Annotated in this window: 95 protein-coding genes (2 of these 95 running past the window's edge); 45 read left to right on the forward strand and 50 right to left on the reverse strand. The window is 67.5% G+C overall.

Annotated features, from left to right (window positions below; genetic code table 11):
- The 6 genes from bamA to lpxB form a co-directional block, all read left to right on the forward strand.
- Positions 1–1771 carry the 3' portion of an outer membrane protein assembly factor BamA gene (bamA, locus tag OU996_RS14235; protein WP_267582264.1) on the forward strand. It extends 662 nt beyond the left edge of the window, so the window shows 1771 of its 2433 coding nt (coding positions 663–2433); the start codon falls outside the window, past its left edge; its stop codon occupies positions 1769–1771.
- A gap of 88 nt (positions 1772–1859) precedes the next feature.
- Entirely contained in the window at positions 1860–2924 is a 1065-nt protein-coding gene (lpxD, locus tag OU996_RS14240; protein WP_267582265.1) for a UDP-3-O-(3-hydroxymyristoyl)glucosamine N-acyltransferase, read from the forward strand.
- 5 nt (positions 2925–2929) lie between these two features.
- Positions 2930–3418: a 3-hydroxyacyl-ACP dehydratase FabZ gene (fabZ, locus tag OU996_RS14245; RefSeq protein ID WP_267582266.1), complete on the forward strand. Its 489-nt coding sequence runs from the start codon at positions 2930–2932 to the stop codon at positions 3416–3418.
- Entirely contained in the window at positions 3418–4251 is an 834-nt protein-coding gene (gene lpxA / locus OU996_RS14250; protein ID WP_267582267.1) for an acyl-ACP--UDP-N-acetylglucosamine O-acyltransferase, read from the forward strand. Before fabZ ends, lpxA begins: the two co-directional genes overlap by 1 nt.
- A complete protein-coding gene (locus tag OU996_RS14255) occupies positions 4226–5113 on the forward strand; it encodes an LpxI family protein (RefSeq protein ID WP_267582268.1) in 888 nt (295 codons plus the stop codon). Before lpxA ends, OU996_RS14255 begins: the two co-directional genes overlap by 26 nt.
- Positions 5110–6282 carry a lipid-A-disaccharide synthase gene (gene lpxB / locus OU996_RS14260; RefSeq protein ID WP_267582269.1) on the forward strand — a complete coding sequence of 391 codons (1173 nt, stop codon included), beginning with the start codon at positions 5110–5112 and terminating at the stop codon, positions 6280–6282. Before OU996_RS14255 ends, lpxB begins: the two co-directional genes overlap by 4 nt.
- A 113-nt stretch (positions 6283–6395) precedes the next feature.
- Here lpxB and gltA read toward each other — a convergent pair whose 3' ends face one another.
- Together gltA and gltX are read right to left on the reverse strand one after the other, a co-directional pair.
- Complete coding sequence (gene gltA, locus OU996_RS14265) at positions 6396–7706, reverse strand: citrate synthase (protein ID WP_267582270.1); 1311 nt, start codon at positions 7704–7706, stop codon at positions 6396–6398.
- Positions 7707–8017: 311 nt separating this feature from the next.
- Positions 8018–9454: a glutamate--tRNA ligase gene (gltX, locus tag OU996_RS14270; protein WP_267582271.1), complete on the reverse strand. Its 1437-nt coding sequence runs from the start codon at positions 9452–9454 to the stop codon at positions 8018–8020.
- A 256-nt stretch (positions 9455–9710) separates the two neighbouring features.
- On the opposite strand from gltX, the gene OU996_RS14275 reads away from it, so the two are divergent.
- Positions 9711–12449, forward strand: coding sequence for a ComEC/Rec2 family competence protein (locus OU996_RS14275; protein ID WP_267582272.1), 2739 nt, complete (start codon positions 9711–9713; stop codon positions 12447–12449).
- 61 nt (positions 12450–12510) lie between these two features.
- Here OU996_RS14275 and lexA read toward each other — a convergent pair whose 3' ends face one another.
- Positions 12511–13212 carry a transcriptional repressor LexA gene (gene lexA, locus OU996_RS14280; protein WP_267582273.1) on the reverse strand — a complete coding sequence of 234 codons (702 nt, stop codon included), beginning with the start codon at positions 13210–13212 and terminating at the stop codon, positions 12511–12513.
- 212 nt (positions 13213–13424) lie between these two features.
- On the opposite strand from lexA, the gene atzF reads away from it, so the two are divergent.
- Positions 13425–15248, forward strand: a complete 1824-nt coding sequence (atzF, locus tag OU996_RS14285) for an allophanate hydrolase (RefSeq protein ID WP_267582274.1) — start codon at positions 13425–13427, stop codon at positions 15246–15248.
- A 36-nt stretch (positions 15249–15284) separates the two neighbouring features.
- Here the strand turns inward: atzF and OU996_RS14290 are convergent, their stop codons facing one another.
- The 9 genes from OU996_RS14290 to OU996_RS14330 all read right to left on the reverse strand — a co-directional run bounded on the left by OU996_RS14290 (position 15285) and on the right by OU996_RS14330 (position 24262).
- The gene (locus OU996_RS14290) at positions 15285–15977 is read right to left on the reverse strand and encodes a GntR family transcriptional regulator (RefSeq protein WP_267585722.1); all 693 of its coding nucleotides are present in this window, start codon (positions 15975–15977) and stop codon (positions 15285–15287) included.
- Positions 15978–16077: 100 nt separating this feature from the next.
- Positions 16078–16470: an oxalurate catabolism protein HpxZ gene (gene hpxZ, locus OU996_RS14295; RefSeq protein WP_267582275.1), complete on the reverse strand. Its 393-nt coding sequence runs from the start codon at positions 16468–16470 to the stop codon at positions 16078–16080.
- A gap of 47 nt (positions 16471–16517) precedes the next feature.
- Positions 16518–17744, reverse strand: coding sequence for a gephyrin-like molybdotransferase Glp (gene glp / locus OU996_RS14300; protein WP_267582276.1), 1227 nt, complete (start codon positions 17742–17744; stop codon positions 16518–16520).
- 16 nt (positions 17745–17760) lie between these two features.
- Entirely contained in the window at positions 17761–18246 is a 486-nt protein-coding gene (gene moaC, locus OU996_RS14305; RefSeq protein WP_267582277.1) for a cyclic pyranopterin monophosphate synthase MoaC, read from the reverse strand.
- Positions 18246–19055, reverse strand: coding sequence for an indole-3-glycerol phosphate synthase TrpC (gene trpC, locus OU996_RS14310; RefSeq protein ID WP_267582278.1), 810 nt, complete (start codon positions 19053–19055; stop codon positions 18246–18248). Before trpC ends, moaC begins: the two co-directional genes overlap by 1 nt.
- Positions 19056–19060: 5 nt before the next feature.
- On the reverse strand, positions 19061–20083 hold the full coding sequence (gene trpD / locus OU996_RS14315; protein ID WP_267582279.1) for an anthranilate phosphoribosyltransferase: 1023 nt from the start codon (positions 20081–20083) through the stop codon (positions 19061–19063).
- A gap of 19 nt (positions 20084–20102) precedes the next feature.
- The gene (locus tag OU996_RS14320; RefSeq protein ID WP_267582280.1) at positions 20103–20705 is read right to left on the reverse strand and encodes an anthranilate synthase component II; all 603 of its coding nucleotides are present in this window, start codon (positions 20703–20705) and stop codon (positions 20103–20105) included.
- 141 nt (positions 20706–20846) lie between these two features.
- Positions 20847–22361, reverse strand: a complete 1515-nt coding sequence (trpE, locus tag OU996_RS14325) for an anthranilate synthase component I (RefSeq protein WP_267582281.1) — start codon at positions 22359–22361, stop codon at positions 20847–20849.
- An 11-nt stretch (positions 22362–22372) separates the two neighbouring features.
- Complete coding sequence (locus OU996_RS14330) at positions 22373–24262, reverse strand: peptidylprolyl isomerase (RefSeq protein WP_267582282.1); 1890 nt, start codon at positions 24260–24262, stop codon at positions 22373–22375.
- A 170-nt stretch (positions 24263–24432) separates the two neighbouring features.
- Between OU996_RS14330 and tpiA the strand changes: the two genes are divergently transcribed.
- From tpiA to OU996_RS14350, 4 genes are all read left to right on the forward strand, one after another.
- On the forward strand, positions 24433–25182 hold the full coding sequence (gene tpiA, locus OU996_RS14335) for a triose-phosphate isomerase (protein ID WP_267582283.1): 750 nt from the start codon (positions 24433–24435) through the stop codon (positions 25180–25182).
- A gap of 130 nt (positions 25183–25312) precedes the next feature.
- Positions 25313–25696 carry a preprotein translocase subunit SecG gene (gene secG / locus OU996_RS14340; protein ID WP_267582284.1) on the forward strand — a complete coding sequence of 128 codons (384 nt, stop codon included), beginning with the start codon at positions 25313–25315 and terminating at the stop codon, positions 25694–25696.
- 116 nt (positions 25697–25812) lie between these two features.
- Entirely contained in the window at positions 25813–27441 is a 1629-nt protein-coding gene (locus OU996_RS14345; RefSeq protein ID WP_267582285.1) for a CTP synthase, read from the forward strand.
- Positions 27442–27620: 179 nt separating this feature from the next.
- Positions 27621–28496: a VOC family protein gene (locus tag OU996_RS14350; RefSeq protein ID WP_267582286.1), complete on the forward strand. Its 876-nt coding sequence runs from the start codon at positions 27621–27623 to the stop codon at positions 28494–28496.
- Between the two features lie 103 nt (positions 28497–28599).
- Here the strand turns inward: OU996_RS14350 and OU996_RS14355 are convergent, their stop codons facing one another.
- Together OU996_RS14355 and OU996_RS14360 are read right to left on the reverse strand one after the other, a co-directional pair.
- Entirely contained in the window at positions 28600–31125 is a 2526-nt protein-coding gene (locus OU996_RS14355; protein ID WP_267582287.1) for a glycosyltransferase, read from the reverse strand.
- A 331-nt stretch (positions 31126–31456) separates the two neighbouring features.
- Positions 31457–31951 (reverse strand): hypothetical protein, encoded by a 495-nt coding sequence (locus tag OU996_RS14360; protein ID WP_267582288.1) that lies wholly within the window; start codon positions 31949–31951, stop codon positions 31457–31459.
- Positions 31952–32165: 214 nt separating this feature from the next.
- On the opposite strand from OU996_RS14360, the gene OU996_RS14365 reads away from it, so the two are divergent.
- On the forward strand, positions 32166–33788 hold the full coding sequence (locus tag OU996_RS14365) for a beta-1,6-glucan synthase (RefSeq protein ID WP_267582289.1): 1623 nt from the start codon (positions 32166–32168) through the stop codon (positions 33786–33788).
- On the opposite strand, the gene OU996_RS14370 is transcribed toward OU996_RS14365, so the two are convergent.
- Entirely contained in the window at positions 33748–34128 is a 381-nt protein-coding gene (locus tag OU996_RS14370) for a hypothetical protein (protein WP_267582290.1), read from the reverse strand. The two genes, OU996_RS14365 and OU996_RS14370, sit on opposite strands and share 41 nt — an antisense overlap.
- 129 nt (positions 34129–34257) lie before the next feature.
- On the opposite strand from OU996_RS14370, the gene glmU reads away from it, so the two are divergent.
- The 12 genes from glmU (at position 34258) to OU996_RS14430 (ending at position 47946) form a co-directional block, all read left to right on the forward strand.
- Positions 34258–35622: a bifunctional UDP-N-acetylglucosamine diphosphorylase/glucosamine-1-phosphate N-acetyltransferase GlmU gene (gene glmU / locus OU996_RS14375; protein WP_267582291.1), complete on the forward strand. Its 1365-nt coding sequence runs from the start codon at positions 34258–34260 to the stop codon at positions 35620–35622.
- A 124-nt stretch (positions 35623–35746) separates the two neighbouring features.
- Positions 35747–37573: a glutamine--fructose-6-phosphate transaminase (isomerizing) gene (gene glmS / locus OU996_RS14380; protein WP_267582292.1), complete on the forward strand. Its 1827-nt coding sequence runs from the start codon at positions 35747–35749 to the stop codon at positions 37571–37573.
- A gap of 118 nt (positions 37574–37691) precedes the next feature.
- Positions 37692–38975 (forward strand): phosphopyruvate hydratase, encoded by a 1284-nt coding sequence (eno, locus tag OU996_RS14385; RefSeq protein WP_267582293.1) that lies wholly within the window; start codon positions 37692–37694, stop codon positions 38973–38975.
- A gap of 795 nt (positions 38976–39770) precedes the next feature.
- Positions 39771–40109 carry an FtsB family cell division protein gene (locus OU996_RS14390; RefSeq protein ID WP_267582294.1) on the forward strand — a complete coding sequence of 113 codons (339 nt, stop codon included), beginning with the start codon at positions 39771–39773 and terminating at the stop codon, positions 40107–40109.
- Between the two features lie 259 nt (positions 40110–40368).
- On the forward strand, positions 40369–41433 hold the full coding sequence (pdhA, locus tag OU996_RS14395; protein WP_267582295.1) for a pyruvate dehydrogenase (acetyl-transferring) E1 component subunit alpha: 1065 nt from the start codon (positions 40369–40371) through the stop codon (positions 41431–41433).
- 14 nt (positions 41434–41447) lie between these two features.
- A complete protein-coding gene (locus OU996_RS14400) occupies positions 41448–41747 on the forward strand; it encodes a hypothetical protein (RefSeq protein ID WP_267582296.1) in 300 nt (99 codons plus the stop codon).
- A gap of 40 nt (positions 41748–41787) precedes the next feature.
- Positions 41788–43203, forward strand: a complete 1416-nt coding sequence (locus tag OU996_RS14405; RefSeq protein WP_267582297.1) for a pyruvate dehydrogenase complex E1 component subunit beta — start codon at positions 41788–41790, stop codon at positions 43201–43203.
- Between the two features lie 14 nt (positions 43204–43217).
- Positions 43218–44585, forward strand: coding sequence for a pyruvate dehydrogenase complex dihydrolipoamide acetyltransferase (locus tag OU996_RS14410; RefSeq protein ID WP_267582298.1), 1368 nt, complete (start codon positions 43218–43220; stop codon positions 44583–44585).
- Between the two features lie 9 nt (positions 44586–44594).
- The gene (gene lpdA / locus OU996_RS14415; RefSeq protein WP_267582299.1) at positions 44595–46019 is read left to right on the forward strand and encodes a dihydrolipoyl dehydrogenase; all 1425 of its coding nucleotides are present in this window, start codon (positions 44595–44597) and stop codon (positions 46017–46019) included.
- Between the two features lie 113 nt (positions 46020–46132).
- Complete coding sequence (locus tag OU996_RS14420; protein WP_267582300.1) at positions 46133–46381, forward strand: GlsB/YeaQ/YmgE family stress response membrane protein; 249 nt, start codon at positions 46133–46135, stop codon at positions 46379–46381.
- A 101-nt stretch (positions 46382–46482) separates the two neighbouring features.
- Complete coding sequence (gene lipA, locus OU996_RS14425) at positions 46483–47472, forward strand: lipoyl synthase (RefSeq protein ID WP_267582301.1); 990 nt, start codon at positions 46483–46485, stop codon at positions 47470–47472.
- A 3-nt stretch (positions 47473–47475) separates the two neighbouring features.
- Positions 47476–47946: a type II toxin-antitoxin system RatA family toxin gene (locus OU996_RS14430; RefSeq protein WP_267582302.1), complete on the forward strand. Its 471-nt coding sequence runs from the start codon at positions 47476–47478 to the stop codon at positions 47944–47946.
- On the opposite strand, the gene OU996_RS14435 is transcribed toward OU996_RS14430, so the two are convergent.
- Positions 47925–48446, reverse strand: coding sequence for a CinA family protein (locus OU996_RS14435; RefSeq protein WP_267582303.1), 522 nt, complete (start codon positions 48444–48446; stop codon positions 47925–47927). The genes OU996_RS14430 and OU996_RS14435 overlap by 22 nt on opposite strands.
- A gap of 88 nt (positions 48447–48534) precedes the next feature.
- Positions 48535–49698, reverse strand: coding sequence for a bifunctional 2-C-methyl-D-erythritol 4-phosphate cytidylyltransferase/2-C-methyl-D-erythritol 2,4-cyclodiphosphate synthase (locus OU996_RS14440; RefSeq protein ID WP_267582304.1), 1164 nt, complete (start codon positions 49696–49698; stop codon positions 48535–48537).
- Positions 49699–49898: 200 nt separating this feature from the next.
- Between OU996_RS14440 and dusB the strand changes: the two genes are divergently transcribed.
- The 10 genes from dusB (at position 49899) to hflX (ending at position 62951) form a co-directional block, all read left to right on the forward strand.
- On the forward strand, positions 49899–50930 hold the full coding sequence (gene dusB / locus OU996_RS14445; protein ID WP_267582305.1) for a tRNA dihydrouridine synthase DusB: 1032 nt from the start codon (positions 49899–49901) through the stop codon (positions 50928–50930).
- Positions 50927–52051: a two-component system sensor histidine kinase NtrB gene (locus OU996_RS14450; protein WP_267582306.1), complete on the forward strand. Its 1125-nt coding sequence runs from the start codon at positions 50927–50929 to the stop codon at positions 52049–52051. The genes dusB and OU996_RS14450 overlap by 4 nt, the downstream gene beginning before the upstream one ends.
- 8 nt (positions 52052–52059) lie before the next feature.
- Positions 52060–53505 (forward strand): nitrogen regulation protein NR(I), encoded by a 1446-nt coding sequence (gene ntrC, locus OU996_RS14455; RefSeq protein WP_267582307.1) that lies wholly within the window; start codon positions 52060–52062, stop codon positions 53503–53505.
- A 119-nt stretch (positions 53506–53624) separates the two neighbouring features.
- The gene (locus OU996_RS14460; protein ID WP_267582308.1) at positions 53625–55868 is read left to right on the forward strand and encodes a sensor histidine kinase NtrY-like; all 2244 of its coding nucleotides are present in this window, start codon (positions 53625–53627) and stop codon (positions 55866–55868) included.
- Between the two features lie 57 nt (positions 55869–55925).
- A complete protein-coding gene (locus OU996_RS14465) occupies positions 55926–57293 on the forward strand; it encodes a sigma-54-dependent transcriptional regulator (RefSeq protein WP_267582309.1) in 1368 nt (455 codons plus the stop codon).
- Positions 57294–57410: 117 nt separating this feature from the next.
- Complete coding sequence (trkA, locus tag OU996_RS14470) at positions 57411–58787, forward strand: Trk system potassium transporter TrkA (protein WP_267582310.1); 1377 nt, start codon at positions 57411–57413, stop codon at positions 58785–58787.
- Positions 58788–58795: 8 nt separating this feature from the next.
- Positions 58796–60244: a potassium transporter TrkG gene (locus OU996_RS14475; RefSeq protein WP_267582311.1), complete on the forward strand. Its 1449-nt coding sequence runs from the start codon at positions 58796–58798 to the stop codon at positions 60242–60244.
- Positions 60245–60274: 30 nt separating this feature from the next.
- Positions 60275–61135: a D-amino-acid transaminase gene (locus OU996_RS14480; RefSeq protein WP_267582312.1), complete on the forward strand. Its 861-nt coding sequence runs from the start codon at positions 60275–60277 to the stop codon at positions 61133–61135.
- Positions 61136–61303: 168 nt separating this feature from the next.
- Positions 61304–61555, forward strand: coding sequence for an RNA chaperone Hfq (hfq, locus tag OU996_RS14485; protein ID WP_267582313.1), 252 nt, complete (start codon positions 61304–61306; stop codon positions 61553–61555).
- 1 nt (position 61556) lies between these two features.
- Positions 61557–62951 (forward strand): GTPase HflX, encoded by a 1395-nt coding sequence (gene hflX, locus OU996_RS14490; RefSeq protein WP_267582314.1) that lies wholly within the window; start codon positions 61557–61559, stop codon positions 62949–62951.
- Here the strand turns inward: hflX and mazG are convergent.
- From mazG to OU996_RS14590, 20 genes are all read right to left on the reverse strand, one after another.
- Entirely contained in the window at positions 62948–63832 is an 885-nt protein-coding gene (gene mazG, locus OU996_RS14495; protein WP_267582315.1) for a nucleoside triphosphate pyrophosphohydrolase, read from the reverse strand. The two genes, hflX and mazG, sit on opposite strands and share 4 nt — an antisense overlap.
- 94 nt (positions 63833–63926) lie before the next feature.
- A complete protein-coding gene (locus OU996_RS14500; protein WP_267582316.1) occupies positions 63927–64727 on the reverse strand; it encodes an MBL fold metallo-hydrolase in 801 nt (266 codons plus the stop codon).
- Positions 64728–64749: 22 nt separating this feature from the next.
- Positions 64750–65523: a TatD family hydrolase gene (locus OU996_RS14505; RefSeq protein WP_267582317.1), complete on the reverse strand. Its 774-nt coding sequence runs from the start codon at positions 65521–65523 to the stop codon at positions 64750–64752.
- A complete protein-coding gene (gene metG / locus OU996_RS14510) occupies positions 65520–67076 on the reverse strand; it encodes a methionine--tRNA ligase (protein WP_267582318.1) in 1557 nt (518 codons plus the stop codon). The genes OU996_RS14505 and metG overlap by 4 nt, the downstream gene beginning before the upstream one ends.
- A 37-nt stretch (positions 67077–67113) precedes the next feature.
- Positions 67114–68148, reverse strand: a complete 1035-nt coding sequence (locus tag OU996_RS14515; RefSeq protein WP_267582319.1) for a DNA polymerase III subunit delta' — start codon at positions 68146–68148, stop codon at positions 67114–67116.
- Entirely contained in the window at positions 68145–68867 is a 723-nt protein-coding gene (gene tmk / locus OU996_RS14520; protein ID WP_267582320.1) for a dTMP kinase, read from the reverse strand. The genes OU996_RS14515 and tmk overlap by 4 nt, the downstream gene beginning before the upstream one ends.
- A 1-nt stretch (position 68868) precedes the next feature.
- Positions 68869–70110, reverse strand: a complete 1242-nt coding sequence (locus OU996_RS14525) for a D-alanyl-D-alanine carboxypeptidase family protein (protein WP_420712766.1) — start codon at positions 70108–70110, stop codon at positions 68869–68871.
- A gap of 71 nt (positions 70111–70181) precedes the next feature.
- Entirely contained in the window at positions 70182–71270 is a 1089-nt protein-coding gene (locus tag OU996_RS14530; RefSeq protein ID WP_420712635.1) for a septal ring lytic transglycosylase RlpA family protein, read from the reverse strand.
- Positions 71271–71570: 300 nt separating this feature from the next.
- Positions 71571–72554 (reverse strand): YncE family protein, encoded by a 984-nt coding sequence (locus tag OU996_RS14535; protein WP_267582322.1) that lies wholly within the window; start codon positions 72552–72554, stop codon positions 71571–71573.
- Positions 72551–73111 carry an SRPBCC family protein gene (locus OU996_RS14540; RefSeq protein WP_420712636.1) on the reverse strand — a complete coding sequence of 187 codons (561 nt, stop codon included), beginning with the start codon at positions 73109–73111 and terminating at the stop codon, positions 72551–72553. The genes OU996_RS14535 and OU996_RS14540 overlap by 4 nt, the downstream gene beginning before the upstream one ends.
- A gap of 14 nt (positions 73112–73125) precedes the next feature.
- The gene (locus tag OU996_RS14545; RefSeq protein ID WP_267582323.1) at positions 73126–74088 is read right to left on the reverse strand and encodes a VWA domain-containing protein; all 963 of its coding nucleotides are present in this window, start codon (positions 74086–74088) and stop codon (positions 73126–73128) included.
- Entirely contained in the window at positions 74085–74645 is a 561-nt protein-coding gene (locus tag OU996_RS14550) for a hypothetical protein (RefSeq protein WP_267582324.1), read from the reverse strand. The genes OU996_RS14545 and OU996_RS14550 overlap by 4 nt, the downstream gene beginning before the upstream one ends.
- A complete protein-coding gene (locus OU996_RS14555; RefSeq protein WP_267582325.1) occupies positions 74642–75736 on the reverse strand; it encodes a vWA domain-containing protein in 1095 nt (364 codons plus the stop codon). The genes OU996_RS14550 and OU996_RS14555 overlap by 4 nt, the downstream gene beginning before the upstream one ends.
- Complete coding sequence (locus tag OU996_RS14560; RefSeq protein ID WP_267582326.1) at positions 75733–76728, reverse strand: nonribosomal peptide synthetase MxaA; 996 nt, start codon at positions 76726–76728, stop codon at positions 75733–75735. The genes OU996_RS14555 and OU996_RS14560 overlap by 4 nt, the downstream gene beginning before the upstream one ends.
- The gene (locus OU996_RS14565) at positions 76729–77589 is read right to left on the reverse strand and encodes a DUF58 domain-containing protein (protein WP_267582327.1); all 861 of its coding nucleotides are present in this window, start codon (positions 77587–77589) and stop codon (positions 76729–76731) included.
- A complete protein-coding gene (locus OU996_RS14570; protein ID WP_267582328.1) occupies positions 77586–78617 on the reverse strand; it encodes an AAA family ATPase in 1032 nt (343 codons plus the stop codon). Before OU996_RS14570 ends, OU996_RS14565 begins: the two co-directional genes overlap by 4 nt.
- 223 nt (positions 78618–78840) lie before the next feature.
- Positions 78841–79158 (reverse strand): methanol dehydrogenase [cytochrome c] subunit, encoded by a 318-nt coding sequence (locus OU996_RS14575; RefSeq protein WP_267582329.1) that lies wholly within the window; start codon positions 79156–79158, stop codon positions 78841–78843.
- 56 nt (positions 79159–79214) lie between these two features.
- Positions 79215–79793 (reverse strand): cytochrome c(L), periplasmic, encoded by a 579-nt coding sequence (moxG, locus tag OU996_RS14580; protein WP_267582330.1) that lies wholly within the window; start codon positions 79791–79793, stop codon positions 79215–79217.
- 74 nt (positions 79794–79867) lie between these two features.
- A complete protein-coding gene (gene moxJ / locus OU996_RS14585) occupies positions 79868–80773 on the reverse strand; it encodes a methanol oxidation system protein MoxJ (RefSeq protein WP_267582331.1) in 906 nt (301 codons plus the stop codon).
- A 124-nt stretch (positions 80774–80897) separates the two neighbouring features.
- On the reverse strand, positions 80898–82802 hold the full coding sequence (locus OU996_RS14590) for a methanol/ethanol family PQQ-dependent dehydrogenase (RefSeq protein WP_267582332.1): 1905 nt from the start codon (positions 82800–82802) through the stop codon (positions 80898–80900).
- 444 nt (positions 82803–83246) lie between these two features.
- Here OU996_RS14590 and OU996_RS14595 point away from each other — a divergent pair, with 444 nt between their 5' ends.
- From OU996_RS14595 to OU996_RS14605, 3 genes are read left to right on the forward strand one after another with little or no spacing between them, the layout of a single operon-like run.
- Positions 83247–83837, forward strand: a complete 591-nt coding sequence (locus tag OU996_RS14595; RefSeq protein ID WP_267582333.1) for a hypothetical protein — start codon at positions 83247–83249, stop codon at positions 83835–83837.
- A complete protein-coding gene (locus OU996_RS14600) occupies positions 83834–85279 on the forward strand; it encodes an ATP-binding protein (RefSeq protein ID WP_267582334.1) in 1446 nt (481 codons plus the stop codon). Before OU996_RS14595 ends, OU996_RS14600 begins: the two co-directional genes overlap by 4 nt.
- Positions 85276–85935 (forward strand): response regulator transcription factor, encoded by a 660-nt coding sequence (locus tag OU996_RS14605; RefSeq protein WP_267582335.1) that lies wholly within the window; start codon positions 85276–85278, stop codon positions 85933–85935. Before OU996_RS14600 ends, OU996_RS14605 begins: the two co-directional genes overlap by 4 nt.
- 12 nt (positions 85936–85947) lie before the next feature.
- On the opposite strand, the gene OU996_RS14610 is transcribed toward OU996_RS14605, so the two are convergent.
- Positions 85948–88524, reverse strand: coding sequence for an ATP-binding protein (locus OU996_RS14610; protein ID WP_267582336.1), 2577 nt, complete (start codon positions 88522–88524; stop codon positions 85948–85950).
- 284 nt (positions 88525–88808) lie between these two features.
- On the opposite strand from OU996_RS14610, the gene OU996_RS14615 reads away from it, so the two are divergent.
- Both OU996_RS14615 and OU996_RS14620 read left to right on the forward strand, forming a co-directional pair.
- Positions 88809–89117, forward strand: coding sequence for a hypothetical protein (locus OU996_RS14615; protein ID WP_267582337.1), 309 nt, complete (start codon positions 88809–88811; stop codon positions 89115–89117).
- A 98-nt stretch (positions 89118–89215) separates the two neighbouring features.
- On the forward strand, positions 89216–89815 hold the full coding sequence (locus OU996_RS14620) for an invasion associated locus B family protein (RefSeq protein WP_267582338.1): 600 nt from the start codon (positions 89216–89218) through the stop codon (positions 89813–89815).
- 105 nt (positions 89816–89920) lie between these two features.
- Here the strand turns inward: OU996_RS14620 and katG are convergent, their stop codons facing one another.
- Complete coding sequence (gene katG, locus OU996_RS14625) at positions 89921–92095, reverse strand: catalase/peroxidase HPI (RefSeq protein ID WP_267582339.1); 2175 nt, start codon at positions 92093–92095, stop codon at positions 89921–89923.
- A 133-nt stretch (positions 92096–92228) separates the two neighbouring features.
- Here katG and OU996_RS14630 point away from each other — a divergent pair, with 133 nt between their 5' ends.
- Positions 92229–93128 carry a hydrogen peroxide-inducible genes activator gene (locus OU996_RS14630; RefSeq protein WP_267582340.1) on the forward strand — a complete coding sequence of 300 codons (900 nt, stop codon included), beginning with the start codon at positions 92229–92231 and terminating at the stop codon, positions 93126–93128.
- A gap of 18 nt (positions 93129–93146) precedes the next feature.
- Here the strand turns inward: OU996_RS14630 and OU996_RS14635 are convergent, their stop codons facing one another.
- On the reverse strand, positions 93147–93875 hold the full coding sequence (locus OU996_RS14635) for a GntR family transcriptional regulator (protein WP_267582341.1): 729 nt from the start codon (positions 93873–93875) through the stop codon (positions 93147–93149).
- A 130-nt stretch (positions 93876–94005) separates the two neighbouring features.
- Between OU996_RS14635 and OU996_RS14640 the strand changes: the two genes are divergently transcribed.
- Complete coding sequence (locus OU996_RS14640; RefSeq protein ID WP_267582342.1) at positions 94006–95247, forward strand: D-amino acid dehydrogenase; 1242 nt, start codon at positions 94006–94008, stop codon at positions 95245–95247.
- Between the two features lie 35 nt (positions 95248–95282).
- On the forward strand, positions 95283–96095 hold the full coding sequence (locus tag OU996_RS14645; RefSeq protein ID WP_267582343.1) for an Asp/Glu racemase: 813 nt from the start codon (positions 95283–95285) through the stop codon (positions 96093–96095).
- A gap of 6 nt (positions 96096–96101) precedes the next feature.
- On the opposite strand, the gene OU996_RS14650 is transcribed toward OU996_RS14645, so the two are convergent.
- From OU996_RS14650 to OU996_RS14690, 9 genes are all read right to left on the reverse strand, one after another.
- Positions 96102–96650, reverse strand: a complete 549-nt coding sequence (locus OU996_RS14650; RefSeq protein WP_267582344.1) for a gluconokinase — start codon at positions 96648–96650, stop codon at positions 96102–96104.
- Entirely contained in the window at positions 96647–97690 is a 1044-nt protein-coding gene (locus tag OU996_RS14655) for an L-idonate 5-dehydrogenase (RefSeq protein WP_267582345.1), read from the reverse strand. The genes OU996_RS14650 and OU996_RS14655 overlap by 4 nt, the downstream gene beginning before the upstream one ends.
- 51 nt (positions 97691–97741) lie before the next feature.
- Positions 97742–99022 (reverse strand): TRAP transporter large permease, encoded by a 1281-nt coding sequence (locus OU996_RS14660; protein ID WP_267582346.1) that lies wholly within the window; start codon positions 99020–99022, stop codon positions 97742–97744.
- Positions 99019–99600, reverse strand: coding sequence for a TRAP transporter small permease (locus OU996_RS14665; protein WP_267582347.1), 582 nt, complete (start codon positions 99598–99600; stop codon positions 99019–99021). The genes OU996_RS14660 and OU996_RS14665 overlap by 4 nt, the downstream gene beginning before the upstream one ends.
- Positions 99601–99709: 109 nt before the next feature.
- On the reverse strand, positions 99710–100723 hold the full coding sequence (locus tag OU996_RS14670; RefSeq protein ID WP_267582348.1) for a TRAP transporter substrate-binding protein: 1014 nt from the start codon (positions 100721–100723) through the stop codon (positions 99710–99712).
- Positions 100724–100803: 80 nt separating this feature from the next.
- Positions 100804–101574 (reverse strand): SDR family oxidoreductase, encoded by a 771-nt coding sequence (locus OU996_RS14675; RefSeq protein WP_267582349.1) that lies wholly within the window; start codon positions 101572–101574, stop codon positions 100804–100806.
- 13 nt (positions 101575–101587) lie between these two features.
- Complete coding sequence (locus OU996_RS14680) at positions 101588–102787, reverse strand: mandelate racemase/muconate lactonizing enzyme family protein (protein WP_267582350.1); 1200 nt, start codon at positions 102785–102787, stop codon at positions 101588–101590.
- A 159-nt stretch (positions 102788–102946) separates the two neighbouring features.
- Positions 102947–103768: a FadR/GntR family transcriptional regulator gene (locus OU996_RS14685; RefSeq protein ID WP_267582351.1), complete on the reverse strand. Its 822-nt coding sequence runs from the start codon at positions 103766–103768 to the stop codon at positions 102947–102949.
- Positions 103769–104235: 467 nt separating this feature from the next.
- The gene (locus tag OU996_RS14690) at positions 104236–112764 is read right to left on the reverse strand and encodes a GH36-type glycosyl hydrolase domain-containing protein (protein WP_267582352.1); all 8529 of its coding nucleotides are present in this window, start codon (positions 112762–112764) and stop codon (positions 104236–104238) included.
- Between the two features lie 107 nt (positions 112765–112871).
- Between OU996_RS14690 and OU996_RS14695 the strand changes: the two genes are divergently transcribed.
- Positions 112872–113138: a hypothetical protein gene (locus OU996_RS14695; RefSeq protein WP_267582353.1), complete on the forward strand. Its 267-nt coding sequence runs from the start codon at positions 112872–112874 to the stop codon at positions 113136–113138.
- 262 nt (positions 113139–113400) lie between these two features.
- On the opposite strand, the gene OU996_RS14700 is transcribed toward OU996_RS14695, so the two are convergent.
- Positions 113401–114219: a metallophosphoesterase family protein gene (locus OU996_RS14700; protein ID WP_267582354.1), complete on the reverse strand. Its 819-nt coding sequence runs from the start codon at positions 114217–114219 to the stop codon at positions 113401–113403.
- Between the two features lie 274 nt (positions 114220–114493).
- Here OU996_RS14700 and OU996_RS14705 point away from each other — a divergent pair, with 274 nt between their 5' ends.
- On the forward strand, positions 114494–115343 hold the 5' portion of the coding sequence (locus OU996_RS14705; protein WP_267582355.1) for a CYTH and CHAD domain-containing protein. 824 nt of this gene lie beyond the right edge of the window; the window shows 850 of its 1674 coding nt (coding positions 1–850); the start codon lies at positions 114494–114496; the stop codon falls past the right edge of the window.

Here is a 115343-nt window from a genome sequence, read left to right on the forward strand (position 1 = left end):
GAACACCGACGTCTATGACGTTGACCGTATCAATTCCGACCAGGAACTGCTGCGCCGGTTCTATCTGCGTCACGGCTATGCCGATTTCCGCATCGTCTCGGTGACGGCGGATCTCGACCGCGGCAAGAACGGCTTCATCCTGACCTATGTCATCGACGAGGGTCCGCAGTACCGCGTCGGCACGGTGGACGTCGTCTCCAACATCAAGGACGTCGATCCGGCCCGCATTCGCGCGGCGCTGCGCGTGCAGAAGGGTCAGGTCTACAACGCCGAGCTGGTCGAGAAGTCGGTCGAGAACGCCACGATCGAGGTGTCGAAGAGCGGCTATGCCTTCGCCCAGGTGCGCCCGCGCGGCGACCGCGACGTGCAGACCCGCACCATCTCGCTGGTCTTCGCCGTCGAGGAAGGCCCGCGCGTTTATATTGAGCGCATCGAAATCCGCGGCAACACCCGCACCCGCGACTGGGTCATCCGTCGCGAGTTCGATCTGGCGGAAGGCGATGCCTATAACCGCGTGCTGATCGACCGCGCCGAACGCCGCCTGCGCAATCTCGGCTACTTCAAGGACGTGAAGATCACCACCGAACCGGGCACCGCGCCGGATCGCGTGATCCTCGTGGTTCAGGTCGAGGATCAGCCCACGGGCGAGTTCTCCATCTCGGGCGGTTATTCGACCGCTGACGGCTTCATCGGTGAAGTCGCGGTGTCGGAGAAGAACTTCCTGGGTCGCGGCCAGTATGTCCGCCTCGCCGGTTCGCTGGGTGAGAATGCCCAGGGCGTCGACTTCAACTTCACCGAGCCGTATTTCCTCGATTACCGCGTCGCCGCCGGCTTCGACCTTTACTACAAGGAGACGCAGGCGACCTCGTACAGCCCGTATGACACGACGACGGGCGGCGGTACGCTCCGCGTGGCCCTGCCGCTGACGGACGAGCTGACGCTGGGCCTGCGCTACAGCCTGTACCAGAAGGAAATCTCGATTTCCGAGGAAGATATCCAGGATTACGGCAACGTCTCCTGGGCCCTTCTGGAGGTGAATAACGACCCGGCCATCACCTCGGCCGTTGGTTACACGCTCAGCTACAACATGCTGGACAACAACACGGATCCGACGAACGGCTACCTGATTGAGTTCAAGCAGGATCTGGCTGGGCTCGGCGGCGACGTGAACTACATCCGCTCGACCTTCGACTCGCGCTTCTACTTCCCGGTCTATGGCGACGTGGTGCTCATGCTGCGCGGCCAGGCGGGTAACGTGGCGTCGTGGGGCGGCGAGGAGCTGCGCATTCTCGACAACTTCTTCAAGGGCCCGGATCTGGTGCGCGGCTTCGAGCCGAACGGCATCGGCCCGCGTGACCTTGCGTCGGGTTGCAATGGCACCACCTGCGACTATTCGGACGCGGATGCCATCGGTGGCACGCTGTACTGGGGCACGACGGCCGAGCTGCAGTTCCCGCTCACCTTCATGCCGAAGGAGCTGGGTCTGAGGGCAGCGGTGTTCGCCGACGCCGGCTCGCTCTGGGACTACCAGGGCGCCACGACCTTCGACAGCGCTGGCGCTGCGAACGACACGGTCTGCCCCGAGGGTTCCTCCAATGCCACCGGCGCGATCTGCGTCGCCGACAGCGACCTGATCCGCTCTTCGGTCGGTGTCAGCCTGATCTGGAAGTCGCCCTTTGGTCCGCTGCGCTTCGACTATGCCTGGGCGCTCACCAAGGAAGACTACGACCAGACGCAGGCTTTCCGCTTCAGCGGCGGCACCCGCTTCTGATAGTCTGATCTGACGGCAATCTGCATGGCGGCCCGGTTCTCCGGGCCGCCTCTGCGTTTGAGGGGCCCCAGCCGCACGGCAACCGACCATGAGCGATCCCGTCTTTTATCCCGCGCCCACCCCGCTTTCTCTGGCCGAGATCGCCGCCTCTGTCGGCGCGCCGCTGCCTGGGGGCGTCGATGGCGGGTGCCAATTCTCCGGCGTCGCCTCGCTCGATGAGGCCGGCCCTTCGGACGTGGCTTTCATGGATGGCCCACGCCATGTCGGGGAGCTTCAGGCGACCCGCGCCGGCGCCATTCTCGTGAGCTCCCGCTTTGTCGATCATGTGCCCGCCGGCGCGGTCGCACTGGTCGTCGCCAAGCCCTACCCGGCCTTCGTCGCCATAGCCCGCCAGTTCCACGCGGCGTTGCTGCGTCCCGGTTCGGCCTTTGGTGCGACCGGCATCGCCGCCGGTGCCGTGGTGCATCCGCAGGCCCGACTGGAGAGTGATGTCACCGTCGATCCCGGCGCGGTTGTCGGGCCGGGAGCGGAGATCGGCAGCGGCACGGTGATCGCGGCGGGTGCCGTGATCGGCACGGGCGTGCGCATCGGGCGCAACTGTTCCATTGGTCCCGGCGCCAGCCTGCAGCATGCGCTGCTCGGCGACCGCGTCATCGTCCATCCCGGTGCCCGCATCGGGCAGGATGGTTTCGGCTATCTCGGCGGCGCCAGGGGGCACGCCAAGGTGCCGCAAATCAAGCGCGTCATTCTGCAGGACGATGTGGAGATCGGCGCCGGCACCACCATTGATCGCGGCGGCCTGCGCGACACGGTGATCGGCGAGGGCAGCAAGATCGACAATCTGGTTCAGATCGCCCACAACGTGGTCATCGGCCGCAATTGCATCGTGGTGTCGCAGACCGGTATTGCCGGCAGCGCCACGCTGGGTGACTTCGTGATGCTGGGCGGGCAGGTGGGTGTCATCGGCCATGTGAAGATCGGCGACGGCGCCCGCATCGCCGCGTCGAGCAATGTGAAGGACGACGTGCCGCCGGGCGTCGAGTGGGGCGGGTCGCCCGCCAAGCCGATGCGCGAGTGGTTCCGCGAGGTCATGGCCGTGCAGCGCCTGGCGCGTGTCGAGCGCCCGGCCGCCGGTGGTCAGCAAGGGCAGTGAAGGACATGGACGTTCAGACCGACAGCAAGATCGAGACGCCGACGCTCGGCTCCGCCGACATCATGCGCATTCTCGCCGCCCTTCCGCACCGCTACCCCTTCCTGATGGTCGACAAGATCGTCGAGATCGACGGCGACAAGAGCGCTATCGGCGTCAAGAACGTGTCGGCCAATGAGCCGCATTTCCAGGGGCACTTCCCGGACAACCCGGTGATGCCCGGCGTGCTCATTCTCGAAGGCATGGCGCAGACCGCCGGCACGATCTGCCTGCTCGGCCGGCCGGACGATGGCCCGCCCTCGCTGGTCTATTTCATGACTATCGACAAGGCGAAGTTCCGCAAGCCGGTCGTGCCCGGCGATGTTCTCGAATACCACATGACCCAGATGTCGAAGCGCCGGAACATGTGGTGGTTCCGGGGCGAGGCGAAGGTCGACGGCCAGCTGGTCGCCGAGGCGGAAGTCGGGGCGATGATCGCCCGAGGGGCACAGAAGTAATGAGCGTTTCCTCCGTGAAGATCGATCCCACCTCGCGGGTCGAGGACGGTGCCGTCCTTGGCGAGGGGGTCGAGATCGGGCCCTTCTGCACCATTGGTGCCAATGTCGTGCTCGGTGCCGGGGTGAAGCTCATCTCGCATGTGGCGATTGCCGGCCACACGACCATCGGCGAAGGTTCGAGCGTCTATCCCTTCGCCGCGCTTGGCTTTCCGCCGCAGTCGCATCACTACAAGGGCGAACCGACACGGCTGCTGATCGGCCGCAACTGCGTCATCCGCGAGCATGTGACGATGAACACCGGCACGGTCGGCGGTCACATGGAAACGGTGGTCGGCGAGGGCTGCATGTTCATGGCGGCGAGCCATGTGGCGCATGACTGCATCGTCGGCGACCGGGTGATCTTCGCCAATAACGCGACGCTGGCCGGCCACTGCACGGTGGGCGACAATGTGTTCATCGGCGGCCTCTCCGCCGTCCACCAGTTCACCCGCATCGGCACGGGCGCGATGATCGGCGGCATGTGCGGCGTGCACTTCGACATCATCCCCTTTGGGCTGATGATGGAGGGGCATCCGGGCCTGCGCTCGCTCAACTACACCGGTCTCAAGCGTCGCGGCCTGACGCTGGCGCAGCGTCGTGCCTTGCAGGCGGCCTATCGCGAGCTGTTCTACAGCGCCGGTACGCTGGCCGAGCGCACGGAGCGTGTGGCGGCGCAGTTTGGCGACGAGGTGAATGTCATGCTGATCGTCGATTTCGTGCGCAGCGCCGGCAAGCGCCGCCTGACCGTTCCCGTTGATGCGGTCGATCATGTCGTCGAGCCCGAAGCCGCCTGAGCCGGCACAGGGCTCGGCTGGACCCCTCGCCATCATCTGCGGCGGCGGCACTTTTCCGCTCGCCGTCGCGCGGGCGGCGCAGAAGGCCGGCCGCGAGGTCGTGCTGTTTCCGGTCCGCGGCTTCGCCGGGCCGGAGGTGGAGGCCTGGCCGCATGTGTGGATCCCCATCGGCCGCTTCGGTCTGCTGACGCGTGAATTGCGTCGGCGCGGCTGTCGCGACGTGGTGTTCATCGGCAATGTGCTGCGTCCCCGCATCCGCGACATCCGTCTCGACTGGACCACGCTGACGCTGCTGCCGCGTGTTCTCTACATGATGCGCGGCGGCGACGATCATCTGCTGAGCAGCCTTGGCAAACTGGTCGAGGAGACCGGGTTCCACCTTCTTGGTGCGCATGAGGTCGCGCCGGACATTCTGGTGCCGGCCGGTCAGTTAGGCGCGGTCAGCGTCAGCCGCGAGGAACTGGACGACATTAATGTCGCCCGCCATGTGCTTGATATCACAGGGCCGCTCGATATCGGGCAGGGGCTCGTGGTGATGGATCGCCACGTCGTCGCCATGGAGGCGGCGGAGGGCACCGATCTCATGCTCGCCCGCGTCGCCGAACTTCGCGCGAATGGCCGCATCCGCCGCGCCGCGCGCTGCGGCGTGCTGGTGAAACTGCCCAAGGCCGGCCAGGACCGGCGGCTCGACATGCCCTCGCTGGGCGAGCGCACTGTCGAAGGCGCGGCGCGGGCGGGGCTTGCGGGGATAGCCGTCGAGGCCGGCGGCGTGATCGTCGCGGATCTCGCGCGCCTCGTCGCGGCCGCCGACGCGGCGGGCCTGTTCATCTACGGCATTGCCCCGCGCGAGGCTGCGCGGTGACGGGGCCAGCGACTGGCCCGAACTCGCTCGACGTGTTTCTCGTCGCGGGTGAGGAATCCGGCGACATTCTGGCAGCGGGGCTGATGGCGGCCTTGCGCGCGCGGGTTTCCGGCGCCCGGTTTCGCGGCGTCGGTGGCGGGCGGATGCAGGCGCTGGGGCTCGCCTCGCTGTTTCCCATGGACGACATCACCGCCATGGGCTTCGCGCAGGTTATCGCCGGCCTGCCGCGCATCCTGCGCCGGTTGCGCGCAACGGTGGATGCCATCGTCGCCGCGCCGCCGGATGTGCTGGTGCTGGTCGACGCGCCGGACTTCACCCACCGCGTCGCCCATCGCGTGCGCCGCAAGCTGCCTCATCTCCCCATCGTGAAATATGTCGCGCCGACGGTGTGGGTCTGGCGCGAGGGGCGGGCGAAGGCGATGGCGCCGGATATCGACCGGGTGCTCGCCGTGCTGCCCTTCGAGCCGCAGGTCATGGCCGATCTTGGCGGGCCACCGACAATCTATGTCGGACACCCGCTCATCGGCATGCTCGACCATTTGCGGCCGAATGCCGAGGAAGCGAGGCTCCGGGCCTCGGATCGTCCGGTCATGCTGGTGCTGCCCGGCAGTCGCCGCGCGGAACTGGCACGGCTCGGCACGGTGTTCGGCGATGTGCTGGGGCGGTTGCACCAGAAATTGCCCCACGTGGATTTCGTGCTGCCGACACTGCCGAAACGGCTGGCGGAGGTCGAGGCCATGGTCGCCGACTGGCCGGTGAAGCCGCGCATCGTGGTGGATGAGGCCGACAAGCACGCGGCGTTCCGCGTCGCCCGTGCCGCGCTGGCGGCTTCGGGCACCGTCACGCTTGAACTGGCGCTGGCGGGTATCCCGACCGTGGCGGCCTATAAGGTGCCGTGGCTGGAGGGGCGCATTGCGCCCCACTTCATCAAAGTCGACACCGCTATTTTGCCGAACCTGATCCTGAAGGAGAAGGCGGTGCCGGAATATCTGCAATGGCACATCGACCCGCCGGCCATGGCCGACCAGCTCGTGCGGCTGATCGAGGGCGGGCCCGAGCGGGACGCGCAGGTCGCCGCCTTCGCCCGGCTCGACGTGGTGATGGGTCTTGATGGCGCACGCCCGGGCGAGCGCGCCGCGCAGGCCGTTCTGGACCTGCTCGGCCGCTGACGGCCATTCCGCCCCCGCGCGGCACGTTTCCAATAAGAAACCCCGCCTTCCGGTGGGAAGACGGGGTTCCTGAACTGTATCAGCCCGGCGGGGGACTCCCGCCGGGGGGCGCCTCACTTGCGCCGGGCGATCGGCACGTAGTCGCGCTGGGCGGCGCCGGTGTAGAGCTGGCGCGGGCGGCCGATGCGCTGGCCGGGATCCTCGATCATCTCCTTCCACTGGCCGATCCAGCCCACGGTGCGGGCGAGGGCGAACAGCACAGTGAACATGGAGGTCGGGAAGCCCAGCGCGCGCAGCGTGATGCCCGAATAGAAGTCGATGTTCGGGTAGAGCTTGCGCTCGACGAAATACTCGTCCTGCAGCGCGATGCGCTCGAGTTCCACGGCAATGTCGAGCAGCGGGTCGTCCTTGATACCGAGCTCGCCGAGCACCTCATGGCAGGTGCGCTGCATGATCTTGGCGCGCGGGTCGTAGTTCTTGTAGACGCGGTGACCGAAGCCCATCAGGCGGAACGGGTCGTTCTTGTCCTTGGCGCGCTTGATGTATTCCGGGATGCGGTCGACCGAGCCGATCTCGCCGAGCATCTTGAGCGCGGCTTCGTTAGCGCCGCCATGGGCGGGGCCCCAGAGACAGGCGATGCCGGCGGCGATGCAGGCGAAGGGGTTGGCGCCGGAGGAGCCGGCGAGGCGCACGGTGGAGGTCGAGGCGTTCTGCTCGTGGTCCGCATGCAGGATGAAGATGCGGTCGATGGCGCGCGAGAGCACCGGGTTCGCCTTGTACTCCTCGCAGGGTACCGAGAAGCACATGCGCAGGAAGTTCGAGGCGTAGTCCAGCTCGTTCTTCGGGTACACGAAGGGCTGGCCGATCGAGTACTTATAGGCCATCGCGGCCAGCGTCGGCATCTTCGCGATCATGCGGATCGAGGCGATCATCCGCTGCTGCGGATCGGAGATGTCGGTCGAGTCGTGGTAGAAGGCAGACATGGCGCCGACCGAGGCCACCAGCACCGCCATCGGGTGCGCGTCGCGGCGGAAGCCGTGGAAGAAGCGGCTCATCTGCTCATGCACCATCGTGTGGCGCGTGACGCGGTAGTCGAAATCCGCCTTCTGGGCGGCGGTCGGCAGCTCCCCATACAGCAGCAGGTAGCAGGTCTCGAGGAAGTCGCCGCTTTCGGCCAGCTGCTCGATCGGGTAGCCGCGATAGAGCAGAACGCCCTCGTCGCCATCGATATAGGTGATCTGGCTTTCGCAGGAGGCGGTCGAGGTGAAGCCGGGGTCGTAGGTGAATTTGCCAGTCTGGCCGTACAGCTTGCCGATGTCGATGACGTCGGGCCCGATGGTGCCGCCAAGGATGGGCAAATCCCAGCTTTCCTCGCCAATGGTGAGTTTGGCGGTTTTCGCCGAAGTGCCGTTAATGGCGTCCATGCGCGTCTCCCTGAGCATATGGAGCCGAAAGAACGGCGCACCCTGTGCCGGTGCCGCTGCGCGCTTTCGGCGTCTGGCTGGATGGCGGGGGCAAGCGGGCGGGTGAGGCCATGCCGCAGCCTGTGCAGGGAGTCGTAGCGGTTTCGTCCCCTGCTCGCAAGCGCAGCGAAGGACGTAAGACGAAGCGACGGGAATCGTTGCCGTACAGGCTTTTACGTATTTCGCAGGCGCGTTAAATCCTCCCCGCGCGGTCCAGCAGGACCGTCAGGTGCAATGCTTGTGCAAGCCTGGCGCAAGCCTCGCCGACGCCGTCAGGCGACCGACGCGGCGCTCGCCTGATCGCCGATGCGCGCCAGCGTCTCGTCCTTGCCGAGAACCGCCAGCACGTCGAAAATGCCGGGCGAGGTGGTGCGGCCGGTCATCGCCGCACGCAGCGGCTGGGCCAGCGCGCCGAGCTTCACCGCCTTCGCCTCCGCCACCTGTCGCACGGCGGCCTCGGTGCTGGCGGCGGTCCAGTCGGTGACGCCGGCGAGCGCCGCGCCGGTTGCGGCGAGCAGGTCGCGCGCCTCGGGGGTGAGCAGCGCCTGAGCCTTCTCTTCCAGCGGGAAGGGGCGGGACTTCCAGATGTAGCTGGCGCTGTCGATCAGCTCGACCAGCGTCTTGGCGCGCTCCTTCAGGCCGGGCATGGCGGCGAGAAGCTGCGCCCGGCGCTCGGGTGTGAGGGCGGCGGCGATCTCCGCGCCGTTCGGCAAATGCGGCAGCACCTCGTCCAGCGCCGCCAGCAGCTCCGCATCGGGCGTCGCCCGCATGTAGAGGCCGTTGATGTTCTCCAGCTTGGCGAAGTCGAACCGCGCCGCCGAGCGGCCCACGCGGTCAAGATCGAAAAGCTGGCTCATTTCCTCGGTCGAGAAGATTTCCTGGTCGCCATGGCTCCAGCCGAGGCGCACCAGATAGTTGCGCAGGGCGGCGGGCAGATAGCCCATGGCGCGGTAGGCATCGACGCCGAGCGCGCCATGGCGCTTGGAGAGCTTCGCGCCGTCCGGCCCGTGGATCAGCGGGATATGCGCCATCTTCGGCACATCCCAGCCGAGCGCCAGATAGATCTGCGTCTGCCGCGCCGCATTGGTCAGATGGTCGTCGCCGCGGATGATGTGGGTGACGTTCATGTCGTGATCGTCGACCACGACCGAGAGCATGTAGGTCGGCGTGCCGTCCGAGCGCAGCAGCACGAGGTCGTCGAGATCCTTGTTGGGAATGACGACACGGCCCTGCACGAGATCGTCGATCACCGTCTCGCCCTCGGTCGGCGCCTTCAGGCGGTACACCGGCTTGCGGTCGGTCGGGTAGTCGGCGGCCGGGCGGTCGCGCCAGCGCCCGTCATAGCGCGGCGGGCGGCCTTCCTTGCGGGCGCTCTCGCGCATCTCCTCCAGCTCCTGCGCGGTCGCAAAGCACGGATAGGCGCGCCCGGCGGCAATCATCTGCTCCACCGCTTCGCGGTGCCGTTCGGCGCGAGCAAACTGGTAGATCACATCGCCGGACCAGTCGATGCCGAGCCATTTCAGCCCGTCGATGATGGCGTCGATGGCTTCCGGTGTGGAGCGCTGGCGGTCGGTGTCCTCGATGCGCAGCAGCATCGTGCCGCCCTTCGCCCGGGCATAGAGCCAGTTGAACAGCGCGGTGCGCGCGCCGCCAATGTGCAGGAAACCGGTGGGCGAGGGGGCGAAGCGGGTAACGACGGTCTCGGACATATCTCTTCCGTCTCGCGTCGCCGGTAACGGGCGACGGCACAGCATGGCGGATGCGGACGGTGCGTGTACCATAGCTCCCCGGCGTGGGAAATGGCGGCGCCGCATGGCTGGCGCCCGCATTCTGGGCAGGCGCCGCGCGCCGGCGGCGAGCGGGTGGGGCAGGGGCGTGAAGGGCGCAGGCGAGCCCCGTCCGGGGCGTCAGGATGAGGGGGGCGGATGGAGGCGGCGCGGGCGGGCGCGAGCCATCGCCCTCGGCGTGCCGCGTGGCGCGCGCGGCAGCCTCATCCACCTGCCGGGGATCACCGGACGGCTCATGGAGGCGCTGGGCGCGGCACTCGCGCTGGAGGTCGACGAGCGGCGCTTCTTCCTGTTCCTGCCGGTCATGTTCGCGGCCGGCATCGCGCTCTATTTCGGTGCGCCAAGCGAACCCTGGCCCTATGCGGGCCTGATCCCCGCTGTCGCCCTCACCGTGCTCACCCTGCTGGCGCGCGAGCGCCCGCTGGCCTTCCATCTGCTGGCCCTGCTGGCGACCCTCGCCGCCGGCTTCGCCACCGCCAGCCTGCAGGTGCAGCGCATCGCCCATCCGGTGCTGCAACGCGCGGTCGACGGGGTGGAGATTGCCGGCTTCGTCGAGGCGGCGGAGCAGCGGGCGCGCGGCAGCCGCATCACCCTCGCGCTCACGCGGTTCGAGGGGCGGGGCGAGTATAACGGCGAGACCGCGCCGCGGCGGGTGCGGGTGACGCTGACGAGCCGTTCCCCGCCCGACGTCGGCGCCCATGTGGCGCTGCGGGCGAGCCTCGCCCCGCCGCCCGGTCCGGCCTATCCCGGCGGTTTCGATTTCGGCCGGCTGGCTTGGCTGGAGGGGATTGGCGCCACCGGTTTCGCGTTGGGCAAGGTGACGGTCGCTCCCACGACTGCCGAACCGCCGGCAGGGCTCGCCGTCAGCGCCTGGCTCGCGGCGACGCGCGCGACGATTGCCGAGCGTATCCGCGCGGCGCTGCTCCCGCCGGGCGCATCGGCGCCGATGCAGGGCGATGCGGCCATCGCCGTTGCGCTGGTGACGGGGCTGCGCGACGGGGTGCCGGAGAGTATCGAGGAGAGCATGCGGGTGGCTGGCCTCTCGCATGTTCTGTCCATCTCCGGCCTGCACATGGCGCTGGTGGCGACGGGCATGTTCTTTCTGGTGCGGGCGCTGCTCGCGCTCTCGCCGGCACTGGCGCTGCGCTACCCCATCAAGAACTGGGCGGCGGTGCCGGCCGCGCTGGCGGCGACCTTCTATCTCGTGCTGTCCGGCGGCGAAGTGGCGACGCAGCGCGCCTATCTGATGACGCTGATCGTGCTCGCCGGCGTCGCTCTCGGCCGGCCCGCGCTGACGCTGCGCACCCTGGCGGTCGCCGCCCTGCTGGTTCTGGCGCTTACCCCTTGGGCGGTGCTCGATCCCGGCGCGCAGATGTCCTTTGCCGCGACGCTGGCGCTGGTCGCCGCCTATGCGCGATGGGGGCGGCAGGTGGCGGAACTGCCGGGCGCGCGGCTTGGCTGGCTGCACCGGCCGGCGGTCTATATCGCCGCTCTGGTGCTGACATCGCTGGCGGCGGGCCTCGCGACCGCGCCCTTCGCCGCCTATCACTTCCAGCGACTCGCGCCGCTGAGCCTCATCGCCAATCTCGCGGCGATGCCGATCGCCTCCTTCATCATCATGCCGGCGGGGTTGGCGGGGGCGCTGCTCATTCCGTTCGGCTGGGACGCGCCGGCCTGGCATGTGATGGGCTGGGGCATCGGGCGGATGGTCGATATCTCCCGCGCCGTCGCCGCCGTGCCCGGTGCTGATCGCGGCCTGCCGGCGCTGCCGCTGGCGAGCCTCGTGCTGTTCGCGCTAGCGCTTACCGCCTTCTGCCTGCTGCGCAGTCGGCTGATGCTCGTCGCACCCGTGCTGGCGCTGGCCGGGCTCGCGCTGGCGCCGCTGCGCGACCGGCCGGACATACTGGTCGACCGCGAGGGGCGGACGGTGGCGGTGCGCCAGAGCGACGGGCGACTGGCGCTGATGGGCGACCGTGATCGCGGCCTTACCGGCCGCTTCGTCGTCGAGCAATGGCTCAGTGCCGAGGGCGAACGCGCGCGCCTCGAGGATCCGAGCCTGACGCAGGCGGCGCGCTGCGATCCGCTGGGCTGTACGCTGCGCCTGGCGGGCGGCGAGATCGTCGCCTTGTCGCGCCACCGCGCCTCATTGGAGGAGGACTGCCGGCGCGTGGGGCTGCTGATCACCACCGAGGCGCCGCCCCATGACTGCGCGGCGCAGGTGCTGCGCATCGATCCACGACGGCAGACCTCGGCGCTGGCGCTGTACCGCGATGAGGTCGGGCCGGAACCCGCGGCAATGGCCGGGCTCACCGGCCTTGCTGATGCCGAAGATGGTATCACTGACGATGAAGATGGTGGCCCGCGCGGGGGGGGCGGCGCTCCCGTTGAGGGACCGGCGGAGACGACGGCTCACATTCTGGCGCGCAGCATGGTCGAGCAGACGCAGCATCCTTCGCCGCAGAGCGCAGCGGAGAGCGGAGTGCGTGCCTCTGTCGACGCTCGCGCCAGAGGCACTCCTCAAGGGGGCGCCCCCGGCAGCGCGCCGGCGAGTGCCCCCACCGATGCGGCCAACCCTGCGCTGCCTGATGATCGCATATCCCGTCGCACGGAGGCGCCACTCCCGAACGTGAACGAGAGCGCCACGCCACTCTCCACCACTATGCCGCCTGACGACGTACTATCTGGAGCGATGGCGTCTTCAGCCGCGTCGCCGACCGCACCCGGCGCGATCGGTTCGCATCGGCCCCAGCCGTACGCGCCCGTTCTCCGGCCACCGTCACCTCTGGCGACGGCACCTGAACGGCCTACCGCACCACCACACGAACCGAGACCAAAGGTCCTCTGGCGGGTGATCGACTCCCGCCCACCGGATGGCGCCCGGCCGTGGCTGCCAGCGGCACTGCCTCCACGCCGGTGAGACGCGACGAGCCGGTCGATGCCGGTCCACGAGCCGCTCCCGGAAACGCGGCCGTTCCCGCTCAGTAGCGCCGGAACAGCGCGACGAGACGGCCCTGGATCTGCACCCGGTCGGGGCCGAAGATGCGGGTCTCATAAGCCGGATTGGCGGCCTCCAGCGCGATGGAGGCGCCTTTACGGCGCAGGCGTTTCAGCGTGGCGTCCTCATCATCGATCAGCGCCACCACGATATCGCCGGTGCTGGCGGTATCGGATTTGCGGATCAGCGCGAGATCACCGTCGAAGATGCCGGCCTCGATCATCGAATCACCGCGCACCTCAAGGGCGAAATGCTCGCCGCCCGAGAGCATTTCCGGCGGCATGTTGATCGTGCTGTCGGGCGACTGGATGGCGGAGATGGGTGAGCCGGCGGCGATGCGGCCGACAATGGGGATGGCCACCGGGCGCCGGGAATCCTCCTCCACAGCGGCAGAGGGAAGCTTCACCCGCCCAAGGCTGCCCTCGATGACATTCGGCGCAAAGGCGGCGCGCGCGGGGCGGGACTGCGCGTCTTCCGGCAGGCGGAGTACTTCGAGCGCGCGTGCCCGGTTGGGCAGGCGGCGGATGAAGCCGCGCTCTTCCAGCGCCGTGATCAGGCGGTGAATGCCCGATTTCGACCGCAGGTCCAGCGCCTCCTTCATTTCCTCGAAGGAGGGGGGCACGCCGTCCCTTTTCAGGCGTTCGTCGATGAAGAGCAGCAGCTCGTGCTGTTTGCGGGTGAGCATCGATCCCGATCCGTCTGTAGGGCGCCCGAGGGCCGTTAAGCGAAACAAATCACGAACAAACACTATCCGTTCTTTGTGTGTTCCACAACGGGGAATTCTCGCCCTGCCGCAACTCTGGCGCGCGACAGACAGGTCGGTTATCTGTATGCAATGGCCCAGATATTGCCTAATGCCTATGCATAGTCCTGCGTGCAGCACGAAAGGCGCGAGTCGTGATCGGAACCATAGCTGACATTGTCGCCGCCCACCGCGCGGGGCGGGCCCGGCCGGCGGAAACGGTGGCGCGGGCGCGGGCACTTATCGTGGCGCATGGCGATCCGGCGGTGTTCACGGCGCTGGTCGACGATGCCGGCATCACGACCCAGCTCGCGCGGCTGGAGGGCGCCGACCCCGCCCAGATGCCGCTCTACGGCGTGCCCTTCGCGGTGAAGGACAACATCGACGTCGCCGGCCTGCCGACCACCTGTGCCTGCCCGGACTATGCCTATCCAGCCACGCGCGACGCGGCGGCGGTGGCGCGGCTGCGCCGGGCGGGGGCGATCATCCTCGGCAAGACCAATCTCGACCAGTTCGCCACCGGGCTCAACGGCACGCGCTCACCCTATGGCACGCCGCGAAATCCCGTGCGCGATGATCTGGTGCCGGGCGGGTCGAGCTCCGGCTCGGCGGTTGCGGTCGCGGCGGGGCTCGTGGCCTTTGCGCTGGGGACGGACACGGCGGGGTCCGGCCGCGTGCCAGCGGGGCTGAACAATATTGTCGGTCTGAAGCCCAGTCTCGGCCTTGTCTCGACGCGCGGCGTCGTGCCCGCTTGCCGCTCGCTGGACTGCGTGTCGGTCTTCGCGCTCACGGTGGAAGACGCGCTGCTGGCGACATCGGTGATGGCCGGGCCGGACGAGGATGATCCTTATTCGCGCGTCTTGCCGCTGGGGGGGCTCGCCGGTTTTCCGGCCGGGCCGACGCTCGCCGTGCCGCGCGCGCAGGATCTCGTGACCTTCGGTGACCGCGCCTCGGAGGCGGGGTTCCGCCGCGCCGCCGAGCGCATGGCGCGGCTGGGGGCGCGGCTGGTCGAGATCGACCTCACACCGTTCTTCGAGACGGCGCGGCTGCTTTATGAGGGGCCGTGGGTGGCGGAGCGCTACGCGGCGGTCGGCGCCTTTCTCGAATCGCGGCCGGCCTCGGTGCATCCGGTGGTCGCCGGCATCATCGAGCAGGGCCGCCATTTCAGCGCCGTCGAGGCATTTCGTGGGCAGTACCGGCTGGCGGAGCTTAAGGCGCAGGTGCGGGCGGCGCTTGCCGGCATCGACGCCCTGATGGTGCCGACCATGCCGACGGTCTTCACCGTCGCGCAGATGCAGGCCGAGCCGGTGCGCTGCAACAGCCAGCTCGGCGTCTACACCAATTTCGTCAACCTGCTCGATATGTGCGGCCTCGCCGTGCCGGCGGAGATTCGCGCGGATGGCGCGCCGGCGGGCATCACCCTGCTGGCGCCGGCGGGGCAGGACGCCCATCTCGCCGCGCTCGGCGCTGCCTTCCATCGCGACACCGGGCTGACGCTCGGCGCGACCGGAGCCGCTCATCCTGCCGCCTCCACCGCCATGCCCGCCCCGGCGCCCGGCTATGTGGCGGTCGCCCTGTTCGGGGCGCATCTGTCCGGCCTGCCGCTCAATGGCGAGCTGGTCGAGACCGGCGGGTTGTTCATCCGCGAGGCGCGCACAAGCCCGGATTATCGTCTCTTCCTTCTGCCGGAGGGCCGGGTGCGCCGGCCCGGCCTGCTGCGCGGGGGCGCGGGTTCCGGCGGGCGCATTGCCTGTGAGGTCTGGGCGCTGCCGGAAGCCGCCTTTGGGCGGCTGGTGGCGGGCATCCCTGCGCCGCTTGGCATCGCCACGGTAACGCTGGAGGACGGCACGTCGGTGAAGGGCTTCGCCATGGAGGCCGCTGCTGCACCAGCGGCGCGCGACATCACCAGCTTCGGCGGCTGGCGCGCCTTTTTGGCGGATGAGGCGGCGCGGCGCGGGCTTCTGGCGCCGGCGGGCTGAGAAGCCGAATCAGCTGGCGCCGGTAAGCGCCTGAAATCAAACGGTCTGAGCGTATTGCTCGTAGGCGTCGTGGACGATGGTGATGTGCGAGCGCATGGCAGCAGCGGCGGCGTCCCGCTCGCCACGCAGCACGGCGGTGACCACCCGTTCATGCTCGCGATGGGACAGGGCAAGACGGCCGAGCGCGTGGAACTGGGCGCGCCGAAAGGGCGAGAGGCGCCGGCGCGTGCCGACGGTGATCTCCACCAGATAGTCGTTATGGCTGCCGGCATAGAGCGCGGCATGGAACTGCTCATTGGCCTCGCGATAGGCGGGGAAGTCGCCGGCTCGCATCATGTCGCCCATGCTCTGGTGAAGCTGGTCGAGCTGCCGGCGCTCCGCCGGGGTCATGGCCAGCGCCGCGAGGCCGGCGCAGAGCGCCTCCAGTTCCGCCATCACGTCGAACATATCCTGCAGCCGCTCAAGGCTGGGACGCGCGACCACGGCGCCGCGATGCGGACGGGCATCGACCAAGCCCGAGGCGGCGAGCTCGCGCAGCGCCTCGCGCACCGGGGTACGGGACACACCGAATCGCGCGGCCAGCACCGTCTCGTCCAGCGCCGTGCCGGGGGGTAAGCGGCCGCGGGTGATCTCGTCGGCGAGCTGGAGCCGCAATTCCTCGGCGCGGGTAACCCGCTTGCGGGCCTCGGAAAGGGGGCCGGCGACCGGCGGCATCACGGCAAGGGACATCGGGCTCAACAACCAGAAGGACAGGCGTGCCGGGACGATGAAGGACGGCGACATGCCGAAGCTAGCATGATGCGCCCGGCCCGTCGCGCGGCGTGCGGCGTCATCCTTCGTCGGGATCGGCGATGATGCTCACATGCGCCGCGACGACCTTCCAGCCCTCGGGCGTGCGCATCCAGGTCTGCATCTGCCGGCCGATACGCCCGGGCATGACAGGACGGCGGAACAGGGTGGACGCCACCGCCATGTCGCGGCCATAGGTGGTGATGACCGTCTTCTCCAGCGTCCGTTCAAGCCCATGCGGCGAACGCGCCTTGCGGAACGCCCGGATGGCCTCGATGCCGTAGAGATTCTCGCCATTGCCGTAGCGAATGGTGGTCGGATCGGCCCAGAACAGCGCGTCGAGCCCGGCAACATCGTTGCTCACCAGCGCCTGCTCATAACGGCCGAAGGCGGCTTCGACCTCGGCCTTCACGTCGGGAAGATTGATGTCCATGGAGTGCCCCTTCTGACGGTTCAGAACATCGCGTGCGGCCTGCCGGGTCAATCCTCGAGCGGCAGAATCTCGCAGGGCTCGCCCGCCTTCGCCGCCGGCGCGTGCGGCTGGCGCACCAGCAGCACGTCGGCGCGGGCGAGCACGGAGAGCATCGAGCTGTCCTGTACGGGAAGCGGTCGCACCAGCGGCAGGCCGCACTCCTGGCCGACGATCTGCGCCCGCTGGAAATCCATGCGCATCTCGTTGGCCTTGATGTCAGTGGCGAGGCGCGCCGGCTTCAGCGGCACGCGGGGCGGCACGTCAATTCCCTGCAGGGCTTTGAGCAGCGGCACGAGATAGAGCAGGGCGCAGACATGGGCCGAGACCGGGTTGCCGGGCAGGCCGAGCACATGGCTGATGGATGCCGCATGCGCGTAAGTGCCGAACATCAGCGGCTTGCCCGGCCGCAGCGCGACCTTGTGAACATCGAGCGCCACGCCCTGCGCGGTCAGCGCCGGGGCGACGAGATCGTGGTCGCCCACTGAGGCGCCGCCCGTGGTCACCAGCACGTCGAAGCCGGCGGCCAGCGCCGAACTCACGCCCGCCTGCGTTGCCGCCATGTCATCGGGCAGGATGCCGAAATCGGTCACTTCGGCACCCGCCGCGCGGGCGAGCGCGCCGACCGAATAGATGTTGGAGAGGATCACCTGATGCGCGCCCGCGCCCGCACCGGGGCGCACCAACTCGTCACCCGTGGAGAGAAGGCCCACGCGCGGGCGTCGGTACACGCTGAGCTCCGCCACATCGGCCGAGGCGGCGAGCGCGAGATCGCGGGCCCGCAGCCGGTGGCCGGGGGCGAGCAGCGGCTCGTCATGGGCGAAGTCGCCGCCGGCGCGGCGTATGTGCCGGCCGGGCGTCGCCACCTCACGGATGGCGACAAGGTCGCCCTCGCGTAGCGTGTCCTCCTGGATCACCACGGCGTCGGCGCCGGCGGGCATCACCGCGCCGGTGAAGATGCGCACGGTGGTGCCGGGCAGTATCTCGTCCGGGAAGGGACGTCCGGCCGCCGATTCGCCGATCAAAGTGAGGGTGGCCGGCAGTTCGGCCGCGTCCTGCGCCCGCACGGCATAGCCGTCCATGGCCGAGACATCGGCGCCGGGCGTGGTGCGATGGGCGACGAGCGGTTCGGCCAGCACCCGGCCGGCGGCCTCCATGAGCGGCACGCGCTCGGTCGGCAAGGGAGTGACGGAGGCGAGCAGACGGGCCAGCGCCTCTTCAACCGGCATCAGCGCCATGGCGTGTCCCCCTTGTTCAGTCGGCCTGCCAATGCCCGGAACGGCCGCCGGATTTCTCCAGAAGCCGGACCGCCTCGATGCGCATGCCCCGGTCCACCGCCTTGGCCATGTCGTAGACGGTGAGGCAGGCGACGGAGACGGCGGTGAGCGCTTCCATCTCCACGCCGGTCTGCCCGCTGGTGCGCACCGTGGCCCGCACCCGCAAACCCGGAAGCGCCGCATCCGGTTCGATCTCGACCGCGACTTTCGACAGCAGCAGCGCGTGACAGAGCGGAATCAGCTCATGGGTGCGCTTGGCCGCCATGATGCCGGCAAGGCGTGCCGTGCCGATGACATCGCCCTTCTTGGCGTTGCCGGAGACGATGAGGTCCAGCGTCGCCGCCTCCATCCGCACCTCGCCCGCCGCCACCGCCACCCGGTCGGTGATCGCCTTGTCGGCGACGTCGACCATATTGGCGGCGCCCGAGGCGTCGAGATGGGTGAGGGTGGGGCGCTCGCTCATCAGCCCGCCGCCTGCAGGACGGGGGCGAGTAGGGCGCGTGTCGCCGCCGCAACGTCCGTCTGCCGCATCAGGCTCTCGCCGACGAGGATGGTGCCGATGCGCACCGTGGCGAGGCGGGCGACGTCCTCGGGCGTGAAGATGCCGCTCTCGCCGACGATCACCCGGTCCGCCGGGATGCGCGGGGCGAGCCGCTCGGAGGTGGCGAGCGTCACCTCAAAATTGCGCAGATTGCGGTTGTTGATGCCGACGAGGCGGGCGGACAGCGTCAGCGCGCGGTCGAGCTCGGCATCGTCATGCACCTCGACCAGCGCGTCCATGCCGAGGCCATGCGCGGTGTCGATCAGGTCGCGGGCGAGCGCATCATCCACCGAGGCCATGATGACGAGGATGCAGTCCGCGCCCCAGGCCCGCGCCTCGTAGACCTGATAGGTGTCGTAGAGGAAATCCTTGCGGAGCGCCGGCAGCGAACAGGCGGCGCGGGCGGCGGTGAGGAATTCCGGCGCGCCCTGAAAGGAGGGAGTGTCGGTGAGCACCGAGAGGCACGCCGCCCCGCCCGCCTCATAGGCGCTGGCCAGAGCCGGCGGGTCGAAATCCGGCCGGATCAGGCCCTTGGAAGGGCTGGCCTTCTTGATCTCGGCGATCAGCGCGGTCTGACCCGCGGCGATCTTCGCCTCAATGGCGCGCAGAAACCCGCGCGTCGGCGCCTGCGCCTCGGCGCTCGCGCGCACGCTCGCGAGCGGGCGGGCGAGCTTTGCGGCGGCGATTTCCTCGCGCTTATAGGCGCCGATCTTCTCGAGAATATCCGCCATCGCGCCTACTCCGCCGCCAAAGCGGAGACCGCGACCAGCCGGTCGAGCGCGGCTTCCGCATGGCCACCGGTGAGCGAGGCGCGGGCGATCTCCAGCGCGGGGCCGATGGCGTCGGCCTTGCCGGCCACGATCAGCGCGGCGGCGGCGTTGAGCAGGGACACATCGGCATAGGCGCTCTTCTCGCCCGCCAGCACGGCGCGCAGCGCCAGCGCATTGGCCGTGCCATCGCCGCCCTTCAGCGACTCAGGCGTGGCGCGGGCGATGCCGAATTCCTCCGGCGTGATCTCGAAAGCGCGGATCGTGCCGTCCTTCAGCTCGGCCACCGTGGTCGGCCCGGTCGTGGTTATCTCGTCAAGCCCGTCCGAACCATGCACCACCCAGGCGCGGCTGGAGCCCAGCGTGCGCAGCACCTCGGCGATCGGCTCCACCCAGCCGCGCGCGAACACGCCGACCATCTGGCGGGTGACGCCGGCGGGGTTCGACAGCGGGCCGAGCAGGTTGAAGATGGTGCGCGTGCCCATCTCCACCCGCGTCGGGCCGACATGCTTCATCGCCGGGTGATGCGCCGGGGCGAACATGAAGCCGATGCCGGCATCTTTGATGCAGCGGGAGATCTGCGCCGGGGTGAGGTCGAGCTTCACGCCGAGCGCGGTCAGCACATCCGCCGCGCCGGACTTGGAAGAAAGCGCGCGGTTGCCGTGCTTGGCGACCGGTACGCCGGCGCCGGCGACGATGAAGGAGGCGCAGGTCGAGATGTTGTAGGAGCCGGAGGCGTCGCCCCCTGTGCCGACCACGTCCACCGCGCCGGCCGGCGCCTCGACGCGCAGCATCTTGGCGCGCATGGTCGAGACCGCCCCGGCGATCTCCTCCACATCCTCGCCGCGCACGCGCAGGCCCATGAGCACGGCGCCGATCTGCGAGGGCGTGGCCTCGCCCGACATCATGATGTCGAAGGCAAAGGCCGATTCCGCCCGCGTCAGCGTCGCGCCGGTGGCGATCTTGCCGATGATGGCCTTGAGATTTTCCATCGTTCCCCCGGATCGCGCGTCAGGCTGCCCGCGACCGGCCGGCGTTCCACGCCCGCGCCATGTCGAGGAAGTTCTTGAGAATGGTCTTGCCGTGCTCGGAGGCGATGCTCTCGGGGTGGAACTGCACGCCATGCACGGGCAGCTCCTTGTGCGAGAGGCCCATGATGAGGCCGTCCTCGGTCTCGGCGGTTATGCCGAGCGCGGGGGGCAGGGTGTCGCGATTCACCACCAGCGAGTGGTAGCGCGTCGCCTTGAACGGGCCGTTGATGCCGCGGAACACCGTCTCGCCCGTGTGCTGCACGTCGGCGAGCTTGCCATGGATCGGCAGCGGGGCGCGGATCACCTCGCCGCCGAACACCTGGCCGATCGCCTGATGGCCGAGGCAGACGCCGAACACCGGTACGCCCTCCTTCGCCGCCCGCTCGATCAGCGCGCAGCAGATGCCGGCTTCGTTCGGCGTGGCCGGGCCAGGGGAGATGACGATGGCCTCGGGCTTCATCGCCAACGCTTCGTCGACGGTGAGGGTGTCGTTGCGGCGCACCTCCACCTCGGCGCCCAGGCCGCCGAGATAGTGGACGAGGTTCCAGGTGAAGCTGTCGTAATTATCGACGAGAAGGATCATCGCGGGTCCATCCGCCGGCCCGTGCCGGCTGCAAAAGGTCTAGGGTGTGATCCGGCGCGGGGTCAAGCCGCGCCGGCCGGCGATTGCTCTATCGCCAGCCCCGCCATCGCTGTTGCCGCGTGCGCTCCATCCCCGCCGTCCTCACTGGCCGCGCCCGGACCGGGTGGCGAAGCGCACCGCTTCCTCGCCGGCGCGGAACAGCGCCTTGGCCTTGTTGACGCATTCCTGCAGCTCGCTCTCCGGCATCGAGTCGTAGACGATGCCGGCGCCGGCCTGCACATGCATCCGCCCGTCCTTCACCACGGCGGTGCGCAAGACGATGCAGGTATCCATCTCGCCATCGGCGCCGAAATAGCCGATAGCGCCGGCATAGATGCCGCGCTTGTCGCGCTCCAGCTCGTCGATGATCTCCATCGCCCGCACCTTGGGCGCGCCGGAGACCGTGCCCGCCGGAAAGCCGGCGGCCAGCGCGTCGAGCGCGTCGCGGCGCGGGTCGAGCTCGCCCTCGACATTGGAGACGATGTGCATGACCTGGCTGTAGCGCTCGATGAAGAAGCTGTCGGTCACTTCCACCGAGCCGATGGTCGCGACGCGGCCGACATCGTTGCGGCCGAGGTCGAGCAGCATCAGATGCTCGGCGCGCTCCTTCGGGTCGGCCAGCAGTTCGTCCTCCAGCGCCTTGTCCTCATGCGGGGTGGCGCCGCGCCGGCGCGTGCCGGCGATGGGGCGAATGGTGACGGTGTTGGCGCGCAGCCGGACCAGAATCTCCGGGCTGGAGCACACCAGCGAGAAGCCGCCGAAGTTGAAATAGACCAGGAACGGCGCCGGATTGACCCGGCGCAGCGCGCGGTAGAGCGAGAAGGGCGGCAGGGCGAAGGGCGCCTCGAAGCGCTGCGACAGCACGACCTGGAAGATGTCGCCGGCGCGGATGTACTCCTTCGCCCGCTCCACCATCGCCCGATAGGCTTCCGGCGTGGTGTTGGAGACCGGCTCCACCGCCTGATGGAAGGCATCCTCAGGCGGCAGATTGGGCAACGCGCTGTCGAGCGCGGCGACGATCCGGTCCAGCCGCTCGCTGGCCTGCTCATAGGCTGCGCGTGCCGAGAGCCCGGCGACCGGCCGCACGGGCGTCACCACGGTGATCTCGTCGCGCACGGCGTCGAACACCACCATGACGGTCGGGCGGATGAAGATCGCGTCGGGCACGCCGAGCAGGTCCGCCTTCGGCGCCGGCAGGCGCTCCATCTGGCGCACCATGTCGTAGCCAAGATAGCCGAACACGCCCGCCGCCATGGGCGGGGCGCCCTCGGGAAGGTGGATGCGCGATTCCGCCACCAGCTTGCGCAGCGAAACCAGCGGCTTGTCGGGGCAGGGCTCGAAACTCTCCGGCGCGGTGGCGGCCTGCCGGTTGATCTCGGCCGCATCGCCCCGGCAGCGCCAGATCACGTCAGGGTCGATGCCGATCATCGAGTAGCGCCCGCGCGTGGCGCCGCCTTCGACCGATTCGAGCAGGAAGCTGTTGGCCCGCTCGCCGGCGATCTTGAGGAAGGCCGAGACGGGCGTTTCGAGGTCGGCAATCAGCGTGGTGGTGACCACCTGCGTCTCGCCGCGCTCATAGGTGGCGGTGAAGGCCGCGACATCCGGTGTGAGGCTCATGATCGGGCTCGTCAGTTCACCGCGTCGGCGCCGACGATCTGGTCGAGCGCGGCGCGGTTCACGCGGGCGCCGAGATCGCTCTGCAACTGGACCAGATACTCGGTCATCACGTCGTTCTCGACACTCTGACGCACATCGGCCAGCACCTTCTCGTCGAGGTCGCCGCCCGGCGGGGTGGTGACGTTCAGCACGAGGAAGAGGATGCGGCTCTCGCCGCCCTCGGCCTCGGCGCTGCCGGTGCCGCCCTGCGCGGTGGTGAACACCGCGTCGAGGATTTCCTGCGGCACGCCATCGGCGGCCCGGCCACGGCGCAGGCCGTTGGCGGCGCGCAGTTCCAGACCCGCCTCGGTGACCGCCTGATCGAAGGGCATGCCGGCCGCGATCTTGGCCTTGATCTCCTCGACCTTCTGGTCGAGCGCCTCGGCAGCCTTGTCCTGCTTCCAGCGGTCGAGCACCTGCGCGCGCGCCTCATCGAAGGTGCGGTCGCGCGGGGCGGTGACGGATTGCACCTCGTACCAGACATAGCCGCCATTCTGGGCAAGCTGGACGGCATCATTCTCCGCGCCGACATCGGCGGCGAAGGCGCCGCGGAGCACATCCGCCCGGCCCGGCAGGTCGGGGATGGAGGCGCCGTCGGGCGTCTGGCCCTGAATGTTGGTGGTGATGCTCTGAACCGTCAGGCCGAGCTTGCTGGCGATCTCGGAGAGCTTGGCGCCGCTGGCGCGCTCATCCTCGACCTGGTCGTACTTGGCGAGCAGGGCGCGGCGGGCGGCGTCGAGCTGGATCTCGGTGCGAATCTCCGGGGCGACCTCGGCGAGCGGCTTCACCGTCGCCGGGGTGATCGCGCCGACATGGACGATGACCGGTCCGAAACGGCCGGCGACCAAGCCGCTGGTGCCGTCGGCGGGCAGCGAGAAGGCGGCGTCCGCGACTGCCTTGTCGATGATGCCGGCCTTGGTCACGGTGCCGAGATCGACATCGGCGGGGGTGAGTTTGCGCTCGGCGACGATGTCCGAAAAGGGCGTGCCGGCGGCAATGCGGTCAGCGGCGGCCTTGGCCTCCTCCGCGGTCGGGAACACGATCTGCTGCACGACGCGCGTCTCCGGCGTGCCGTAGCGCGACTGGTTGTTGGTATAGGCGGCCTCGACCTCGGCGTCGGTCACGCTCTCGCTGCCGGCCAGCGTCTGCGGGGTGAGGGCGAGCACGTCGACCGTGCGGTATTCCGGCGCGCGGAACGCCACCTTGCGGGCGTCGAAGAAGCTGCGCAGTTCCTCATCGGTCGGATCGGCGAGGGCGGGCAGGCTGGTCGGGCGAAGCAGCGCGTAATTGACCGCGCGCTCCTCCTTGTCGAAGCGCACCAGCGCATCCTTCAGCACGGCCGGCACGGTCACGCCGCCGCCGAGCGACTGGATGATCTGCTGGCGCAGCGCGAGGCGCCGCTCGGCATCGACGAAGCGCGCCTCGGTGTAATTGTTCTGGCGCAGCAGCCGGGCGAAATAGGCCGGATCGAAGCTGCCGGACGGGCCGAAGAAGGCCGGGTTCTGCTGGACGCGCTTGGCGATCTCCTCATCCGACAGCGCAAGGCCGAGCGACTTCGCCTGATCGTCGAGGGCGGCCTCCGCGAGACGCTCGTTCAGCACCTGGTCGGGCAGGCCGAAGGCGCGCGCCATGTCCGGCGTGATGCCGCGCTTCAGCTGCTGGCTGATCTGCTGCAGGCGCTCCTGATAGATCTGGCGGAATTCCGGGACGGTAATCTCGGTCGAGCCGATCGTCGCCAGAGTCTGGCTGCCGAAGCCGCGGAACACGTCGGCGATTCCCCAGATCCCGAAAGACAGGATGAGGAGACCCATCAGGATTTTGGCGACTATTCCAGAGGCGCTCTTGCGCAGCGTATCAAGCATGGATCGTCTCGTTGGGCGTCAGGCGGGCAACAGGCCCGGTACGCGAAAGGCGCGCATCATAGGGACGGGCCCCATACGCCGCAATGTCGCACATCCGTTCATTTGCCGGCGCCGATGCGGTCTGTTACGCGGGGGCAGCGGTTCGGGCGTTCTAGCGAGCGAAGAGGGGCATGTCGATGCGTCGTCCTTTGGTGGCCGGCAATTGGAAGATGAACGGACTGACACCGGCGGTGGCCGAGTTCGCGCGGATCGCCGAAGGCTATGACGAGGCCCTGCGGGAGAAGGCGGATCTGCTGATCTGCCCGCCGGCGACACTGATCGCCGGTCTCGCCGCGCTCGAAGCCGCCGTCCCCGTCGGTGCGCAGGATTGCCACGCCAAGGCGAGCGGCGCGCATACCGGCGACATTTCCGCCGAGATGGTCGCCGATGCCGGCGCCACGGCGGTGATCGTCGGCCATTCCGAGCGCCGCGCCGACCATGGCGAGAGTGACGCGGTGGTGCGGGCCAAGACTGAAGCCGCCTGGCGTGCCGGGCTCACCGCCATCGTCTGCGTCGGCGAGACCCGCGCCGAGCGCGAGGCGGGCGCGGCGCTCGACGTGGTGCGCGGCCAGCTCGCCGGCTCTCTGCCGGATGGCGCCACGGCGGCGAACACCGTCATTGCCTATGAGCCGGTCTGGGCCATCGGCACCGGCCTTACCCCGACCATCACCGACATCGCGCAGATGCATGCGGATATGCGGTCCGTGCTCGTCGCCCGCTTCGGCACGGAAGGGGCGGGGATGCGCCTGCTCTATGGCGGCTCGGTCAAGCCGGAGAACGCCCGCGAGATCCTGCATGTCGCGGATGTCGATGGTGCGCTGGTCGGCGGGGCGAGCCTCAAGGCCGAGACTTTTCTCCCCATCGCGCGTGCCTATCTGTAGGCGGAACGGCGCAGTTCGGCATTGCGTGCGCATGGCTGGAAACGCCGGGCGCAATCGTGTAGGAACGCGCCAACATTCGCAGCGGCCCTTTGCACAAGGCGCCGCTGCCGCAGGATTTTGAAGGCGTCAGATGCAAACGGTACTCATCGTCATCCATCTCATGGTGGTGCTCGCCCTGATCGGCGTGGTGCTGATCCAGCGCTCCGAGGGCGGTGGTCTCGGCATCGGCGGCGGTGGTGGCGGTGGCGGCTTCTTCAGCGCGCGCGGCACGGCGAACGTGCTGACCCGCGCCACGGCGATTCTCGCCGGCCTGTTCTTCATCACCAGCCTGAGCCTGACCGTTCTGGCCGGCTGGGGCCGTGGCCCGGCCTCGATCTTCACCACGCCGGCCGGCACGGCGGCTCCGGGCGCTCCCGCGCCGGGCGGCTCCGTGCTCGACCAGCTCCAGGGCGCGCAGCCCGCCCCGACGGCGCCGGCCGCTCCCGCGGTGCCGCAGGCTCCGCAGTCGCAGTGATCGGACCCGACCGCGCCCATCCCGGCGCGGTCGCCCGTCGCTTTCCCACAGGCGAGAGTTCGTTTGTGAAACGAGCTCTCGTCGAATCGCGTTTTTGCAGCTAGAAACCGAATTCCATGGCGCGCTACATTTTCATCACCGGCGGCGTCGTGTCCTCGCTCGGCAAGGGCCTCGCTTCCGCCGCTCTCGGTGCATTGCTGCAGGCCCGTGGTTACAAGACCCGGCTGCGCAAGCTCGACCCCTATCTGAACGTCGATCCGGGCACCATGAGCCCGTATCAGCATGGCGAAGTCTTCGTCACCGATGACGGCGCGGAGACCGACCTCGATCTCGGTCACTACGAGCGTTTCACAGGTCGCCCGGCCTCGCGCGCGGACAACATCACCACCGGCCGCATCTACCAGGACATCCTGGCCAAGGAGCGCCGCGGCGATTATCTCGGCGCCACCATCCAGGTCATCCCGCACGTCACCAACGCCATCAAGGACTTCGTCCTGAGCGGCAATGAGGGCTATGACTTCGTGCTGGTGGAGATCGGCGGCACGGTCGGCGACATCGAGGCGATGCCGTTCCTCGAGGCGATCCGCCAGATCGGCCACGAGCTGCCGCGCAAGCACTGCATCTATGTGCATCTGACGCTGCTGCCCTTCATCCCCTCGGCCGGCGAGCTGAAGACCAAGCCGACCCAGCATTCGGTGAAGGAGCTGCGCTCCATCGGCATCGCGCCGGACATCCTGCTCTGCCGCACCGACCGCGAGATTCCGCGTGAGGAGCGCCGCAAGCTCGGCCTGTTCTGCAATGTGCGCGAGAGCGCGGTGATCGAGGCGCGCGACGCCGACAGCATCTATGCCGTGCCCTCCGCCTATCACGAGGCGGGGCTGGACACGGAAGTGCTCGCCGCCTTCGGCATCGAGCCGGCGCCCGAGCCCGACCTGTCGCGCTGGCAGAAGGTCGAGGCCGGCATCCGCAACCCGGAAGGGGCGGTGACCATCGCCATTGTCGGCAAGTACACGGGCATGAAGGACGCCTACAAGTCCCTCATTGAGGCGCTGACCCATGGCGGCCTCGCCAATAATGTCCGGGTGAATTTCGACTGGATCGAGAGCGAGATCTTCGAGCGCGAGGATCCCTCGCCCTTCCTCGAGCATGTCCACGGCATCCTCGTGCCCGGCGGCTTCGGCCAGCGCGGCGCTGAGGGCAAGATCCGCGCGGCGCAGTTCGCCCGCGAGCGGCGCGTGCCCTATCTCGGCATCTGCTTCGGCATGCAGATGGCGGTGATCGAGGCGACCCGCAATCTCGCCGGCGTCGGCAAGGCCAACTCCACCGAGTTCGGCCCGACCGACGAGCCGGTCGTCGGCCTGCTCACCGAATGGCTGCGCGGCAATGAGCTGGAGCGGCGCGGCATCAATGGCGATCTGGGCGGCACGATGCGCCTCGGCGCCTATCCGGCCGCGCTCACCGAGGGCAGCCGCGTCTCGGAGATCTATGGGTCGACCACGATCTCGGAGCGCCACCGCCACCGCTACGAGGTGAACCTCGCCTATCGCGAGCGGTTGGAAGCCTGCGGCATGCGCTTCTCCGGCATGTCGCCGGACGGTCTGCTGCCCGAGATCATCGAATACCCGGACCATCCCTGGTTCGTCGGCGTACAGTTCCACCCGGAGCTGAAGTCGCGCCCGTTCGAGCCGCACCCGCTCTTCGCCTCCTTCATCGGCGCGGCGTCGGTGCAGAGCCGGCTGTTCTGATCGCGCCTTCCGCGCCTCATCTGTTCCGAATTAGTCGCACCCGCCCGGGTAATCACCCCGGGCGGCATTCGGCTGTGGATCGTTCCTTACCCCCATGCTGTCATGGACGGGTCATCCTGGGTCGGGCAGGCTAGGGTGGCAGGCGGCCGCGCGGGCGCCGTGATGCGTCGATAAGGAGAATGCCGGTGATCCGTGGCCTTGATCATGTCGTCCATGTGGTTCGCGACCTCGAAGCGGCCGGCGAGTTCTACGACATGCTGGGTTTCACCGTCGGTGCGCGCAACCGCCACCCGTGGGGAACGCATAACCGGTTGATCCAGTTTTCCGGCTTCTTCGTCGAGGTGCTGGAAGTGGCCGAGCCCGACGCGATCCCCGAAGCGGCCGAGGGTGTCTATTCCTTCGGTGCCTTCAACCGCGACTATCTCGCCGAGGCCGGGCAGGGGCTCTCCATGCTGGTGCTGGAGAGCAACGACCCGGCGGCGGAAAAGGCGGAATTCGACGCGGCCGGCTTCGGCGGCTTCGAGCTGTTCGATTTCGCCCGGCAGGGCAAGCGACCGGACGGCTCCGATGTCGAGGTCGCCTTCTCGCTGGCCTATGCGCGCGATCCGGCCTCGCCCCATGCCGGCTTCTTCACCTGCCTGCAGCGCAAGCCGGAGAATTTCTGGTCGTCCGATCTCCAGCGCCACATGAACGGCACCACGGGTGTCGCCGGCGTCGTGCTGGTCGCGCCCGAGCCGGAGCGGCATATCGGATTCATCGAGACCTTCATCGGCGGATCGCTGCGCCGCGCCATTGATGGCTGGTACATCGTCAAGACCCCGCGCGGCGATGTCGACCTGATGACCCCGGCACTGTTCGCCGAGCGCTTCGGCGTGGCCGCCCCCGTGGATGAAGGGCTGCGCCTTGCCGCGCTGCGTTTCGGCGTGGCGGATATCGACAAGGCGCGCCGGCGTGTGTCCTCCTCGCGCATGTCGGCGGAGGAGATCGAGGGGCTGATCGTCATCGGCCCCGGCGCTGGCCTCGGCGCCACGCTGCTGTTCGAGCAGGTGCCCTAGCGGCCGGCAATTTCCGACATCAGAAAGCAAAAGGCCCGGAATCACTTCCGGGCCTTTCTTCATTCAGACTGTGAACTGCCATTGGCCGGGAGGGCGGCTCCGATCAGGAGCCGGCCTTTTCCGGCAGCGCCTCGCCCTGCGCCACGGCACGGCCGGGCAGGAAGGCCAGCGCGCGGGAGCGCAGGCTCGCCCAGGTGGCGAAGGCGTTGAGCGTCGAGCCCTCCAGCCAGCCGATGATGGCGGCGGCGAGGAAGGGCAGGCTTTGCACCGCGAGGGCGAAGGCGAACAGGTCGATCTCCACCACCGCGTGCCAGTTGGTCATGCGCAGGCCGATGGCCGAGAGCATGAGGCCGCCGCCGATCACCGCTTCCGGCAGCGCCGGGAAGGCGCGGGCGGCGTCGGCCAGCCAGCTTCCCTTGGCGGTGCGGGCGAAGGCGAGATCCTTGTAGCGGAACCCGTCATAGACCGCCTTGGCGACCGTGAACTGCACGGCCATGGCGGCGATGGCGGCACCGACCATGCGCAGCGGCGTGGTGGCGACGCGCAGGCGATAGAGCGCGATGAAGTGCAGGATATAGATGCCGAAGCAGAACAGGATCGGCACGGTGAGGATGCGCTGCGGAACGGCGATGCCGAGGCCGAGCACGAAGGGCACGAAAGCGAGGGAGAGGATGGCGACCAGCGCGCCGATGCTCTCCGAGCCGAGCCAGCTCACCCAGCCGATGGTGAATTCGCGGCGCTGGGAGGTGCTGAGGCGGGTGCCGCCATTGGGCAGCATCCGGCGCCAGTGCTTCTTGATGATCTGCATGCCGCCATAGGCCCAGCGGTGACGCTGCTTCTTGAACGAGGCGAAATCGTCCGGCAGCAGGCCCCAGCCATAGCGGGTATTGGTGTAGTGGCTCTTCCAGCCGCGCTCGACGATGGACAGGCCGAGATCGGTGTCCTCGCAGATCGTGTCGCTGGACCAGTCGCCGGCCTCGACCATGGCGGCGCGGCGGATCAGGCACATGGTGCCGTGCACGACGATGGCGTCATGCTCGTTGCGCTGGACCATGCCGATGTCGAAGAAGCCGGCATATTCGGTGTTCATCGCCTCATGCATGAGGCTGCGGTCGGCGTCGCGGTGATCCTGCGGCGCCTGCACGATGCCGACGGTGGGATCCTCGAAGGTCGGCACGAGGTCGCGCAGCCAGTTCGGGTGGACCACATAGTCGGCGTCGATCACGCCGATGATCTCGGCGTCGGGCGCGGTCTGCTGCATGGCGACGCGCAGGGCGCCGGCCTTGAAGCCCGCCACCTTCGGCAGGTTGATGAACTTGAAGCGGTCGCCGAGCTCGCGGCAATAGTCCTCGATCGGCTCCCAGAAGGCCGGGTCCGGCGTATTGTTGATGATGACCAGGCACTCGAAGTTCGGCCAGTCGAGCCGCGCGACGCTGTCCAGCGTCTGCTTCAGCATCTCCGGCGGCTCCTTATAGGCCGGGATATGGATCGAGACCTTCGGCGTGCGGGTCGGTGCCGTCTCCGGGCTGCCGCGCAGCAGGCGGCGCGGGGCGCGGCCGAAGGCGATCGTGGCGAGTTCCTCGACGCGGTACAGCATCACGATGACCAGCGGCACCAGCAGCACGATGCTGATGACGAACGTCACCTTGTTGCCGCCGACGACGTAATGCGTGAGCCAATGGTCGATCACGGTGGCGAGCCAGGCGCCGACAAGGGCGGCCGCACCGGTCATCACGCTCGCCTGGGTGAAGGTGAGACGCGCCATGCGGAAGACGGGGATGGAGAAGGCGATGCCGAGCAGCAGCGCGATGGCGGCCGTGGCGTTATAGGTCGCCGGTACGATCGGCCCGGCCAGCGGGAACTTCAGATGTCGGTTGGCGTCGAGCACGCCCCAATACTGGCCGACGCTGCCCTCGAAGCTCTTCCACGGTGCGTCGAACGCCTCGATGAGGTTGTATTCGATACCGAGGGCGTCGGCGCGGGCGGCGAAGCCACGGATGATCTGGGCCTGCTCAAGCTCGCCGGGCACCGCGCCGTCGCGGTTATAGCCGGCGCTGGGCCAGCCGAACTCGGCGACGACGATGCGCTTGCCGGGATAGGCGGCGCGCAGGCGCTCATAGATGCCGATGGAGCGCTCGACGACCTGATCGGCCGGAACGCCTTCCCAGTAGGGCAGAATATGGGCGGCGATATAGTCCACCGCGGAGACGAGCTCGGGATGGTCGAGCCAGACGTCCCAGGTCTCGCCGGTGGTTACCGGCACGCTGGTCTGGCTCTTCACCTTGCGGATGATCTCGATGAGCTCTTCCGGGGTCTTTTCCGCGCGCAGAATCGACTCGTTGCCGACCACGATGCCGACGACGTTGGAGTTCTTGCGGGCGGCGTCGAGCGCGTTGGCGATCTCGCGGGCGTTGCGCTGCTCGTCCTTGTCGATCCACGCGCCGACCGTGGCCTTGAGGCCATCTTCGGCGGCGATCTTGGGAACCATCTCAAGCCCGCCGGTGGAGGCGTAGGTACGCACCGCGCGGGTATAGGGCGCAACGGCATCGACGTCGGCACGGATCTGCGCCTCGGTCGTGCCCTGGCCCTTGTCGGGGTTCGCATCGCGGCCATAGGGCGCGAAGGACATGCTCTGGAAACGATCCGCGACGGAAGGAGCTGACGCTTCCTCCCGCATGGCCAACCAAGCAAAAGCATGCACGGACGTGACTACCGCAAGCGCAGCGGCAGCGACACGAACAGCGGGACGCATGAGACAACCCACGGGATGGAGTGAGATACCGGCGATATATAGTCCAAATTTAACGCGGTTGCAGCACATTCGTCGTGGCATTGCGGGAAACTGATTCGGCTACCCGCAAAGGCCAGAGCGACGCTGAAACGCGCTAGGCCGGACAATGGTTCCGCTCTGTGGCAGCGCCATGTCTCAGCAATGTCGCAGCCGGGGCTGCGCCATGATCTTATTGCGCTGCGGCAGGGGCCGGCTGGGCCGGCGCGGCGGGCGTGGCCGCGGCAGGCGCCGCCGCATCCGGGTTCACCCAGCAGGCATGAACACGCTCGGACAGGCGCTCGGGCGACTTCGGGTCGATGTTGCCCTGGCGCACCAGGCAGCGGAACGCGATCTTCAGGTGCTCGGTCGGGCAGCCGAAACGCTCATAGAGGTCCATATGGCGCTTGGCGGTGTCGATGTCGTCGCGCCACAGCAGCATGGTGATGCGCCGCCCGCTCCACACGCATTCCGGCAGGCCGGCATTGCCCGGCAGCTTGGCCGCCTCGGCATATTCCTCGACGGAGCGGCGCTGGGCTTCTTCCTTCGCCTGTTCCTCGGGAGACTTCTGTTCCGCCGGCTTCTGCTCGGGCGCGCTGCTCTGCGCCAGTGCCCCGCCATGTCCGGCGGCCATCAGGAGAACGCCGCCAATGAGAGCGGCCGAAAGGGTACGAACTGAGCACAACATGGCGGAAAGTGTCACACCGTAACAAGAGACTGCGGGGAGCCGACGGACAGTAGGTGAAGCGGTTGAATTTGTCAGCATGACGACAGGCCCGCGTACAGCTTTGGAATAAGCCGATGAGGCGACTTTTCCCCGTGTCTTGCGAAAGCTACAAAGCCCCGCTACCCGCCTGTCGGCTCGCGCCCGCCCATCCGCCTCGGTTCCGCCGGAGATTCCCATGCGTCTTCCCATTGCCCTTGCGCTCGCCGTCGGCGCGGCGATCGTCGCCGTCTGGGCTTGGCTGGGCCATCCGGTGCCGGCGCCCTCCTCGCCGCTGGCGGCCGGGGAGAAGCTGCCCTGCGTGTCCTATGCGCCGTTCCGGCCGGGCCAGTCGCCCTTCATGGCCGGGCTGGTGATCCCGCCCGAGCAGATCGACGACGATTTCGAGCGCCTCTCCAAGATCACCCATTGCGTGCGCACCTATTCCACCGAGATGGGCCTGCATGTCGTGCCGGAGCTGGCGCGCAAGCATGGGCTCACCGTGCTGCAGGGCATCTGGATCGGCCGCAACCCCGCCGACAACCGCATCGAGATCGACGAGGCGGTGAAGGCGGCGCAGCAGAACCCGGACGTCATCAAGGCGGTGATCGTCGGCAATGAGGTGCTGCTGCGCGGCGAGCAGACCGCCATCGACCTCGCGGCGATGATCAAGGAAGTGCGCGAGAAAGTGCCGGCGCAGGTGCAGGTCACCTATGCCGATGTGTGGGAGTTCTGGGAGCGCAACCGCGACCTTGCCCGCTCGGTGGATTTCGTCACCGTCCACATCCTGCCGTTCTGGGAAGACCTGCCGGTCGCGGCGGAGGAATCCGTCGCCCATCTCGGCGAGATCCGTGAGCATGTCGGCCAGATCTTCGCCGGCAAGGACATCCTGATCGGCGAGACCGGCTGGCCGAGCGAGGGGCGCATGCGCGAGGGCGCGCTGCCGTCCCCCTCCAACCAGGCCCGCGTCATTCAGGAGCTGCTGGCGCTGGCCAAGGCGAAGAATTACCGGCTGAACGTCATCGAGGCCTTCGACCAGCCGTGGAAGCGCGCCTCCGAGGGCACGGTGGGCGGCCATTGGGGCTTCCTCGACGCCTATACGCGCGATTTCAAATTCGCCTGGGGGCAGGGTGTGTCGGATCACCCGAACTGGATCGCGCAGGCGATCGGTGGCGTGCTGGTGGCCTTCGCCGTCTTCGCAGCCGCGCTTCAGGGCCAGCGCGGGGCGGGCGTCGCGCCGCTGCGGGGGAACCATTGGTTCGCCACCGCCGGCATCGCCTTCTTCGGCGGGCTGCTCTATCCGCGCCTTGTCGCCACGGTTCCTGTGGAAAGCCTCGCGCTCGGCGGCTGGATCCGCGGCATCGCCATGCTGGTGCTGGCGCTCGCCGTGCCGCTCGCCTGCGCCGCCGCCATCGGCGCGCGCACACGGCTGGTGACGCTGGCGGTCGCGCTCAACCCGTCCTCGGTGCCCGGCACGTCGCGGCTGGAAAAGCTCGTCGCCTTCCTGCTCGCGGCCTCGCTGGTGCTGGTGGTGCAGATCGCCTTCGGGCTGGTCTTCGACCCGCGCTACAAGGACTTCCAGTTCGCTGGCCTCACCCCCATCGTCGCGGGCTTCGCCTTCTACGCGCTGGTCGCGCCGGCGCCGCGTCAGGAGAGCGGCCGGCAGGCGGAGATGCTGGCGGCGGCGATCCTGCTCGGCTGTGGTCTCTACATCCCAATCAACGAGACCGTCGCCAACTGGCAGGCGCTATGGACGGGCGGGCTGATCCTCGCCCTCTCGCTCACGCTGTGGCGCCTCGCCACGGCCGGGCGAACGAGATGAGCAGCAGCCCGGCGGCGAGCGCGGACAGGTTGTTGTTGTACATGACAACGCCGATCGCGGTCGCCATCAGGGCCGCCGTGAACAGCGCCACCGAGGGGCGGATGAACTGAAGCACCGCGAGCGCGATCGCGGCGATGCCGAAGACCGAATAGCCATAGAGGGTGATGACCATCTCGCGGGTCTCGCAGGTCATGGTCTCCATGCCCCGGCAGGCGAGGCCGATGGCCGACTGCTCGACCAGCGCGTAGCGCATATAGATCGCCCAGCCGAGCGCGAAGCCGCCGAGCACGAGAATGATGTTGGTCGCGCGGGCGCTGGGCAGGAAGTTGCGGTAAGCCACGATCGGTCCTCCTCGAACGGGGATTCCATCGCATAGGCGGCGGTGCCGATCAATTCGCCCCGCTCTCGACAGTTCCGGGTCGCGGCGCCCTGCGCTAAACAGCGATCCATTTCACGGAGATCCACGCGCATGCGCAGCCTGCTCGTCATCGTTCTCGCCGCCGGGGAGGGCACCCGCATGCGCTCCGCCAAGCCGAAGGTGCTGCACGCGGTGGCGAACCGGCCCATGGTGGCGCATGTGCTCGACGCGGCGCTAAAGGCGGGAGCCTCGCGCCTCGCCGTGGTGATCGGCCCGGATCATGAGGCGGTGGCCGCGCAGGTGCGTCATGTGGCGCCGGAGGCGGGCACCTTCGTGCAGGCCGAGCGACGCGGCACCGCCCATGCCGTGCTCGCCGCGCGTGAAGCGCTGGCGCAAGGGCTGGAGGGGCAACCCTTTGATGATGTCGTGGTCATGTATGGCGACACGCCGCTCGTCCGCCCGGAAACCATAGAGGCGCTGCGGGCGCCGCTGGCGGACGGCGCGGCGGTGTCGGTCCTCGGCTTCCGCCCGGCGGACCCGTTCGGCTATGGGCGGCTGGTGACGCAAGACGGCGAACTCCTCGCCATTCGCGAGGAGAAGGAGGCGAGCGAGGCCGAGCGGGCGATCACCCTGTGCAATGCTGGGCTCATGGCTTTTGACGGGCGCGTCGTGCTCGATCTGCTGGACCGCGTTTCCGACGCCAACGCCAAGAAGGAATTCTACCTCACCGACGCGGTGGAAATCGCCCGCGCGCTGGGCCGCTCCGCCGGTGTCGTCGAGGTGGCAGTCGAAGAGGTCGCCGGCGTGAACAGTCGGGCGCAATTGGCTGAAGCGGAATCGATTCTCCAAAAGCGCCTGCGCGCCCGCGCGCTGGAGGGCGGCGCGACGCTGGTGGCGCCGGAGACCGTTTTCTTCAGTGCCGATACGGTGATCGGCCGCGATGTGGTGATCGAGCCGAATGTGGTGTTCGGCCCCGGTGTCACCATCGAGGACGGCGCCACCATCCGCGCCTTCAGCCATGTCGAGGGCGCCCATGTCGGCGCGGGCGCCATTGTCGGGCCGTTCGCGCGCCTGCGCCCCGGCGCCGCGCTGGGGCAGGGGGTGCATGTCGGCAATTTCGTGGAGATCAAGGCCGCCGACCTCGCGCCGGGGGTCAAGGTCAATCATCTGTCCTATGTCGGCGATTCCAGTGTCGGCGCGAACACCAATATCGGCGCGGGCACCATCACCTGCAATTATGACGGCTTCCGCAAGCACCGCACCACCATCGGCGCCAATGCTTTCATCGGCACCAACACGCTGCTGGTCGCGCCGGTGAGCGTCGGCGACGGCGCCTATATCGGCACCGGCTCGGTCATCACCGACAATGTGCCGGAGGATCTGCTCGCCATCGGCCGGGCACGGCAGGTCAACAAGCTCGGCTGGGCGGTGCGCCTGCGCGAGCGGCTCTCCGCCGGCCTTGCGCCGAAGACGTAATCGCCCCGGAAAAGACGCGGTTTCAGCGATACGAAGCGACACCGGAAGTGATTTCGGTATCGCGGTGACGGGCGGTTAAACCCGAAACCCTAGGCTGTTGGCTTTCGCGGAGAGTAGCCCGCCCATGTGTGGAATTATCGGCATTGTCGGCACCGCCCCTGTCGCGGACCGGCTGGTGGATTCGCTCAAGCGTCTGGAATATCGCGGCTATGATTCCGCCGGCGTCGCCACGCTCGAGGCGCGCCATCTGGAGCGGCGGCGCGCCGAGGGCAAGCTGCGCAATCTGGAAGCCACGCTCGGCGCCGCCCCGCTCAGCGGCCATATCGGCATCGGCCATACCCGCTGGGCGACCCATGGCAAGCCGAGCGTCGCCAACGCCCATCCGCACGCCACCACCCATGTCGCGGTGGTCCATAACGGCATCATCGAGAATTACCGCGAGCTGCGCGACGAGCTGATCGCCGAGGGCGCCAATTTCGAGAGCGAGACCGATACCGAGGTCGTCGCCCATCTGGTGTCGCGCGAGATGCGCAACGGCGCGAGCCCGGCCGATGCGGTTGCCGCCATCCTGCCGCGCCTCACCGGCGCCTTCGCGCTCGGCTTCCTGTTCGACGGCGAGGACGACCTGCTGATCGGCGCCCGCAAGGGCAGCCCGCTCGCCATCGGCTTCGGCAAGGGCGAGATGTTCCTCGGCTCCGATGCCATTGCGCTGGCGCCCTTCACCGACACCATCTCCTATCTCGAAGACGGCGACTGGGCGGTGCTGAACAAGCAGGGCGTGGTGATCCACGACGCCAGCAACAAGGTGGTCTCTCGCCCGGTGCAGAAGACCTCGGCCTCGGCCTTTCTCGTCGAGAAGGGCGCCTTCCGCCACTTCATGGCGAAGGAGATGCACGAGCAGCCGGAGGTGGTCTCCCACACGCTGGCGCATTATCTCGACCTCGCCGCCGAGACGGTGCAGCTGCCGGGCAAGCTGCCCTTCGACATCGCCAAGCTCGACCGCGTCTCCATCGCCGCCTGCGGCACCGCCTATTATGCCGGCCTCGTCGCCAAATACTGGATCGAGCGCATCGCCCGCATCCCCGTCGAGATCGACGTCGCCTCGGAGTTCCGCTACCGCGAGGCGCCGCTCAGCCCCGGCGGGCTGATGATCGTCATCTCCCAATCCGGCGAGACCGCCGACACGCTCGCCTCGCTGCGCTACGCCAAGGAGTGCGGCCAGCATGTGCTGGCGGTGGTCAATGTGCCGACCTCCACCATCGCCCGCGAGGCCGATGTGGTGGTGCCGACGCTGGCCGGTCCCGAGATCGGCGTTGCCTCCACCAAGGCCTTCACCTGTCAGCTCGCCACCCTCGCGGCGCTGGCCGTGCTGGCCGGACGTGAGCGCGGCACGATTTCCGCCGATGAGGAGCGCCGCCTCGTGCGGGCTCTCGTCGAGGTGCCCCGCCTGATGAACGAGGCGCTGAAGCTCGGCCCGAAGATCGAGCAACTCGCCCGCACCTTCGCCAAGGCACAGGACGTGCTCTATCTCGGCCGCGGCACCAGCTTCCCGCTGGCGCTGGAAGGCGCGCTGAAGCTCAAGGAAATCTCCTACATCCACGCCGAGGGCTATGCCGCCGGTGAGCTGAAGCACGGGCCGATCGCGCTGATCGACGAGAAGATGCCTGTGGTGGTCATCGCCCCGCATGACGCCGTGTTCGAGAAGACCATGTCGAACATGCAGGAAGTCGCCGCGCGCGGGGGGCGAATCATCCTGCTCACCGACAAGACCGGTCAGGCGCACACGGCGCTGGAGACCGAGGCGACGCTGGTGCTGCCGGAGATGGACCCGCTCATCGCGCCGCTGGTCTACGCCATTCCGGTGCAGCTTCTCGCCTATCACACGGCGGTGCAGATGGGCACGGATGTCGACCAGCCGCGCAACCTCGCCAAATCCGTGACGGTGGAATAGCGGCCCCTGACGCTTCGTCCGCCCGAACGGCACCCCTTTCGCATGTCATGTGGAGCGGGTAGAAGCGCCCGACAGCGAGGGCGTGCCGTCTGGGCGCGCGAGGAAGTGGGGAGACGGCATGACCGCCATTGTCGATATCATCGGGCGTGAAATTCTGGACAGCCGCGGCAACCCGACCGTCGAGGTCGATGTCGTGCTGGAAGACGGCTCCAAGGGCCGGGCCGCGGTTCCCTCGGGCGCCTCGACCGGCGCGCATGAGGCGGTGGAGCTGCGCGACGGCGACAAGTCTCGCTATCTCGGCAAGGGCGTGACCAAGGCGGTCGACGCGGTCAATGGCGAGATCTTCGACGCCATCGGCGGCATGGACGCCGAGGACCAGGCCTCGATCGACCAGATCCTGATCGAGCTGGACGGCACGCCGAACAAGGCCCGCCTCGGCGCCAACGCCATTCTCGGCGTGTCGCTGGCGCTCGCCAAGGCGGCGGCCGACGCCCGCGACCTGCCGCTCTACCGCTATGTCGGTGGCGTCAACGCGCGCACCCTGCCGGTGCCGATGATGAACATCATCAATGGCGGCGCCCATGCCGACAACCCGATCGATTTCCAGGAGTTCATGATCCTGCCGGCGGGCGCGCCGACCTTCGCGGAAGCCCTGCGCACCGGCGCGGAGATCTTCCACACGCTGAAGAAGGCGCTCAAGGACGCCGGCCACAACACCAATGTCGGCGACGAGGGCGGCTTCGCCCCGAACCTGCCGTCGGCGGACGCCGCGCTCGCCTTCGTGGTGAAGGCCATCGAGACTGCCGGCTACAAGCCGGGCGAGGACGTCTATATCGGCCTCGACTGCGCCTCGACCGAGTTCTTCAAGAACGGCAAGTACGACTATGAGGGCGAAGGTGTCGTGCGCGACATCGAGACCCAGGTGAAGTACCTCGCCGATCTCGTCGCCCGCTATCCCATCGTCTCCATCGAGGACGGCATGGCGGAAGACGACTGGGCGGGCTGGAAGCTGCTCACCGACACCATCGGCTCGAAGTGCCAGCTCGTCGGCGACGATCTGTTCGTCACCAACGTCACGCGCCTCTCCGCCGGCATCAAGCAGGGCGTCGGCAACTCGATCCTCGTCAAGGTCAACCAGATCGGCTCGCTGACCGAGACGCTGAACGCGGTCGAGATGGCGCACAAGGCCGGCTACACCGCCGTCATGTCGCACCGCTCGGGCGAGACCGAGGATTCGACCATCGCCGATCTCGCGGTGGCCACCAATTGCGGGCAGATCAAGACCGGTTCGCTGGCGCGCTCCGACCGCACCGCCAAGTATAACCAGCTCCTGCGCATCGAGCAGGAACTGGGGCCCCAGGCGATCTACGCCGGCCGCGCGGCGATCAAGTCGCTCGGCTGAGGGCAGGGGCTGGCTGCCGCCTCAGCGCGGACGGCAAGCTCTCGACCACGGACCACATGAACGGCCGGGCCTTGTGCCCGGCCGTTTCGTTTTGGGGCACCCCCATCTCTCACGCGGTCATCCCCGGGGGTGGCCCGGGGATCCACGACTTTTGCGGCTCGCATAAGGGACGTCGTGGATGGCCGGGCCAAGCCCGGCCATGACGACGGATTGGGCACCCTGCTTTCTCAGGTCATTGGCTCGCGGCGGCGGCGCTAAGAGCAATGTGTCCCCGCGCACCATCCGATCGAGCCGTCATCCCGGACGGCCCGCAGGGCCGCGCCGGGATCGCGGGCCGCGGCCCCCACGTTCCCCGGACAAGCCGTGCGACGCACGGCGCCGATCCGGGGTCCAGCGCAAGACGGCGCCGAAGGCGGCCTTGATGTTCTGTTCGGAAGGGGCACGGCCGGAAGAGTCTTCCGCTGGGTCCCGGCTCGCCTTCCGCTGGCGCTACAGGCGTCCGGGACACGGGGGTGGCGGGGAATTGGACATCTCCTCCTGGTCGTTGAGCGCATAGTTCTCCGCCCCTACAAACGCCTCCATCCCTCACGCGGTCATCCCCGGGCTTGGCCCGGGGATCCACGACTTTCGCGGCGCGCGGAAGGGAAGTCGTGGATGGCCGGGCCAAGCCCGGCCATGACGGCGGAGGGGCGCACCCTTTTGGCCAAAACGGCCCGTCGCTCACGGCCCCTGCCATCCCCACCATCGCCAACACAGTTAACGGAGCCTCAACCGCTCGCCGCTAGGGTCGCCCTCATGATCATTCGCACCCGCTGGCGCTCGATTCTCCAGACCGTCACCCTGCATCTCGGGGCGGCGGCGCTCATCGGCTATTTCGCCTTCCAGGGCTATAATGGCCAGTACGGGCTGCTCGCCCGCCGCTCCTTCGAGCATCAGCACGAGGAGCTCACCGCCGAGCGCGACAAGATCCGCGCCCAGCGCCAGGCGCTCGAATCCAAGGTGCGGCTGCTGTCGCCCGACCGGATGGACGCCGACATGCTGGACGAGGAGGCTCGCTCGCTGCTGAACCTCGTCCATCCCAAGGATCTCGTGCTGCTGCGCCCATCTCGCAATGGTGCGGTCGTACCAAACTGACAAATCTGCGGCATGCCCGGATGTCGCGGTTTCGTCATGTATACGGCATGCCAAGGCGCGATTTGCCGGAAACGTCGCAATCGCAAGAACTTAACTTACATCTTGTTAAATGCGTTAATTAACTGATTTCAAGTTTAAATCGAGAAACCATTGCGCGTACAGCATGTTGTGCGTTGCACCATTGCGTCCTGAGCGTAGCGCCGTTGCGAAAGCTGCGTTATGAAGCTCGCACTATCTCGTCGCGAGCTGAGGATGCGCCATGGTAACTGCCGCGAAGAAGTCGGCCGCCAGCACGACCGTCGGAAAAGCCCCCGCCGCCCCGAGGACCACGGGCCGCCGCGCGGACAAGGTTTCGTCGGTGCTCGAATTCTCCAAGGCAGATGAGCTTGAAGCGTATCGCCGGATGCTCGAGATCCGCCGCTTCGAGGAAAAGGCCGGCCAGCTCTACGGCATGGGTCTGATCGGCGGCTTCTGCCACCTCTATATCGGCCAGGAAGCCGTCGTCGTCGGTATGCAGGCGGCGCTCAAGCCGGGCGATCAGGTCATCACCGGCTATCGCGACCACGGCCACATGCTGGCCTGCGGCATGGACCCCAAGGGCGTCATGGCCGAGCTCACCGGCCGCCGTGGCGGCTATTCCAAGGGCAAGGGCGGCTCGATGCACATGTTCAGCATCGAGAAGGGCTTCTTCGGCGGTCACGGCATCGTCGGCGCCCAGGTCTCGCTCGGCACCGGTCTCGCCTTCGCCAATCATTACCGTGACAACGGCAATGTCACCCTGGCCTATTTCGGCGACGGCGCCGCCAATCAGGGCCAGGTCTATGAGAGCTTCAACATGGCGGAGCTGTGGAAGCTGCCCGTCGTGTACATCATCGAGAACAACAAATACGCCATGGGCACCGCAGTGAACCGCGCCTCCGCCCAGACCGACTTCTCCAAGCGCGGCACCTCGTTCAACATTCCCGGCGAGCAGGTCGACGGCATGGATGTGCGCGCGGTCAAGGCCGCCGGCGAGCGCGCAGTCGAGTTCGCCCGCTCCGGCAAGGGCCCCTACATCCTCGAAATGCTCACCTACCGCTATCGCGGCCACTCCATGTCGGACCCGGCCAAGTACCGGTCCAAGGAGGAGGTGCAGAAGATGCGCACCGAGCATGACCCGATCGAGCAGGTGCGGGCCCGCCTTCTGGAGAAGAAGTGGGCCAGCGAGGAGGATCTGAAGGCGATCGACGCCGAGATCCGCGACGCGATGAACGCCGCCGCCGATTTCGCCAGCCACGATCCCGAGCCCGATCCGTCCGAGCTCTACACCGACATTCTGCGCTGAGCGGCGGGGTTTTGATGCTGGCCAATCTGTTCTGGATCACCCTCGTCGCCGGCGGCTCGGCCGCCGTCGTGCTGTGGGTGTTCGCCGCCCAGCTCGCCTTCGGGCTGGCCGGGGCCCGCAAGGGCGGGGCAGGGGCCTATATCGCCGCTGCATTCTGGCCGTTCGGCACCCGCGCGGGTGCCGACGTGCCGGCCGAGACCGCGACCCGCCTCAACAAGATGCTGGTCGCCTTCTTCCTTGCCCTTCTCGTGGCCATCTCCTCGATGGCCGTCTACAGCAACCTGACGTTCGTGCTGCCCGCACCGACGCAGTGACGCGCGATCTCGCCTCACGTTCTTTTTGGGGAACGCCGCCATGCCGACCGAAATTCTGATGCCGGCCCTGTCTCCGACCATGGAGAAGGGAAATCTGGCCAAGTGGCTCAAGAAAGAAGGCGATGCGGTCAAGTCCGGCGACGTGATCGCCGAGATCGAGACCGACAAGGCCACCATGGAGGTCGAGGCGATCGACGAGGGCACCCTCGGCAAGATCCTCGTGCCCGAGGGGACGCAGGACGTCGCGGTGAACACGCCGATCGCGGTCATCCTGGCCGATGGCGAGGATGCGAACGCGGTGAGCGCGCCGGCTCCGCAGGCCGCCGAATCGGCCCCGCCGGTGGCTGCCGCCCCGCTTGAGCCCTCCCCGGTCGCCGCCGCGGCCCCGGCTGCGCCCGCCATCATCAATTCGGCCGTCGCCAACCCGCCGCAGCCCGAGGCGCTGCCGGAGCCGGACGTGCCGGAGGGCACCGAGTTCGTGAACCAGACCATGCGCGAGGCGCTGCGCGACGCCATGGCCGAGGAAATGCGCCGCGACGGCGACGTCTTCGTCATGGGCGAGGAAGTCGCCGAGTATCAGGGCGCCTACAAGATCACCCAGGGGCTCCTTCAGGAGTTCGGCGCCAAGCGCGTCATCGACACCCCGATCACCGAGCACGGCTTCGCCGGCGTCGGCGTCGGCGCGGCGATGGCGGGGCTGAAGCCCATCGTCGAGTTCATGACCTTCAACTTCGCCATGCAGGCGATCGACCAGATCATCAACTCGGCCGCCAAGACGCTCTATATGTCCGGCGGGCAGATCCAGTGCTCCATCGTGTTCCGTGGCCCGAACGGCGCCGCCGCCCGCGTCGCCGCCCAGCACAGCCAGGACTACACCGCCTGGTACAGCCACATCCCCGGCCTCAAGGTCGTCGCCCCCTTCACGGCGGCCGATGCCAAGGGCCTGCTCAAGGCGGCGATCCGCGACCCGAACCCGATCATCTTCCTTGAGAACGAGATCCTGTACGGCCACTCCTCGCCGGTGCCGAAGCTCGACGACTACATCGTCCCGATCGGCAAGGCGAAGATCGCCCGGCCGGGCAAGGACGTGACGCTGGTCGCCTGGTCCATCGGCATGAACTACGCGCTCAAGGCCGCCGAGGAGCTCTCCAAGCTCGGCATCGAGGCGGAAGTCATCGACCTGCGTACCATCCGCCCGATGGATGTCGACACCATCCTCGCCTCGGTGAAGAAGACCGGGCGCTGCGTGACGGTGGAAGAGGGCTGGCACCAGTCCGGCGTCGGCGCCGAGATCGTCGCCCAGCTCATGGAGAAGGCGTTCGACTATCTCGACGCCCCCGTGCTGCGCGTCACCGGCAAGGACGTGCCGATGCCCTACGCCGCCAACCTCGAAAAGCTCGCTTTGCCGTCGGTGCAGGACGTGATCGACGCCGCCCGCGCCGTCACCTATCGCTGAGGCCGGAGGACGCCATGCCCATCGACATCCTGATGCCGGCCCTGTCTCCGACCATGGAGAAGGGCAACCTCGCAAAGTGGTTGAAGAAGGAAGGCGACAAGGTCGCGCCGGGTGACGTCATCGCCGAGATCGAGACCGACAAGGCGACGATGGAGGTCGAGGCGATCGACGAGGGCGTGCTCGCCAAGATCCTCGTGCCGGAAGGCTCGGCCGACGTGCCGGTGAACCAGCTCATCGCCGTGCTCGCCACCGAGGGCGAGGACGCCACCGCCATCGCCGCCGGCGGCGCCGCTCCCAAGGCGGAAGCGCCCAAGGCTGACGCGCCCAAGGCCGCCGAACCCGCCGTGGCTCCGGCCCCCGCGGCCGCGCCCGTCGCTGCGGCTCCCGCTGCCGCGCCGGCCACCGCGGGCGAGCGCATCTTCGCCTCGCCGCTGGCCCGTCGCCTCGCCAAGGACAAGGGCGTCGACCTCGCTGCCGTGAAGGGTTCCGGCCCGCGCGGGCGCATTGTCGCCGCCGATGTCGCCACCGCCCAGCCGGGCGCCGCCAAGCCTGTAGCGGCCGCTGCCCCGGCTCCGGCCGCGGCGGCTCCCGCACCTGCCGCTGCGCCGACGCCGGTCGCGGCCGCGCCGTCCAACGCCGCCGTGCTGGAACTGGCCAAGGCCTATTACGAGCCGGGCACCTATGAGGAGATCCCGCTCGACGGGATGCGCCGCGTCATCGCCCAGCGCATGACCGAGGCCCGCCAGACCGTGCCGACCTTCTACCTGACGGTGGATTGCGACATGGACGCGCTGATGAAGCTGCGCGAGGAGCTGAACAAGGCGGCGCCCGAGAAGGATGGCAAGCCGTCCTACAAGCTCTCGGTCAACGACTTCGTCATCAAGGCCTACGCGCTCGCCTTCCAGCAGGTGCCGGATGCCAATATGGTGTGGGGCGGCGACCGCTACCTCAAGCTGAAGCACTCTGACATCGGCGTCGCCGTGGCGATCGACGGTGGCAAGGGCCTGCTCACCCCGATCATCCGCAAGGCCGAGACCAAGACGCTCTCCGCGATCTCCAACGAGACCCGCGACCTCGCCATCCGCGCCCGCAACAAGAAGCTGGCGCCGAACGAGTACCAGGGCGGCTCCTCGGCCATCTCCAATCTCGGCATGTTCGGGATGAAGCACTTCACCGCCATCATCAACCCGCCGCACGCGACCATCCTCGCGGTCGGCGCGAGCGAGCAGCGCGCGGTGGTGAAGGGCGGCCAGCTCGCCGTCGCCACGCAGATGACCGTTACCATTTCCTGCGATCACCGGGTGATGGACGGCGCCATGGGCGCCCAGCTTCTCAGCGCCTTCAAGGCGATCATCGAGAAGCCGATGTCCATGCTGGTCTGAGGAACGATCATGGCGAACACCTACGACGTTCTCTTCATCGGCTCGGGCCCCGGCGGTTATGTCGGGGCCATCCGCGCCGCCCAGCTCGGTCTCAAGGTCGGCGTCATCGAGCGGCAATATGTCGGCGGCATCTGCCCGAACTGGGGCTGCATCCCGGCCAAGGCGCTGCTGCGCTCGGCCGAGATCTACCACTATATCGAGCACGCCAAGGATTACGGCCTCGTCGCCGAGAAGTTCGGCGTCGATATTGCCGGGGTGGTGAAGCGCTCGCGCGGCATCTCCGCCCAGATGAGCAATGGCGTCGGCTTTCTGCTGAAGAAGAACAAGGTCGACGTGATCTGGGGGCAGGCGACGCTGACCGCTCCCGGCAAGGTCACGGTGACCGCCGCCGTCGCGCCGGAGACGCCGCCCAAGGGCGTGCTGCCGCCCGGCGAGTACACGGCGAAGAACATCGTCATCGCCACCGGCGCCCGCCCGCGCGCGCTGCCCGGCATCGAGCCGGACAAGAAGCTGATCTGGACCTATTTCGAGGCGCTGGCGCCGGCCGCCGTGCCGAAGTCGCTCCTCATCATGGGCTCGGGCGCCATCGGCGTCGAATTCGCTTCCTTCTACAAGGCGATGGGCTCGGACGTGACCATTGTCGAGCTGCTGCCGCAGATTCTCCCCGTCGAGGATGAGGAGATCGCCGAGCACGCCAAGAAGCGCTTCGAGAAGCAGGGCATCAAGATTCTCACCGGCGCCAAGGTCTCCAAGGTGGTGAAGGGCGCGGACAGCGTCACCGCCACGGTCGAGACGGCGGACGGCAAGAGCCAGACCATTACCGCCGACCGGCTGATTTCCGCCGTCGGCGTGGTCGGCAACATCGAGAATCTCGGCCTTGAGACGCTCGGCGTGAAGACCGATCGCGGCTGCGTGGTGATTGACGGCCTCTGCCGCACCAATGTGCCGGGCCTGTGGGCCATTGGCGATGTCGCCGGCCCGCCCATGCTCGCCCACAAGGCCGAGCATGAGGGCGTGATCGCGGCGGAAGCCATCGCCGGTAAGCATGCCCACCCGATGGACAAGCTGATGATCCCCGGCTGCACCTATTGCATGCCGCAGATCGCTTCCGTCGGCCTCACCGAGAGGAAGGCGAAGGACGCCGGCTACGAGATCAAGGTCGGCCGCTTCCCCTTCATCGGCAATGGCAAGGCCGTGGCGCTCGGCGAAGCCGAGGGGATGGTGAAGACCATTTTCGACGCCAAGACCGGCCGCCTGCTCGGCGCGCATCTGGTCGGCGCCGAGGTCACCGAGATGATCCAGGGCTTCGTGCTGGCGATGAATCTCGAGACCACCGAGGAAGAACTGATCAACGCGGTGTTCCCGCACCCGACGGTGTCCGAGACCATGCATGAAAGCGTGCTCGCCGCCTTCGGTCGCGCCATCCATATGTGACCGGCGGCGCGTGGCCCGCGAGGTCACGTGCCTGTCAGCCGCGTGACAAGGCGCCTGATCTTGCCGATATACCGGCGGATCGCCACATTCGATGACGTATCGCAGGAGGTACTATGACGGGTGTTGGCATTTTCGGCGCGATCATCATCGGCATCTTCGCCGGCTGGATCGCGGAGAAGGCTTTGGGTCGCAGCCACGGGCTGCTGACCAATCTTTTCGTCGGTCTCATCGGTTCGCTGCTCGGCGCGCTGCTGTTCTCCACGCTGAACATCAGCGTTCAGGCCGGCTGGATCGGCAGCCTCATCGTCTCGTCGGTCGGCGCCATCGTGCTGCTGTTCCTGCTGGGCCTGTTCCGGCGCTGACGCAGGGGCGTTGTGCGCCGCTGTCAGTCGACGCGCGCCGCGCGCTCGATTAGGAATGAACGGACGGCGCCCCTTCCGCGCCGTCGCCCGGAAGGTCGCCCATGGTCGTCGTCCTCAACACGCTGAACCGCGCTCTCGAAAAGCCGCGCCACCCGGAAAAGGTGAAGCGCGCCGAGACGCCCGTGCTCAAGAAGCCGGACTGGATCCGCGTCCGCGCGCCCGGCACGCCCGGCTGGCAGGAAACCGCGAACATCGTCCGCGCCAATGGTCTCGTCACCGTGTGCGAGGAGGCGAGCTGCCCGAATATCGGCGAGTGCTGGCAGAAGAAGCACGCGACCTTCATGATCATGGGCGACACCTGCACGCGCGCCTGTGCCTTCTGCAATGTGCGCACCGGCATGCCCGGCCCGCTGGACCAGGACGAGCCGCAGAAGGTGGCGGATGCCGTCGCCCGGCTCGGGCTCGAGCATGTCGTCATCACCTCGGTGGACCGCGACGATCTGGCGGACGGCGGCGCCGAGCATTTCGCCCGCACCATCCGCGCCATTCGCGCCACCAGCCCGAAAACCACCATCGAGATTCTCACCCCCGATTTCCTGCGCAAGGACGGGGCGCTGGAGGTGGTGGTCGAAGCGCGGCCGGACGTGTTCAACCACAATCTGGAATGCGTCCCCTCGCTCTACCTCAAGGTCCGCCCCGGTGCGCGCTACTTCCACTCGCTGCGCCTCCTGCAGCGGGTGAAGGAGCTTGACCCGACCATTTTCACCAAGTCCGGCATCATGGTCGGGCTCGGCGAGGTCCGGAACGAGGTGCTCCAGCTCATGGACGATCTGCGCTCGGCGGAGATCGACTTCATGACCATCGGCCAGTACCTCCAGCCGACCCGCAAGCATCACCCGGTCATGGCCTTCATCACGCCGGACGAGTTCAAGTCCTACGAGACCATCGCCTATGCCAAGGGCTTCCTGATGGTCTCGTCGAGCCCGCTGACGCGCTCCTCGCACCATGCCGGCGAGGATTTCGCACGGCTGCGCAGCGCGCGGGCGGCCAAGCTCGGCAGCGCCGTCGCCGCGCCGCTGATGACCGCCTGAGCCATGCCGTCCTTTCGTAACAAGCGGACGGTCGGCCACTCGGCCCCGAACATGTTCGACCTTGTGGCGGATGTGGAGCATTACCCGGAATTCGTCCCGCTCTGCGAGAGCCTGTCGGTGCGCCGGCGGGTGGCGAGCGGGGACGGGGTCGACATTCTCGTCGCCGACATGACGGTCGCCTACAAGGTGTTCCGCGAGAGCTTCACCAGCCGGGTGACGCTGGACCGGCCGCGCCTCTCCATCGTCGTCGAATATCTCGACGGGCCGTTCAGCCGGCTGGAGAACCGCTGGACCTTCAAGCCGCAGGGCGACCGGGCCTGCGAGGTCGAGTTCTATATTTCCTACGAGTTCCGCTCGCGCACGCTGGGCCTGCTCATGGGCGCGATGTTCGACGCGGCCTTTCGCCGCTTCGCCGATGCTTTCGAGCAGCGGGCGGACGAGGTCTACCGCACTCAGGGCGTCACGGGTTCCTGAGCCGCCAGCTCGGCGAGCATGGCCAGCGCGGTGAGCACCGAGAGCCGCCGCACGCCCGCGCGGTCCTGCCCGGCGAAAACCTCCCGCCGCTCGATCCGCCGCCCGCCCACGCTCGCCGCCGCGAAATGCACGAGCCCGACCGGCTTTGATGCCGAGCCGCCGCCGGGACCGGCAATGCCGGTGATGGAGACGCCGAGCGAGGTTCCAGCGACGCGCAGGAGCCCCATGACCATCTCCCGCGCCGTCTCCGCGCTCACCGCGCCATGGGCGGCGAGCGTCGCCGGCGCGACGCCGAGCATCTGCTGCTTGGCCGTGTTGGAATAGGTGACGAGGCCGCGGTCGACCACATCCGAGGAGCCGGCGATCTCCGTCAGTGCCCCGGCGACCAGTCCCCCGGTGCAGGATTCCGCCGTGGCGACGGTCAGGCCACGCGCGCGGCAGAGGTCGAGCACCCGGATGGCTTCCAGTGCGATGGCGTCGGCGTGATGCTGATCGGTCATGGGTGATCCTCACTGCACTGATCGTCCACCGGATTGGACGGATCGTCCACCCGACTGCACTGACTGTTCACCTCACGGCGCGGACGTTTTAGTCGATCCAGGGCAGACGAACGGTCGCCGCGGCGAGGGCTGCGATGCCTTCGCGGCGGCCGGTGAAGCCCAGCTTTTCGCTGGTGGTCGCCTTCACCGAGACCCGCGCCGGGGAGATATCGACGATCTCCGCGATGCGCTGGCGCATGGCCTCGCGGTGCGGACCGATCTTCGGCGCCTCACATATTACCGTCGTGTCGAGATGGGTGATGAGCCCGCCCGCCTGCCGCACGAGATCAGCCGCATGGGCGAGAAAACGGTCAGAGGCGGCGCCTTTCCACTGTGGGTCAGACGGTGGAAAATGATAGCCGATATCGGCACTTGCGACCGTTCCCAGAAGTGCATCGGTAAGAGCGTGCAGCACGACATCGGCGTCCGAATGGCCGGCGAGGCCCGACTCGAACGGTATTTTTACACCGCCGAGCATCACATGATCGCCGTCGCCAAAGGCATGGACATCGAAGCCCGTGGCGGTGCGCACATCGAGGAGGTCGGCGGCGAGGCGGCGTTCGGCGGTCACGAAATCCTCGGGCGTGGTGAGTTTGACATTGGCGGGGTCGCCGGGAAACGCGACGACGCGATGACCGGCCGCCTCGGCGACGGCGGCATCATCGGTCAGGTCGTCGCGGGTGGCGGCGCGATGTGCGTTGAGAATCAACGGGTAATGGAAGGCCTGCGGGGTCTGCACGGTGCGCAGCCGGTCGCGGTCCGGCCCCGTGGCGAGCGTCGCGGCGTCACCGAGCGCCTTCACCGTATCGACGAGGTGCAGGGCGGGAATGGCCGCGCCATGGGCGCTGGCGGCCGCGATGGCGTCCGCCACCAGCCGGGCGGTGAGGAAGGGGCGGGCGGCGTCATGGATCAGAACGAGGTCCGGCGGGTCGTCCGCCAGTGCCTCCAGCCCGGCGCGGACCGAGGCCTGACGCGTCGCCCCGCCGAAAACCGGTGTCAAAATACCACACAGGCCTTCGGTCGATTCGGCGCAGAGCGCGGCGTGTTCGGGATTGATCACCGGCAGCACCTGGCGGATGCCGGGCTCGCCGAGAAAGCCCTGGAGCGTCCGGCGCAGCACCGTGGTGCCGCCAACCCGGCGAAACTGCTTGGGAATACCCGTGCCGGCCCGTTGCCCGCGCCCTGCCGCCACCACGATCACGTCTATGCGCATCGCCGTCGTCTACCACCTCGTCGGCTGACCTCGCCTTCATCAGCCCGTGCTTGTCCTTGACGCCCGTTTAGCGCAAAAGCGCAGGGGCGTTGCAAATCATTTGACATAAGTCACTTGGAAGGGTTGATGGCAGGCTCGGCATGGCTATTATGTAGGCACAGCCAGCCGGGCTCATTTCCTGTGCATCGAGTGATGAAGGCTTGATCCTTTCCGCGTTTCCCAACACCCCCTTACCGATCGGGCCGGTTCCGGTGCCGAACCGCGTGGTGCTGGCGCCGATGGCCGGCATCACCGACGCGCCCTTGCGCCGTATGGCGTTGCGCTACGGGGCCGGGCTGGTCGTCTCGGAGATGGTGGCCTCCGACGCGCTGGCGCGCGGCCATGAGGAAACGGTGCTGCGGGCCGAGGGCGACGGTGTCGCCATCCATGCCGTGCAGCTCGCCGGCAACGAGCCGGCCTCCATGGCCTATGCCGCGCAGATCGCCGAAGGGGCGGGTGCGGCCATCATCGACATCAATATGGGCTGCCCGGCCAAGCGCGTGACCACCGGCCTCGCCGGCTCGGCGCTGCTGCGCGATCTCGATCTCGCCACCCGCATCGTCGAGGCCGTCGTCGGCGCCGTGAAGGTGCCGGTGACGCTGAAGACCCGTTTGGGGTGGGATGATACCGCAACCGTCGCCCCGGAGCTCGCCCGGCGTGCGGAGGCGATCGGCGTGCAGCTCGTCACCATTCATGGCCGCACCCGCTGCCAGTTCTACACCGGCCAGGCCGATTGGGGCGCCATCCGGGCGATTTCCGAGGCGGTCGCCATTCCCGTTCTGGCCAATGGCGATCTGGTCGAGGCGGACGACGCCCCCGCCATGCTCGCCGCCTCCGGCGCCGCCGGTGTGATGATCGGGCGCGGCGCGCAGGGCCGCCCCTGGTTCCCCGGCCAGGTCGCGACACGGCTGGCCACCGGCCGCGTGCCGTCCGATCCAGGACTCGCCGAGCAGCGTGAGGTTCTTCTGGAGCTTTATGACGGCTGGCTGGCCCATTATGGCCGCGAGCTCGGCATTCGCTGCGCCCGCAAGCATATCGGCTGGGCACTGGCGGCCGCCGCGCAGAGCGCCGGGCGGGAGCCCGAGCGCGCCCGCTTCTGGCGTCAGCGTCTGCTGACGCTCGGTGAGCCCGCCCAGGTCGTCGCCGGCCTTCGCGATGCCTATGACGACCTCGCATGGAGACACGCGGCATGACGTCGGCGCCTATCGAACCCGTCAGCACGCGCCGCGCCAATGCGGACGCCGTGGTCAACGCCCTGCCGCACCCGGTGGTGACGGTCGCGGAGGACGGCCGGCTGATCGACGCCAATGTCGCGGCGGAAGCCTTCTTCGAGGCGTCGCTGGCCGTGCTGGTGCGCCACCGCCTGCAGGATTTCGTTCCCTTCGGCAGCCCGATCCTGTCGCTGGTCGATCAGGTGCGCACGCGCGGGGCTGCGGTAAATGAATACCGCGTTGATCTCGGTACGCCGCGCAATGGCGGGGAGCGCATCGTCGACATCCATGTCGCCCCGCTCTCCGAGGTCGCCGGCCATGTGGTCATCATGCTCCAGGAGCGGACCATCGCCGACAAGATGGACCGCCAGCTCACCCATCGCGGCGCCGCCCGCTCGGTAACGGCGCTGGCGGCCATGCTGGCGCATGAGATCAAGAACCCGCTCTCCGGCATTCGCGGCGCCGCGCAGTTGCTCGAACTCTCCGCCAGCGACGATGATCGCTCGCTTACCCGCCTCATCACCGACGAGGCCGACCGCATCGTGAAGCTGGTCGACCGCATGGAGGTGTTTTCCGACGAGCGCCCGATCGAGCGCGAGCCGGTCAACATCCACGCGGTGCTGGAGCATGTGCGCACGCTCGCCAGCTCCGGCTTCGCCCGCAAGATCCGCTTCCTCGAGGAATACGATCCCTCGCTGCCGCCGGTATTCGCCAACCGCGACCAGCTGGTGCAGGTGTTCCTAAATCTGGTGAAGAACGCGGCCGAAGCCATTGGAGATGCGTCAGATGGCGAGATTCATCTCACCACGGCGTTCCGCCCCGGCGTGCGCCTCATGGTGCCCGGCGCGCCGGCGCGCGTGAGCCTGCCGCTCGAATTCTGCGTGAGGGACAATGGCCCCGGCGTGCCGGAGGATCTGATGCCTCATTTGTTCGATCCCTTCGTCACCACCAAGCCGACCGGCACCGGTCTCGGCCTGGCGCTGGTGGCGAAGATCGTCGGCGACCATGGCGGCATCATCGAATGCGACAGCCAGCCGCGCCGCACCACCTTCCGTGTCCTCATGCCCATGTACCGCGCCAGCCGCGGTAGCGAGAACAGTTGAGAACGCTAATGCCCACGGGAAGTATCCTGGTTGCCGATGACGACGCCGCCATCCGCACCGTTCTCAATCAGGCGCTGTCGCGGGCGGGCTATGAGGTGCGCTCCTGCGGCAATGCCGCGACCCTCTGGCGCTGGGTAAGCCAGGGCGACGGCGATCTCGTCATCACCGATGTGGTGATGCCTGACGAGAACGCCTTCGACCTGCTGCCGCGCATCAAGAAGGTGCGGCCGGACCTGCCGGTCATCGTCATGAGCGCGCAGAACACCTTCATGACGGCGATCCGCGCCTCGGAGAAGGGCGCCTATGAATATCTGCCCAAGCCCTTCGACCTGAAGGAGCTTATTGCCATTGTCGGCCGGGCGCTGTCCGAGCCGAAGAAGCCGGAGGCGGCGCTCCGGGCCGGCGGTGAGGATGTCGACAACATTCCGCTGGTCGGCCGTTCGCCGGCCATGCAGGACATCTACCGCGTGCTGGCGCGGCTGATGCAGACAGACCTGACCGTGATGATCGCGGGCGAGAGCGGCACCGGCAAGGAACTGGTCGCCCGCGCTCTGCATGATTACGGCAAGCGCCGTAACGGACCCTTCGTCGCCATCAACATGGCGGCCATTCCGCGCGACCTCATCGAATCCGAACTGTTCGGCCATGAGAAGGGGGCGTTCACCGGCGCCAATTCCCGCTCCGCCGGCCGCTTCGAGCAGGCCGAAGGCGGTACGCTGTTCCTCGACGAGATTGGCGACATGCCGATGGAGGCGCAGACCCGTCTGCTGCGCGTGCTGCAGCAGGGCGAATACACCACGGTTGGCGGCCGCACCGCGATCAAGACCGATGTGCGCATCGTCGCCGCGACCAACAAGGATCTGCGGATTCTGATCCAGCAGGGTCTGTTCCGCGAGGATTTGTTCTTCCGTCTCAACGTTGTACCGCTGCGTCTTCCGCCGCTGCGCGAACGTGCGGAAGACGTGCCGGACCTCGCCCGCCACTTCTTCCTTCAGGCCGAGCGCGAGGGGCTGCCGCGCAAGCAGATCGACGCCGCCGCCCTCGACCGGCTGAAGCGCTACCGCTGGCCGGGCAATGTGCGCGAGCTCGAAAACCTGATCCGCCGCCTCTCCGCGCTCTACCCGCAGGAGATCATCACCGGCTCAATCATCGAGGCGGAGCTGTCGACGCCGATCTCCACGGCCTCGCCCGAGGAAACCGGGCAGGACGAGACGCTGTCCTCCTCGGTCGAGCGCCACCTCAACACCTATTTCGGCGGTTTCGGCGAGAACCTGCCGCCGCCGGGGCTGTACCACCGCATCCTGAAGGATGTGGAGTACCCGCTTCTGTCGGCGGCCCTCGCCGCGACGCGCGGCAACCAGATCAAGGCGGCCGAGCTGCTGGGGCTTAACCGCAACACGCTGCGCAAGAAAATCCGGGATCTCGATATCCAGATAATCCGCACGAGCCGGTAACATATTCCCGCTGAGGCGAATAAATCCGGGACGGGCGGGTTTCTGTCACATTTTTGCACCAGTGTCGTTCCACGGCATCACTTGAGCCGGCCGAATCCCGTCCGCCGGCAGGGTGATGAATGACCGACGCCTCGACACGATCCAGCGAGCGCCGCGACAGCGAGAGGCCCGACTTTCCCGATTTTTCCGGGATGGGCTTCCGCTTCTCGCTGTGGGGCCTGCCGCCGCTGATGGTGCTGCTGGCGCTCATCACCGCGCTCGCCAGTTTCATCATCCTCATTGGCATCACCCCGCTGGTCCCCTCGCAAGAGGTGGTCATCATCGTGCTGTGCCTCAACGGCCTGATGTCGCTCGTTCTGGTGGGCATCATCGGCCGCGAGGTGTGGCGCGTGGTGAAGGCCCGCCGGCGCGGGCGGGCCGCGGCGCGGCTGCATGTGCGGGTGGTCGGGCTGTTCGGCGTGGTGGCTGTCGTGCCGGCCCTGCTGGTGGCGCTGCTCGCCAGCATCACGCTGGATCGTGGTCTCGACCGCTGGTTCTCGGTGCGCACGCGGGCGATCGTCGACAACGCGGTTTCGGTCGCGCAGACCTATGTGCGCGAGCACGCCTATTCCATCCGTGGCGACATTCTCGGCATGGCGCGCGATCTTCAGCGCATCCGGCCGCTCTGGGACCAGGACCGCAGCCGGTTCCGGCAGGCCATGGCGGCGCAGGCCGTGGTGCGCGGCTTGCCGGCGGCGATGGTCATCCAGCGTGACCTGACCATCGTCGACCGGGCGCCGATCCGCGTCGGGCGCGAATTCGTCGTGCCGTCGAATCTCGCGGTGCAGGACGCCACCGAAGAGCAGCCGCTGATCTATCTGCCGAACGACGCGGATTTTGTCGGTGCGGTCATACCTCTCAAGGATTTCGGCGACCTGTTCCTCTATGTGGCGCGCCCGGTAGATCCGCGTGTCATCCAGTATCTCAAGGAGACGCAGGCCGCGGTCGCCGATTATCGGTTGCTGGAGCAGCAGCGCTTTGGCGTGCAGGTGGCCTTCGCGCTGCTTTACGCGGTGATCTCGCTCACCGTCCTGCTCTGCGCCGTCTGGCTCGGCATCCACTTCGCGAACCGTCTGGTCGCCCCCATCCGCCGCCTCATCGGCGCCGCCGATCTCGTGGCCGCCGGCAATCTCTATGTCGAGGTTCCCGTGCATCGCGGGGAGGGCGATCTGTCCAGCCTCGCCGAGACCTTCAACAAGATGACGCAGGAATTGCGCACGCAGCGCAATGACCTAGTCCATGCGCGCGACCAGATCGACAGCCGCCGCCGCTTCACCGAGGCGGTGCTGTCTGGCGTCGGCGCCGGCGTGATCGGCCTCGATTCCACCGGCCGCATCTCGATCCTGAACCGCCCGGCCGAGAAGCTGCTCAGCGTCAGCGAGACGGATGTGCTGGGCGAAGAACTTGGTGCGGTGATACCGGAGATCGCCTCCCTGCTCGCCGAGGCCATGCAGGCCGCCGAGCAGCGCAGCGTGCAGTCCAACATCACGCTGACGCGGAATGGGCGGGACCGGGTGATCGCGGTGCGCGTGACCACCGAACAGTCGCGCGAGGCCGAGCATGGCTGGGTGGTGACGCTCGATGACATCACCGAACTTGTGCTTGCCCAGCGTTCTTCGGCCTGGGCGGATGTCGCCCGGCGCATTGCGCATGAGATCAAGAACCCGCTGACCCCCATCCAGCTCTCCGCCGAACGCCTGCGCCGGCGCTACGGCAAGGTGATCGGTGAGGATCGTGAGGTGTTCGATCAGTGCACGGAGACCATCATCCGGCAGGTCGGCGATATCGGCCGCATGGTCGACGAGTTCTCCTCTTTCGCCCGCATGCCCAAGCCCGTTGCCGAGGCGCAGGACGTCGCGGAAACGACCCGGCAGGTCGTGTTCCTCATGCGTGTCGGCAATCCCGACATCACGCTCGACTTCGATGTGCCGGACGCGCCGGTGATCGCGCGCTTCGACCGACGGCTGATCTCGCAGGCGCTCACCAACATCGTGAAGAACGCTACCGAGGCGCTCGCCGCCGTGCCGCCAGAAGAGCGGACCGCGCCGCCACGCATCCGCGTCGACCTCAGTGCCGACGATCGCCGCGTGACCATCGACGTCATCGATAACGGTAAGGGATTGCCGACGGAAAACCGCGCGCGGCTGCTCGAACCCTACGTGACGACGCGCGAGAAGGGCACCGGGCTGGGCCTCGCCATCGTCGGCAAGATCATGGAGGAGCACGGCGGCGGCATCGAGCTGCTCGATGCGCCCGGGGGGCAGGGGGGCCTGGATCCGGCTCACCTTCGCCCGCGACGGCGGCTCCGCCTCTCTCAACAATAACGGTGCGGGCGAAGCCTCCCCCACCGCTGAACGCGCAGGCTGAAGGAGAACGGACTCATGGCGACCGATATTCTGATCGTCGACGACGAGGCCGACATTCGAGGGCTCGTGGCGGGCATTCTCGAGGACGAGGGCTATAGCGCCCGCACGGCCAAGGACAGCGACGAGGCGCTTGCGGCGATCGAAGCCCGCCGCCCACATCTGATCTTCCTCGACATCTGGATCGAGCGCAGCAAGCTCGATGGGCTCCAGCTCTTGGAGATCATCAAGAAGAACCATCCCGAACTGCCGGTGGTGATGATCTCCGGCCACGGCACCATCGAAACGGCGGTCGCGGCCATCAAGCAGGGCGCCTATGACTTCATCGAGAAGCCGTTCAACTCCGACCGGCTGATCCTGGTCGCCGAGCGCGCGCTGGAGACGCTGCGGCTGAGGCGCGAGGTGCGCGACCTCAAGCAGCGTGCCTCGGTCGCCCAGCAACTCGTCGGTCATTCCTCGGTCATCAACCAGCTTCGCCAGACCATTGAGCGGGTGGCGCCCACCAACAGCCGCATCATGATTGTTGGCCCCTCCGGCTCCGGCAAGGAACTGGCGGCCCGCATGATCCACGCGGCGTCCGGGCGGGCGAATGGTCCCTTCGTCGTCATCAACGCGGCGGCGATCACGCCCGAGCGCATGGAAGTCGAGCTGTTTGGCGTCGAAACCGCGGACGGGCAGGGGCGGCAGACCGGCGCGCTGGAAGAGGCGCATGGCGGCACGCTGTTCATCGACGAGATCGCCGACATGCCGCGCGAGACGCAGAACCGCATCCTGCGTGTGCTGGTGGACCAGAACTTTCTGCGCGTGGGCGGGGCGACGCGCGTCGCGGTGGATGTGCGCATCATTTCCTCCACCGGCCGAAATCTGGAGAAGGAGATCGCCGAGGGGCGGTTCCGGGAAGACCTCTATCACCGCCTCGGCGTGGTGCCGATCCGCGTCCCGCCGCTGGCCGAGCGGCGCGACGACGTGCCGGAGCTGGTCGAGTTCTTCCTCGACCAGATTTCCCAGGCCACCGGCTTGCCGCGCCGGCGCATCGCTGACGACGCGCTGGCAGTGCTCCAGTCGCATGATTGGCCGGGGAATGTGCGCCAGCTCCGCAACAACATCGAGCGTCTGCTGATCCTCGCCGCCGGCGATGTGGACGCGCCGGTAACGGCCGACATGCTGCCGCCGGATGTCGGCTCGCTGGTGCCGAGCCTACCGAATGGCACCGGTGGCGAGCACCTGATGGGCCTGCCGCTGCGTGATGCGCGCGAGGTGTTCGAGCGGGAGTATCTGATCGCCCAGATCAGCCGCTTTGGCGGTAATATTTCACGCACCGCCGAATTCGTCGGCATGGAACGCTCGGCCCTGCACCGCAAGCTGAAAGCTCTGGGAATCGGCTAGTCTCGTCGTCCCCCAGCCCTCACGCATCTGTGGCCTCGGGCCGAAGCTGCTATAGAGTGACTCGGTGATGCGGGCCCATGCTCTCGGGTACGGGTGGGTTGGTGTAGCGAGGGGTTCATGAAGGTCGTCATTTGCGGCGCGGGCCAGGTCGGCTACGGCATCGCGGAGCGCCTCGCCGCTGAGCAGAACGACGTGTCGATCATCGACACCTCACCGCGCCTCATTCAGGCCATTACCGACACGCTGGACGTTCGCGGCTTCGTCGGCCACGGCTCGCACCCGGATGTTCTGGCGCGCGCCGGCCTCGATGCGGCCGACATGTTGATCGCCGTGACCCTGCATGACGAGGTCAACATGATCGCGTGCCAGGTGGGCCATGCGCTGTTCGACGTGCCGACCAAGATCGCCCGCGTGCGGGCGCAATCCTACCTGCAGGGCCACTGGCGCGATCTGTTCTCGCGCGATCATCTGCCGATCGATGTCGTGATCTCGCCGGAGATCGAGGTCGGCGAGATGGTGCTGCGCCGCCTGTCGCTGCCCGGCGCGGTCGATACGGTGAGCTTCGCCGAGGGCAATGTGGTCGTCGTCGGCGTGCGCTGCCTTGATGACTGCCCGGTTCTGGACACGCCGCTGCGCCAGCTCACCGATCTGTTCCCGGATCTTCAGGCGGTCGTCGTCGCGGTGAACCGCCGGGGCAAGGTGTTCGTGCCGCACAGCACGGACGCGCTGCTCGCCGGCGACATTGCCTATTTCGTCGCCCAGAGCGATCAGGTGACGCGCACGCTCTCCATCTTCGGCCATGACGAGCCACCGGCCCAGCGCATCGTGGTCGCCGGTGGCGGCAATATCGGGCTCTATGTCGCGCGCGAGCTCGAACTGCGCAATCCGCGCGCGCGCATCAAGGTCATTGAGGACAATGCCGCGCGCTCCGAGCTGATCGCTCAGGAACTCACCAAGAGCGTCGTGCTGCGCGGCAGCGCGCTCGACCGCGCCATTCTTGAGGAAGCAAGTGTCGGCGACGCCGATACGGTGATCGCGGTGACCAATGATGACCGCGTCAACATCCTCTCCTGCCTGCTCTCCCGCGAGCTTGGCGCCAAGCGGATGCTCTCGTTACTCAACGATCCCAATTACCCGGCCTTTGCCCGCGGGCTTGGTATCGACGCCTATGTGAATCCCCGGCAGATCACGGTCTCCAAGATCCTCCAGCACGTTCGCAAGGGGCGCATCCGCGGCGTCCATTCGCTGCTCAACGGGGCAGGGGAGGTGATCGAGGCGGAGGCGCTGGAGACCTCGCCGCTGGTCGGCAAGCCGCTCAAGCAGCTCGACCTCTTCGACGGCATGCGCATCGGCGCCGTGGTGCGCGGCGGACGCGTGATCTTGCCGCGTGGCGATACCGTCATCCAGGCGCGCGACCGTGTGGTCATGTTCGCCTTGGCCGAGCGGGTGAAGCGGGTCGAACAGCTTTTCCGCGTCAGCCTCGAGTTTTTCTGAGAACCGCGATGATTGCCGTCGCCCGTAGCAGCGCCGTCGCTGCCGCCGTCATGGCCGGCTTCATGCTGGTCGCGGCGCTGATCGCGTTGCTTCGCAATGAGCCCGGCGGCGGCGTCTTCGTGGCCTGCGCGGTGATGACGATCTTCGGCGCGGGCGCCGTGCATCTGGCGGTCCGCCATCGCGCCGCACGGCTCGATCGGCGCGCCGCTTTCGCTCTGGTCGCGGTGCTGTGGGCGGGTATTCCCGCGCTGGCTGCTATCCCTGTGGCGGCAACGACCACCCTCGGACCGATGGCCGCCTGGCTCGAGGCGGTGTCCGCCTTCACCACCACCGGGCCGGTCTACATCCATGATGTGGAGAGCGTTCCGCGCGCCACACTGGCCTGGCTGCTAACCCTGCAATGGGGCGGGGGGCTGCTGACCCTTGTCGGCTTCGTGGCCGTGCTCGGCCCGGCCGGCATTGGCGGTCTGCCTGATCGCAGCGCCCGCGCCGCCCTGCTCGGCGTAAGCGAAACTTCTGCTCTCGACGACGCGCTGCGTCTCGTGGTGCCGATCTATCTCGGCGCCACGGTGATCGGCACCTTCCTGATGCTTGCAGCGGGCGAGCGTCCGTTCGACGCTCTCGGCCTTGCGGGCGCGGCGCTCTCCACCGGCGGCTTGTTGCCCGATGCGGACGGTATGGCCGCGCATGGCAGCTCGACGGTAAAGCTGATCTTCATCGTCCTGATGCTGATTGGCGCCACGAGTATCCTATGGCATCGGCTCCTGCTCACCCGCCGGTTTCGCCTCGCGCTCGGCCAGCAGGAGAACATCGCGCTGCTGCTGCTGGTGCTGCTGCTGGGCATCGCCGTGGCGGCTATCGACTACAACAGTGCCGCCAGCCCGCTCTTCCTGCCGATCGCGCTGGAGGATGGGCTGTTTACCGCCGTCTCGCTGGTGACGACCACCGGCGTGGAGCCGCATGGTGGGGCCTTCAGCGGCCTGCCGATCACGCTGGTGGTGGCGGTCGTTTTCGTGGGCGGGGCGACCTTCTCGACTGCCGGTGGGATCAAGATCTACCGCGCTGGTATCATGTTGCTTCAGAGCTGTCTGGAGCTGGAGCGGCTGATCCACCCCAACGCCGTGCGCCCGCGCCGGCTGGGGCAGCAACAGATTACGCTGCAGATGATGAAGGCGATCTGGATCATGTTCGGTGTTGCCTGCACCAGTGTCGCCGCACTCGCCATGCTGCTCGCGCCCGCCATGCCAAGCTTCGACGCCGCCTTCATCGCGGCGCTGTCGGCGCTGTGGAATGTCGGGCCGATCTACGGCGCCGGCTGGGAATCGGCGGCTAACTGGCCGGACTGGTCGGCCCTCCCGGTCTATGCGCAGGTCGTGCTCATCATCGCCATGACTATGGGGCGGCTGGAGATCCTGCTCGTCCTCGCACTCGCCAATTTTGCCCTCTGGCGGCGTTGAGGCCGCCCTCGATCACACCACAGGTGCTTCATGTCGCGCATCGCCTATGTGAACGGACAATATGTGCCCCACCGCCAGGCGGCCGTGCATATCGAGGATCGCGGCTACCAGTTCGCCGACGGCGTGTATGAGGTTTGCGAGGTCCGATGCGGTCGGATGATCGACGAGCGCCGGCATATGGAGCGACTCGATCGGTCGCTGCGCGAATTGCGCATGGCGATGCCGATGCCGCTCAAGGCGCTCGGCACTGTGCTGCGTGAGACGATCCGCCGAAATCGCGTGCGCGACGGCTTCGTCTATCTCCAGGTGACCCGCGGCGTCGCCCCGCGCGACCACTATTTCCCGGCGCCGGGGACACCCGCCTCCATTGTCGTCACCGCCCGTGCGGTCGATCCGGCCAAGGGCGACGCGCTGGCGCGGCAGGGCATCGCGGTCATCACGGTCCCGGAGAATCGCTGGGACCGGGTGGACATCAAGACGGTCGGCCTGCTGCCCAACGTCCTCGCCAAGCAGGCGGCCAAGGAGGCAGGCGCGCGCGAGGCCTGGTTCATCGATGCCGATGGCCATGTCACCGAGGGCGGCTCGACCAATGCCTGGATCGTCACCACCGACGGCAAGCTCGTCACGCGCCCGGCCGAGAGCGGCATTCTGCGCGGCATCACCCGCACGGTGATGCTCGATGTCGCCGAGAAGCTGCAGATCCGAGTCGAGGAGCGCTCCTTCACCGTGGCGGAGGCACTGGCGGCGCGCGAGGCTTTTGTGACCTCCGCGACCAACTTCGCCATGCCTGTCGTGCGAATCAACGGACAGGTGGTGGGAGATGGATTACCCGGTCCGGTGACGCGGGCGCTGCGCGAGAACTTCCATCAACACGCGGAAATCGCCGATTAATGGCACATTACCTCTTGCCAGACGAAAGCATCTTGCGCGATAGGCATGGTGTGCCATGCTTGTCACGCACGTCTTCGTAGTGGCCGGCCCCCGGACGGGGCAACTGGCTGACCGGGGATGGCCGCGCCGACACGACGAGCAACAACAAACAAACGGATCAAAAAGACCATGGCCGCGGAACGTTCGCAGAACCTCCAGGACACCTTTCTCAACCACGTCCGCAAGAACAAGACTCCCCTCACGATCTTCCTCGTCAACGGCGTCAAGCTGCAGGGCGTGGTGACGTGGTTCGACAATTTCTGCGTGCTGCTGCGCCGCGACGGCCACTCGCAGCTCGTCTACAAGCACGCCATCTCGACCATTATGCCCGGCCATCCGGTCCAGCTCTTCGAGCCGGACGAGACCCCGGAGAAGGGCTGAGTTGGAACCCAAGGGTACGCGTGCGTCCGCAGGCCGTTCCCCGACGGCCGGCGCGGATAGCGGCCCGACGGGTGACGCGACCAAGGTCGTTGTTCTCGTTCCTCACCTCACGCGCCGCGCCGAGGGAGATGCTGTTCCGCGTCGCTCGCATGAGGCCCGCGCCGAGGAGGCGGTCGGTCTCGCTTTGGCGATCGACCTCGATGTCGTTGCCACGCTTTCCGTCGGCCTTTCGCAGATCCGTCCCGCGACCTATCTCGGCTCGGGCAAGGTCGAGGAGATCGCAGGCGTCGTGACGGCGGAAGATGCCGGCCTCGTCTTCGTCGACGCCCCGCTCAGCCCCGTCCAGCAGCGTAACCTCGAAAAAGCGTGGTCCGCCAAGGTCATTGACCGCACCGCGTTGATCCTCGAAATCTTCGGCCAGCGCGCTCGCACCAAGGAAGGCGTGCTTCAGGTCGAACTCGCGCATCTGAACTACCAGCGCAGCCGCCTCGTACGCTCCTGGACCCATCTGGAGCGCCAGCGTGGCGGCTTCGGCTTTCTGGGCGGTCCCGGTGAGACGCAGATCGAGGCCGACCGGCGGCTGATCGGCGAGCGCATCGTGAAGATCGAGCGCGAGCTGGAGCAGGTGAAGCGCACCCGCGCCCTGCACCGCGCAAGCCGAAAGAAGGTGCCGTACCCGGTGGTTGCGCTGGTCGGCTACACCAATGCCGGCAAGTCGACGCTGTTCAACCGGCTCACCCGCGCCGAGGTGATGGCGCAGGATCTGCTCTTCGCCACGCTCGATCCCACCTTGCGCGCCGTGCAACTCCCGAGCGGCGAGCGGGTGATCCTTTCCGACACAGTGGGCTTCATCTCCGACCTGCCGACCCAGCTCGTGGCCGCGTTCCGCGCCACGCTCGAAGAGGTCATCGAGGCCGACATCATCCTGCATGTGCGGGACATGTCGCATGATGACGCGATGGCACAGGCGGCGGATGTTGAAGGCGTACTAGGCGATCTCGATATTGATCCGCAGGACCATCACCGGCTCATCGAGGTCTGGAACAAGATCGACCGCATGAGCGCGGACGACCGCGCGGCACTGTTCAACAGCGCCATCCGTCGCGAAGGCGACGAGCGGCCGATCCCGGTCTCGGCGCTGACCGGGGAGGGGATGGATGCCCTGCTCACTGCAATCTCCCAGCGCCTGTCACGCGAGCGCGTGAGCCTCAAGATCGACCTCGAGGCCAGCGATGGTGAAGGCCTGAGCTGGCTGTACCGGCACACGGAAGTGCTGGAGCGCCGCTCGGACGAGGAGGGGCATCTGCACCTTGCCGTTCGCGTCACGCCGGAACGTGCCGACCATATCGAGCGCCGCTTCGGCGCCCGGCGCTTGCCGGCAAGCCGGCGCGACTAGCTAAGGTCGGTCTCTGGAAGGGCCGGGGGTGCCGCCGGGGAGGGGGCGCTGCCGTTGGTTCCCCTACCCTTAGCCTCCTGCCACAGCGCTTCCATCTCATCCAGCGTCGCCTGCTGCGGCGTGCGCCCGACCGCCGCGAGCCGTTCTTCGATGAAGCTGAAGCGGCGGACGAACTTCTCGTTTGTGCCGCGCAGCGCCGATTCCGGGTCCACGTCGAGATGGCGGGCCAAATTGGCGAGGGCGAACAGAAGATCGCCGATCTCACCGGCCGCCGCCGCGCGGTCGCCGGCGACGATCTCGGCTTCGACCTCGTCGATCTCCTCGCGGATCTTGTCGAGTACAGACCGGGTCTCCGGCCAATCAAAGCCGACCTTGGCTGCCTTGGTCTGCAGCTTCACGGCGCGGGTGAGGGCGGGTGCGCCCACCGGCACTCCGGCAAGAGCACCCTCGTCTTCCCGCTGAACGTCCAAGCCACGCTGGCGTTGTCGTTTGGCCTTGGCCGCCTTCTCCTCCGCCTTGATCTGATCCCAGGCGGCATTCACCGCCGCCGTGTCACGGCCGCGCACATCGCCGAAAACATGGGGGTGCCGGCGGATCATCTTGGCGGTGATGGCGGTGACGACATCGCCGAAGTCGAAACGGCCTTGTTCTTCCGCCATGCGCGCGTGGAACACGACCTGAAGCAGCAGATCGCCGAGCTCGTCGCAGAGATCGTCGAAGTCGCCGCGCTCAATCGCATCCGCCACCTCATAGGCTTCCTCGATCGTGTAGGGCGCAACCGAGGCGAAGTCCTGCTCCAGATCCCATGGGCAACCGGTGCCGGGCGTGCGCAGCGCCGCCATGATGTCGATGAGGCGCTGCAGGTCGCGAGAGGGCGTCATTTCAGGAACTCAATGAATCGCAGAAGACATATTATGGAAAATAAATGAATGTCAGATGACGGCATTCACGTTGATAGACGTCCGTAAGTCTCTGTCAGATCGTGATTTTCATGCCGTCATAGGCGGCGGTTACCCCATCCGGCAGCTCGTTCATCAGCGTGCGGTAGTCGAGGTCAGTGTGCATGTTGGTGAGGATCGCCCGACGCGGCTTGATACGGGCGATCCATTCCAGAGCCTCGCCCAGCGAGAAATGTGTCGGGTGCGGCCGCGGTCGAAGCGCGTCGACGATCCACACGTCGAGGTTCGCCAGGAACGGTAGGCTTTCTTCCGGCAGGTCGTGCAGGTCACTCGAATAAGCGAGGCCACCAATGCGGAAGCCGTAGGAGATGATGTTGCCGTGGAACTGGCGGAACGCGGTCGCATCCACGGGGCCGCCCGGCCCCTCGGCCCGGATCGTGTCGCCGTGGCCGTAGCGGTGCTCGTTGAGGATTGGCGGGTAATCGCTGCCCGGTGGCGTCTCGAAGCAGTAGCCGAAACGCTGATGCATGATGACGGAGGTTTCCGCGTCAAGCCACACATCCATCCGCCGGCGGTGCTGGATGGTGAGCGGGCGCACATCATCGATGCCGTGCGTGTGGTCGGCGTGCTCATGGGTGATGAGAATACCGTCCAGCCGATCAATGTCGGCGTCGAGCAGCTGCTCGCGCAGATCCGGTGAGGTGTCGATGAGAACGCGGGTCGGCGAGGCGCTGTCGGCGCCGAACCGCTCCACCAGCATGGAGCAACGGCGGCGGCGGTTGCGGGGCTCATTGGGATCGCAGACGCCCCACCCCTGCCCCACGCGCGGCACCCCGCCCGAGGAGCCGCAGCCGAGGATCGTGAAGGTCAGCGCCATGGCGGATGGATGATCCCGTGGTTCAGGAGGCCCGTGCGAACAGGCGGAAGAAATTGGCGGTCGTCTGCTCGGCAATGGCTTCCGGCGTCACGCCCCGGGCCTCCGCCAGTATACGGGCGGTCTCGACGACATAGGAAGGCTCGTTGCGCTTTCCACGCCAGGGATTGGGCGCGAGATAGGGCGCGTCGGTTTCCACCAGGATGCGGTCCGGTGGCAAGGCGCGGGCGATGTCGCGCAGCGGCGCGCCGGTCTTGAAGGTCAGGATGCCGGAGAAGGACACATAACCGCCCAGCGCGACCGCCCGGCTGGCCAGTTCCGGCCCCGCCGTGAAGCAGTGCAGGACGAAGCCGAAGGCGCCTTTGGCGGTTTCCTCTTCGAGGATGGCGGCAACGTCGTCATCCGCCTCGCGGGCGTGAATGACCAGCGGTAGGCCGGTGCGGCGGGCGGCCTCGATGTGCAGCCGGAAGCCATGGGCCTGTGCCTCGCGCGGCGCGGTATCATAGTGATAGTCGAGACCGGCTTCGCCGATGGCGACGACCTTCGGGTGATCGGCCTCGCGCAGGAGCTCGTCGAGCGTGACGTCCTGCTCCTCGGCCGCATTGTGCGGGTGCGTGCCGACCGAGCAGAACACATCCTCGAAGCGCTCGGCGATCGCCCTCACCTCACCGGAACGACGCACGCGCGTGCCGATGGTGACGAGACGTCCGACACCGGCCGCACGAGCCCGCGCGACGACCTGATCGAGCTCCGCCGCGAAATCCGGGAAGTCGAGATGGCAATGGCTGTCGACGATCATGCCCCGGCTGACGCCTCGGGCTCGACATAGCGCGGGAACACCGGCACCGGCGCGGGAAGCATCGTGCCGCCCGCAAGACGCCCGGCCGCGCCGAGGCTGGCGAAGCTACGGGCGTCCGCCGGCACCGCCAGCACATCCAGCAGCTTGCCGGCGCTCACCGGAATGAAGGGTTGGGCGAGCAGCGCGACCTGGCGCACGACCTCGGCCGTGGTCCAGAGCACCGTTCCGAAGCGTTCGGGATCCGTCTTGCGCAGCTCCCACGGAGCGGCCGCCGCGAAGTAGCGGTTGGCATCGGCCACAACGGTCCAGATCGCCGCGAGCGCCTGGTGGATCTGCTGGCCTTCCATCGCTTCGCGCACCTTGGCGCCCATGGCGTCGGCGCTGGCGAGGATCGTGGCGTCGTCGTCCGACAGAGGGCCGGCCGCCGGCAACTGTCCGCCGAGATTCTTGGCGATCATCGACAGAGAGCGCTGCGCGAGATTGCCGAGATCATTGGCGAGGTCGGCATTGGTCCGCGCGACGATGGCCTCATGGCTGTAGGAGCCGTCCTGGCCGAAGGGGATCTCGCGCAGCAGGAAATAGCGCAGCGCGTCCACGCCATAGGCGTTGGCGAGGTCGAAGGGGTCGATGACGTTGCCGACCGACTTCGACATCTTCTCCCCGCGATTATGGATGAAGCCGTGGGCGAAGACGGTCTTGGGCGGCTCCAGTCCGGCGGAAAGCAGGAAGGCCGGCCAGTAGACAGCGTGGAAGCGGATAATGTCCTTGCCGATGATGTGCAGATCGGCCGGCCAGAAGCGCTTGAAGCTCTCCGCCTGCGTGTCGGGATAGCCGACGCCAGTGATGTAGTTGGTGAGGGCGTCGACCCACACATACATCACATGCGCCTCGTCACCGGGCACCGGGATGCCCCATGAGAAGGTGGTGCGGCTGATCGAGAGATCCTGGAGCCCGCCCTTGACGAAGCTAACCACCTCGTTGCGGCGGCTCTCCGGGCGGATGAAGTCCGGGTGCGCCTCGTAATAGGCCAGCAGCCGCTCCTGAAAAGCGGAGAGGCGGAAGAAATAGCTCTTCTCCTCGGTCCACTCGACCGGGGTGCCCTGCGGCCCAAGGCGGACGCCGTCGGTGTTCACCGTCGTCTCATCCTCGGCGTAATAGGCTTCGTCCCGCACCGAGTACCAGCCGGAATAGGCGTCGAGATAGATGTCCCCCGCATCGACCATGCGCTGCCATATCGCCTGCGACGAGGCGATATGGTCATCGTCCGTGGTGCGGATGAAGCGGTCGTAATCGACGCCGAGCAGCGCATCCATCTGCTGGAAGCGCGTCGCATTCTTCGTCGCCCACTCGAATGGCGTCAGGCCCTGCTTCTCGGCCGTCTGCGCCATTTTGAGGCCGTGCTCGTCCGTGCCGGTGAGGAAGTAGACCTCGTAGCCGTCCAGCTTCTTGAAACGGGCCAGCGCGTCGGACGCTATCTTCTCATAGGCATGGCCGATATGCGGCGAGCCATTGGGATAGTCGATGGCCGTGGTGATGTAGAAGGCGGGTTTCACGCGGTCACTTCCTGCGGAAAAACCGGCTGCGGCTCGCTCAGGGCCGCACGGCCTCGTCGAGCGTCGCGAAGATCCGGAAGACGAGTGTTTTACGATCGAGATTATAGGTATCCGCGTCGATCGCAGCGCGGCGAACCTTCTCCCACACCTCCGGCAGGCGTGCAAGGCGCAGGCTGGGTCGCTGGCGCCGTCCGGTGGCATGATCGGACACCCAAGCCTCTACGGTGCCAACAAAATTCTCGAATGCCCCTCCCCGGTCGCCCTGGAGCCGCTCACCGAGCGCGTGCAAAGCCTTCGGGTCGACGGAGGGCAGCGAATCCAGAAGCTGTGACGTGGCCTTACGGACCTCCAGTCCATCGCCCGAGAGCAGCGCCAGCGCTTCCTGCACGCTGCCACCGGATGCCTCCGCGGCATCCTCGAAGCGTGCGCGATCAAGCCCCGGCATCGACACGCTCAGCGCCTCCAGTGCTGCCACTACTTCGGCCGTTTCCAGCGCGCGCAGATGCACCATTCGGCAGCGCGAGCGGATGGTGGGCAGCAGGCGGCCGGGCGCGTGGCTGACCAGAAGGAATAGGGAGCGCGAGGGCGGCTCTTCCAGCGTCTTCAGCAGAGCGTTAGCGCCCTGGGCATTCATCTCGTCGAGCGTATCGACGATGCACACGCGCCAGCCTCCGAGCGCGGCGGTCGAGCCGAAGAAACTGCGCACCCGGCGCACGGTCTCGGCCGGGATCATCGTCGGCAGCTTGCCGGAATCGTTGGGCGTGCGGCGAAGCACCAGAAGATCGGGGTGGGAGAGCGCGCTGACCTGCCGCGCGGCGGGGTTGGCAGCATCCACCGCCAGCGAATGCGCCGGCGCGGCCCCGCCCGAGAGCACGAAGCGCGCGACGCGATAGGCGAGGGTCGCCTTGCCCACCCCCTCCGGGCCGCCAAGCAGCAGCGCGTGCGGCAGGCGCCCGGCATCCCAGGCTTCGCGAATGCTCGCCTGCGCCTCGGCATGGCCGATGAGGTGATGCGTGTCGCGCGGTGTGGGCGCCGTGCCGAAACGGTCAGCTTCCAGGATTGGATCGCTCATGTTGAGACCCGGCGCTGGCGTGGCTTGCTGCCGTTCGGCGGGACCAAGCGGTCTTCGACCACGCGCCAGATCGCCTCCGCAACGTGGTCAGGCGGCTCGCTGGCGTCGATCACCACGCAGCGGGCAGGTTCGCGCGCCGCGATGGCGAGGAAGCTGTCGCGCAGGGTGCGGTGAAAGGTGATGCTCTCGCTCTCGAAACGGTCAGCACCGGCACCAGAACGGGCGGCGGCGCGGGCGAGGCCTTGCTCGGCGGGTAGATCGAGGATCAGCGTCAGATCAGGGCGCGTAGCGCCTACCGTGACGCGCTCCAGCGACTCGATCAGTTCCGCTGCGACGCGGCCGCTCGCGCCCTGATAGGCGCGGGTTGAGTCGGCGAAGCGGTCGGATAATACCCACATGCCTTGCGCAAGGGCCGGCCGGATCGTTGAATCGAGGTGATCGGCCCGCGCGGCGGCGAAAAGGGCGGTTTCCGCGAGGGGGCCGAGCGGCTTGGCAGCACCGGCGAGCAGCACATGGCGGATGGCTTCGGCGCCCGGCGAGCCACCCGGCTCACGGGTTACCACCACCGGGATACCGAGTTCACCAAGGCGGGCGGCGAGCCGGCGCACCTGCGTGGATTTGCCGGCGCCCTCCCCGCCCTCGAAGGTGATGAAGCGTCCGTGCCCGGCGGATGGTCTCGCCCGGCGTCCGGCCGCTGCCTCTGGTGCGCGCGTCGGCATATCAACTGGTCAGCTTTACCTTGCGCATCACTTCGTCATAGCCCTGCCGAAGCAGGCCAACCATGAGTTCATACGCGCCATCGAGCGCGCGGCGCCAGAGGGGGCCGGCCTCGATCGTCTCGGCGGCATAGAGCGGCACCTCAAGCGACACCTGGTCGCCGCGTGTGACTTCCAGCCGGGCGATTTTCGCGCCCTTCTCGACCGGCGCCTGGATCGGCCCCTCGTAACGGATGCGCGCCGCAATGCGCTCGTCGCCATTGCGCGGCACCAACACCTTGATCGGCCCCTCGCCGACCAGCGGAACGTTGCCCGTGAGCCCGCCATAAAGGGTGGCATCGCCCACCGTCTCGCCCTGGGCGAATAGCAGCCGCGACTCGAAGGAGCGGAACCCCCATTCGAGCAGTTTGCGGGCATCCTCGGCGCGTTCCTTGTCGGTCTTGGCGCCCATGATGACCACGATCAGCCGCTGGCCATCCTGCACCGCGGAGCCCACGAGATTGAAACCGGACTCCTTCAGATAGCCCGTCATGAAACCGTCCGCACCGAGGCTCATGCCGAGCAGCGGGTTGCGGTTGTTCTGGCGGATCTTGCTCCAGGTGAAGTCCGGTTCGCTGTAGATCTTGTAGAGGTCCGGGTAGCTGCGGATGATGTGGGCGGCGATGCGCGAAAGGTCGCGCGGCGTGGTCTTCTGGTCGGGATCCGACAGGCCGTTTGGGTTGTGAAAGCTGGATGCGGTCAGCCCGAGGCGCCTGGCCTCATCGTTCATCTTCACGGAGAAGGCGAGTTCGTTGCCGGCGATCGCTTCGGCGAGAATAATTGCTGCGTCATTGCCGGAGGGTATGATAGCACCCCGCATCAGGTCACTGACCTTGATGGAGCTGTTCAGCGCCGCGAACATCGTCGCGCCGCCCGAGGGAGCCCCGCCCCGGCGCCAGGCATATTCGCTGACTTTGAACTCGGCGTCCGGCGACAGTCGGCCCTCGGAGACCTCGCGAAACACCACGGCCATGGTCATGAGCTTGGCGAGGCTGGCCGGATAGTTCTGGGTATCGGCGGCCTTCTCAAACAGCACGGTGCCGCTGTCGAAATCGACCAGAATCGCCTGCGGCGAGGCAATAGTTGGGGCCTGCTGCGCCATGGCGGGCATGACGCCGACGATCAGCGCCTCGCAGAGCAGCAGAAGGCACAGGGCAAGACCAGAGCCGGAGGGCCGGGACATCCGTAGCGCGCGTGCCATGCTCATTTCTCTCCCGTGTCGGGCAGAGTTAGCAGCCGGCCACGCGGTCGGCAACGCTCGCGCGGCTGACCTTATGATCAGTAGAGGCCGCGACCGGTGCTGACCGGGGTGGGGGCATAGCCAAGCGCCGGCTGAGCGCCGACCATCCACCCGGGCGGCGGGCCATCGGCCTCGGCCACGACAGGGGCGGCGATGGGCGCAGGGCGGGCCGGCGCCGGCTGAGCCGCGGCGAACTGAACCTTGCGCTGAGGCTGCGGCGCGGCTGCCACGGGAGCTGCCGTGCGCGGCGGGATCGCCTGCGGTGCGGCGACGGCGACACGCGGCTGAACCTGCGGCTGCGGCTTGGCCGCGACGCGAACCGGAGCGACCACGGGCTCTTCCTCAAGCGCTTCCGCAACCTGCTGGTCGGGAACGTCGCCGAGATCGAACGGACGGGCCGGCGGCAGCGGCACATTGGCGGCCACAGTCGTCGTCGAAGCCGTGCGCATCGGGACCGGAGCGGCCGAGGCAAACATCGTGTTCGGCGCCGGGGCATTGCCATTCTGGCGCAGCGTGGCGGCGAGCTGAATATCGTCGGAGCCTTCGAGCGGCGCGCGGCCGACATACTCGACCTTCACCCGCGCCGTGCCGCGACCCTTGAAGCCGAGCAGATCAGCGGCGCGCTGCGAGAGGTCGATGACTCGGTTGCCATGATAGGGGCCGCGATCATTCACGCGCACCACCATCGACCGGCCATTGTCCTTGTTGGTCACGCGGACATAGGACGGCATGGGCAGCGTGGGATGCGCCGCCGCGATCGAGTGCATGTCGTAGATTTCGCCATTGGCCGTGAGGCGACCATGGAAGTCGTCACCATACCAGGATGCCAGACCTTCTGCCTTGTACGTGCTTGGCTCCTGCGGGACATAGGTCTTGCCGGCCACCACATAGGGCTTGCCGACGCGGTAGGCTCCGCCGCCCTTGGGTACGGGCTGACCCATGGCGATGACGCGCGGGCTGGCGGAGACGCCATATTTCGGATCGATCCGGCTCGACAGCTTTTCGGAGCCGCTGCAGTTGGCGACCATCAGGCCCACGCCGCACAGGGCGACGAGACGACCGATGCCGACGATGCGCTGGCGCGCCGGCGAACCGGCGGAGCTGGCAAGAGTTGGATTCGTCCCCATTCACCCGACCGTTTGTGAGCGCCCTGCCCCTGCGTCGTGCTCGACGCGTGAAGCTTGGCGCACCTCACCCGAAATCGCTGGAAGTCTAGCCTGCGATCCCACTCCTGTCTGCCAAGAGGCGGGGGGAGTGAGGCAAAAATGGGGCGCACATTACATTATGGTAAAGGAAGGGTTTTCGGCCGTGTTGGCGGAATTTCCGTTCCTTGCCAAGATGTTAACGCCGTGGTGCGCGGTCTCTATGTACCTACGTTGTGCCGAAAACAGCCGGCCTGCAAGGGGTTTCCGGGGCTGATCCACGCCTCATTGCGGGCCCGTCTGGCGCGGCGCTACCGCCAGCAAGCGCGGGCCGGGAGGTAATTTGATGACGCTCCTGCAGCCGCTGCCGGGGATGTCCGGAACGATACACAAGGCATCATCGGCCCACAGCGCGACAGCGAAAAGCCCGCCGCCGACGTTCAGCACCCCTTCGGGATACTCGCCGATCCTCTCCTCGCTGTGCACCGTGCCGGTGCCGGCCTCCAGCCAGGCGAGCTTGCCGCTCTGCTGGTTGGTGACGACCACGCGGGCGCCATCGCTGGAGACGGCGACGCCATAGGGCATCAACCCGACGCGCGGGCGGGCGATCTCCCGACCATTCGGAATCTCCAGCACCGACAAGTCGTTACTGCGGACATTGGCGACATAGAGCCTGCGCCCGTCCGGCGACAGGGCCAGCGCGAACGGGGCCGTCCCGGTTGGCCATGTCGCGACGCGGCGCATCTGGGCGAGATCCACCACGCTGACCGTGTGGCTTTCCCTGTCGGCCACATAGGCGTGCGCGCCATCCTGGTCGAGCACGACGCCGGCGGGCGATCGGCCGACGGTAACCCGGCCCAACTCGGCGCCGGTCGCAGCATCGAGCTGGATCAGGGCATCACCGCTCCAGTCCGTGACAAGGAGGCTCTCATCACGCGAATCCAGCGCAATTCCAAAGGGTTCACGCCCGATCCTGTAGCGCGCCGTCACCGCGGGCGCTGTGAGATCCACCCGCGACACCTGGCCGAGATCAGGGTGCGTGACATAAGCGGTCCGGCCATCGCGCGTCACGGCGATGCCGGCGGGCACCTTGTCGAGCGCGATCTCGCCCACCACCCGGCCCGCCACCGGATCAACCAGCGTGAGCCGCCCCGCCTGCTGCGACACCACAGCGAGCAATGGCGGCTCTTCCGCCCTCGCGGATGGCGGCGCCAGCAGAATGGCCGCGAGCATAAGTACGATGAGGGCGCGGCCTGCGCGGCGCGTCATTTCCCCTCGACCTTCGCCTTCAGCCCTTTGAGGCCCTGCGTGATGTAGTCGTTCATCGCGGCGACGGCGGCCTCATCGTTGAGGTTCTCCGGCGGTTCATTGGTGGTGTCCGCGCGGTAGAAGCGCGCGCTCCAGGCCACCTCGCTGCCCCCCGACGCCGGTTTCACCTCGATGGTCGAGGTGTAGAAGCTTACCGGCAGCGCCTCGACATTCTCCGTCGAGAGGCGGTAGGCGAGGCGCATGGCGGTCGCGTCCGCCTCGTCAAGCCCCTCGGTTATCTCGCCTTTTTCCAGCTTGAGCACGCGCCCGGTCCCATCGCTCGTGGCGGTCGCCTTCTTCACCAGCGGATGCCAGCCGGAGATCCCTGCGAGGTCCAGAAGCACCTTCCACACGGCCGCGGGTGGCGCGGCGATCAGGATGGTCTCGTCCGCCTTCTGGGGGGTCGGGCCATGCGCGGCGAGCGGCATCAGGCCGGCCAGCAGGACGGCGGCAGCGGCAAGAAGCGGGAGGGCGAGACGCGGGAGGCCGAGACGGGGAAAGCCGGGGCGTTGGTTCATCAGCATGTCCTTCTTCAGGCAGGTAAGCGATCGGGACGCCGGCTCTTGAGCGCAGCGACAACGAAGAGGGCGACGAGCAAAGTGAGGGCGAGCGCGGCGGGTAGCGGAGAGGTGGCGACGGGCACCGCGACAAGCCGCGGACGGGTGGTCGCCAGAACCGCGTCGGCCATCTGGGCCGGGCTCTCCAGAGGAAAGAACGCAAGCGAGGTCTGCGCAGCAAGCACTTGCAGGTGCTCGGCTTTCATCGAGCTCAGATGCTCGGTGCCGCCCGCCGCCTCGGCTCCCCAGGGGGCGTTGCGCGGGTTGTAGCCGGCGCGGCTCGGGGCATCCTCCGGCGGCGGGCCCATGCGGTTTTCCTGCGGCACGTCGGCCTCGTCGTAAAAGCCGATCTCGCGCCCGTCCTCGTTATATTTGGGGATCGGCACGGGCTCGGAGCCGCCGACGCCTACCAGCACGCCTCGCGTGTCTCCGGCGCCGTCGAACGGTGGCATGGCACCTCCCGCTAGTGGCGGTGCTTCCTGTCCGTCTGTGAGGAAGACGAGGTCGGCATTGACCGAGGCGGCGAGGGTGAGTGCGGCGTGCACGCCGCGCGCGACATAGCTGTCGCCTTCCCACGCCATGCGCCAGTCGAGCGCGGCGATGGCGCCATCGATGGCGGCGAAGTTCTCGCAGACCTCGGCGGGTTCGAAGAGCAGGAAGCTGCGCCGCTCGGTGAAGATGCCGAGGCCGAGGCGGGACTGACAGGGCAAGGCGGCGAGCAGCCCCTGCCCCGCCCGCCGCGCGGCGGCAAGCCGCGCCAAGCCGTTGACATCCCTGACATTCATGCTGCCGGTGACGTCGATCACCAGCAGCACGTCGCGGGCTTCGCGCTGGCGGATCACGGTCGGCGCGACGAGGGCGGCGAGGCTCGCCAGCAGCGCGGCGGCGAGGGTGAGACGGCGCGCGTCGCCATACAGGTATTTTAGCACCTGTCTCATGGTAGCCCCTTCGGGATGCCCGGCAGGTCGGTCCAGAGCTTCTTGGCCGCCTCGGGCGGGATCTCCTCGCCGTCCATGTCGAGCTGGGGAAAATCGCGCACCAGCCGCATGGCGATGTCGAGATTGAACTTGGCGTCCCAGAAATCCGGCTGGATCACCAGCGCGTCGCGGTAATTCTGCTTGGCGAGGCGGACGAGCGGTGTCGCCGGATCGATGCGGTTCACGCCGAGATGCTCGATGGCGAGGCGCAGCCTTGCATTGCCGATGGTGAACAGCGCGGCGGCGGCGAGACGGCGATCCTCGTTATGGATCAACTGGTTGGCGAGCGGCTGCGCCTCCTCCAGCCGGTCGCGCCGGGTGAGAAAGGCGAGCCGTGCGAAGATCAGCGGGGCGGGATCCTGCGCGCTGGTGGCGATATCCTGCCCGGCCATGAGGGCGGCGATGAAGGCGTTGTCGCGCCGCTCCAGATGCAGCCGCGCGGCGAAATAAGTGATCGCCGCGAGCCCGAGGGCGAGGAGCAGCGTGCCGGCGGCGAGGGTGAGGCGCCCTGCCCTCATGCGGCTCTCCTGTCATCGCTGAGGTGTTTTGTTACCTCTGTCCGGTTCGCCGGCGCGGCTGCGGGGCCGTGATGGCGGCGGAGCGGGCGTTCGGCGCATTTCGCCAGCAGGATCAGGAAGATGCCGGCCGCCGCCACGCTGAAGGCGGTGCGCGCGAGGTCGCGCCGGGGGATGCGCTCGACATAGGTGAGCGGGCGCGTCTCCTGCCGGTTGATCTCGGCGATGGCCTGACCCACCGCCTGCGGGCTGGTCGCCTCGAAAGCCCGGTAGGGCACGCCAAGGCTTTGAAGAAACAGGTGAAGATGCCGCTCGGGGTTCGCCTGTGGCGTGTCCTCGCCGGGCGGCGGCACCTCGAAAATGCCCTTGGCGCCGCGTGAGCGCAGGAACAGCCAGTATAAATGTACCGGCGTGCGCGCGACCGCGTCGCGCAGGGCGTCCTGCACCCGGCGGTCGATCAGGGCGGCGCCGTCGGAGACCAGCAGGATGGCGCGGGAGGCTTCGGCGGTGTCGTCGGCGAAGGCGGAGAGGGCAAGCGCCAGCCCGCGCCCGACATTGGTGAAGGCGAGGCCCGGACGGTCGATGGCGTCGATGGCGGCCTGGACGACCTGGTGATGGTCGGTCAGCGGCAGAACCGGCATGGGCGAGGTCGAGAAGGCGGCGACGCCGATGCGGTCATGCGGCCGGCCAGCGACGAACTCGCCCAGCAAGTGCTTGGCAGCGCTGGATTTTGACTGTTCGTCGCCGCTGGGGGCGCGGTCGGCGAAATTGTTGTCCATGCTGGAGGAGCGGTCGAGCAGCAGCACGAGATGTGCCCCCGTTCCCTCCCTGATTACCGTCTGCTCGCGCCGATGCAGGCCGGCGAGCCCGACCACCAGCGCCAGGATCGCCAGCGCCCCGGCGAGCTTCAGCGCGATGCCGAGAGCGCGCGAGATGGGGTCCGGCGGGATCAGGCCCGTCGTCGGAATTCCCTGCCGGTTGAAGACGTTAGCGAGGAAGGGCAGCAGCGCCAGTGCCGCGAGGGCCAGCACCCAGGGGTAATCGACGCCCCAGCTCCGGGTGATCGGATCGGCAATATGATACCACGCGCTCATGCCGAGCCCCGCTCGATGGCGCGCAGCCGGCCGGCGAGGGCGGCGAGCTCCGACGGCGGAAAAATCCGTTGGGCATCAAGCACATCACCACCGAAGAAGGCACGGCGCGAGGCCTCGAACAGCCGGCGGATTTCGGCTTCCGCGACCCGGAAAGCGGCATGACCGGCGAAAAACCCCGGCAGATCCTCCGCGAATACCCCCTGCCCGGCCGTCATATCGAAGGCGCGATGGAGCGCCTGAAGGGCGGCTTCATAGCTGGATGATGAGTGCAGTGAGGTGGACGATGAGGCCGGTGTGTCCGGCAAAACCGGCCCGCGCGTGGCCAGTGAGTGCGATCTGTCGCGCCGCGGGTCCATCGCGGCGCGGACCTGACGGGCGGCGCGGGCGAAGGGCCGGCCGCGCCGCTGGCCGAAGGTGCCCCACCCCATCTGCCAGGCGATGAGCAGCAGGCCGGCGAGCGCGGCCACCCCGCCCCCGATGAGTCCCCGGATGGTCCCTGTCGTCGGGATCGGGCGCGGGGCGATGTCCGGGCGCAGCGTCATCACCGCCCCCTGCTCGGTCGAGACGATTTCGCGCAGCGGCGACATCAGGAAGGACCACGGGGGCACGGCGACCGGCACGCGGCGTTCGCCGTCGCGGGCATAGAGGGTGAAGCCGGGGATCTCCAGCCGCTTGGGCTCCAGCGCGGCGTAGAAGCTCTGATAGGTGAGTTCCAGCCGGTAGCGCTGGACGCCATCGCTCATCCCCTCGTCGCGCAGATCGACGGCACGCAGGTCGAGCCAGTAATCGACCGGGCGCGGCTGGGGCAGCGAGGCCGGCTCCAGCGTGAACGGCGCGTCGAGCGCGATCTCCACCGTATGGCGGATCGTGTCGCCTATGAGATAGCCGAAGGGGCGCGGGGCGTAGAGCTCGACCGAGCGCAGCTGCGCCATCGCCGGGCCGGCGAGCGCCGTCAGCAGCAGCAGCGGGAGGAGCGCGCGCCAGAACCGCATCTAGCCCTCCATCAGCCGGCGGGTCAGCGCCTCGACATCGAGCCGGTCGCGCAGCGCGAAGGGGCGCAGGCCGCGCCGGGCGAAGGTCGTGTCCAGCGCGGCGCGGCGGGCCTGTTCGGCGGCGATCCAGCGCTGGCGCAGGCGCGGGCGCATGAAGACGAGGCGCGCCGCCCCGGTCTCGAGATCCGCCGTCTCGATGAAGCCCCAGCGCGGCAACTCGTTCTCCAGCGTCGCCTCGCTCACCACCACCGGCACCACGTCGTGCCGCCACAGCGCGTCGAGCAGCGTATCGAGCGCGGTCGCGGGCATGAGAAAGTCGGAGATGAGAAACACCAGCGCCCGCCGGCCGGGCAGCAGCGCGGCGGCTTCCAGCAGGCCGTCGCAGCCGGTCCCCTGCGGGCGGGCACCCGCGAGCAGGGCGGCGACCTCGCTCTCCAGCCCGCGCCTTCGGGCGAAGGGCAGCATCACGTCCTCGCGCAGGCGGCTATCGGCGCCGAACAGGCCGAAACTGTCGCCGCTGCGCACGACGGAGAGCGCGATCAGGCTGGCGAATTCCGCGACGCGCCCCGCCACCGCCGCGCCGAAGCGCATGGAACCGGACAGGTCCACCAGCGTCGCCACCGGCACGGCGCGGCGGGGCGAGAACTGGCGCACATGCAGATGGCCATGCGGGTCGCGCAGCGAGACTCGCAAATCGATGCGGCGTGGGTCCGGCTGGCGCAGCAGGTCGACATGGCGGCGGAACTCGCCCTCCGCCCCCTCCCCGCGGCCGGGATGCGCGCCGGGCAGCACGCCCTCGGGCCGCCAGCGCAGGCGATAGGCGATGGGCTGGGGCGTGAGGCTGTCGTCGCCGCCAGTCACGGTGCGGGCACCCGCGCGAACACGCCGGCGATGAGATCGCCGACCACCCGCTCGCGGCGCAGCTCATAGACCGGGTCGATGAAGATGCGGTGCGCCATGACCTCGGGAAACACGGCGCGCAGATCCTCCGGCACCACCATGTCGCGGCCTTCCAGCCAGGCGCGCACGCGGGCGGCGCGCAAGAGGTAGCTCATGCCGCGCGGGCTGGCCCCGCCCTGCACGAGGCGGCGGATGTCGACGCCGTCGATCTCCAGCCCCAGCGTTTCGGGAAAGCGCACCGCGTCCCACAGCGCCAGCACATAGGCCTCCAGCGCCGGGCTGGAGCGGATGCCGGACTGGATGGCGCGGGCCACCGTTTCCAGCGCCTCCGGGTCGAGCACGCCGGTCTCCACCTCGGTGAGCAGCGTGTCGACGTTGTGGAAGCGCGGGTCGAAGATGAGCTGGCGCTTGGCTTCGGCCTCGGCGGGCATGCCGACCTGCACCTCCATGAGGAAGCGGTCGCGGGCGGCGGCGGGCAGCTCGAAGGTCTCCTCCCGCTCCACCTTGTTGCGGTCGGCGAAGACCTGGACATGGGGAAAGCGGTATTCGCGGTTGAAGGCGGAGACCGAGCGCTCGGCCATCAACCGGAGCATCAGCGAATGCACCTGCGGACGGGCGCGGTTGATCTCGTTGAAGAAGAACACCGAGAGATGCTCGCCCTGGCGCAGCAGCGGGCCGGGGTCGATGCGCGGGCGGCCATCCTCGCCGAGATGGGCGTGGTAGATGAGATCGGCCGGCATCAGGTCGATCGTGCCCTCGATGCGCTCGAAGGCGCCGCCAATGGCGCGGGCAACGGCGCGCAGCAGCGTGGTCTTGCCGACGCCGACATCGCCTTCCAGCAGCACATGGCCGCGGGCGAAGGTGGCGATGGTGATGAGGCGGATGACGCGCGCCTGCCCCAGCACCACCTTGCCGACCTCGCGCTCGAAGCGCAGGGCATGGCCGCGCCAGTCCTCCAGCACGGAGTCGGTGTCGCGAACGATACGCATCGCACGGCCTTTCCAGAGGTCCGGAGCCCGTGGCCCGCCGCAGCGCGCGGTGGCGCCGCCGGGCCGTCCCGGAAAAGAGGCGCGGCCCACGCGCCGGGCGAACCCGAGCGACGTCGGCCGCGCCAGTGACCCACAAGCCGGACGGTATGCCCGGAGGATCGCGGGGCAGACGGAGAAATCTGTCTGCCCACGGGTGGGTTCGAGAAAGCGAAGGCAGAGCGGGTCAGTTCGCCGTGGGGATCTTGCTCACGTCGTAGACGAACTTGCCGGTCTGCTCGAAATACTTCACGCGCTGGGCGTTGCGCTGCTCCATCGCCTGGATGGACTGCTGCTGCTTGTTCAGCTCCTTGGGGTCGTGCTTGGGATCATATTTCGACCCCTGCACCTGCGCGGGATAGCCAGGCTTGGGCTCCCAGCAATTGCCGGGCGCCTTGCAGTTGGTGCCGTCATAGGCGCTGGCGCCCACCACCATGGCGAGGCCGAAGGCGCCGGCAGCGGCGGCGAGGATGGAGAATTTCACGCTGCGGTCGATGAGGCTCATGTTCCGTCTCCTTGGGTTTCCACCGTTGGGGCTTGTTTCCACCTTGAATGCCGGCGTTATCCCGCCGGTCCGCCGCACTGGGGAAGCAGCTCTTCGGCTGGCTCGATGTGCGCGGCGTTCTCGTTGAAGGGCTTGAACGTGCTGCGCTGCTCGGCGGTCAGCCAGGTCGCGCTCTGCGGGTCGCCCTTGTAGACATGCCGGACCCAGGCCATGACGAGCAGCATCTCGTTCATGTTCAGCGCGCCATACATCGGACCCATCTGGCCCTGTGCGCCGCCGAAAATGGTCTCGAACAGGCCCTGGTCGGTCTCGTTCTTCGGGTAGGTCCAGTAGCTGTCGTTCAGCCCCGGCCCGATCTTGCCCTCGGCATAATGGCCATGGCAGCCCGAGCACATGGACAGGAACAGCTCATGCGCCTTGGGCAGGCAGACCGCTTTCTCGTTGTAGATGTTGGTGCCGGTTGCGAGGAACGTCTTGACCGCCTCGGTGTCGCGGCCTTCCTCGGGAGCTTCGGAAAGCTCGAGGGGAGCACCGGTGACCGTGTTGGTCAGCATGATGGCGGCATGGGCACCCCAGGCCAGGGTGCCGACGGTAACAAGCGCCGCTGCCGTCTTCAGAAAAGATGTCGTTCGCATCGGACCCTTTCACGGGTGAGTGTCGGGGGCGTCCCGGGCGCCGGGCGGGGCGCGCCGGGACGGCCGGAAGTGACTCAGCTATTGGGCTTGAGGAGCGGAATGCCTTCCTCGACGAGGATCGCTTCGATCTGCGGCCGCGCCGTATCCAGCGCGGCGTTCAGCTCGTCGCGCAGCGCCGTGTCCGCCTTGCGCACGCCGATCGCCTGATCGTAATGCATGGGGATGGGCGTGTCGTTCGGGCGGTCGAGATCGTTGGAGATCACCGTCATGCGCAGCGCGGTGGGCGACTGCTTGACGTAGCGGGCCACCTCGGGGGCGAAGGCTATGCCGACATCGGCCTCCCCGCTCGCCACCTCGGTGACGATGCGGTCGCCGGGCACCTGCGTCCACTGGTTGCGGCGCGACTTGAAGTTGACCAGCGAATACATGTAGGCGGCATTGTCCTCGAAGCGGCCAATGCGCTTCAGCATGGTCTCGGCCGGCGAGTAGAAGCGCACGGCGAACCGGCTCTGGTCCTTGATCTGCTGGTCATCCCAGGCGGTCGCGGTGATGTTGCGGTCCGCCTTGGTCACCAGCACATAGCCGGTGCGGTAATAGGGCTTGGTGGCGAGCACGCGCTCGTCGCCGACATCGACGCCCATGACGACGTCGCAATTGTTCTTGTCGAGCTGGTCGCGCACCAGATAGATGCCCGCCTGCTCGGTGCGCACGAAGACCGGCTTGCGGCCCATGGCCTGCGCCAGCGCCAGGGCGATGCGGTCCTCGAAGCCGGAATTGTCCTTCTCGGAGAACGGCGCCTCGGCATTGGAGGCGCAGATGCGCAGTTCCTTTGCGGCCGGCGTCGCCGGCGGCGTGCCGACCTTGGCGTCGGTCTGCGGGGCGACGGTGGCGGCACCCGCGGCGGTGGCGAGGCCGATGAGGGCAGCGCCGGCGGCGAAAGTGCTAAGCCGGCTTAGTATCGTGCGTCGGGGCGCAATCATGACGTGTCCTCCGGGGCCGAAGCCGGCGGCGCGCGGCCGGCCGGACGGGCTGACGATGTGTCGGGAGATGGGGCCGCCCGCGTCAGGAGGCGCGCGGGCGGCCGGGCCGTGTCAGGCCGTGGGATCAGCCGCCGTTGCGGATGATCTCGGTCGAGTACTCGCCGACCTTCGGGTCGTCATAGGGGCCCTTGCCGTCGAGCGAGAACACCATCACGCCGCCACCCATCTGGGTGTAGTGCTGGAGCTGCTTGAAGGCGCCCACCGAGCCGAGGCCGGCGGTCGGGTCGTTGAGGTCGAACACCAGGCCGACACCCGGCCAGCCGCCGACGCCGTAATAGATGGCGACGTATTGCGTGCCGTTATGGGTGTAGGTCATCGGGTGGCCGATGACGCCGGAGGGAAGCTTGAACTTCCAGAGCAGCTCGCCGGTGTCGCTGTCGCGGGCCTTGATGAAGCCGTCCAGCGTTCCGTAGAACATCACGCCGCCGCCGGTGGCGAGCGTGCCGCCCCAGGCCGCGAAGCGCTCCATCACTTCCCACTTGTACTTGTTGTTGATGGCGTCATAGGCCTTCACCTGGCCCAGGCCCTCATAGGTCTGCCGGTCGCCCTTCGGCCCCGGATACATGTTCAGCGTCGCGCCGACGAAGAACTGACCGGCACGGTAGGGAAGCATGAAGGGCTCCCAGTCCATGCAGATGTGGTTGATGCCCATGAAGAACGACTTGCGCTGCGGGTCGTAGCTGTCATGGCCCTGGTTGTGGTAGCCCATGGCCGACGGGCAGATGTCGCGGCCCTTGTGGTCCATGCGCGTGCCGAATTCCGGATCACGCTGCGGCAGGCCGGTCTTCAGGTCGACCTGCTTCACCCAGTTGACCGTGTCGTCGATCTTGTCGGCCGAGACGAGGTCGCCATTGGTGCGGTCGAGCGTGTAGACGATGCCGTTGCGGTCCGGGTGGGTCAGCAGCTTGCGCATCTTGCCGGTCTTGTCCTGCTGCTCGGAGAGCATCATGACGTTGACGCCGGCATAGTCCCACTCGTCATGCGGGGTCTTCTGGTAACCGAACTTGGCCATGCCGGTGTCGGCATCGCGGCCCCAGATGGTCATGGTCCACTTGTTGTCGCCCGGACGCATGGTCTCGTTCCACGGCGCCGGGTTGCCCGAGCCGTAATAGAACAGGTTCGTGCCGGGATCGTAGGCGTACCAGCCCCAGTTGGTGCCGCCGCCGATCTTCCACGCCTCGCCTTCCCAGGTCGCCTGGCCGAGGCCCTTCTGACCGTAATGCGGGTTGGCGCTGTTGAAGTCGTTGGCGAGGCGGACTTCCTCGTCGGGGCCGGTGGCGTAGGCGCGGTACTTCTGCTGGCCGGTGGCGATGTCATAGGCGGTGACATAGCCGCGCACGCCGAGCTCGGCGCCCGAGGAACCGATCAGCACCATGTCCTTCACCACATAGGGGGCGATGGTGAGCGTCGAGCCGACCTTGATGTCGGAGTTCTCGAGCTTCCAGTACTCCTCGCCGGTGTCGGCCTTCAGCGCGACGACATTGCCGTCGAGCTGGGTCTTGATGATGAGCGGGCCGACCTTGCCATTGCCCGGCCAGTAGGCGAGGCCGCGGTTGACGACGTCGCAGCAGGCAACGGCGCGGGCCGTCGGGTTCTGCTTCGGCTTGTGCTGCCACAGGATCTTGCCGGGCTCGTTGAGCGAGACGGCAAAGGTCGTGTTCGGGAACGGCGAGTGAATGTACATCACCCCGTCGACGACCAGAGGCGTGCCTTCATGGCCGCTGAGGACGCCGGTGGAGAACGACCAGGCCGCTTTCAGGTCCTTGACGTTCTGCTTGGTGATCTGATTCGCTTCGCTGTAATTATTGGCGTCGTAGTTCTTGCCGGTCATCGGCCAGTTGTCGGTGCTCTTCGACAGCTCGACGAGCTTGTCGTTGGCGAGCGCCGGCGCGCTTGCCCCCAGGCATACCGTGGCCGCCAAAGCGGCGGCGACGGTGAGCGCGGACACCGAAGAGTGCAGTCGGCTCATGTGACTTCCTCGCGTTTCCAATTCCCAGGCCGCTCCCCATCTCCCGGCGTCGCCGGCAGTGGGGATGTCGTGCTTTCCTGACCGCCACACCCATGACCACAGCGCGTGGCGTTGGCGTTCTTCATGGGTGTTGTTTTGGTTGGTGGCAGGAATTCTTATATTTTGTTTATATTGGCGTGATTTGCAGGATCATTGTTTTCGTGAAGTGAAGTCGTGTCTTTAGGCAGTTTGGAAATTCTCGGCAGGAACTTTTCCATGGTTGCCGCGAGTTTTGCGCAAAACTGTGCGGAAGGCTTGCCGCCCGGCTTCCAAAGTGATGTCATGCCAGAGCCTTGGTGCCGTTTATCGCTGCGTCACCGCCCCCGGCCTGCCGGCGACACGGGCGCAGCAAAGCGGTCGAGATGCCCAAGCGGGGCAACGATCATAAGAAGTTTATAAGTATAGATGAACGTAAACGCGCCATTCCTTGTCCGGGCCCTGCTCGGCTCTTTGCTCGTCCTGCCGCTCGCCGGCTGTTCGGGCGAGAGCGAGCCGGAGACGCGCGAGCGCGTGGCAACGCCGGCCAGCGACGTGGTGGCCAAGCGGATCTGGCTCGACCCGGTGGACAAGATCGACCCGGCGGTCTGGCTCGCCTCCCGCGACGCCGGCCGCGATGTTGCCGCCGGATCGCCGGCGGTGGTCATTTGGCAGACACGGCTCGACGCGGCCGATGCGCGTTTCGGCGAGACCGACCGGATGATCGCCAACCGCGCGGCGCAGCTTGAGACGATGCTGGGCGAGATCGGCGTGCGCGAGAGCGCCAGCCAGATCGTCGACGCCTTCATGCCCTTTGCCGAGAAGGGCTCGCGGCGCGGCTTCAGCGACCTGTGCCAGCACTATTACAACCTCCGCAAGCAGGGCCTGTCGCAGTCCGACGCGCTGGCGACGCTGAAGGCCGAGCCCGTGCGGGCGGAGCCGGTGGCGCCGGCCGATCCCCCCTCCCCGGCGTCGCCCTCCCCCGCATCGCCCTCGCCCGCCGGCGAGGTACGGCCATGAACGCCTTCGCCCCGGATTCGTCCCGGCAGGGCGACGGCGCCACCTGGGACCGGCGCTCGCTGCGCTGGCAGGTGATGATGGCGGTGGTCGCCATCAATCTGTGCGCGGCGCTGGCGGCGATGGTGGTGACCATCGTCAATGCCCGCCGCGCCACGGAGGTGGAGATCACCTCCTCCCTCACCATCGCCGAGCGTTTCGTCGAGGAGACGCTGGAGCGCCTTGCCGACCGCGAGGGCGGCGCCGCCTCGCTGGCGCAGCTGCCGCTGCATGTGAGCGGGCTGCGCCATGTGCGCATCCATATCGAGGACGCGCAGGGCCGCGTGCTCGATGTCGACCCCGGCGCTCACGCGCCCGCGGCGGACGAGGACGCGGCCGAAAGCGAGGTTCCCGCCTGGTTCGTCGCGCTGGTGCGGGTGGCGCCCGAGGGGCGCGACATGCCGGTGGTGGAGAATGGCGCGGTGGTCGGCCATGTGCGCGTGGTCGGCGAGGCCGCCGACGAGATCGCCGAGGTCTGGCATGATACTTCCGACCTCGCCGTGCTTATGCTGGCGGTGAACATCGTCGTGCTGGTCGCGCTCTATCTCGTGCTCGGCCGGCTGCTGGCGCCGCTCAGCACGCTGGCGGGCGGGTTGAATGCGCTGGGCGAGGGGCGGTTCGGCCATCGCGTGCCGGTGCCGGATGTGCGCGAACTGGCGCTGATCGCCGAGCGGTTCAACGCGCTGGGCGCGGCGCTCAATCAGGCCCGCGACGACAATGAGCGGCTCAATGAGCGCATCATCCATGTGCAGGATGATGAGCGCCGGCAGATCGCGGCCGATCTGCATGACGAGCTCGGGCCCTGCCTGTTCGGCCTGCGGGCCAATGTCGAATCGATCCACCGGCTGGCCACCCGCGCCGAGCCGGAGCTGGCGACGCGGCTCGGCGAGCGCACGGCGACCATGGCGGAGATCCTCGACCGGGTGCAGCATCTCAACCGCCGCCTGCTGCGCAAGATCCGGCCGATGGCGCTCGGCCATGTGCCACTCGGCACGGTGATCGGCGGGTTGATCGCCGACTTTGAACGCCACTCGCCGGGGCATCGCTTCCAAATGTCCATCGAGGGCCTGGCGGAGCGCTATCCCGACAGCGTGGAACTGACGGTCTATCGTTGCATCCAGGAGGCGGTGACCAACGCGCTGCGCCATGGCGGTGCCGACAGGATTGCGATCACGCTGCGCGCGGCCGAGGATGGCCGCATGCTGGCGCTGCGGGTCGAGGATGACGGAGTCGGCATGGCGCCGGATGCCGAGCCCGGCTTCGGGCTGATCGGCATTGGCGAGCGCCTGAGCGCGCTGGGTGGCACCTGGCGCATCGCGCCGCTGTCGCCGCGCGGCACGCGGGTGGAAATGAGCGTTCCGGTGCGCGTGGGCGCCGGCGACGAAGCAAGGATTCTGGCAGGATGACGTGCGTTCTGGTGATCGACGACCACCCCATTGTGCTGCAGGGCTGCCGGCGGCTGCTGGAGGATGCGGGCGTCGAGCGCGTGCTGGAGGCGAGCTCGGTGCTGAGCGGCTACCGGCTGTTCCGCCGCGAGAAGCCCGATGTGGTCATCATCGACCTCGCTCTGCACGGCAATGGCCTGTCGGGCCTGCTGCTGGTCCAGCGCCTGCGTTCGCAGAATCCGCGCACGCCCATCCTCGTCTTCTCCATGCATGGCGACCCGGTGATCGTCAGCCGGGCGCTGGAGGCGGGCGCCACCGGCTATGTGCTGAAGGACACCTCGTCCGGCGCGCTGCTGGAGGCGTTTGAGAAGGTGCGGCGCGGCCAGCCCTATATGAGCCACGACCTCGCCATGCAGATCGCCCTGCTCGGCACGCGCCGGGAGGCGCCGCTCGCCGACATCACGCCGCGCGAATTGCAGACGCTGTCGCTGCTGGCCGAAGGCAAGGATTACAGCCACATCGCCGACGAGCTGGGCATCAGCTACAAGACGGTGGCCAATACCTGCTCGCAGCTCAAGGTGAAGCTCGGCGCGTCGAGCCTGCCGGAGCTGGTGCGCTCATCCATCCAGTATCTCTCCGCCTCGCCCTATGCCGGGGCGCCGCGCCGCGCCAGCTGAACCACCGCCGGCCTATTCGTCGAGGATCTCGCGCACCTTGGTGGCGAGCGCCTCGATGTTGAAGGGCTTGGGCAGGAGATGCGTGCCGGCGTCGAGCACGCCGTTATGCACGATGGCGTTGCGGGTGTAGCCGGTGGTGTAGAGCACCTTCACCAGCGGGTGGAGCCGGCGCACCTCGTCCACCAGCTGCCGGCCGGACATGCCGGGCATCACCACATCGGTGAACAGCAGCGTCGGACAGGGGCCGGATCGGATGACCTCCAGTGCCTCCAGCGGGCCGGCAGCCTCGATCACCGTGTAGCCGAGATCGCGCAGCACCTCGCAGGAGAGGTTGCGCACCCGCGCGTCGTCTTCCACCACCAGCACGGTCTCGCCGGGCACGCCGCGCCCGGCCGCGTCGCTCTCGCGCTCGCGCTCCTCCGGCTCGGTGCCGCGCATCCGTGGCAGGTAGATCTTGATGGTCGTGCCGACGCCGAGTTCGGAATAGATGCGCACATGGCCGCCGGACTGGCGCACGAAGCCATAGACCTGGCTGAGCCCGAGGCCGGTGCCCTTGCCCACCGGCTTGGTGGTGAAGAACGGGTCGAAGGCCCGCGCCATGGTCGGCTCGTCCATGCCCATGCCGGTATCGGTGACGGCGATCAGCACATATTGGCCGACCGTCAGGCCGGAATCGCGGGCGTAGATGTCATCGACATAGGCATTGGTGGTCTCGACCGTGAGCGTGCCGCCCTCCGGCATGGCGTCGCGCGCGTTCACCGCGAGGTTGAGGATGGCGCTCTCCAATTGCGCGGGGTCGACCTTGGTGCGCCACAGCCCGGCGCCGATGACGGTTTCGACGCGGATGGTCTCGCCGAGCGTGCGGATGAGCAGGTCGCTCATGCCGGTGACGAGGCGGTTGACCTCGATCGGCTTGGGCGAGAGCGGCTGCTGGCGGGAGAAGGCGAGCAGGCGCTGGGTCAGCGTCGCCGCGCGCTGGGCGCCGTCGAGCGCGGCATCGACGAAGCGGCCGACATCGGTGTCGCCCTTGGCGAGCTTGCGCTGCATCAGGCCGAGGCCGCTGATGATGACGGCCAGCATGTTGTTGAAGTCGTGCGCGATGCCGCCGGTGAGCTGGCCGACCGCTTCCATCTTCTGCGCCTGACGCAGCCGCTCCTCGGCCTTGGAGCGCTCCTCCACCTCCTCCATCACCCGCCGCTCCAGCGTGGCGTTGAGCGCCTGGAGTTCGGCCTCGACGCGCTTGCGGTGGGTGATGTCGATGACCGTGCCCATAAAGCGCAGCGGGTGGTCGTCGATCTGCAGGCGGCTGCCGGTGGCGGCGAGCCAGCGTTCCTTGCCGTCCGTGAGGCCGATGGTGCGGAACTCGATATTGTAGTCGGCGCCCTCGGTGAGCGCGCGCTCGACCGCCGCCGCCGCCCGCTCGCGGTCCTGCGGGTGCAGGCCGGCGAGGAAGGCGCCGGCATAGGAGACCTCGGCCTCCGGCGGCAGGCCGAACAGCTCCTTGCAGCGTGCGTCCCAGCGCAGAATGTCGGAATCCGGCTGGTAGTCCCAGGTACCGATCGCCGCGGCGGTGATGGCAAGGCGGGCGCGCTCGGCTTCCTCGCGCGCCCGCTCCTCGGCGCGCACGCGCTCGATATGCGCCCAGCTCCGCTCGGACACCTCGGAGAACAGGGTGATCTCGCCCGGCGTCCAGTCGTGGGGGGCGCTGTGATTCACCGACATCATCGCGGTGAGCGCGCCGTTCTTCACCAGCGGCATGGAGGCGCTGGCGGCGATCCCAAACGCGCTCAATAGATGGGCCGTCTCGCGATCATCCTCGGCGGCCGCATCGCGGACAATGGCCGGCTGGCCCGCGTGCAGTCGCTCCGCGATCCGCGGCCCGAAATTCGACAACCGGTAGCGCCCGAGCACGCTCTGCGCCCCCGGCGCGGTCCATTCGCCGCGCACGGTGACGCCGTCGGCATCGGGATCGACATCGGCATAGGAGCAACTCACCGCGCCGAGGCGCTCGCCAAGGCGGCGGGCCGCGATGGCCATGATCGCGTTGGCGTCCGAGATCGTCGCCATTTCGCGGCCGACCGAATCGAGAAAGCCGAGCCGCGCCTCGTTCTCGCGCAGTTGCTGCTCGGCGCGCACGCGGTCGGTGGTCTCGTTGACGATGCACAGCACGCCGGCGATGCCGCCATCAGCCTCCCGCACCGCCGAATAGGCGATGTCGAAGTTCACATCCTCCAGATAGCCGTGGCGTTCGATGACGAAGGGCCGATCGCGGGCATAGACCGGCTCGCCGCTGTGCCCGACCTTGTCGAGCAGCGGCTTGAGATCGTCCCAGAGTTCCGACCAGCTCTCCGACGCCGGTCGGCCGAAGGCGCGGGGGTGCTTGGTGCCGATGGTCGGGGCGTAGGCATCGTTATAGAGAGCGAGATAGTCCGGGCCCCAGAACAGCACGATCTGGATGGGCGAACCCAGCATCATGTCGAACAGGCGGGCAAGCAGCGGCGGCCAGTGCCGCCCTGGACCGAGCGGGGCATCCGAGGCTTCGAGGGCCGCGACGGCATCGGCGACACTCGGCACGCTCGCGCTGTTCATGAAATCCCCATCGCCCGACCGTACGTTGCTTTTGAGATGAACCGGCCGAAGCCGCCGGCCTTGCCAGGGGCCGCCGACCGGACGGCAGCTAAGTACCTTCGCGAAAACGGCCAACGGTAGCGGCCGGTTCCCTGGCAGGCGAATTATATTTCCGTGTCATCCGTGGGTTGCCGGACGCGGTTGATGTGAACTGGTCCGGCCTGCCGTAAGGAAATCGGGCTGGGGACCATTCCCAAACGGATGGCCTGCGCTACACTCGGCTGAGTTCGTGGAGGGACATCATCGTGAGATCGCCGATCACCGGGCGCGCCCCGCGCTGTGCTGCGGGCCTCGCCATGAGCCTCGCTCTTCTGGCGGCGGCTCCGGCCCTCGCCCAGTCGGACACAACGCTGCCGCCGCTGAACCCGCCCGGCCCTGCCGATGGCCTGTCTCCGATGCCCGATTCGCTGGGGCAGTCGGCGGACCAGCCGGCGCCGATGACCGGCGAACTGGTGCCCCTGCCGACCGCCCCGCCCGCCGATCCAGCGGCGGCCGTCAAGCTGCCGGATTGCGCGCCGCCGGCCTGCGGCACGCCGCAGATCATGGCGCCCTGAGCGGTTGCGCCCCTTGCATGGGGTTGCATGGCCGCCATCAGGTCTCTAGGCCCGTGCTATCAAGGTACCGTTGTTACGCCCCAACATAAGAAGTTCCGATGCACCGCTTGCCCCTTCGTGCTGCCCTCGCCGCCCTTCTGTTCACCGCGTCTCCGCTTCTCGCACAGACGGCGCCGAAGCCTGCCGCGCCCGCGGCCCCTGCCGCCCCGGCCGCCGCGCCTAAGGCGGACGCAGCCAAGGCCGATGCGACACTGCCCGGCGGCGCGTCGTCCCTGCGGGAAAGTTTCGACGACTGGACGGTGAACTGCGCCCTGCCCAACGGCCGGCGCGTCTGCGTGCTCTCGCAGGTGCAGGTCGACCAGCAGAGCAAGCAGCGGGCGCTGGCCGTCGAGGTCGGCAGCGTCGATGCCAAGGGGCTCGGTGGCATCATGGCCCTGCCCTTCGGTCTCGCGCTGGCGCCTGGCGTGACGGTGCAGATCGACGATGGCGCGCCACTGCCGGCCCTGCCCTTCCAGGTCTGCCTGCCGGCCGGCTGCATCGTGCAGTTCCGCTTCGAGGGCGACACGCTTGCCAAGCTGAAGACCGGCAAACAGGTGAAGATCAACGCCAAGGCGTTCGAGGGCGGGCAGAACATCGTGCTCACCGTCTCGCTCAACGGCTTCGCCACCGGGCTCACGCGGCTGCAGTCGCTGCTCTGATCGTCACGGCACGGTTGAATAAAAAACCCCGCCCACCGGCCCGGTGAGCGGGGTTTTCTTTTGGGGTCAGCGCGGCAGCCGGAACTGCCGCGCGTCAGGCCCGGTTCAGGCCGCCAGATCGAAGCGGTCGGCGTTCATCACCTTGGCCCAGGCGGCGACGAAGTCCTTGACGAACTTCTCGCCGGCATCGTCCTGCGCATAGAGCTCGGCATAGGCGCGCAGGATGGAGTTGGAACCGAACACCAGATCGACGCGGGTGGCTGTCCACTTGAGCGCGCCGGTCTTGCGGTCGCGCAGCTCGTAGATGCCGTTGCCGGCATTGGTCCAGCTATTGGCCATGTCGGTCAGGTTGACGAAGAAATCATTCGTCAGCGCGCCCTCGCGGCCGGTGAACACGCCATGCTTGGAGCCGGCATAATTGGTGCCGAGCACGCGCAGGCCGCCGAGCAGCACGGTCAGCTCGGGGGCGGTCAGGCCCTGAAGCTGCGCGCGGTCGAGCAGCAGCTCTTCCGGCGAGACCACATAGTCCTTCTTCTGCCAGTTGCGGAAACCGTCATGGATCGGTTCCAGCACGCTGAAGGAGTCGGCGTCGGTCTGCGCGTCGGTGGCATCGCCCCGGCCAGGAGCGAAGGGCACGGAGACGTCAACGCCCGCCGCCTTGGCGGCCAGCTCGATGCCGACATTGCCGGCGAGCACGATGACGTCCGCGACGCTGGCGCCGGTCTCGGCCGCGATCGGCTCCAGCACCGCCAGCACCTTGGCGAGGCGGGCCGGCTCATTGCCTTCCCAGTCCTTCTGCGGGGCGAGGCGGATGCGCGCGCCATTGGCACCGCCGCGCATGTCCGAGCCGCGATAGGTGCGGGCGCTGTCCCAGGCGGTGGCGACGAGTTCCGGGATGGACAGGCCGGCATTGATGATCTTCGCCTTCACGGCGGTGACATCATAGTTGGTGGCGCCAACGGGGACGGGATCCTGCCAGATCAGCTCTTCGGCCGGCACGTCCGGGCCGATGTAGCGGACCTTCGGGCCCATGTCGCGATGGGTCAGCTTGAACCAGGCGCGGGCGAAGGTGTCCTGGAAATAGGCGGGATCGGCCATGAACTTCTGGCAGATCGCGTTGTAGATCGGGTCGACCTTCATCGCCATGTCGGCGTCGGTCATCATCGGGTTGTGGCGGATCGAGGGATCGGTCGCGTCGACCGGCTTGTCCTCTTCCTTGATGTCGATCGGCTCCCACTGCCACGCGCCGGCAGGGCTCTTGCGCAGCTCCCACTCATGGCCGAACAGCATCTCGAAGAAGCCCATGTCGAACTTCGTCGGGTGCGTGGTCCAGGCGCCTTCGAGGCCGGAGGTGACGGCGCGGTTGGCGGCGCCGTTCTGGTGCGGATTCGCCCAGCCCATGCCCTGATCGGTGATGTCGGCGCCTTCCGGGCTCGGGCCCAGCAGCTTGGCGTCGCCATTGCCATGGGTCTTGCCGACGGTGTGGCCACCGGCGGTGAGCGCGGCGGTCTCTTCGTCATTCATCGCCATGCGGGCGAAGGTCTCGCGCACCTGCGCGGCGGTCTTCAGCGGGTCCGGCTTGCCGTTCACGCCTTCCGGGTTGACGTAGATGAGGCCCATCTGCACGGCGGCGAGCGGGTTTTCCATCGTCGACGGGTCGTTCACGTCGGCATAGCGCTCGTCGCTCGGGGCGAGCCATTCCTTCTCGGCGCCCCAATAGACGTCCTTCTCGGGGTGCCAGATGTCCTCGCGGCCGAAGCCGAAGCCGAAGGTCTTCAGGCCCATCGATTCATAGGCGATGGTGCCGGCATAGGCGAGCAGGTCCGCCCAGCTGACCTTGTTGCCGTACTTCTTCTTGATCGGCCACAGCAGGCGGCGGGCCTTGTCGAGGCTGGCATTGTCCGGCCAGGAATTCAGCGGGGCGAAACGCATATTGCCGGTGCCGGCGCCGCCACGGCCGTCGGCCAGGCGGTACGAGCCGGCCGCGTGCCAGGACAGGCGGATCATCAGGCCACCATAATGGCCCCAATCCGCCGGCCACCACTCCTGACTCTCGGTCATGAGGGCGATCATGTCCTTCTTCAGCGCGTCGAAATCGAGCGACTTCAGCTCCTCGCGGTAGTTGAAGCCCTTGAGCGGGTTGGTCTTGGTGTCGTGCTGCGAGAGGATGTCGAGGTTCAGCGAGGTCGGCCACCAATCGGTGTTGGACCTGCCGGTCTCGGTGATCGCGCCATGCATCACCGGGCACTTGCCCGCCGGCCGCTTCGTGATGTCGTCCATTCTCGCCTCCGAAAACCCATAACCCCGCTGCCCGCACTGGAATTAGTCCAATGCGTGCCTGATGGCAGGGTCTTACCGCGTCTCTTTGATAATGAAAATTTGCATTTTCTAATTGCCACGATATGTAGCGCTTATGAGTAACATCTCCATGAAGCATCTGCGCTATTTCGAGGCGCTGGCGCAGCACGGCCATTTCGGCCGGGCGGCCGAGGCCTGTGCCATCTCCCAGCCGGCGCTGTCGCTGCAGATCAAGGAGCTGGAGGAAATCCTCGGCGTGCCACTGGTCGAGCGGGGCATGCGGCAGATCCGACTCACCAGCCTCGGCACCGAATTCGCCCGCCGCGCCCGCGCCATCCTGCGGGCGGTGGAGGAACTGGACGACCTCGCCCGCGCCTCGCTGAGCCCGCTCGCCGGGCGGCTGCGGATCGGCGTCATTCCGACCGTCGCGCCCTATCTGCTGCCGCGCCTGCTCACCCGGATCAGCGCCCGCTTTCCGGGACTCGATCTGCGCCCGCGCGAGGCGGTGACGCAGCGGCTGGTGGAGGATCTCTTGGAAGGCCGGCTCGATACCGCCATCGTCGCCCTGCCCGTCTCCGAGCCGTCGCTGGTCGAGGTGCCGCTGCTGGAAGAGGAGTTCGTGCTGGTGCGCCCGCGCGCGGATGCCGACAAGCCGGTGCCGAATTCCGAGATGCTGCGCGAGATGCAGCTCCTGCTGCTTGAGGAGGGCCATTGCTTCCGCGAGCAGGCGCTCTCCTACTGCAATTTCTCCCCGAGCCAGCCGCGCGAGCTGATGGAGGGCAGTTCGCTCACCACGCTGGTGCAGATGGTCGGCGCCGGCATCGGGGTGACGCTGATCCCGCAAATGGCGGTGCGGATCGAGACCGCGCAGGCGCAGGTCTGCGTCGCCCGGCTGACCCCGCCGCCGGCGCGGGTGATCGGCATGGTCTGGCGCCGCACCAACCCGCTGGCCGAACAGTTCGAGCTTCTCGCCGGCATGGTGCGCGAGGCCGGCGAGGCGCAGGCGGCCGCCTAGAGCATTCGGTCAAATTGGCTACGCGGCGTCGCCGACGAAGATGCGCGCGAGACCGGCGGTGGCGACCTCCACCGCATGGTCGGAGGACAGGGTGATGTGGCGCTCCAGCAGCTCCGCCCCGCCCGCCGCGTCGCGCTGGCGCAATGCCTCGATGATGGCGGCGTGCTCGCGGTAGCCGGTGGCGCGCTGCGGCAGGGCTTCCAGCGCGATGCGGCGGAAGAAGCGGATGCGCGAGGAAATGGCATCGAGCGCCAGCGCCATCTGCGCGTTGCGCGAGAGCCGGGTGAGCGCCATGTGGAACGCCTCGTCGGCGCGGGCGATGGCGGCCCAGGAGCCCTCCTCCTCCAGCCGGTTGTGCTGCTCCCAGGCGGCGACGGTCGCCTCGATCTCCGCCTCCGTGGCGCGATCACAGGCGAGCACGAAGGCGGCGCGCTCCACCGCCGCGCGCAGTTCATAGAGGTCGCGCACTGCCTCGGGGGTGATCTCGCGGGCAAAGAAGCCCTTGTTCGGCACGGTGACGACGAAGCCATCGCGCTCCAGCCGGTTCAACGCCGCGCGCACCGGCGTGCGGCTGACCTCGAGCTGCGCCGCCAGTTCCACCTCGTTGATCTTCTCCCCCGGCCGGAAGCGGTACTCGACCGCGTAGTCCTTGATGATGGCGTAGATGCGCTCGACGCTGTCGGCCGCGCGGGGGCGCCTTATGCCCATTGCGGAAGTCTGCGCCGCGCTGTCGTCCTTAGCCGCCATACTCCGCGCCTCCCCCGCGCCTGTCGCCCCTGCCCTGCTTAGGGAGCGGGCAGTCTATGCCCAACATTTCCCGTTGTGCAGCCCGAGATGAATCCTAAAGTGTATTCACTTCAGGAGGGGCGTGGACGGCATGCGCATCATCGTGCTCGGCGGCGGGGTCGTGGGCGTGACCACCGCCTATCAGCTCCAGAAGGATGGCCACGAGGTCGTGCTGCTGGAGCGCCATGCCGAGGTTGCCGACGAGACGAGCTGGGGCAATGCCGGGATGATCGCGCCCGGCCATTCCTTCGTCTGGTCCTCGCCCAAGGCGCCGATGACGCTGCTGAAATCGCTGGTCCTGAAGGACCAGGCGCTGCGCTTCCGCCTCTCGGCCGATCCGCGCCTCTACAGCTGGTCCTGGCGCTTCCTGATGGAATGCACCCACGCCAAGGCGCGGCGCAACACGCTGCTCAAGCACCGGCTCGCCGCCTATTCGCAGGCGGTGCTGCAGGAGGTGATCGGCGCGGAAGATCTGGCCTATGACCGCAACGACCAGGGCATCCTGTATTTCCACCGCAGCCAGCAGGCGCTCGATGTCGGCGTCGCCAATATGCGGCTGCTGGAATCGGACGGTCAGCTCATCAAGGTGCTCGACCGCGACGCGGTGGTGGCAATGGAGCCGGCCTTCGCCCATGCCCGCGAGAAGATCGCCGGCGCCATCTGGTGCCCGACCGACGAGACGGGCGATCCCGCCAAGTTCACCCGCGCGCTGGCCGCCATCGTCGCCCGCCGCGGCGGCGAGATCCGCACGGGCACGGCGATCACCGGCATCGAGGTGGCGGGCGGCAAGGTGACCGGCATCGCCACGGAGCGCGGGCGGGTGACGGGCGACGCCTATGTGCTGGCCATGGGCTCGGCCAGCGCCGGCCTCGCCCGCAGCATCGGCATCGACCTGCCGATTTACCCGATCAAGGGCTATTCGCTGACCATTCCCATCGGCAACCAGCCGCGCCCGCCGAGCCTCGGCTGTGTGGACGAGCACAACCTTGTCGCCGTTTCCCGCTTCGGCGACCGCATCCGCGTGACCGCCACCGCCGAATTCGCCGGCTACGACACCAGCCACAAGCCGCCCGACTTCGCCTTCATGAAGCGGGTGACGCAGGAGCTTTACCCGGAAGGCGCCGACTATGAGCGGGCCGAGATGTGGGCCGGGCTGCGGCCGATGACGCCGACCAACCTGCCCTTTTTCGGGCGGCGGCAACTCGCCAATCTCTATCTCAACACCGGCCACGGCCATATCGGCTGGACCATGTCGCACGGCTCGGCGCGCATCACCGCCGATCTCATCGCCGGCCGCACGCCGGCCATTCCCATGGACGGGCTGGCCGCCTGAGCGCCCGCCCCACCCCGCAACCGGAGGTTCCGCCGATGACGCCGCACGCTGCCCTCGCCTCCCCCGCCATTCTCGATGCGCCGCGCGATCTCGGCGTGATGGCGTCCGAGCTGGCGCCGCGTCTTGGCGCGCGGGCCACCATCGGCCTCGTCGTGCTCGCCACCGACCAGACCATCGAATACGAGTTCCGCAACCTGCTCGACCTGCCCGGTGTCGGCCTTTACGAGGCGCGGCTGCACAATGATGCCGAGATCACCCCGGAGACGCTGCGCGCCATCGGCCCGCGCATCGCGCCTTCGGCCGAGCTGATCCTGCCGGGCACGCCGGTCGATGTCGTCGCTTTCGGCTGCACCTCGGCGACCATGCTGCTGGGCGAGGATTACGTCTTCAGCGAGATCCGCAAGGCGCGTCCCGGCGTCGCCTGCACCACGCCGGTCACGGCGGCGCGGGCGGCACTGAAGGCGCTGGGTGCCCGGCGCATCGCCATGCTCACGCCCTACGCGCCGGAGATCACCGCCGGCATGGCCGCGAGCTTCCTGTCGCAGGGTTTCGGGGTGGAAGCCTACGCCACCTTTGACCGCCGCGATGACCGGGACGCGGCCTGCATCTCGGTCGATTCGATTGTGGCCGGGGCGGAGCGGCTGGCACGCGAGGCGCCGGGCATCGAGGCGATCTTCGTCTCCTGCACCAGCCTGCGCGTCGCGGAAGTGGTGACCCGGATCGAGGCGGCGACCGGCGTGCCGGTGACCTCCTCGAACCACGCCATGGCCTGGCACGCTTTGCGGCTCGCCGGCATTGACGATGTAACCGCTGATTCCGGCCGGCTGTTCACCTTCGCGATGGCTTGAGCAAGTTCAGGCCGGGCAGAGATCGTCCGGCTCCGTCGCCCGTCCGATGGCCGCGCTGGCATAGGCGACCACCTCGCTGAGCGGACGGTCGATGTCGATGGTCGTCACATCCGCCTCGCCGCTCGGGTCTTCCAGCGTGGCGAGCTGGCTGTCGAGCAGCGTCAGCGGCATGAAATGGCCGTCGCGCTGGCCCATGCGTGCGGCCAGCACCTCCTTGGTTCCCGTCAGAAAGACGAAACGGAGCGTGCCGGCACCGCGCAAATGGTCGCGATAGGCGCGGCGCAGCGCCGAGCAGGAGACAACCACGCCGCGCCCGGCGGCGCGGGTATCGAGCATCACCTGCCGGATCGCCTCCAGCCAGGGCTGGCGGTCGGCATCGTCCAGCGGCTCGCCGCGCGCCATCTTGGCGATACTGGCAGGCGGGTGCAGCCCATCGCCCTCGATGAAATCGGCGCCCAGCCGCGCGGCCAGCGCCGCGCCGACCGAGGACTTGCCGCAGCCACAGACCCCCATGACCACGATAGCGGGCGGTGCCACGTCGTCCCTCAGCGTCATACGGCCTCGCCGAAGCGGAAATGAACCTTCATCGCCCGCCGCCGGTCGGAGGCCAGGGCGAAAGCGGCGTCGGCCTCCTCGATGGGGAAGGTGCCGGACAGCAGCGGGCGCAGATCCACCTGTCCGGTCGAGATCAGGTCGGCGGCGCGGGCGAATTCTTCATCGAAGCGGAAGCTGCCGGTGATGTTCAGCTCCTTGGCGACGATGGCGTTCATCGGCAGCGGCTGCTCGCCGCCAAGACCGATGAGCACGATGGTGCCGCGCGGGCGGGTGAGCTCGATGGCGCTCGCGAGCGCACGGCCATTGCCCGAGCATTCCAGCGTCACGTCGACCCGGCCCTTGTCCTTTGCGAGGTCCGCCAGCGCCTCGGTGCCGCCGGAGACATCGACACAGCGCGTCGCCCCGAGCCGGGCGGCGATGGCGAGAGCTTCCGGGGCGATGTCGGTGGCGATGATGGTTTCCGCCCCCGCGAGCTTGGCCGCCGCGATGACCAGGCAGCCAATCGGCCCGCAGCCGGAGATCAGCACGGTCCTGCCGGCAAGCTCGCCCGCCTGCGCCACCGCATGGAGCGCCACGGCGAAGGGCTCGCACAGCGCGGCGAGCGTCAGGTCGACATCGTCGGATACCTTGACGGCCTGCGCCTCCGGCACGGTCATTTCCTCGCGGAAAGCGCCCTGCACATGGGGAAAGCGCATGGCGCTGCCGAAGAAGCGCATGTCCAAGCATTGGTTGCGCAGGCCGCGACGGCAATATTCGCACTCCCCGCACGGACCCGAGGGGTTCACCGCCACCTTGTCGCCGACCTTCACCGCCGTGACCTCCGCGCCCACCGCCTTCACCGTGCCGGCCACTTCATGGCCGAGCACCATGGGCTCGCGCAGGCGCACCACGCCGAAGCCGCCCTGATGGAAGTAATGCAGGTCGGAGCCGCAGATACCGCCGGCGCCCATCTGCACGACGACGTCGCGCGGGCCCGGTGTTGCGGCGGGCATGGATTCGAGGCGCAGATCGTGCGGGGCGTGGATGACGATGGCACGCATGTCGGGCGGATCCTTGGTCGAGAGAAAGTTACGGTGTGAACGGCCCGCCTGTCAGCGGGTCATCCACTGCAGCGGCCACATGACGATCTGCGGGAAGGCAACCAGCAGGACCATCACGATGGTCTGGGCGATGAGGAAGGGCAGCACGCCGCGGATCACCCCGCCCATCGGCACCTTGGCGACGCCGCAGACCACGTTGAGCACGGTGCCGACCGGCGGCGTCACCAGCCCGAGCGCGTTGTTCATGATGAACAGCACGCCGAAATAGACCGGGTCGATGCCCGCCTGCTTCACCACCGGCATCAGCACCGGGGTGAGGATCAGCACGGTCGGGGTGAAATCGAGCGCGGTGCCGATGATGAACACCAGCACCATCAGGATCGCCATCAGCAGGATCGGGCTGTCCATGAACGGCTCGACGAAGCCGGCGAGCTGCTGGGGAATGTCCGCCGTGGTGATGAGCCAGGCCGAGACGCCGGCCGCCGCCACCAGGAACATGATGACCGCCGTGGTTTCCGCCGCGCGGTAGATCAGATGGAACAGGTCGCGCAGCTTGATCTCGCGGTAGATGAACAGGCCCACGACCAGCGAGTAGACGGCGGCGATGACGGCGGCTTCGGTCGGCGTGAAGATGCCGAATTTCAGGCCGCCGATGATGACCACCGGCAGCATCAGCGCCCAGAAGGCGTCGCGGGTCTCGGTCAGCCGCTCCTTCATCGAGCGGCGCGGCTCGACGCGCGGATTGTCCTTCTTGATGCACCAGCGCCAGGCCAGCATGATGGCGATGCCCATCATCACCCCCGGCACGATGCCGGCGATGAACAGCTTGGTGATCGACACGCCGCCGGCGACGCCGAAAATGATCATGCCGATCGAGGGCGGGATGACCGGGGCGATGATGCCGCCGCAGGCGATGAGGCCGCAGGAACGGTTCACATCATAGCCGGCATTGCGCATCAGCGGCACCAGCACCGAGGCCAGCGCGGCGGTGTCGGCCACGGCCGAGCCGGAGAGCGAGGCCATGATGACCGCCGCCATCACCGCGACATAGCCGAGGCCGCCGCGAATATGGCCGACCCAGGCCATCGCCATGGTGATGATGCGCCGGGTCATGCCGCCGGCGTTCATGAACTCGCCGGCCAGCATGAAGAAGGGCACGGCGAGCAGCGGGAAGCTGTTGGAGCCGTCCCACATGTTCTGGATGATGATCTGCGGGTCGGTGATGCCCATGTAGAACATCATGGCGAGGCCGCAGCCGATCAGCGCGAAGGCGACCGGCATGCCCAGAGCCATGAGGCCGAGCAGCGATCCGATGAAGATGAGAACAATCATGATGGCGTGCCCTTGCGCGCGGTCTGCTCCGCCAGCTCGTGGTCGATCTCGTGGATCTCGGAGAGCCCCTCCTCGTTCACGTCGATCAGCTCGTCCTCGGCAACGTGACCCAGCACGAGGCGGACGAGATTGGCGGCGCAGATGAGGGCGATGGCGGTGCTTGTGATGTAGCTCACGCCATAGACCCACAGCGTCGAGATCTGCGCCACGGGCGAGGAATTGCCGGCGATGATGTCGTGCTGCAGCCAGGTGCCGTAGAGCATGTAGAGGCTGCACACGAGCATGATGGCCTGGCTGATGCCCCAGCATAGCTTGCGCCCAATGAGCGGCAGCGCCCGCACTACGAGATCGACGCCGAGATGGGCACGCCGGTGCAGGCCGACGATGGCACCGAGGAAGGTAAGCCAGACGAAGGCGAACCGCGGCAACTCGTCGGACAGGTCGATACCCGTGTTGAAGCCGAGCCTCAGCACCACATTGCTGAAGACGGTGACGAGCATGACGACCATGCACAGCACCATCAGCACCTCAAGCACGCGGTAGAACGTGGCGATCGCCAACTTGAGCAGTTGGTTCATCGAGACACCTCGGGAAAGCCGAGTGCCGCTGCGGCATCGGACGGAAGGGACGCGTCATCGAGGGGTGTTCCGGCGGCGCGTGGAGGCGGCCGCCGGAACAGCGTTTCACTCAGTTGGCGCTGCGGGCCTTGTCGATCTCGGCGTAGAAGCCATCGACAAAGGCCTCGCCGATCTGCGGCTTGAACTTGGCCACCACCGGCTTCACCTGCTCCTGGATGCGGGCGAGCTGGTCGGCCGGCACCTGATCGACCTCGACGCCGGCTTCACGGAACTTGGCGATCACGTCGCGGTCGCCCTCGTCGAGCAGCTTGCGCTGGAGCAGGCCCGCTTCCACCGCGGCCTTGCGGATCGCGTCCTGATCGGCCGGGGTGAGCTTGTCCCAGAACTTCTTCGAGGCGACGAGCGCGACCGGCGTGTAGACGTGGTTGGTGATGGAGATGTACTTCTGCACTTCCTGCATCTTGTTGGCGTACATGTGCAGCAGCGGGTTCTCCTGCCCGTCGATCGCCTTGACTTCCAGCGCCGGGAACACTTCGGAGAACGGCATTGGCGTCGCATTGGCGCCAATGGTCTTCCATGTGTCGAGCGCCACCGGGTTGGCCATCACGCGCAGCTTCAGGCCGGTGATGTCGTCGAGCTTGGTGACCGGGCGGCGGCTGTTCGACAGGTTGCGGAAGCCCATGCCGGTCCAGGTCAGGCCGACGATGCCCGAGGGCTCGACCTTGGCGAAGATCTCCTTGGAGGAGGCGCCGTCGAGCACGGCGTACACTTCCTTGGTGTTCTGGAACATGAAGGGCAGATCCCAGACCTGCACTTCCTTCACCCGCGAGGACAGCGGCGCCAGAGTGCCGATGTAGAATTCCTGCGTGCCGGCCTGCACCGCCTGGAGCTGCTTCTCGTCGCTGCCGAGCACGGCGCCGTGATAGGTCTGCACCTTCACATTGCCATTGGTGTAGGTGCCGACCAGCTCGGCGAACTTGTTCATCGACGCGGCCTGCGGATGGCTCTCCGGCATGGCGTGGCCGACCTTGGCCTTGATCTCCGCCGCGGCGGGGAGCGCCCCGAACAGGGTGGCGGCCAGCAGCGCGGCGGTGAAGGCGCGGCGTCCGGTAACGGTCTTCATGGGTCTTCTCCTTGGTACGATCTTCTTGAATGCGATCTTTTGGGTGCGATCTGGTTGCTTACGGCGTCGTCATGCGCTGCTTAGAGGACGGCCAGCATCCCGCCATCGACGTAGATGAGCTGGCCGTTGACGTAGTTGGAGGCGGGCGAGGCGAGGAAAACGGCAGCGCCCACCAGTTCGTCCGGCTGGCCCCAGCGGCGTGCCGGGACGCGGCCCTTGACCCAGCCGTCGAAGGCCGGGTCGTTCATCAGCGCCTCGTTCATGTCGGTCGCCATGTAGCCGGGACCGATGGCGTTGGCCTGAATGCCGTGCTGCGCCCATTCCGCGACCATGGAATGGGTCAGAGTCTTGATGCCGCCCTTCGCCGCCGTGTAGGGGGCGACGGTGGCGCGCGCCGCCTGGCTCATCAGCGAGGCGATGTTGATGATCTTGCCGCCGCGACCACGCGCGATCATGCGGCGGGCCGCCTGCTGGCTGACCAGGAAGGCGCTGGTGAGATCGACCTCGATCACCCGGCGCCAGTCGGCCGGATCGAGGTCCACCATCGGCTTGCGGAACTGGATGCCGGCATTGTTGACGAGGATGTCGATCTCGATGCCCTCGGCGTCGAGCGCGGTGAAGGCGTCGGCCACGGCCGCGTCATTGGTCACGTCGAAGGGCAGCGCATGGGCGGAAAGCCCCTCGCCTTCCAGCGTGCGGCATGCCGCCTCCGTGGTGTCGGGCTTGGTGCCGTTGAGCACGACGCGGGCGCCCGCCTGGGCGAGGCCACGGGCGATGCCGAGGCCGAGGCCGCGGGCCGAGCCGGTGATGAGGGCGGTGCGCCCCTCGAGCGAAAAGAGCTGGGTGGACATGAGCGGGTCTTTCTCAGAGCGCGCTGCGGCGGCGGGTGATGTCGGGGCGCGTGAAGACTTCAGGACGCAGTTCGAGGCCGAGGCCGGCGCCTTCCATCGGGTAGGCGAAGCCGTTCTCGATGCGCGGCAGGTTGGTCACCAGCTCGGTGTACCAGCCGCGATAGAAGGCGCGGACGGACTCCTGGATCAGCGTGTTGGGCTGGCTGAACGAGCAATGGATCGCCGCGGCGAAGGCGACGGGGCCAGTGCAGTCATGCGGGGCGAAGGGCCGGTGATAGGTGTCGGCCTGCGCGGCGATCTTGCGGCCCTCGGTGAGACCGCCGGTCCAGCACAGATCGACCATCACCACGCCAACCGCGTCGACATTCAGGAAATCCTGATAGGCGAAGCGCGAGCCGAGCGTCTCGCTGGCGCAGACCCACACATCGGTGGAGCGGGCATATTCGGCCAACGCCTGCGGCGAGTTCATGCGGATGGGATCTTCGTACCAGGTCGGGGCGTAGGGCTCGAGCGCGCGGGCGATCTGCTTGGCGGTCGGCAGGTTCCACAGCGAGTGGAACTCGACCATGATCTCCATCTTGTCGCCGACCGCCTTGCGGATCTTCTCGAAGGGCTGGATCGCCGTCTTCATCTGCTCGGCGGTGATGTAGTTGCCGCCGGTCTCGATGCCGGCCGGGTCGAAGGGCCAGATCTTCATGGCGGTGATGCCTTCGTCGAGCAGGCTCTCGGCCAGCTCGTCGGCCCGGTTCATGAAGGCGTCGAGATCCTCATAGGGCCCCTCGGCCTCGCCGATACCCCAGGTGGAGACCGGCTTGATGCTCATCGAGCGGACATATTTGTAGCCGGCGCAGGTGTTGTAGAGGCGCAGCTTGTCATGGGCGAGGCCGCCCAGCATCTGGTGAACCGGCTGGTTGCAGACCTTGCCGAAAACGTCCCACAGGGCGAAGTCGATGGCCGAGGCGGCACGGTACTCAACACCGGTCGAGGCCTGCGCCAGCGGCAGGTTAACCATCTCGCGGTTGAGCGCTTCGATACGCAGCGGGTCGCGGCCGAGCAGCCGGCCGGCCAGCGTGTCGTGGATATGAGCTTCCACCGCCCCTGCCCCATAGAAGGTCTCGCCAAGGCCGATCACGCCCTCGTCGGTGTGGATATGCACCCAGAGCAGATTGGCGAATTCGGCGAGGCGGATCGTCTCGATGGCTGTGATTTTCATGGCGCTTGCTAGCTGTTCCGAGGGTGCGCTCCGCCGTTGCTTGCCCGGCGGGGGCGAAGCTGGCAGGGAAACCGACGATGTGAGGCACAGGTCCGCTATCCCGGCCCGCACGCGGCAGCCGGGGGATGGCGGATGATCAGGCTGCGGACAGGCGCAGCGTCAGGTCAGGACGGTCCGGTCATGGCGTTCCTCCGCAGCCTCGTGGCTGTTGTCAGGGTCGAGCTCTTGATCGGCTCGTAGTTGAACTTCCGCGACGCTGGCGGTCTGGGCCGGCGTGCGAAACGCATTGGGATTGGCGCTCAGGAGCTGGCGCATGTCGCGCTCGGCATCGTCGAGCAGCTCGATGATGGCGTCGCCCGCCTCGGACGGGCGGCGGTTCTCGATCGCCTCGCACACCCGGCGGTGCAGCGGCAGCGAATGGGCGCGCCCGCCGGGCACGGCGGCGACGCGCTCGAAGCAGATGCGCAGCACCGTCGCCATCACGCTCTGCAGCTGCGTGACGAAAGGATTGGCGCAGGCGCGGATGATGGTGCTGTGGAATTTGAGGTCGGCGGCGACATAGTCGCCCTTACCGTCCACAGCCTCGGCCATCGCCTCATAAGCCTCGCGCAGCGCCTTCAGCTCGGCCGGCTGCGCCCGCTGGGCGGCGAGCCGCGCGGCGGCCGGCTCGATGATCCGGCGCAGTTCCATGATGTCGGAGCCGAGAGCGAGATCGACGCCATTGGCATCGGCGCGCCAGATCATCACCTCGGGGTCGAGCAGGCTCCAGCGGCTCTGCTCCAGCACCACCGTGCCGGTCCGCCGCCGCGCTTCCACCATGCCCTTTGAGGCCAGCCCCTTGATCGCCTCGCGCAGCACGATCCGGCTGACGCCAAGCTGCGCGCACAACACCGGCTCGGCCGGAATCACCTGGCCCGGGCGATAACGGCCCGCGCAGATGTCCTTCCCCAAGCGATCGAGGGTGTCGTGGTACAGGGTCATGCAATCATCATACGTATGATGATTGGGCCGTCAATGGCCGATGGCGCCGAGGGCACAGGAAGAGAGGATGACTCCCGATGGCTGCGACAGGCGGCGAGCCGGTCCAGACAGCCGACCGCTCTACCTAATTCGTCCCGAACGATATTGATCTCGACGCTGGCAGCCACTCTTGCCGAGCGAGTCACAGGTCATCAAGGTGCCGCGACCCGCGATGGGGGCGTCCGGTCAGCGCCGTTCGGAGGCGAATGCTTTGGCTGCGCAAGAGGATGGTGGTGCCGAATCGCCGTCATGGCAGCGTAATGGTGCCGATCACCATCCGAAGGCAAAGCGAGTGCTCAACGAGGCCACGTATTTCCGTGTGCTACGTGAACTTGCCTGACGCATCCCAGCCTCTGCCCTCCCCCAATATCAGCCGCGATCCAAGATACAGCGGTTCGGGCGCCGGGCCGCGAGCGACCCAGAGAAAACTACGCCTTCGCTATAGCCCCATGACGCCCGACGACCAGGCGATGTGCCGTGCCATCCAGCGGCACGCGAAACACGCCATCGACGCGCTTGATTGGTAGGCCGTCCAGCCGCGCGGCGACGTCCGTATGGTTGTCCGCCGTCGGTCCGACCACAATGTCGTAGGGCGTGCCCGCAATCGTCACCCGCGCCTCGAATCCCGGCCAATCCTCGGGAATGCACGGCGACACGGTGAGGTGCGCACCTTCCTTTCGGATTCCGAGAATACCCTCGATGCCGGCGCGGTACATCCAGGCGGCCGAGCCGGTGTACCAGGTCCAGCCGCCGCGGCCGGCATGGGGCGCGACGGAGTAGACGTCCGCCGCCAGCACATAAGGCTCAACCTTGTAGGTCGCGACCTGACCCGGCGAGGTGCCATGGTTTATCGGGTTGAGCAGCGCGAACAGGTCGTGCGCCTTCGTGCCGTCGCCGAGCTTGGCGAAGGCGAGGATCGCCCACATCGCGGCATGGCTATACTGCCCGCCATTCTCCCGCAGGCCGGGCGGGTACCCCTTGATGTAGCCGGGGTCGCGCGGTGTGTCGTTGAAGGGCGGCGTGAACAGCAGCGCAATGCCCTCCTCGCGGCGCACCAGATGCCGCTCCAGAGAGGCCATGGCCTGCGTGGCGCGGGCTGTATCGGCAGCGCCCGACAGCACGGCCCAGGATTGCGCGATGGAATCGATGCGGCACTCGTCACTGCCGCTGGTGCCGAGCCACGAGCCATCATCATAGGTGGCGCGGCGGTACCAGGCGCCGTCCCATGCGTTACGCTCGATCGCCGCGCGCACCGAGGTTGCATGCGCGCGCCAGCGCGCCGTGCGGACAGGATTGCGCGTCTCGGCGAGCGGGGCGAAGATCTCGACCGTACGGATGAACAGCCAGCCGAGCCAGACGCTCTCGCCCTTTCCGCCCTCCCCAACCCGGTTCATGCCGTCGTTCCAGTCGCCGGTGCCCATCAGTGGCAGGCCGTTGGCACCGGTAAGCTCCACGCATTGGTCGAGCCCGCGCGCGCAATGCTCGAACAGCGAGGCGCTCTCATGCGATTGCATGGGTTGGAAGAAGGCGTCGTGTTCCCCGGCCCGCAATGACGGTCCCTCGAGGAACGCCACGTGCTCGTCCAGTATCGCCGCATCGCCCGCCGCGGCGATATAGGTGGCGGCGGCATAGGCCAGCCAGACCCGGTCGTCGGAAATGCGGGTACGCACACCCTGGCCGGAATGCGGCAGCCACCAATGCTGCACGTCGCCTTCGACGAACTGCCGGGCGGCGGCGCGCAGCAGATGGCGGCGGGTCTCCTCCGGCTGCGCGAAACTCAGTGCCATGCCGTCCTGCAACTGGTCGCGGAAACCATAGGCCCCGCTCGCCTGATAGAAGGCCGAGCGTCCGCGGATCCGGCAGGCGATGGTCTGGTACAGCAGCCAGCCATTCAGCATGATGTCGGTGGCGCGGTCCGGCGTCTTGACCTGCACAGCGCCAAGCAACCGGTCCCAATGGTCGGTGACGGTCTTCAACACGGCATCGAGATTGGTCGCGCGGTAACGGGCAATCAGCACGCGTGCCTCGTCCGCCGTGCGGCATTGGCCGAGCGTTGCGACGATCTCCACGCTTTGTCCGGGTTGCAACACAACGTCGGTCTGCAGCGCGGAGCATGGGTCCAGCCCGGCACCGGTCTTGCCGGAGAGCGGCACCTTGCCCATCAGCGTGGCAGGCGCCGAGAGCTCTCCATTTCGGCCGAGAAACTCTGTGCGGTCGGCGGTCCAGGCGGTCTGCAGGCCGCCGAGATCGGCAAAGGCCACACGCCCATGGCTGATCGCGCTCCACGCGTTTCGAGCGAACATCGCGCCGGTTGCGATATCCATCTCGGTGGCGACAAACGGTGCCGACGCGCCGCGCACGGTGCCGAGCACCCACTCGACATAGGCCGTGACCGTGAGGCGGCGCGCCCGGTCGGAGGTGTTGGTCAGCGTCAGGCGCGAGATCTTGATCGGGTCGGTCAGCGGCACATAGTGCAACAGGTCGAGCGCGACGCCGTTGGCTTCGTGCGAAAAGCGCGAATAGCCGAAGCCATGGCGGGCGATGTAGCTGCCACCGTCGCGAATGGGAAGCGCGGTCGGGCTCCAGATATCGCCGGTCGCCTCGTCGCGCACATAGAAGGCCTCGCCGATAGGGTCGCCGACCGGGTCATTCGACCATTGCGTCAGCTGGTTTTCGCGGCTGTTCTCCGCCCATGTATAGCCGCTGCCGTCCGCCGAGACCTGGAAGCCGAAACCGCTGCCGGCGATGACGTTGATCCACGGCGCCGGCGTCGTCTGCTCGCCGTTGAGCTGGATGACATATTCGCGGCCGTTCTTGTCAAAGCCGCCAAGCCCGTTGAAGAACTCCAGCGACAGCTCGGCCGGCGCCGCCATCGGCGCCGCGGGGCGGCGGCGGGGCGCAACCGCCGGGCGCGCCGGAAAGGCCGGAATATAGCTCAACTGGTTGGCAATCGAGCCACGACGCGCCGAGAGTACGACGCGGGCGACCGATTGCAGCAGCCCGCGCCCTTCCAAGCTCATCAGATCGGTACGCAGCACATGAACCGCGCCCTGCCCCTTCTCGTCGCCAAAGCGTGGGCGCGACTGGTTCGAGCGCACGGCGGTCTCGATGGCGATCTGCAGGTCCTGCACATAGGACGAGGCGTGCTCGTTGAGGATGACCAGATCGACCGCCAGCCGCTTCATGCCCCAATATTCATGGGCGCGTAGAAGCTGGCGCACTTGCGCCATGTCCTCGAGATCGTCGATGCGCAGCAGCACGATCGGCAGATCGCCGGAGATCGAATACTGCCACAGTGAGGATTGCGGCCCGGCGCCGCGCATGATGACGTCGGAGGGCACGCGGAAGCGGGAATCGGCGTAGATGATCGGCGCGGCAAGCCGCTGGAAGTCGGCGGCCTCCTCGGCCTTCACGTCGAGATGGCGGAGTTGCACCTGCGCCTGCGTCCACGCCAGCGTCTTCGCCCGCTCGAACGCGTTGCGGTCATGATGCTTGTCGACGAGGTTGAGCAGTTCCTCGCGCGACGACGCGACCAGCGTCCAGAAGGCGACGCGCACGGTCCGTCCGGCGGGCACCTTCACGCGATGGCGCAGCGCAAAAACCGGATCGAGTACGGTACCGACCGTATTGGACAGCGGTACTCCCTCGCGGATGACCGCCGCCTCGCCCGGCTCGCGGTTGCGGCCGAGAAAGCGGGCTCGATCGGTCTCGTATTGCAGCGGTTCGAGCATCTCGCCCTCAATGACGGCGAAATGCGCGGCCCAGACCTCGGCCTCGTGCGGCGAGCGCAGCCGGCGGGTGGCGATCAGCGCGCCAAATTCCGGGCGGTGTTCCGTCTCGACGAACATCTTGGCAAAGGCCGGATGCGCGTTGTCGGTCGCGGGCGTCGCGAGCACCAGCTCGGCATAGGAGGTGAGTTCGATCTCGCGCGCCCGCCGGCCGCTATTTGTCAGCGAGACCCGCCGCACCTCGCCATCATCCTCGCCGGAGACCAGCAGATCCATGGTGGTGATGAGTGAAGGGCTGCGGTGGATGAACTCGGCGCGGTCCTCGGAGAACACCACGTCGTCATGCTCGGCGGCTACGCCGAAGGGCTGGGCGCCGGCCGACCATAAATCGCCGCTTTGGCTGTCGCGCAGAAAGATGTGCGAGCCCTGCACGTCGCGCGTCGGATCCTCGCGCCAGCGGGTCACGGCAATGTCGCGCCAGCGGCTGAAGCCGGTGCCGGCCGTGGTCACCATGACGACGTAGCGACCATTGGAGAGCAGGTGCGTCACCGGCGGGCCGCCCGATGGCGGCTTGAGCGAGCGCACGTTCGGCGCATCGCCGGGCTCGCCCCTGGTGGAGGCCTTCACCTCTTCGGCGCGGGGATAGGCGACGATCACATTGCGCGGCATGCGCTCCTGCAACAGCAATTCGCTGGCCTGGATGATCGGCTCGCGGTGGAAGCGCGCGCGCATCTTTCCGCCGTGCAGCACATTGGCGATGGCGACGATCGTCATGCCCTGGTGATGGGCCATGAAGTTGCGGACGATGGCGACGCTAGCATCATCGGGCCGGCGGGCCGGCGTGAAGTCCAGCGCCTCGTAGAAGCCGTAGCGCCCGTTGGCCCCCATATCGGCGAGCCGGTCGAAATTCGCCCGCGCCCCTGAGGGGTCAATCATCGCCGCCAGCCCTGTGGCATAAGGCGCGATCACCAGATTATCCGACAGGCCACGCTTCAGGCCGAGGCCCGGCACGCCGAAATTCGAGTACTGGTAGGTGAATTCGAGATCGCGCGCGTTATAGGCGGATTCCGAGATGCCCCAGGGCACGCCGAGCCCATGCGCATAGCTCTGCTGGCGCGCCACCACCAATCGGTTGGTCTGTTCCAGAAGACTGCCGGTCGGCGCGCGCATCACCAGCGAGGGCATCAGATATTCGAACATCGAGCCGGACCACGATACCAGCGCGGAGCCGCTGCCGAGTGGCGTCGCGGTGCGCCCGAGCCGGAACCAGTGCCGTGTCGGCGCATCGCCCTTGGCGATGGCGAACAGGCTGGCGAGCCGGGCCTCAGAGGCCAGCAGGTCGTAACAGCTCGGGTCGAGGCAGTTGTCGGGAACGCTGTAACCGATGGAAAGCAGCTTGCGATCGGGATCGAGCAGGAAAGCGAAATCCATCGCCAGCGCCATGTCACGCGCGGTCTGGGCGATGGTGCGCAGCCGGTTGCGCAGCGTGCGGGGCGCATCCGCGAGATAAAGCCGATCGCGCTCGTGCTCGACCACCGCGACGCGTAGGCGTTCGGTCCAGAACACCAGATCCGGCACGCCGCTTTCGTCTGCTGTCGGGGTCAGGTCGGCGGCCAGGCGCAAGGCCTTCTCGGAGAGCCGTATCAGTGTCGGCGTCGAGGCCTCCAGTCCCTGTCCGCCGCGCAGCAGCGCATTGATCTCGACGAACAGGCTGTCAAGCTGGCCGGTGCGCTCGTCGGCCGCCATCACCTGCGTCGTTCCGAGGGCCTCGCGGGCGAGGACTATGGCGTCCGCAATGCCGGCCTCGGCCTCATATGTGAGCGGCGCGGCGATCCACTCCTCGCAGGCGACGGCGACAACGAGAAGATGGCCGGCGAGATTGCCACTGTCGACCGAGGAGACATAGGCCGGCTCCAGCACCCGCAGGTCGCGCGTGCCGTACCAGTTGAAGAAGTGACCCTTGAAACGCGCCAGGCGCTGCATGGTCGATAGCGTCGCCTCCAGGCGCTCGACCGTCTCCATCGTCCCGGCCCAACCGAAGTCGCGCGCCGCGACCGAGGACAGCAGATAGAGCCCGATATTGGTCGGCGAGGTGCGGTGAGCAATCACCGGCTTGGGATCCTCCTGGAAATTGTCCGGCGGCAGCATGTTCTCGGACGACGTGACGAACGTTTCGAAGAAACGCCAGGTGCGGCGGGCGATCAGCCGAAGAGCGCGGGTATCAAACGGTGAGACCGCCAGCGTCCTGGCGATGGGCGGCGAACGGCTTGCCCAGAAGGCCAATGCGGGCGCGGCCAGCCACAGCGCGGCGAAGGGGAGGATGACCGGCCACGACGCCGGCGCCCAGGCGAAGGCACCAAGCGTCATTGTCAGCCCGAGCGCGGTGCCGCCCTGCATCCCGCGATAGAAGCCCATGAGATCGAGGCGCGGCTGCGCGCCCGCTACCGCCGCTGTGGTCCATTCCAGCAGGTGCCTGTGGGTGACGAACAGCCGGATCAGCGTGCGTGCCACCGCATCTCCAAGTCGCCAGCTTTGATCCGGGAGGAAGGCGAAGGTGAACGTTGTCTGCAGGAGCGCGATGCGCAGATCGTCAATCAGCGCCGTCACATGGCTGAGCAGCCGGATCCCCCTCCCGCGCGGCACAAGCGAGAACAGCACCGGCAGAAAAGCGGGGATCGCAATCGCCGCGATAAGCGCGAGCACGGCTTGGGCATTCCACGGTGCCGGAGCCAGCCAGCTCACGCCCAGCGCCGCCAAGGTGAACGGCGCCACCAGCGAGCGGCGCAGATTGTCCAGCATCTTCCAGCGGCCGAGCGTCGGCACCGCATGCGCGCCGGAACGCAAGCCAAACACCCAGGGCAGCAACTGCCAGTCGCCACGGGTCCAGCGATGCTTGCGCTTGGCGATCACGTCGTAACGGGAGGGGAAATCCTCCACCACCTCGACATCGGACGCCAGACCCGCGCGGGCATAGATGCCCTCGAAAAGATCATGGCTCAGCAGCGCGTTGTCCTTGATCCGCCCGGCGAGCGAGGCCTCGAACGCGTCGACATCATAAATGCCCTTGCCGGTGTAGGAGCCCTCGCCGAACATGTCCTGATAGACATCCGATACCGCCGCCGCATAGGGGTCCATGCCGCCGGGGCCGGAATAGACGCGCTGGTAGAGCGAGCCGTCGCGCCCGATCGGCAGAGAGGCCGTCACACGCGGCTGCAGAATCGCATAGCCACCGACGACGCGCTGCTCGGCCATACTGAATTGCGGCCGGTTGAGGGGGTGGGCCATCTTGCCAACCAACCGCACCGCCGCATCGCGCGGCAGGCGAGTGTCGGCGTCCAACGTGATGACGTAGCGCACGTCGGCCGGGGCCCGCGGCGGCTGGCCGTTGAGGGCGATAAAGCTCGTATCGGTGGCGCCGCGCAGCAGGCGGTTCAACTCGTGCAGCTTGCCGCGCTTGCGCTCCCATCCCATCCATTTGCCTTCGCCTTGGTTCCAGACGCGGTGGCGGTGAAGCAGCAGGAAGCGGCTCCCCGACAGCGCCGGCCCATAGCGGCGATTGAGCTGCGCGATTGCGGCCGTGGCGGTGGCAAGCAGGGCCTCGTCGCCCGGAACCGTTTCCTGGTCGGCATCCATGCCGTCTGACAGCAGCGCAAAGGCGAGATCGCCACTGGAGCCGGTGAGGTAGTGAACCTCCAACCTTTCGATCTGCTCAAGAAGATCGGCTTCGCTGGTGAGGAGCGTCGGCACCACCACCAGCGTGCGCAAGGCGGTCGGAACCCCGGCCGCGAGTTCCAGCCCCGGCAATGGCGAGGCACCGAACGATCGGGCCACACCCCGGTTGACCAGCGCGCTGGCCGCATCCGACGCCGGCAGGAAGGCGAGCGGTGCCAGCAGCAACAGCCAGCCCGCAGGGGCGCCGGGAACGTTGAGCCAGAGGTAGGCGATGACAAGCAGGGCCAGCGTGGTGAGCAGTACCGCCACCGCATAGCCATGCACACCGAACGGCGCGTTCAGCCGGGCGATCCATAGCGGTGCCGGGGGTCGAAAACCGATGCTTCTTTCGAGCGCGACGCGGCCTTCGGCGATCAGATAATAGCCGGGATCGCAGGCGCTCGGCACCGCGCCGTTTGCACGGGCTTCGGCCTGGGGCCCGCCCGCACTGGCGCTCAGGGCACGGTGCGCAACGTCCAATTCGCTGACATGGGAGCCGCGCGCGAGTTGCTCGATGGCGCTGCGGTAGAGATTGCGGGTCGCAAAATCCATTTGATCGAAGCCGCTGGCGCCTCTCAGCGTTTTGTCGACCAAGCTGACGCTCTCGAACCATTCTGCCCAGTCGATGTCGGAGATCAGGCGCATGCTGGTGATGACGTTGCGCACCGAGACGTTCGACGCGCCCTGCCTCTGCTGCGCGTGCTGAACCACCTCGTCAATCGACGCGCCCTGCAGTCTCAAACACTCATCGAGCCAGCCCAACGCGGGCGTGGTGCGGGGATCCTGGTCGCGCAAACGCTTGGCCAACTGCGCCGCAAAAAGCTCGGACAGCGGCCTGGACGAGCGCGCGATAACATCGCGGTCGAAGGCGAAGCCGGCAAAGCCGGACTCCAGCACCCGATTGGCCAGCGCATCGGCTTCGGCACGTGCCTCCCGGCCGACCATGATCTGGTCGGTCAGGCGCCGCAGATTTTCGATCAAAACGATGCGCAGTGTGATCGCCACCGCCCATAGCTCGCCGATAGTGAGCGGCTCAATCCGTTGATAGGCCGCGACAAACCGCCGGAGCGCATCAGGATCGACGTGGCTGTCAGTATGAGCGACAAACGCCCAGGCGAGTCCGAACACACGAGGATAGCCGGCGAAAGGGCCGGCTGCCAATTTGGGCAATTGGCGGTAATAACCCAGTGGCAGGTCGTCCCGAATCTCGCGGATTTGCTCCTCGACGAGGTGATAATTGTCCAGCAGCCATTCGGCCGCCGGCACCACCCCGTTCCCCTCCTCCAGTTCGGCAGCGCTGGCGCGATAGGCGGCCAGCAGCACCTTGGCATTATCGTTCAGGCGGCTTTGCAAGGAGACGACGATCGGCGGACGCGGCGACACCGTTTGAGCAATCGCGAGGCTTTCGGCATGCTGTTCCAGCCGCTCGACGCCGAACAACTCTTCCCGGACAGGCGCAGTGTCGCTCCAGGGTGCGGACGGGCGGCGGTTGAGGACCGCGCGGAGTTTTGCCAGCATGATCGCCTTTCGGCCCGGCATCGCGCCAGGGATAACGGGGCGGAACGGGACCATGTCATTAAGCCGGAGCCTCGGGTGAGGTTCCGGTTAGGCGAGTGAGGGGCGGTGTGATTGTCGCGCCGCCGACGTTACAGCATTTCGCCGGATCGTGGCGAAGTCATCGCCGTCGGTTTCGCCGAGTCGGATATCGGCTGAACCAAGCCTGGATCGAGACGCGCACGGCTTTGGTGCTGTGCTGCCGTTCCCATTCGATGGGGGCCGGTGTGATCGCGATGCTGGCGGTCGTGATGTTCTTCACGCTGGCTGGTATCGCAGCCAGTCCCATGCGCATCATTGACCAGTTCTCCGCGAGTGCCGGATATGCACATCGTTGAGACCGAGCATGCCCCGCGTCGCGGGCGCCGAGACGCGCTACGGCCTATAAACGGCGGTGATCGGCGGGGCGCGTAGGATACTGACGAGATGCGACAGTCGACGTCCGTCGGCCGCGAAATCGCACGATAGAAGGAAACCGGCGGGGGTGGCGGGCCGCGAGCGACCAAGAAGAGAACTATGTGTTCGCTGTAGCGCTATGATCCAGTCCGTCCGGGTCAACGAACGCCTAATTCTCCTGATGGCCGGGTGCTGCGGCTACGGCTACGGCTTGGTCGACAGAAAAGCCTTATGGTCGCTATCGATAACCAGCCCGGTGAGGCGACCGGTCCGATAGGCGCCGGTATCAATGCCGATGCGGTTGATCCGCTCCTCCGGCTTGGCGCTGATCGTGTGTCCATGGACCACCACTTTTTCCAGCGGCATCAGCGAATCGAGGAAGGGGCCGCGCATCCACAGGAGATCATCGGGGGACTGGCGCTCCAGCGACGTTCCGGGCCGGACCCCGGCGTGACAGAAGAAATAGTCCCCAAACGACACCGCGTATTGCAGACCTTTGAGGAAATGCACATGAGCGGCGGGGACCGCCGCCACCAGCTTGCGATGCACCTGTTCGAGATCGGCCTGCGTCTTCAGCTTCGAGCGATTGAGCTTCACGCCATAGGAGCGCGCCGTGGCGTTGCCGCCGCTATTGACGAACACGCCATCAATGCTGGGTTGATCGAGAAAGGCGAGGAATTCGACGTCGTGGTTTCCCGCCAGCAGGATATAGCGGGGATCAGCCGCCTGAAGCGTGATCAGACGGTCGACTACGCCCCTTGTGTCCGGGCCGCGATCCACATAATCGCCCAAGAAAATGATCCGCCAGTCGCCCGCCTTCGACCGCGCGATATCCTCCTCGATCTTCTGCAGAAGTTTGTCGAGAAGAGGCCTGCATCCGTGGATGTCGCCAATGGCGTAAATCCGGATTCCCTCAGGGCCGCGCGCCTCGGAAAGGGTGACGAGGGGTGTTTTCCAAAGTCCAAAAATTCTCTGCCGACTCCAATCCGGAGCGTCAGAATGATGCAACGTGCCGTGGAACACAATATCGCGGAGGTCGAGCAGGCGGGGAGGACCGCCCCCCCGCCCCCGTGCCGGGGCTCATGAAAGCAACGGGGCCGGTACGCAGAGGGCGAAGCTCAGCACGGCCGCGACGTGAGGCCTGGCCGGGAGAAAATGCATCGGGTGTCGGTGAGTCTCGACTCTCCGACGTCACCCGGCACGGCGTTCGTCTTAGACAACCACGGGTCGTGCGGGCGTCGTCCCGAGTCCCGGGAATGCCAATGCTACTTTTATGTGACAATGCGAGCCGCTATCGGTGGGCTTTCAGCTGACGGGAGGTGGTCTCTTCGTGGCGGCAAAACCGGGCTCACGCTCGGATGAGCGGAGAGACGACATGCCGGAGCAAACTCCAGAGGTTCAACTGCACGGCGACTTGGGCGCGCAGGAGCCGGTGAGCGCCGGCCGCGAGGTCGAATTGAAGCTGTTGACGGATCCCGCCACCCTGCAGCACTTCTTCGCCGCCGCTGTCGTTACGCGAAACGCCACCTCAAAGGGCGTCGTCCGGCGCCTGGAGGCCACCTATTACGATACGCCCGATGCGGTCCTCGCCCGGCAGGGTGCCTCGCTGCGCGTCCGGCGCAGCGGCAAACAGTTCGTCCAGACGCTTAAGCTGGCATCAGAGGAAAGCCCGCTCCAGCGACGCGAGATGGAAGCGCGGGTGCCCGATATCGCCCTTCAGCTCGAGGCGCTGCCCTTGGCCGAGCTGGGTGCGCCCTTCGCGACGCTGCCGGACGCGGGGCTCGCGCCGGTGTTCACCACCAAGATCCGCCGCCATACCCACGTGGTGGAGTTTGGCGGCGCCGCCATCGATGTCGCGTTCGATGAAGGAACTCTGAGTGCCGGCGACAAGGTGGAAGATGTCTGCGAGATCGAGCTAGAGCTGAAGGCCGGCGGGGCGGGCGCGCTCTATGAGCTGGGCCTGTCGCTGCTGGAGCAGGGTCCCGTCCGTATCGGGCTGCAAAGCAAGGCCGAGCGTGGCTATGCCCTCGCCTTCGGCACCTCGCCCACCGCTGAGAAGGCGTTCGCGACCGGCATCGGCCCCGCCGATACCACCGACGATGTGATCGCCAAGGTTTTGAACGCCTGCCAGTCCCATGTGATGGCGA

Origin of the sequence: Ancylobacter sp. SL191, assembly GCF_026625645.1 — a bacterium.
In the GTDB taxonomy this organism is placed as follows: Bacteria; Pseudomonadota; Alphaproteobacteria; order Rhizobiales; family Xanthobacteraceae; genus Ancylobacter.

Excerpts from the sequence above, each read along its gene's own strand:
- OU996_RS14550 (WP_267582324.1), bottom strand. The coding sequence starts at position 74,645 with ATGAGGGCAGGGCGCCTCACCCTCGCCGCCGGCACGCTGCTCCTCGCC.
- gltA (WP_267582270.1), bottom strand. The coding sequence starts at position 7,706 with ATGGACGCCATTAACGGCACTTCGGCGAAAACCGCCAAACTCACCATT.
- OU996_RS14500 (WP_267582316.1), bottom strand. The coding sequence starts at position 64,727 with ATGGCGCTGACCTTCACGATCCTCGGCTGCGGCTCCTCGGGCGGGGTG.
- OU996_RS14660 (WP_267582346.1), bottom strand. The coding sequence starts at position 99,022 with ATGATTGTTCTCATCTTCATCGGATCGCTGCTCGGCCTCATGGCTCTG.
- moxJ (WP_267582331.1), bottom strand. The coding sequence starts at position 80,773 with ATGATTGCGCCCCGACGCACGATACTAAGCCGGCTTAGCACTTTCGCC.
- OU996_RS14420 (WP_267582300.1), top strand. The coding sequence starts at position 46,133 with ATGACGGGTGTTGGCATTTTCGGCGCGATCATCATCGGCATCTTCGCC.
- OU996_RS14345 (WP_267582285.1), top strand. The coding sequence starts at position 25,813 with ATGGCGCGCTACATTTTCATCACCGGCGGCGTCGTGTCCTCGCTCGGC.
- lpdA (WP_267582299.1), top strand. The coding sequence starts at position 44,595 with ATGGCGAACACCTACGACGTTCTCTTCATCGGCTCGGGCCCCGGCGGT.
- OU996_RS14530 (WP_420712635.1), bottom strand. The coding sequence starts at position 71,270 with ATGGGGACGAATCCAACTCTTGCCAGCTCCGCCGGTTCGCCGGCGCGC.
- OU996_RS14665 (WP_267582347.1), bottom strand. The coding sequence starts at position 99,600 with ATGAACCAACTGCTCAAGTTGGCGATCGCCACGTTCTACCGCGTGCTT.
- OU996_RS14645 (WP_267582343.1), top strand. The coding sequence starts at position 95,283 with ATGACGCCGCACGCTGCCCTCGCCTCCCCCGCCATTCTCGATGCGCCG.
- OU996_RS14355 (WP_267582287.1), bottom strand. The coding sequence starts at position 31,125 with ATGTCCTTCGCGCCCTATGGCCGCGATGCGAACCCCGACAAGGGCCAG.
- OU996_RS14685 (WP_267582351.1), bottom strand. The coding sequence starts at position 103,768 with ATGACCCTGTACCACGACACCCTCGATCGCTTGGGGAAGGACATCTGC.
- OU996_RS14410 (WP_267582298.1), top strand. The coding sequence starts at position 43,218 with ATGCCCATCGACATCCTGATGCCGGCCCTGTCTCCGACCATGGAGAAG.
- OU996_RS14590 (WP_267582332.1), bottom strand. The coding sequence starts at position 82,802 with ATGAGCCGACTGCACTCTTCGGTGTCCGCGCTCACCGTCGCCGCCGCT.
- hpxZ (WP_267582275.1), bottom strand. The coding sequence starts at position 16,470 with ATGGACATCAATCTTCCCGACGTGAAGGCCGAGGTCGAAGCCGCCTTC.
- OU996_RS14560 (WP_267582326.1), bottom strand. The coding sequence starts at position 76,728 with ATGCGGTTCTGGCGCGCGCTCCTCCCGCTGCTGCTGCTGACGGCGCTC.
- OU996_RS14505 (WP_267582317.1), bottom strand. The coding sequence starts at position 65,523 with ATGATCGTCGACAGCCATTGCCATCTCGACTTCCCGGATTTCGCGGCG.
- lexA (WP_267582273.1), bottom strand. The coding sequence starts at position 13,212 with ATGCTCACCCGCAAACAGCACGAGCTGCTGCTCTTCATCGACGAACGC.
- trpD (WP_267582279.1), bottom strand. The coding sequence starts at position 20,083 with ATGGAAAATCTCAAGGCCATCATCGGCAAGATCGCCACCGGCGCGACG.
- OU996_RS14570 (WP_267582328.1), bottom strand. The coding sequence starts at position 78,617 with ATGCGTATCGTTCGCGACACCGACTCCGTGCTGGAGGACTGGCGCGGC.
- lpxA (WP_267582267.1), top strand. The coding sequence starts at position 3,418 with ATGAGCGTTTCCTCCGTGAAGATCGATCCCACCTCGCGGGTCGAGGAC.
- pdhA (WP_267582295.1), top strand. The coding sequence starts at position 40,369 with ATGGTAACTGCCGCGAAGAAGTCGGCCGCCAGCACGACCGTCGGAAAA.
- OU996_RS14515 (WP_267582319.1), bottom strand. The coding sequence starts at position 68,148 with ATGAGCGATCCAATCCTGGAAGCTGACCGTTTCGGCACGGCGCCCACA.
- OU996_RS14605 (WP_267582335.1), top strand. The coding sequence starts at position 85,276 with ATGACGTGCGTTCTGGTGATCGACGACCACCCCATTGTGCTGCAGGGC.
- OU996_RS14670 (WP_267582348.1), bottom strand. The coding sequence starts at position 100,723 with ATGAAGACCGTTACCGGACGCCGCGCCTTCACCGCCGCGCTGCTGGCC.
- OU996_RS14620 (WP_267582338.1), top strand. The coding sequence starts at position 89,216 with ATGCACCGCTTGCCCCTTCGTGCTGCCCTCGCCGCCCTTCTGTTCACC.
- OU996_RS14365 (WP_267582289.1), top strand. The coding sequence starts at position 32,166 with ATGCGTCTTCCCATTGCCCTTGCGCTCGCCGTCGGCGCGGCGATCGTC.
- OU996_RS14650 (WP_267582344.1), bottom strand. The coding sequence starts at position 96,650 with ATGACGCTGAGGGACGACGTGGCACCGCCCGCTATCGTGGTCATGGGG.
- OU996_RS14545 (WP_267582323.1), bottom strand. The coding sequence starts at position 74,088 with ATGAGACAGGTGCTAAAATACCTGTATGGCGACGCGCGCCGTCTCACC.
- hfq (WP_267582313.1), top strand. The coding sequence starts at position 61,304 with ATGGCCGCGGAACGTTCGCAGAACCTCCAGGACACCTTTCTCAACCAC.
- OU996_RS14475 (WP_267582311.1), top strand. The coding sequence starts at position 58,796 with ATGATTGCCGTCGCCCGTAGCAGCGCCGTCGCTGCCGCCGTCATGGCC.
- OU996_RS14630 (WP_267582340.1), top strand. The coding sequence starts at position 92,229 with ATGAGTAACATCTCCATGAAGCATCTGCGCTATTTCGAGGCGCTGGCG.
- OU996_RS14435 (WP_267582303.1), bottom strand. The coding sequence starts at position 48,446 with ATGACCGATCAGCATCACGCCGACGCCATCGCACTGGAAGCCATCCGG.
- OU996_RS14480 (WP_267582312.1), top strand. The coding sequence starts at position 60,275 with ATGTCGCGCATCGCCTATGTGAACGGACAATATGTGCCCCACCGCCAG.
- OU996_RS14535 (WP_267582322.1), bottom strand. The coding sequence starts at position 72,554 with ATGACGCGCCGCGCAGGCCGCGCCCTCATCGTACTTATGCTCGCGGCC.
- OU996_RS14690 (WP_267582352.1), bottom strand. The coding sequence starts at position 112,764 with ATGCTGGCAAAACTCCGCGCGGTCCTCAACCGCCGCCCGTCCGCACCC.
- OU996_RS14465 (WP_267582309.1), top strand. The coding sequence starts at position 55,926 with ATGGCGACCGATATTCTGATCGTCGACGACGAGGCCGACATTCGAGGG.
- OU996_RS14555 (WP_267582325.1), bottom strand. The coding sequence starts at position 75,736 with ATGAGCGCGTGGTATCATATTGCCGATCCGATCACCCGGAGCTGGGGC.
- glp (WP_267582276.1), bottom strand. The coding sequence starts at position 17,744 with ATGGCGCTGATGCCGGTTGAAGAGGCGCTGGCCCGTCTGCTCGCCTCC.
- OU996_RS14290 (WP_267585722.1), bottom strand. The coding sequence starts at position 15,977 with ATGTCCCTTGCCGTGATGCCGCCGGTCGCCGGCCCCCTTTCCGAGGCC.
- OU996_RS14460 (WP_267582308.1), top strand. The coding sequence starts at position 53,625 with ATGACCGACGCCTCGACACGATCCAGCGAGCGCCGCGACAGCGAGAGG.
- OU996_RS14450 (WP_267582306.1), top strand. The coding sequence starts at position 50,927 with ATGACGTCGGCGCCTATCGAACCCGTCAGCACGCGCCGCGCCAATGCG.
- OU996_RS14430 (WP_267582302.1), top strand. The coding sequence starts at position 47,476 with ATGCCGTCCTTTCGTAACAAGCGGACGGTCGGCCACTCGGCCCCGAAC.
- lipA (WP_267582301.1), top strand. The coding sequence starts at position 46,483 with ATGGTCGTCGTCCTCAACACGCTGAACCGCGCTCTCGAAAAGCCGCGC.
- trpE (WP_267582281.1), bottom strand. The coding sequence starts at position 22,361 with ATGAGCCTCACACCGGATGTCGCGGCCTTCACCGCCACCTATGAGCGC.
- OU996_RS14350 (WP_267582286.1), top strand. The coding sequence starts at position 27,621 with ATGCCGGTGATCCGTGGCCTTGATCATGTCGTCCATGTGGTTCGCGAC.
- lpxD (WP_267582265.1), top strand. The coding sequence starts at position 1,860 with ATGAGCGATCCCGTCTTTTATCCCGCGCCCACCCCGCTTTCTCTGGCC.
- OU996_RS14320 (WP_267582280.1), bottom strand. The coding sequence starts at position 20,705 with ATGATCCTTCTCGTCGATAATTACGACAGCTTCACCTGGAACCTCGTC.
- OU996_RS14575 (WP_267582329.1), bottom strand. The coding sequence starts at position 79,158 with ATGAGCCTCATCGACCGCAGCGTGAAATTCTCCATCCTCGCCGCCGCT.
- OU996_RS14390 (WP_267582294.1), top strand. The coding sequence starts at position 39,771 with ATGATCATTCGCACCCGCTGGCGCTCGATTCTCCAGACCGTCACCCTG.
- OU996_RS14540 (WP_420712636.1), bottom strand. The coding sequence starts at position 73,111 with ATGAACCAACGCCCCGGCTTTCCCCGTCTCGGCCTCCCGCGTCTCGCC.
- OU996_RS14600 (WP_267582334.1), top strand. The coding sequence starts at position 83,834 with ATGAACGCCTTCGCCCCGGATTCGTCCCGGCAGGGCGACGGCGCCACC.
- OU996_RS14255 (WP_267582268.1), top strand. The coding sequence starts at position 4,226 with ATGTCGTCGAGCCCGAAGCCGCCTGAGCCGGCACAGGGCTCGGCTGGA.
- tpiA (WP_267582283.1), top strand. The coding sequence starts at position 24,433 with ATGTCGATGCGTCGTCCTTTGGTGGCCGGCAATTGGAAGATGAACGGA.
- OU996_RS14525 (WP_420712766.1), bottom strand. The coding sequence starts at position 70,110 with ATGAGCATGGCACGCGCGCTACGGATGTCCCGGCCCTCCGGCTCTGGT.
- OU996_RS14360 (WP_267582288.1), bottom strand. The coding sequence starts at position 31,951 with ATGTTGTGCTCAGTTCGTACCCTTTCGGCCGCTCTCATTGGCGGCGTT.
- OU996_RS14640 (WP_267582342.1), top strand. The coding sequence starts at position 94,006 with ATGCGCATCATCGTGCTCGGCGGCGGGGTCGTGGGCGTGACCACCGCC.
- OU996_RS14610 (WP_267582336.1), bottom strand. The coding sequence starts at position 88,524 with ATGAACAGCGCGAGCGTGCCGAGTGTCGCCGATGCCGTCGCGGCCCTC.
- ntrC (WP_267582307.1), top strand. The coding sequence starts at position 52,060 with ATGCCCACGGGAAGTATCCTGGTTGCCGATGACGACGCCGCCATCCGC.
- trkA (WP_267582310.1), top strand. The coding sequence starts at position 57,411 with ATGAAGGTCGTCATTTGCGGCGCGGGCCAGGTCGGCTACGGCATCGCG.
- moaC (WP_267582277.1), bottom strand. The coding sequence starts at position 18,246 with ATGAGCGAGCGCCCCACCCTCACCCATCTCGACGCCTCGGGCGCCGCC.
- OU996_RS14675 (WP_267582349.1), bottom strand. The coding sequence starts at position 101,574 with ATGTCCACCCAGCTCTTTTCGCTCGAGGGGCGCACCGCCCTCATCACC.
- glmU (WP_267582291.1), top strand. The coding sequence starts at position 34,258 with ATGCGCAGCCTGCTCGTCATCGTTCTCGCCGCCGGGGAGGGCACCCGC.
- OU996_RS14655 (WP_267582345.1), bottom strand. The coding sequence starts at position 97,690 with ATGCGTGCCATCGTCATCCACGCCCCGCACGATCTGCGCCTCGAATCC.
- eno (WP_267582293.1), top strand. The coding sequence starts at position 37,692 with ATGACCGCCATTGTCGATATCATCGGGCGTGAAATTCTGGACAGCCGC.
- glmS (WP_267582292.1), top strand. The coding sequence starts at position 35,747 with ATGTGTGGAATTATCGGCATTGTCGGCACCGCCCCTGTCGCGGACCGG.
- fabZ (WP_267582266.1), top strand. The coding sequence starts at position 2,930 with ATGGACGTTCAGACCGACAGCAAGATCGAGACGCCGACGCTCGGCTCC.
- OU996_RS14330 (WP_267582282.1), bottom strand. The coding sequence starts at position 24,262 with ATGCTTGATACGCTGCGCAAGAGCGCCTCTGGAATAGTCGCCAAAATC.
- secG (WP_267582284.1), top strand. The coding sequence starts at position 25,313 with ATGCAAACGGTACTCATCGTCATCCATCTCATGGTGGTGCTCGCCCTG.
- OU996_RS14400 (WP_267582296.1), top strand. The coding sequence starts at position 41,448 with ATGCTGGCCAATCTGTTCTGGATCACCCTCGTCGCCGGCGGCTCGGCC.
- katG (WP_267582339.1), bottom strand. The coding sequence starts at position 92,095 with ATGGACGACATCACGAAGCGGCCGGCGGGCAAGTGCCCGGTGATGCAT.
- tmk (WP_267582320.1), bottom strand. The coding sequence starts at position 68,867 with ATGCCGACGCGCGCACCAGAGGCAGCGGCCGGACGCCGGGCGAGACCA.
- OU996_RS14440 (WP_267582304.1), bottom strand. The coding sequence starts at position 49,698 with ATGCGCATAGACGTGATCGTGGTGGCGGCAGGGCGCGGGCAACGGGCC.
- mazG (WP_267582315.1), bottom strand. The coding sequence starts at position 63,832 with ATGACGCCCTCTCGCGACCTGCAGCGCCTCATCGACATCATGGCGGCG.
- gltX (WP_267582271.1), bottom strand. The coding sequence starts at position 9,454 with ATGTCCGAGACCGTCGTTACCCGCTTCGCCCCCTCGCCCACCGGTTTC.
- trpC (WP_267582278.1), bottom strand. The coding sequence starts at position 19,055 with ATGGCGGATATTCTCGAGAAGATCGGCGCCTATAAGCGCGAGGAAATC.
- moxG (WP_267582330.1), bottom strand. The coding sequence starts at position 79,793 with ATGCGAACGACATCTTTTCTGAAGACGGCAGCGGCGCTTGTTACCGTC.
- OU996_RS14680 (WP_267582350.1), bottom strand. The coding sequence starts at position 102,787 with ATGAAAATCACAGCCATCGAGACGATCCGCCTCGCCGAATTCGCCAAT.
- OU996_RS14635 (WP_267582341.1), bottom strand. The coding sequence starts at position 93,875 with ATGGCGGCTAAGGACGACAGCGCGGCGCAGACTTCCGCAATGGGCATA.
- OU996_RS14405 (WP_267582297.1), top strand. The coding sequence starts at position 41,788 with ATGCCGACCGAAATTCTGATGCCGGCCCTGTCTCCGACCATGGAGAAG.
- OU996_RS14595 (WP_267582333.1), top strand. The coding sequence starts at position 83,247 with ATGAACGTAAACGCGCCATTCCTTGTCCGGGCCCTGCTCGGCTCTTTG.